At 62.3% G+C, this 113715-nt stretch carries 104 protein-coding genes and 1 other RNA gene (2 of these 105 only partly in view); 36 read left to right on the top strand and 69 right to left on the bottom strand.

Annotated elements, in window-relative coordinates; translation table 11 throughout:
* From ABDZ98_RS13325 to ABDZ98_RS13310, 4 genes are all read left to right on the top strand, one after another.
* Positions 1-20 carry the final stretch of an ABC transporter substrate-binding protein gene (locus tag ABDZ98_RS13325; protein ID WP_343808875.1) on the top strand. Its footprint begins 970 nt before the window's first position, so 20 of the gene's 990 nt are visible here — the last part of the coding sequence; its start codon lies beyond the left edge, outside the window; it ends in the stop codon at positions 18-20.
* Complete coding sequence (locus ABDZ98_RS13320; RefSeq protein WP_343808873.1) at positions 17-1942, top strand: nuclear transport factor 2 family protein; 1926 nt, start codon at positions 17-19, stop codon at positions 1940-1942. The genes ABDZ98_RS13325 and ABDZ98_RS13320 overlap by 4 nt, the downstream gene beginning before the upstream one ends.
* Before the next feature lie 4 nt (positions 1943-1946).
* Positions 1947-2807 (top strand): amidohydrolase family protein, encoded by an 861-nt coding sequence (locus ABDZ98_RS13315; RefSeq protein ID WP_343808871.1) that lies wholly within the window; start codon positions 1947-1949, stop codon positions 2805-2807.
* Between the two features lie 172 nt (positions 2808-2979).
* Positions 2980-6018: a TonB-dependent receptor plug domain-containing protein gene (locus ABDZ98_RS13310; protein ID WP_343808869.1), complete on the top strand. Its 3039-nt coding sequence runs from the start codon at positions 2980-2982 to the stop codon at positions 6016-6018.
* Between the two features lie 123 nt (positions 6019-6141).
* Here ABDZ98_RS13310 and ABDZ98_RS13305 read toward each other — a convergent pair whose 3' ends face one another.
* The 7 genes from ABDZ98_RS13305 to ABDZ98_RS13275 all read right to left on the bottom strand — a co-directional run bounded on the left by ABDZ98_RS13305 (position 6142) and on the right by ABDZ98_RS13275 (position 13626).
* Positions 6142-7092, bottom strand: a complete 951-nt coding sequence (locus ABDZ98_RS13305; protein WP_343808867.1) for a helix-turn-helix domain-containing protein — start codon at positions 7090-7092, stop codon at positions 6142-6144.
* Positions 7093-7237: 145 nt separating this feature from the next.
* Entirely contained in the window at positions 7238-7975 is a 738-nt protein-coding gene (locus ABDZ98_RS13300) for an SDR family NAD(P)-dependent oxidoreductase (protein WP_343808865.1), read from the bottom strand.
* A complete protein-coding gene (locus tag ABDZ98_RS13295) occupies positions 7972-9297 on the bottom strand; it encodes an MFS transporter (RefSeq protein WP_343808863.1) in 1326 nt (441 codons plus the stop codon). Before ABDZ98_RS13295 ends, ABDZ98_RS13300 begins: the two co-directional genes overlap by 4 nt.
* Before the next feature lie 207 nt (positions 9298-9504).
* Positions 9505-10440, bottom strand: coding sequence for a 3,5-dioxohexanoate:acetyl-CoA acetone transferase (gene kce, locus ABDZ98_RS13290; protein WP_343808861.1), 936 nt, complete (start codon positions 10438-10440; stop codon positions 9505-9507).
* A 26-nt stretch (positions 10441-10466) separates the two neighbouring features.
* On the bottom strand, positions 10467-11924 hold the full coding sequence (locus tag ABDZ98_RS13285) for an NAD-dependent succinate-semialdehyde dehydrogenase (protein ID WP_343808859.1): 1458 nt from the start codon (positions 11922-11924) through the stop codon (positions 10467-10469).
* On the bottom strand, positions 11921-12379 hold the full coding sequence (locus tag ABDZ98_RS13280) for a nuclear transport factor 2 family protein (RefSeq protein WP_343808857.1): 459 nt from the start codon (positions 12377-12379) through the stop codon (positions 11921-11923). Before ABDZ98_RS13280 ends, ABDZ98_RS13285 begins: the two co-directional genes overlap by 4 nt.
* Positions 12380-12477: 98 nt before the next feature.
* Positions 12478-13626 carry an iron-containing alcohol dehydrogenase gene (locus ABDZ98_RS13275; RefSeq protein WP_343808855.1) on the bottom strand — a complete coding sequence of 383 codons (1149 nt, stop codon included), beginning with the start codon at positions 13624-13626 and terminating at the stop codon, positions 12478-12480.
* A 78-nt stretch (positions 13627-13704) separates the two neighbouring features.
* Between ABDZ98_RS13275 and ABDZ98_RS13270 the strand changes: the two genes are divergently transcribed.
* The 3 genes from ABDZ98_RS13270 to ABDZ98_RS13260 all read left to right on the top strand — a co-directional run bounded on the left by ABDZ98_RS13270 (position 13705) and on the right by ABDZ98_RS13260 (position 16166).
* Positions 13705-14328 carry a gamma carbonic anhydrase family protein gene (locus tag ABDZ98_RS13270; protein WP_425543046.1) on the top strand — a complete coding sequence of 208 codons (624 nt, stop codon included), beginning with the start codon at positions 13705-13707 and terminating at the stop codon, positions 14326-14328.
* Between the two features lie 13 nt (positions 14329-14341).
* Positions 14342-15100 (top strand): HpcH/HpaI aldolase family protein, encoded by a 759-nt coding sequence (locus ABDZ98_RS13265; RefSeq protein ID WP_343808854.1) that lies wholly within the window; start codon positions 14342-14344, stop codon positions 15098-15100.
* A 157-nt stretch (positions 15101-15257) separates the two neighbouring features.
* Positions 15258-16166 (top strand): cupin domain-containing protein, encoded by a 909-nt coding sequence (locus tag ABDZ98_RS13260; RefSeq protein ID WP_343808852.1) that lies wholly within the window; start codon positions 15258-15260, stop codon positions 16164-16166.
* A gap of 3 nt (positions 16167-16169) precedes the next feature.
* On the opposite strand, the gene ABDZ98_RS13255 is transcribed toward ABDZ98_RS13260, so the two are convergent.
* From ABDZ98_RS13255 to ABDZ98_RS13220, 8 genes are all read right to left on the bottom strand, one after another.
* Positions 16170-16955 (bottom strand): SDR family oxidoreductase, encoded by a 786-nt coding sequence (locus ABDZ98_RS13255; protein ID WP_343808850.1) that lies wholly within the window; start codon positions 16953-16955, stop codon positions 16170-16172.
* A gap of 128 nt (positions 16956-17083) precedes the next feature.
* The gene (locus tag ABDZ98_RS13250; protein ID WP_343808848.1) at positions 17084-18061 is read right to left on the bottom strand and encodes an amidohydrolase family protein; all 978 of its coding nucleotides are present in this window, start codon (positions 18059-18061) and stop codon (positions 17084-17086) included.
* 133 nt (positions 18062-18194) lie between these two features.
* Positions 18195-19067 (bottom strand): dienelactone hydrolase family protein, encoded by an 873-nt coding sequence (locus ABDZ98_RS13245; protein WP_343808846.1) that lies wholly within the window; start codon positions 19065-19067, stop codon positions 18195-18197.
* Positions 19068-19072: 5 nt separating this feature from the next.
* The gene (locus ABDZ98_RS13240) at positions 19073-20254 is read right to left on the bottom strand and encodes a sialidase family protein (protein WP_343808844.1); all 1182 of its coding nucleotides are present in this window, start codon (positions 20252-20254) and stop codon (positions 19073-19075) included.
* A gap of 11 nt (positions 20255-20265) precedes the next feature.
* On the bottom strand, positions 20266-21534 hold the full coding sequence (locus ABDZ98_RS13235) for a sialidase family protein (RefSeq protein ID WP_343808843.1): 1269 nt from the start codon (positions 21532-21534) through the stop codon (positions 20266-20268).
* Positions 21535-21714: 180 nt separating this feature from the next.
* Positions 21715-22698, bottom strand: coding sequence for an amidohydrolase family protein (locus ABDZ98_RS13230; protein ID WP_343808841.1), 984 nt, complete (start codon positions 22696-22698; stop codon positions 21715-21717).
* Between the two features lie 137 nt (positions 22699-22835).
* Positions 22836-25481 (bottom strand): TonB-dependent receptor, encoded by a 2646-nt coding sequence (locus ABDZ98_RS13225; RefSeq protein ID WP_343808839.1) that lies wholly within the window; start codon positions 25479-25481, stop codon positions 22836-22838.
* A 501-nt stretch (positions 25482-25982) separates the two neighbouring features.
* On the bottom strand, positions 25983-26939 hold the full coding sequence (locus ABDZ98_RS13220) for an AraC-like ligand-binding domain-containing protein (RefSeq protein WP_343808837.1): 957 nt from the start codon (positions 26937-26939) through the stop codon (positions 25983-25985).
* A 305-nt stretch (positions 26940-27244) separates the two neighbouring features.
* Between ABDZ98_RS13220 and ABDZ98_RS13215 the strand changes: the two genes are divergently transcribed.
* From ABDZ98_RS13215 to ABDZ98_RS13205, 3 genes are all read left to right on the top strand, one after another.
* Entirely contained in the window at positions 27245-29392 is a 2148-nt protein-coding gene (locus tag ABDZ98_RS13215; RefSeq protein ID WP_343808835.1) for a nuclear transport factor 2 family protein, read from the top strand.
* Between the two features lie 164 nt (positions 29393-29556).
* Positions 29557-30405 carry a class I SAM-dependent methyltransferase gene (locus ABDZ98_RS13210; RefSeq protein ID WP_343808833.1) on the top strand — a complete coding sequence of 283 codons (849 nt, stop codon included), beginning with the start codon at positions 29557-29559 and terminating at the stop codon, positions 30403-30405.
* Positions 30402-31256, top strand: a complete 855-nt coding sequence (locus tag ABDZ98_RS13205; protein WP_343808831.1) for a glycosyltransferase family 8 protein — start codon at positions 30402-30404, stop codon at positions 31254-31256. Before ABDZ98_RS13210 ends, ABDZ98_RS13205 begins: the two co-directional genes overlap by 4 nt.
* On the opposite strand, the gene ABDZ98_RS13200 is transcribed toward ABDZ98_RS13205, so the two are convergent.
* The 6 genes from ABDZ98_RS13200 to ABDZ98_RS13175 all read right to left on the bottom strand — a co-directional run bounded on the left by ABDZ98_RS13200 (position 31253) and on the right by ABDZ98_RS13175 (position 36444).
* Positions 31253-33043 carry an asparagine synthetase B family protein gene (locus tag ABDZ98_RS13200; RefSeq protein ID WP_343808829.1) on the bottom strand — a complete coding sequence of 597 codons (1791 nt, stop codon included), beginning with the start codon at positions 33041-33043 and terminating at the stop codon, positions 31253-31255. The genes ABDZ98_RS13205 and ABDZ98_RS13200 overlap by 4 nt on opposite strands.
* 99 nt (positions 33044-33142) lie before the next feature.
* On the bottom strand, positions 33143-33292 hold the full coding sequence (locus tag ABDZ98_RS13195; RefSeq protein ID WP_343808827.1) for a hypothetical protein: 150 nt from the start codon (positions 33290-33292) through the stop codon (positions 33143-33145).
* Between the two features lie 449 nt (positions 33293-33741).
* Complete coding sequence (locus tag ABDZ98_RS13190) at positions 33742-34026, bottom strand: PqqD family peptide modification chaperone (protein ID WP_343808825.1); 285 nt, start codon at positions 34024-34026, stop codon at positions 33742-33744.
* Positions 34027-34062: 36 nt separating this feature from the next.
* Entirely contained in the window at positions 34063-34950 is an 888-nt protein-coding gene (locus ABDZ98_RS13185) for a sulfotransferase domain-containing protein (protein WP_343808823.1), read from the bottom strand.
* Positions 34947-35852: a phosphoenolpyruvate carboxykinase (ATP) gene (locus ABDZ98_RS13180; RefSeq protein WP_343808821.1), complete on the bottom strand. Its 906-nt coding sequence runs from the start codon at positions 35850-35852 to the stop codon at positions 34947-34949. Before ABDZ98_RS13180 ends, ABDZ98_RS13185 begins: the two co-directional genes overlap by 4 nt.
* Positions 35845-36444: an aspartyl/asparaginyl beta-hydroxylase domain-containing protein gene (locus tag ABDZ98_RS13175; protein WP_343808819.1), complete on the bottom strand. Its 600-nt coding sequence runs from the start codon at positions 36442-36444 to the stop codon at positions 35845-35847. Before ABDZ98_RS13175 ends, ABDZ98_RS13180 begins: the two co-directional genes overlap by 8 nt.
* 215 nt (positions 36445-36659) lie before the next feature.
* On the opposite strand from ABDZ98_RS13175, the gene ABDZ98_RS13170 reads away from it, so the two are divergent.
* Positions 36660-37844: a cupin domain-containing protein gene (locus ABDZ98_RS13170; protein ID WP_343808817.1), complete on the top strand. Its 1185-nt coding sequence runs from the start codon at positions 36660-36662 to the stop codon at positions 37842-37844.
* Positions 37845-37861: 17 nt separating this feature from the next.
* Here ABDZ98_RS13170 and ABDZ98_RS13165 read toward each other — a convergent pair whose 3' ends face one another.
* The 4 genes from ABDZ98_RS13165 to ABDZ98_RS13150 all read right to left on the bottom strand — a co-directional run bounded on the left by ABDZ98_RS13165 (position 37862) and on the right by ABDZ98_RS13150 (position 42318).
* Positions 37862-38683, bottom strand: a complete 822-nt coding sequence (locus ABDZ98_RS13165; RefSeq protein WP_343808815.1) for a sulfotransferase — start codon at positions 38681-38683, stop codon at positions 37862-37864.
* A 4-nt stretch (positions 38684-38687) separates the two neighbouring features.
* Entirely contained in the window at positions 38688-39233 is a 546-nt protein-coding gene (locus ABDZ98_RS13160; RefSeq protein ID WP_343808814.1) for a lasso peptide biosynthesis B2 protein, read from the bottom strand.
* Between the two features lie 92 nt (positions 39234-39325).
* The gene (locus ABDZ98_RS13155; protein WP_343808812.1) at positions 39326-40513 is read right to left on the bottom strand and encodes a nucleotidyltransferase domain-containing protein; all 1188 of its coding nucleotides are present in this window, start codon (positions 40511-40513) and stop codon (positions 39326-39328) included.
* Entirely contained in the window at positions 40510-42318 is a 1809-nt protein-coding gene (locus ABDZ98_RS13150) for an ABC transporter ATP-binding protein (protein ID WP_343808810.1), read from the bottom strand. The genes ABDZ98_RS13155 and ABDZ98_RS13150 overlap by 4 nt, the downstream gene beginning before the upstream one ends.
* A 77-nt stretch (positions 42319-42395) precedes the next feature.
* Here ABDZ98_RS13150 and ABDZ98_RS13145 point away from each other — a divergent pair, with 77 nt between their 5' ends.
* Together ABDZ98_RS13145 and ABDZ98_RS13140 are read left to right on the top strand one after the other, a co-directional pair.
* Positions 42396-42659 carry a hypothetical protein gene (locus tag ABDZ98_RS13145; protein ID WP_343808808.1) on the top strand — a complete coding sequence of 88 codons (264 nt, stop codon included), beginning with the start codon at positions 42396-42398 and terminating at the stop codon, positions 42657-42659.
* Positions 42650-43570 carry a sugar kinase gene (locus ABDZ98_RS13140; RefSeq protein WP_343808806.1) on the top strand — a complete coding sequence of 307 codons (921 nt, stop codon included), beginning with the start codon at positions 42650-42652 and terminating at the stop codon, positions 43568-43570. The genes ABDZ98_RS13145 and ABDZ98_RS13140 overlap by 10 nt, the downstream gene beginning before the upstream one ends.
* Positions 43571-43600: 30 nt before the next feature.
* Here ABDZ98_RS13140 and ABDZ98_RS13135 read toward each other — a convergent pair whose 3' ends face one another.
* Positions 43601-44875 (bottom strand): OmpP1/FadL family transporter, encoded by a 1275-nt coding sequence (locus tag ABDZ98_RS13135; protein WP_343808804.1) that lies wholly within the window; start codon positions 44873-44875, stop codon positions 43601-43603.
* Between ABDZ98_RS13135 and ABDZ98_RS13130 the strand changes: the two genes are divergently transcribed.
* Positions 44841-45692, top strand: a complete 852-nt coding sequence (locus tag ABDZ98_RS13130; protein WP_343808802.1) for a LuxR C-terminal-related transcriptional regulator — start codon at positions 44841-44843, stop codon at positions 45690-45692. The two genes, ABDZ98_RS13135 and ABDZ98_RS13130, sit on opposite strands and share 35 nt — an antisense overlap.
* A 232-nt stretch (positions 45693-45924) precedes the next feature.
* Positions 45925-46302, top strand: a complete 378-nt coding sequence (locus ABDZ98_RS13125) for a thiol-disulfide oxidoreductase DCC family protein (RefSeq protein WP_343808800.1) — start codon at positions 45925-45927, stop codon at positions 46300-46302.
* A gap of 123 nt (positions 46303-46425) precedes the next feature.
* On the opposite strand, the gene ABDZ98_RS13120 is transcribed toward ABDZ98_RS13125, so the two are convergent.
* The 3 genes from ABDZ98_RS13120 to ABDZ98_RS13110 all read right to left on the bottom strand — a co-directional run bounded on the left by ABDZ98_RS13120 (position 46426) and on the right by ABDZ98_RS13110 (position 49692).
* Positions 46426-46851 (bottom strand): DUF6152 family protein, encoded by a 426-nt coding sequence (locus ABDZ98_RS13120; RefSeq protein WP_343808798.1) that lies wholly within the window; start codon positions 46849-46851, stop codon positions 46426-46428.
* Positions 46852-46914: 63 nt separating this feature from the next.
* A complete protein-coding gene (locus ABDZ98_RS13115) occupies positions 46915-47748 on the bottom strand; it encodes a hypothetical protein (protein ID WP_343808796.1) in 834 nt (277 codons plus the stop codon).
* 45 nt (positions 47749-47793) lie between these two features.
* A complete protein-coding gene (locus ABDZ98_RS13110) occupies positions 47794-49692 on the bottom strand; it encodes an outer membrane protein assembly factor BamB family protein (protein ID WP_343808794.1) in 1899 nt (632 codons plus the stop codon).
* 371 nt (positions 49693-50063) lie between these two features.
* Here ABDZ98_RS13110 and ABDZ98_RS13105 point away from each other — a divergent pair, with 371 nt between their 5' ends.
* Together ABDZ98_RS13105 and ABDZ98_RS13100 are read left to right on the top strand one after the other, a co-directional pair.
* Positions 50064-50600: a DUF6644 family protein gene (locus tag ABDZ98_RS13105; RefSeq protein WP_343808792.1), complete on the top strand. Its 537-nt coding sequence runs from the start codon at positions 50064-50066 to the stop codon at positions 50598-50600.
* A 16-nt stretch (positions 50601-50616) separates the two neighbouring features.
* Entirely contained in the window at positions 50617-51129 is a 513-nt protein-coding gene (locus ABDZ98_RS13100) for a DUF6644 family protein (protein ID WP_343808790.1), read from the top strand.
* 96 nt (positions 51130-51225) lie between these two features.
* Here the strand turns inward: ABDZ98_RS13100 and ABDZ98_RS13095 are convergent, their stop codons facing one another.
* The 11 genes from ABDZ98_RS13095 to ABDZ98_RS13045 form a co-directional block, all read right to left on the bottom strand.
* Positions 51226-53289: an outer membrane protein assembly factor BamB family protein gene (locus ABDZ98_RS13095; RefSeq protein ID WP_343808788.1), complete on the bottom strand. Its 2064-nt coding sequence runs from the start codon at positions 53287-53289 to the stop codon at positions 51226-51228.
* 105 nt (positions 53290-53394) lie between these two features.
* On the bottom strand, positions 53395-55053 hold the full coding sequence (locus ABDZ98_RS13090) for a carboxylesterase/lipase family protein (protein ID WP_343808786.1): 1659 nt from the start codon (positions 55051-55053) through the stop codon (positions 53395-53397).
* Between the two features lie 7 nt (positions 55054-55060).
* Positions 55061-56053 (bottom strand): hypothetical protein, encoded by a 993-nt coding sequence (locus ABDZ98_RS13085; RefSeq protein ID WP_343808784.1) that lies wholly within the window; start codon positions 56051-56053, stop codon positions 55061-55063.
* 75 nt (positions 56054-56128) lie between these two features.
* Positions 56129-57259, bottom strand: coding sequence for a hypothetical protein (locus ABDZ98_RS13080; RefSeq protein ID WP_343808782.1), 1131 nt, complete (start codon positions 57257-57259; stop codon positions 56129-56131).
* 67 nt (positions 57260-57326) lie between these two features.
* Positions 57327-58451, bottom strand: coding sequence for a hypothetical protein (locus ABDZ98_RS13075; RefSeq protein ID WP_343808780.1), 1125 nt, complete (start codon positions 58449-58451; stop codon positions 57327-57329).
* A 9-nt stretch (positions 58452-58460) separates the two neighbouring features.
* A complete protein-coding gene (locus ABDZ98_RS13070; protein ID WP_343808778.1) occupies positions 58461-59477 on the bottom strand; it encodes a hypothetical protein in 1017 nt (338 codons plus the stop codon).
* Positions 59474-60502, bottom strand: a complete 1029-nt coding sequence (locus tag ABDZ98_RS13065) for a hypothetical protein (protein WP_343808776.1) — start codon at positions 60500-60502, stop codon at positions 59474-59476. The genes ABDZ98_RS13070 and ABDZ98_RS13065 overlap by 4 nt, the downstream gene beginning before the upstream one ends.
* Positions 60503-60519: 17 nt before the next feature.
* Positions 60520-62508: an outer membrane protein assembly factor BamB family protein gene (locus ABDZ98_RS13060; protein ID WP_343808774.1), complete on the bottom strand. Its 1989-nt coding sequence runs from the start codon at positions 62506-62508 to the stop codon at positions 60520-60522.
* Positions 62509-62646: 138 nt separating this feature from the next.
* The gene (locus ABDZ98_RS13055) at positions 62647-63306 is read right to left on the bottom strand and encodes a hypothetical protein (RefSeq protein ID WP_343808772.1); all 660 of its coding nucleotides are present in this window, start codon (positions 63304-63306) and stop codon (positions 62647-62649) included.
* Positions 63303-64016 (bottom strand): HupE/UreJ family protein, encoded by a 714-nt coding sequence (locus ABDZ98_RS13050; RefSeq protein ID WP_343808770.1) that lies wholly within the window; start codon positions 64014-64016, stop codon positions 63303-63305. The genes ABDZ98_RS13055 and ABDZ98_RS13050 overlap by 4 nt, the downstream gene beginning before the upstream one ends.
* The gene (locus ABDZ98_RS13045; protein WP_343808768.1) at positions 64003-64524 is read right to left on the bottom strand and encodes a hypothetical protein; all 522 of its coding nucleotides are present in this window, start codon (positions 64522-64524) and stop codon (positions 64003-64005) included. Before ABDZ98_RS13045 ends, ABDZ98_RS13050 begins: the two co-directional genes overlap by 14 nt.
* Positions 64525-64783: 259 nt before the next feature.
* On the opposite strand from ABDZ98_RS13045, the gene ABDZ98_RS13040 reads away from it, so the two are divergent.
* Positions 64784-65119, top strand: a complete 336-nt coding sequence (locus tag ABDZ98_RS13040) for a c-type cytochrome (RefSeq protein ID WP_343808766.1) — start codon at positions 64784-64786, stop codon at positions 65117-65119.
* A gap of 91 nt (positions 65120-65210) precedes the next feature.
* On the opposite strand, the gene ABDZ98_RS13035 is transcribed toward ABDZ98_RS13040, so the two are convergent.
* The 14 genes from ABDZ98_RS13035 to ABDZ98_RS12970 form a co-directional block, all read right to left on the bottom strand.
* Positions 65211-66200 carry a VOC family protein gene (locus ABDZ98_RS13035; protein ID WP_343808764.1) on the bottom strand — a complete coding sequence of 330 codons (990 nt, stop codon included), beginning with the start codon at positions 66198-66200 and terminating at the stop codon, positions 65211-65213.
* 28 nt (positions 66201-66228) lie between these two features.
* Positions 66229-68178 carry an outer membrane protein assembly factor BamB family protein gene (locus ABDZ98_RS13030; protein WP_343808762.1) on the bottom strand — a complete coding sequence of 650 codons (1950 nt, stop codon included), beginning with the start codon at positions 68176-68178 and terminating at the stop codon, positions 66229-66231.
* Position 68179: 1 nt separating this feature from the next.
* Complete coding sequence (locus ABDZ98_RS13025; RefSeq protein ID WP_343808760.1) at positions 68180-69277, bottom strand: alpha/beta hydrolase; 1098 nt, start codon at positions 69275-69277, stop codon at positions 68180-68182.
* Positions 69274-70527 (bottom strand): FAD-dependent oxidoreductase, encoded by a 1254-nt coding sequence (locus tag ABDZ98_RS13020; RefSeq protein ID WP_343808758.1) that lies wholly within the window; start codon positions 70525-70527, stop codon positions 69274-69276. The genes ABDZ98_RS13025 and ABDZ98_RS13020 overlap by 4 nt, the downstream gene beginning before the upstream one ends.
* Positions 70527-72638: a PQQ-dependent dehydrogenase, methanol/ethanol family gene (locus ABDZ98_RS13015; RefSeq protein ID WP_343808756.1), complete on the bottom strand. Its 2112-nt coding sequence runs from the start codon at positions 72636-72638 to the stop codon at positions 70527-70529. The genes ABDZ98_RS13020 and ABDZ98_RS13015 overlap by 1 nt, the downstream gene beginning before the upstream one ends.
* Positions 72639-72705: 67 nt before the next feature.
* On the bottom strand, positions 72706-73584 hold the full coding sequence (locus ABDZ98_RS13010) for a kinase (RefSeq protein ID WP_343808754.1): 879 nt from the start codon (positions 73582-73584) through the stop codon (positions 72706-72708).
* Positions 73581-74552, bottom strand: coding sequence for a 2-hydroxyacid dehydrogenase (locus tag ABDZ98_RS13005; protein ID WP_343808971.1), 972 nt, complete (start codon positions 74550-74552; stop codon positions 73581-73583). The genes ABDZ98_RS13010 and ABDZ98_RS13005 overlap by 4 nt, the downstream gene beginning before the upstream one ends.
* Positions 74552-75388, bottom strand: a complete 837-nt coding sequence (locus ABDZ98_RS13000) for a beta-etherase (RefSeq protein WP_343808752.1) — start codon at positions 75386-75388, stop codon at positions 74552-74554. The genes ABDZ98_RS13005 and ABDZ98_RS13000 overlap by 1 nt, the downstream gene beginning before the upstream one ends.
* 97 nt (positions 75389-75485) lie before the next feature.
* Positions 75486-76409 carry a ketopantoate reductase family protein gene (locus ABDZ98_RS12995; RefSeq protein ID WP_343808750.1) on the bottom strand — a complete coding sequence of 308 codons (924 nt, stop codon included), beginning with the start codon at positions 76407-76409 and terminating at the stop codon, positions 75486-75488.
* Positions 76406-76951: an NUDIX hydrolase gene (locus ABDZ98_RS12990; RefSeq protein WP_343808748.1), complete on the bottom strand. Its 546-nt coding sequence runs from the start codon at positions 76949-76951 to the stop codon at positions 76406-76408. Before ABDZ98_RS12990 ends, ABDZ98_RS12995 begins: the two co-directional genes overlap by 4 nt.
* Before the next feature lie 38 nt (positions 76952-76989).
* Positions 76990-77664, bottom strand: a complete 675-nt coding sequence (locus tag ABDZ98_RS12985; protein ID WP_343808746.1) for a TPM domain-containing protein — start codon at positions 77662-77664, stop codon at positions 76990-76992.
* Position 77665: 1 nt separating this feature from the next.
* Positions 77666-78484: a TPM domain-containing protein gene (locus tag ABDZ98_RS12980; RefSeq protein WP_343808744.1), complete on the bottom strand. Its 819-nt coding sequence runs from the start codon at positions 78482-78484 to the stop codon at positions 77666-77668.
* Positions 78481-78987, bottom strand: a complete 507-nt coding sequence (locus ABDZ98_RS12975) for a TPM domain-containing protein (protein ID WP_343808742.1) — start codon at positions 78985-78987, stop codon at positions 78481-78483. The genes ABDZ98_RS12980 and ABDZ98_RS12975 overlap by 4 nt, the downstream gene beginning before the upstream one ends.
* Before the next feature lie 17 nt (positions 78988-79004).
* The gene (locus tag ABDZ98_RS12970) at positions 79005-79613 is read right to left on the bottom strand and encodes a LemA family protein (protein WP_343808740.1); all 609 of its coding nucleotides are present in this window, start codon (positions 79611-79613) and stop codon (positions 79005-79007) included.
* 156 nt (positions 79614-79769) lie between these two features.
* On the opposite strand from ABDZ98_RS12970, the gene mscL reads away from it, so the two are divergent.
* Positions 79770-80192: a large conductance mechanosensitive channel protein MscL gene (gene mscL / locus ABDZ98_RS12965; protein WP_343808738.1), complete on the top strand. Its 423-nt coding sequence runs from the start codon at positions 79770-79772 to the stop codon at positions 80190-80192.
* Between the two features lie 25 nt (positions 80193-80217).
* Positions 80218-80559: a transfer-messenger RNA gene (ssrA, locus tag ABDZ98_RS12960) on the top strand.
* A 93-nt stretch (positions 80560-80652) separates the two neighbouring features.
* Here the strand turns inward: ssrA and ABDZ98_RS12955 are convergent.
* The 4 genes from ABDZ98_RS12955 to ABDZ98_RS12940 form a co-directional block, all read right to left on the bottom strand.
* The gene (locus ABDZ98_RS12955; protein ID WP_343808736.1) at positions 80653-80928 is read right to left on the bottom strand and encodes a hypothetical protein; all 276 of its coding nucleotides are present in this window, start codon (positions 80926-80928) and stop codon (positions 80653-80655) included.
* Positions 80929-81071: 143 nt separating this feature from the next.
* A complete protein-coding gene (locus ABDZ98_RS12950; RefSeq protein ID WP_343808734.1) occupies positions 81072-82328 on the bottom strand; it encodes an N-succinylarginine dihydrolase in 1257 nt (418 codons plus the stop codon).
* On the bottom strand, positions 82325-83344 hold the full coding sequence (locus tag ABDZ98_RS12945) for an arginine N-succinyltransferase (protein WP_343808732.1): 1020 nt from the start codon (positions 83342-83344) through the stop codon (positions 82325-82327). The genes ABDZ98_RS12950 and ABDZ98_RS12945 overlap by 4 nt, the downstream gene beginning before the upstream one ends.
* Complete coding sequence (locus tag ABDZ98_RS12940; protein WP_343808730.1) at positions 83341-84552, bottom strand: hydrolase; 1212 nt, start codon at positions 84550-84552, stop codon at positions 83341-83343. The genes ABDZ98_RS12945 and ABDZ98_RS12940 overlap by 4 nt, the downstream gene beginning before the upstream one ends.
* 154 nt (positions 84553-84706) lie before the next feature.
* Between ABDZ98_RS12940 and ABDZ98_RS12935 the strand changes: the two genes are divergently transcribed.
* On the top strand, positions 84707-85219 hold the full coding sequence (locus ABDZ98_RS12935; protein ID WP_343808728.1) for a PilZ domain-containing protein: 513 nt from the start codon (positions 84707-84709) through the stop codon (positions 85217-85219).
* Here ABDZ98_RS12935 and rsmA read toward each other — a convergent pair.
* From rsmA to ABDZ98_RS12915, 4 genes are all read right to left on the bottom strand, one after another.
* Positions 85216-86037 (bottom strand): 16S rRNA (adenine(1518)-N(6)/adenine(1519)-N(6))-dimethyltransferase RsmA, encoded by an 822-nt coding sequence (rsmA, locus tag ABDZ98_RS12930; protein ID WP_343808726.1) that lies wholly within the window; start codon positions 86035-86037, stop codon positions 85216-85218. The genes ABDZ98_RS12935 and rsmA overlap by 4 nt on opposite strands.
* A complete protein-coding gene (pdxA, locus tag ABDZ98_RS12925; RefSeq protein ID WP_343808724.1) occupies positions 86034-87038 on the bottom strand; it encodes a 4-hydroxythreonine-4-phosphate dehydrogenase PdxA in 1005 nt (334 codons plus the stop codon). Before pdxA ends, rsmA begins: the two co-directional genes overlap by 4 nt.
* Positions 87039-87042: 4 nt before the next feature.
* Entirely contained in the window at positions 87043-88374 is a 1332-nt protein-coding gene (locus ABDZ98_RS12920) for a peptidylprolyl isomerase (protein WP_343808722.1), read from the bottom strand.
* Between the two features lie 204 nt (positions 88375-88578).
* The gene (locus tag ABDZ98_RS12915) at positions 88579-90804 is read right to left on the bottom strand and encodes an LPS-assembly protein LptD (protein WP_343808720.1); all 2226 of its coding nucleotides are present in this window, start codon (positions 90802-90804) and stop codon (positions 88579-88581) included.
* Positions 90805-90964: 160 nt separating this feature from the next.
* Between ABDZ98_RS12915 and ABDZ98_RS12910 the strand changes: the two genes are divergently transcribed.
* The 5 genes from ABDZ98_RS12910 to ABDZ98_RS12890 all read left to right on the top strand — a co-directional run bounded on the left by ABDZ98_RS12910 (position 90965) and on the right by ABDZ98_RS12890 (position 94415).
* The gene (locus ABDZ98_RS12910; protein WP_343808718.1) at positions 90965-92425 is read left to right on the top strand and encodes a leucyl aminopeptidase; all 1461 of its coding nucleotides are present in this window, start codon (positions 90965-90967) and stop codon (positions 92423-92425) included.
* A 22-nt stretch (positions 92426-92447) separates the two neighbouring features.
* Positions 92448-92888 (top strand): DNA polymerase III subunit chi, encoded by a 441-nt coding sequence (locus tag ABDZ98_RS12905; RefSeq protein WP_343808717.1) that lies wholly within the window; start codon positions 92448-92450, stop codon positions 92886-92888.
* A gap of 56 nt (positions 92889-92944) precedes the next feature.
* The gene (locus tag ABDZ98_RS12900; RefSeq protein WP_343808716.1) at positions 92945-93445 is read left to right on the top strand and encodes a hypothetical protein; all 501 of its coding nucleotides are present in this window, start codon (positions 92945-92947) and stop codon (positions 93443-93445) included.
* Between the two features lie 153 nt (positions 93446-93598).
* Positions 93599-94021, top strand: coding sequence for a nucleoside-diphosphate kinase (gene ndk / locus ABDZ98_RS12895; RefSeq protein ID WP_343808713.1), 423 nt, complete (start codon positions 93599-93601; stop codon positions 94019-94021).
* A 142-nt stretch (positions 94022-94163) separates the two neighbouring features.
* Complete coding sequence (locus tag ABDZ98_RS12890; RefSeq protein WP_343808710.1) at positions 94164-94415, top strand: HP1242/YdcH family protein; 252 nt, start codon at positions 94164-94166, stop codon at positions 94413-94415.
* Between the two features lie 3 nt (positions 94416-94418).
* Here ABDZ98_RS12890 and ABDZ98_RS12885 read toward each other — a convergent pair whose 3' ends face one another.
* From ABDZ98_RS12885 to purM, 3 genes are read right to left on the bottom strand one after another with little or no spacing between them, the layout of a single operon-like run.
* Positions 94419-95627 carry a sulfotransferase family protein gene (locus ABDZ98_RS12885; protein ID WP_343808707.1) on the bottom strand — a complete coding sequence of 403 codons (1209 nt, stop codon included), beginning with the start codon at positions 95625-95627 and terminating at the stop codon, positions 94419-94421.
* Positions 95628-95634: 7 nt separating this feature from the next.
* The gene (gene purN, locus ABDZ98_RS12880; protein WP_343808704.1) at positions 95635-96621 is read right to left on the bottom strand and encodes a phosphoribosylglycinamide formyltransferase; all 987 of its coding nucleotides are present in this window, start codon (positions 96619-96621) and stop codon (positions 95635-95637) included.
* On the bottom strand, positions 96614-97711 hold the full coding sequence (gene purM, locus ABDZ98_RS12875) for a phosphoribosylformylglycinamidine cyclo-ligase (RefSeq protein ID WP_343808701.1): 1098 nt from the start codon (positions 97709-97711) through the stop codon (positions 96614-96616). The genes purN and purM overlap by 8 nt, the downstream gene beginning before the upstream one ends.
* A gap of 95 nt (positions 97712-97806) precedes the next feature.
* Here purM and ABDZ98_RS12870 point away from each other — a divergent pair, with 95 nt between their 5' ends.
* From ABDZ98_RS12870 to ABDZ98_RS12855, 4 genes are read left to right on the top strand one after another with little or no spacing between them, the layout of a single operon-like run.
* Positions 97807-99054, top strand: a complete 1248-nt coding sequence (locus ABDZ98_RS12870; RefSeq protein WP_343808698.1) for a heavy-metal-associated domain-containing protein — start codon at positions 97807-97809, stop codon at positions 99052-99054.
* A 24-nt stretch (positions 99055-99078) separates the two neighbouring features.
* On the top strand, positions 99079-99687 hold the full coding sequence (locus tag ABDZ98_RS12865; RefSeq protein ID WP_343808695.1) for a P-loop NTPase family protein: 609 nt from the start codon (positions 99079-99081) through the stop codon (positions 99685-99687).
* Positions 99688-99716: 29 nt separating this feature from the next.
* Entirely contained in the window at positions 99717-100412 is a 696-nt protein-coding gene (gene epsC / locus ABDZ98_RS12860; protein WP_343808692.1) for a serine O-acetyltransferase EpsC, read from the top strand.
* Positions 100412-100771: a DUF2794 domain-containing protein gene (locus ABDZ98_RS12855; protein WP_343808688.1), complete on the top strand. Its 360-nt coding sequence runs from the start codon at positions 100412-100414 to the stop codon at positions 100769-100771. The genes epsC and ABDZ98_RS12855 overlap by 1 nt, the downstream gene beginning before the upstream one ends.
* On the opposite strand, the gene ABDZ98_RS12850 is transcribed toward ABDZ98_RS12855, so the two are convergent.
* On the bottom strand, positions 100768-101439 hold the full coding sequence (locus tag ABDZ98_RS12850) for an HAD hydrolase-like protein (RefSeq protein ID WP_343808685.1): 672 nt from the start codon (positions 101437-101439) through the stop codon (positions 100768-100770). The two genes, ABDZ98_RS12855 and ABDZ98_RS12850, sit on opposite strands and share 4 nt — an antisense overlap.
* 61 nt (positions 101440-101500) lie before the next feature.
* On the opposite strand from ABDZ98_RS12850, the gene glmU reads away from it, so the two are divergent.
* The 3 genes from glmU (at position 101501) to ABDZ98_RS12835 (ending at position 107209) form a co-directional block, all read left to right on the top strand.
* A complete protein-coding gene (gene glmU / locus ABDZ98_RS12845; RefSeq protein ID WP_343808682.1) occupies positions 101501-102868 on the top strand; it encodes a bifunctional UDP-N-acetylglucosamine diphosphorylase/glucosamine-1-phosphate N-acetyltransferase GlmU in 1368 nt (455 codons plus the stop codon).
* Between the two features lie 94 nt (positions 102869-102962).
* Complete coding sequence (glmS, locus tag ABDZ98_RS12840; protein ID WP_343808679.1) at positions 102963-104786, top strand: glutamine--fructose-6-phosphate transaminase (isomerizing); 1824 nt, start codon at positions 102963-102965, stop codon at positions 104784-104786.
* A 113-nt stretch (positions 104787-104899) separates the two neighbouring features.
* Positions 104900-107209 (top strand): putative bifunctional diguanylate cyclase/phosphodiesterase, encoded by a 2310-nt coding sequence (locus ABDZ98_RS12835; protein WP_425543048.1) that lies wholly within the window; start codon positions 104900-104902, stop codon positions 107207-107209.
* A 176-nt stretch (positions 107210-107385) separates the two neighbouring features.
* Here the strand turns inward: ABDZ98_RS12835 and purQ are convergent, their stop codons facing one another.
* Together purQ and purS are read right to left on the bottom strand one after the other, a co-directional pair.
* Positions 107386-108057 (bottom strand): phosphoribosylformylglycinamidine synthase subunit PurQ, encoded by a 672-nt coding sequence (gene purQ / locus ABDZ98_RS12830; RefSeq protein WP_343808673.1) that lies wholly within the window; start codon positions 108055-108057, stop codon positions 107386-107388.
* Positions 108057-108296 (bottom strand): phosphoribosylformylglycinamidine synthase subunit PurS, encoded by a 240-nt coding sequence (gene purS / locus ABDZ98_RS12825; RefSeq protein ID WP_343808669.1) that lies wholly within the window; start codon positions 108294-108296, stop codon positions 108057-108059. The genes purQ and purS overlap by 1 nt, the downstream gene beginning before the upstream one ends.
* 147 nt (positions 108297-108443) lie before the next feature.
* Here purS and ABDZ98_RS12820 point away from each other — a divergent pair, with 147 nt between their 5' ends.
* From ABDZ98_RS12820 to ABDZ98_RS12810, 3 genes are all read left to right on the top strand, one after another.
* The gene (locus ABDZ98_RS12820) at positions 108444-109661 is read left to right on the top strand and encodes a bifunctional alpha/beta hydrolase/OsmC family protein (RefSeq protein WP_343808666.1); all 1218 of its coding nucleotides are present in this window, start codon (positions 108444-108446) and stop codon (positions 109659-109661) included.
* 113 nt (positions 109662-109774) lie between these two features.
* Positions 109775-110962 carry a PepSY-associated TM helix domain-containing protein gene (locus ABDZ98_RS12815; RefSeq protein ID WP_343808663.1) on the top strand — a complete coding sequence of 396 codons (1188 nt, stop codon included), beginning with the start codon at positions 109775-109777 and terminating at the stop codon, positions 110960-110962.
* A gap of 175 nt (positions 110963-111137) precedes the next feature.
* Positions 111138-111893, top strand: coding sequence for a hypothetical protein (locus tag ABDZ98_RS12810; protein WP_343808660.1), 756 nt, complete (start codon positions 111138-111140; stop codon positions 111891-111893).
* 137 nt (positions 111894-112030) lie between these two features.
* On the opposite strand, the gene ABDZ98_RS12805 is transcribed toward ABDZ98_RS12810, so the two are convergent.
* Positions 112031-113715: the 3' portion of a M16 family metallopeptidase gene (locus tag ABDZ98_RS12805; protein ID WP_343808658.1), read on the bottom strand. Its footprint extends 1207 nt past the window's final position; only the last 1685 of its 2892 coding nucleotides appear in the window; its start codon lies beyond the right edge, outside the window — the gene reads right to left on this strand; it ends in the stop codon at positions 112031-112033.

The following is a 113715-nucleotide window of genomic DNA, read 5'->3' as shown; positions in this document are numbered from 1 at the left end:
CGCTGGGAGATGCAGAATGATCCGCCGCCTGATCCTGGCGCTTGCCGTGCTGGCGCTTGTGCCGGGCATGGCCCGCGCGCAAACAGACCAGACAGACATCGCTCACTACGCCGGGGAGGTCGATGACCTGACGGCGATCCGCCAGATCAAGCACATGCAGGCGCGCTGGGGCCATATGGCAATGGCGGGCAACTGGCACGGGATGGCGGCCATGGCCACACCCGATGCAGAAGTCGAAACGCGCGGTGGAATCGTCTCAGGCCGGGGCGGGGTCGAGGCCTGGCTGCGCAGCACACAAGGCGGCGGGCAGGACGGCATGCCTGCGGGCCGGATGAATGTGCGGCTCTATCTCAGCCCGGTCATCACACTGTCAGCCGATGGCCAGAAGGCAACCGGCCGGTGGCACGAAGTGGCGCTGACCGCCGAGATCGGACAGCAGGCGGGCTGGCAGGGTCTGACCCACGTGATCGATTACGTGAACACGCCTGAAGGCTGGCGGATCGCCCACATCCGGCCCTACATGCAGTTCGCCGGTTCCTATGCCGATGGCTGGATGCATGATGCCGCCACGCTGGAGCGCGCACCGTATCATTACACGCCAGACCAGGCTGGAACGGTGCTGACCGGTCGCGCAGCTCCGGCTGCTGAAATTGCCGGCCGCGATCAGAATGCGCTGGACCTGCAGGCCGATGCGCTGCTGGCGCAAAACCTCGCGCAAAATACCGTCAACGCCTTTGGCTATTACCTCGATCGCGGAATGTATGACGACATCGCCGACCTGTTCGCCGATGACGCGAAGATCGAACTGGGCGGCACGGGCAGCTGGAATGGTGCCGCTGGTGTGCGCGCTTTCCTGACACGGTTCGGACCGGCGGGCATGGACGAGGGCGAGCTCAACGATCATGTCCAGCTGATGCCCATGGCGAATGTGGCGGCAGACGGATCGATGGCGCTCATCCGCAATATCGACCTGTCGATGACCGGCCAGCACGGCGGCGAGGGCTTCTGGCAGGTCACCATGCAGACCTTCATGCTGCGCCCGGATGACGAAGGCCACTGGCGCATCGCCCTGATGCATTACAGCCCGATCATGCGGTCAACCTATGAGGATGGCTGGTCCAATCCCCTGTCCGCAGCGCCAGAGCTTACGCAGGGCGGGGCGCCCGATGGGGAGACAAGGCTGGGCAGTCTCGATTTCCGCTCCACCGCCTATGCCGTTCCGCCGCTGGGCGAAAACCTGATCATGCCCGCGCGCGGGGAGGCGGCAACCATGCCGCGCACCATCAATGCGCTCGCCCATGCAGAGGCGTTTGACGGGGCGGAAAACATATCCAATGCCTATGGCTATTACATCGATCAGTTTGCGTGGCGGAAGACTGGTGGTCTGTTTGCCCATGATGGCTGGAAGGAGCTGTCGTACATCGGCACGTTCATTGGTCAGGATCGTGTGATCGGCAGCATGATCCAGCGCTATGGCGAAGGCGGGCCCAACGATGCGTTCCAGGCGATTCACCAGAAGACCCAGCCCTATGTCACCGTTCTGGATGATGCTGGTCAGCGCGCCTTCGTGCGCAGCAGGCTGTTCCAGTTCAACAGCTCCTCCGACGGGTCAGGATCGTGGATCGGTGGGATCTATGAAAACCAGGTGATCAAGGAAGACGGGATCTGGCGCATCCACGGGATGGACCTCGATTACGTGTGGCTGGGCGATTATGCGACCGGCTGGATGGGCATCGATCCGGCGGCCAGCGCGCGCTTTGGCCCTGGCGATGCAGCGATCGCAGCCTTTGCCCCTGACGCGCCATTGCGAGGCGAGGTGTTCGCCCCATATCCCGCGATCAGGCCGATGGGTTTCCATTTCACCAACCCCGTAAGCGGGCGCGCCCCGCCCCTGCAATTGCAATGGTCCGATGGCCATCGGCAGCCAGCAGCGGAGCAATAGGGCAATGACTGGCAGGACTGATCCTGGAACCGTGACGAAAGCCCCGCGCGTGGATTGCCATGCGCATGTGTTCGATGCGTCAATGCCCGCCCGGCCCAATGCCTGGACGGTGCCCGATTATGAATTCAATGCCGCCGACCTGCTGGCCCAGCTGGATGAAAATGGCGTGGAACTTGCCGTGCTGTCCGGCCTGTCCATCTCCGGGGCGTATAATGATTACATGATCCGCGCGCTGCGCCAGCACCGGCGGATGCGGGGGACGGTGATCGTCGATGCCCCGTCCAGCCTGTACGAGCTGGAGCGCATGCAGGAGGACGGCATCGTTGGAATCCGCCTGCAACTGGCGCGGTGCGACGAGCTGCCCGATTTTGAGAGTTTCGATTACCGCGTCTTGCTGCGCCGGGTGCGCGATCTGGACTGGCACGTTCAGCTGGCCATCGAAGGCTCGCGCCTGCCTGGCGTGCTTGAAAACCTGCTCGCATCGGGCGTGAAGGTGGTTGTCGATCACTTCGGTCATCCTGATCCGGCCGATCCGCTGGGTTGCCCCGGTTTTGCGGCCATGTTGCGGGCGGTGGACAGCGGGCTGTGCTGGATCAAGATGTCCGGCGGTTTCCGGCTGGCGGGCACTGCCGCCTGGCGTGACGATCCCGATGGCGATCTGGAAATGCTGGCCAAGACGGTGGCGGCCTCTCTGGTCGAAAAGGTCGGAACCGATCGCCTGTTGTGGGGCAGCGATGCCCCGTTCGTCGGCTATGAAGATCGCCTTTCGTACCAGAGCGTGCTGGCAAGCTATTATGGCTGGCTGCCTGATCCGGTCAAACGGGCGGAAGTCTGTGACACGGCGATCAAACTGTATTTTTCCTGAAATGGCATAACGATCGATGTTTGTGCCGGATAGGGCATGAAGCAATACCACTAGAGGTAAGAAGTCTGATCAGAAAAATGTGAATTGATGCCCCAAGGTATGGATTGACTGCACTCATCATTGATGAGGCATTTCGATCATGTGCTTATATTGCACCTTAGGGGAGGAATTAATGAATAAAAATATTAGGAGCTGGCTCCATTTCGGCTCCAGTTCATTAGCGCTTACTTTCGCTCTTGCGACAGTTTATTCAGCGCCCGCACTGGCTCAGAATGCCGGAAACGCTGCTGAAGCCAGCGAAGCGGCTGACGCTGCCGATGATAATGACATGATCCTGGTGACCGGTTCGCGCATCAAGCGCGACGGTTTCAGTGAGCCTACACCCGCCACTGTGTTTGACGCCCAGACCACGCGCGACCTTGGCCTGGTCAATGTCGGCGATATTGTCGAGCTGATCCCGCAGAACAGCTCCTTCCAGTCCGATGCGACCGCTGGCATTACCGCTGGCGCAGACGTGGGTGCCAATTTTGCCAACCTGCGCGGCCTCAACCCCAGCGCAGGAACGCGCACGCTGACGCTGGTCAACACCCGCCGCTTCGTGCCGACGTCAGATGGCGGTGCGGTCGATCTCAACCTGATCCCCACGGCCATGATTGCCCGCGTGGAAACGGTGACCGGCGGTGGTTCGGCTGCCTATGGCTCGGATGCGATCGCGGGTGTGGTGAACGTCATCCTCGATACCGATCTGGTCGGCTTGCGCGCGCAGGTTGATTACGGTCAGACCTTCCGCGGCGATGGCGAGGATTTCCATGCCTCGCTCGTCTATGGCACGGATCTGGGAAGCCGGGGCCACGTTGTAGTGGGCGGCGAATATCAGAACAAGCAGGGCATCGGTGATTGTTCGGCAGTGCGCCTGTGGTGCGCCGAAGGCTGGGATATCTTCGACAATGACGCGGACGTGCTGCCGGGCGGCGGGGTGACCGGGTATAATATTCCCGGATCGCCCACTTTCGGCCAGCCCAACTTCATCATTGCGCCCGATTCCAAGCAGGCGTTCAACGATTCACACGGCGTGGTGCGCAACCGCGCCCCGGCCAATCCCGCCGCGCGCAACCTGCGCTTCAACGATGATGGCACCGGTGTGCTTGATTTCGATCCGGGCATCTATGTCAACGCCAACACCTTCGGTTCACGCAGCGGCGGCGATGGCGAATCGACCTATGCCGATTCCGATCTGCAGACCCCCAGTGAACGCTATGTCGGCTATCTCTATGGCGAGTATCAGCTGACAGACGCGATCAGCGCCTTCACCGAAGTCACCTATGCCCACACCAGCAATTCCAACAGCGGCGTTACCGCCGGTCCCCGCTCGACGTTCTTCGTCAAGCCGGACAATGCCTTCCTGCCTTCCGATCTGGTAACCCTGCTGAACGGCACATCGTTCAGCCTGGGCAAGGATGTCGATGCGCAGATACCCGCGCTCAACTCCGCTCAGGCCGATGTCTGGCGCGCGATCGTGGGCCTTGAAGGGGAAATCGGCAGCAACTGGAGCTGGGATATCTATTACCAGTACGGCTCCAACGAAAAGCACCGAGACGGGCGCTATTCACGCGTCAATACCGAGTTCCAGTTCGCGCTTGATGCTGTGGACGAAGGCCAGTTCCTGAACGGCACACCCAACGGCAACATTGTCTGCCGCGAGACACTGAAGGCCAATCCCAATCCGCGTGCGGAAGGCTGCGCCCCGCTCAACCTGTTCGGGCTCGACAATCTGACGCAGGCTGCGATTGACTATGCCTATCGCCCGGTTGTGCAGGACTTCAGCTATACGCAGCAAGTCATTGCAGCATCGCTCAGCGGTGATCTGTTCGATGGTATAGGCGCAGGCCCGGTCGGTGCCGCTGTTGGTGCGGAATATCGCGCCGAAGAGGGCGATGTAACGCACGGCAACATCCCGAATTACAACGATTATGCCTTTACCTTCGGCACGGATTACGGCGGCTCGATCGACGTGTTCGAGGCCTTTGGCGAGGTCAACGTGCCGCTGCTGGCGGACTTGCCCTTTGCCGAGATGCTGGAGCTGAACGGGGCAGTTCGCTGGACGCAGAACAGCGCCCGCAACGCCAGCACCGGTGAAGACAAGACGACCGACAAAATCAGTTACAAATTCTCCACCATCTGGGAGATTGCTGACGGCTTCCGCGTCCGTGGCTCACGCTCACGCGATATACGGTCGGCCGGTTTCCGCGAATTGTTCAACCAGCAGGTGCCGACCGAAGAGGGCAGTTCGCAGGGGATCGTCGATAACTTCAACATCCCCGGCTCGCCCGGCCTTGGCGATGACCCGACGCCGATCCTGAACGGCGGCAGCTTTGCGCTCTCGCCTGAAAGTGCAGATACGACGACGCTGGGTGTGGTGTTCAGCCCGAATTTCGCCCGCGGCCTGCGCCTGTCGGCAGACTGGTACCAGATCGCCGTCACCGACACGGTGACCACTCTGCCAGGTCAGCGGATCGTGGACTTCTGCGGCGATTTCAGCCTGTTCTGCGATCGCATCACCTTTGCCTCGCCCACGAACATCACCTTCGTCGATGCGCGGCAGGTGAATCTGGGCAGCCTGAAGGTGCGCGGTTTCGATTTCGAACTGGCGTATAATTTGCCGCTGTATGAACTGAGCGGCGGTTGGGGCGGCAATCTCAACCTGCGCGTGCTGGCCAACAACCAGTATGACTTCAAGGTTCAGGCCGATCCCACGACCCCGGTCATCGATTATGCCGGGCAGACGGGTCCGGTGCTTCTGGGCGGGGACTTCAATCCGTCACCCGACTGGGTATTCATGGGCTTCCTTTCCTATGACAACGGCCCGTTCAACGCGACGCTGAGCGCCCGGCACATCGCCAAGGGCATCTACGATGTCGAGAAGATCGGCCCGCAGGATGCCGGTTACGATCCTGGCCTGCCAGACTCGATCAATGACAACCGCGTGGACAGCGCGACCTATTTCAACATCGCCATGTCGTATGAAATTCCGCTGGGAAGTGGCGGCGACCAGTATGTTGAGCTGTTCGGATCGATCGAGAACCTGTTCGACACGACGCCACCTGTCGCACCTGGCGGCGGCGGACTGGGCGGGTCCAACTATCCGACCAATCCGGTCTACTTCGATACCTTTGGTTCGCGCTTTCGTATGGGTGCACGACTGCGCTTCTGATCCCATGGGCGGGTCCTCCCACTCGCTATCCACTGGCCGGCCCTTTCACAGCGAAAGGGCCGGCCTTTTTCATGGACCAGCCCTATTCCTGAGTGAGTTTGAGTGAGCCGTCTGGCGCGGTGATCAGGCCTGCATGCGGCGGCGATATTCGCGCGGGGGCATGCCGTGCTGTTCGTGGAAAGTCCGGGTGAAATGCGCCGCGCTGTTGAAGCCCCAGGAAAAGGCGATTTCGGTCAGCGTGTGACCGGCCCAGCTGGGATCGCGGATCTGCTTGGCGCATTCCTCCAGCCTGCGGCGGATGATGTAGGTCGATACCTTCTCACCCGAGCGGGCAAAGATCGTGCGCAGATAGCGCGGCGATATGCGCAGGCCGGTGGCGATATTGGCCGGCGCCAGATCGGGATCGCGCAGATTGTCTTCGATATAGCGGACCACTTCGGCGTGACGACCGCCCAGCACGGCGGAAACCTCCGGCGCCATCTCAAAGCCAATGGCGTAAGACATGGACAGCATTTCGAGCAGGTTCTGCGCCAGCCGGCCATCATAAATGGAGGTGAAACCAGTCTCCAGCTGGCTGTTGAGCCGCTCCACCATGGCGTACATGGTGCTGGTCAGCCCAACTTCGTTCTTCAGGTGCAGGCCGCAGAACTTCTCCGGCGTCGGCAGATGCTGCTTGAGCGTGGCGGCATCGACCCGCAGCATGATGACCATGCTGTTGTCCTCCACCGTGAAGCTGTGCGGCGCGGCACTGTCGCACAGGGCGAAATCGCCCTGCGTCATCTGAGCTTCCTGGCCGCAATGCGAAAGAAGGCTGCTGCCCCGCGCCTGCAACAGGAACGAGTAGAGCCGTGGTGCACCGGGCAGGATATGCCGCCTTGTGCGCAGGATATTGGTCCTGTTGGTGGACATGCGGGCGAACTGGACCGGGCCCAACTGGCCCAGGCTGAGGTTTGCCGCAAAGTCCTGGCTGTTCGCGGGAGTGAATTCGACATTGTTGAGCTGGCGTGAGTAGAGCGCGTTCCACGCCGACGTTCGCGATTCTGCAGGCAGCGTTTCAGTACTGTAAGATTGCATCGCCGTTTCTCTCCCGAAGGCCGGGCCAGCTTTTTCTGACCTTCTCGCCTGTTCGATGGATCAGTTGTCCATCAATTGTGCCCTGGCTGCAAGTGTGCGCTGATTGAAGCGGGGGACCGGGCGAGGGCTGATGAAAGCCAAGCCATCATGCGCCGCCCGCCACCGCAAGATTGGCTCCGGTCACATAGGATGCCTCGTCAGAGGCGAGGTAAAGGACGGCCGTCGCCACCTCCTCAGGCTCACCAACGCGCCCCATCGCCACGGCACTGGCGCCGATCTGCTGGCGTTCAGGGGTCAGCATCTCGGTGGCAATGGGGCCGGGCGATACGCAGTTCACCCTGATACCCTGCTGCGCCACTTCGCGCGCCAGACCTGTCGACAGGCTGTTCACACCGCCCTTGGAAGCGGCGTACCAGACATATTCCCCGGCTGATCCACGATCGGATGCGCGTGAGGAAATAAAGGTGATCGAACCGCCCGTGCCGCCGGACTGCGTGGACATGGTGCGGATAGCTTCCCGGGCGCACAGCATCGCCCCGACCAGATTGACCTCAATCACCTGGCGCAGTGTTTGCGCGCTCGCCTGTGCAAGCGGGGAGGCCGGGCCGGTGATCCCGCTGCAATACACCATGGCGCGAACCGGCCCCAGGTTTGCTGCCTGCTCGAACAGGGCGGTGATATCGCTTTCGGTTGATACCTCGCAGTGCGCGGCGATTGCCTCTCCGCCCGCTGCCGCAATTCTCCTCACCAGCGCATCTGCCTGATCGGCACTGCTGGAATATGTCAGCACGACGCGATAGCCGCGCTGGCTGGCCATGATCGCAGTTGCCGCCCCGATGCCGCGACTGCCGCCAATGATGACCATGACCGGCTTGTCGTTCATGTCCCGCTGCTGCCGCTCACCAAATCTTCCCTCGCATCTTTGCCCGCCAGATCGTCCAGTGAGAGCAAAGCTCGTCCGGCGGTTTCAGGCAACAGCAAAGTGGGGATCAGCGCGCAGGCAATGCCCACAATGCCCAATGTCGCCATCGCTGCACTGAGCGGTATCAGCGTGGCCAGCAAGGGAACGGCAAGGATGAACAGCGCGGCACCGGCACGGCCCGAATTATAGGCGAAGGCCTGACCCGAACCGCGCATCTCGGTGGGGAAGAGTTCGGTGAAATAGGGTCCGAAGCTGGCATACATGCCGAACTGGAAGAAGCCGTAGACCATGCCGATGGGCACCAGCAGCCACAGGTTGTCGCCCCACGGGCCGAACAGATAGACCGAAGCCATGATCACAAAGCCCAGGCCGAAGATGCGGAATACCTTGCGGCGCCCGGCGATGTCGCTGATGTAGGAGTTGGTCAGGCAACCCAATATGCCGCCGAGTGAATTGATCAGCACCAGATATCCGGCCACAGACTGGGTCATGCCGCGCTCCACCGTCATGAAGGTGGTGAGGTAGTTGGCGACCGAATAGGCGGCCCCCTGAACGCCAAGCGACAGCAGCGATGCAAGGGCCGTGATCCACAGCACCTTGGGCGAGAATATCGCGCCAAGGCCGGTGGTGCGATTTTCCGCTTTCAGCTTGGCCCGCGCCTGCTTGTAGACATCTGCATCGTCCGATCCGCGGCGGATGAAGAATATCAGCAGGGCAGGGGCCAGCCCGACCCAGAAGGCCACGCGCCAGCCGATATCCGGATCGAAGGATGCGGCCACCGGGCCGGCCAGTATCGCGGCTATGGCCGAACCGACAGGCGCGCCCGCCTGAACTGCGCCCAATGCCTTGCCGCGATGCTTGGGATTGATCATCTCACCCAGCAATACCGCGCCCACTGCCCATTCCGCACCAAACCCGATGCCGTGCAGCACACGCACGAGCAGCATCTGTTCGTAGGTCTGCGCGAAGCCGGAAAGGAACGAGAATACCGAAAACCACAGGATGGTGATCTGCAGGATCCGCGCGCGGCCAAAGCGGTCACACAGCCAGCCGCCCAGCCAGCCACCGATTGCTGCGGCGAAATAACTCGCGCTGGCGATCGAACCGGCCTCTGTCAGCGTAATGCCCAGCGATGTGATGAGGAGCGGGATCAGGTACTGGAACACCTGCGCGTCCGCCGCATCCATGATCCAGCCTGCCCCGCAGGTCCAGAACACGCGCCGGGTCTTGCCGTCCGCTTCGCGGTACCAGCCGAACAGGCTCCTGTCGGTGCTTGCTTTCATCGCGCCATCGACTCCCAAGTTACCCTCACCCCCGCCCGGTGCCATTGTTATTCATGACCGCTGCGGGAGCGGTCCTTTATCCAGCGGCTTGCGATAAGATACCAGCGGCACGGCCTGTGCAGACTTGACCAGCGCGGCTTCATCTAACCGCTGGCGCGGTATTTCCCACGGTTTCGTTGCGTTATCTGCCTGAGGGGAATGATCCGGTCAGAAAGCCACGGCGTCCCCGCCCTTGAGGCCCAGCATCGCACGCGCTTCATCCGCAGTGGCCACTTCGCGCCCCAGTGTCTCGATGATGAGGCGCAGCTTGGTTACCTGCTGGGCATTGCTGTGTGCCAGTTCACCCGGGCCGATGTACAGATTGTCCTCCAGCCCGACCCGCGCATTGCCGCCCAGCAGCACCGACTGGGTGCAGAAGTCGAGCTGGTTCCGACCGGCGGCGAAGGCGGAGAAGATGTAATCATTGCCAAACAGGCTGTCCGCCACGGTCACCATATGCGCCAGATTGCGCGGGTCGGCGCCGATCCCGCCCAGAATGCCGATCACCCCCTGGACCAGGAATGGCGGATCGATCAGCCCGCGATCGGCGAAATGCGCCAGCGTGTAGAGATGGCCGACGTCGTAGCATTCGAATTCAAACCTTGTGCCGAATTCGCGGCCCACTTCCAGCATGATCCGCTCGATGAAGGCGTTGTCATTATACATGATCCGGCCACGGCTGGATTCGACATATTCGCGTTCCCACGCATGCTGCCAGTTGCTGACGCGCTTGCCGGCGGCGGAGAAGTCAAAGATCAGCGGACCCATGTTGAGCGAGCACAGCTCTGGCCGCGCGGCCTTGGCGCCTTCCAGCCGGTCATCCAATGACATGGTCGCACTGCCGCCGGTGGAAATGTTGATCACCGCATCGCAGGACTGCTTCACGCGCGGCAGGAAGCGCATGAAATCATCTGCCCGGGCGCTGGGGCTGCCGTCGCCATCGTGACGCGCGTGCAGGTGCAGGATCGCCGCGCCAGCCTCTGCCGCACCGATGGCCGCAGCGGCGATCTGATCGGCAGTGACCGGCAGATGCGGCGACATCGACGGGGTATGGATCGACCCGGTCGGAGCGCAGGTGATGATGACCTTGTTTGTCTTGCGCATCCGATATTTCCTCTAAAGTCCTGACCTCAAAGCCCTGCGTGGCAAAGATATTTGATGTTGAGATATTCTTCGAGCCCGTGGTGCGATCCCTCACGCCCGAGGCCGGACATCTTGACCCCGCCAAACGGCGCATGGGGTGAGGAGATGAGGCCGGTGTTGATGCCCACCATCCCGCTTTCCAGCCCGCGCGAAACGCGCGCGATCGTGGCCGGGTCCTGCGCGCACATATAGGCAGCAAGGCCGAACGGCGTATCGTTCGCCAGTTGCAGCCCCTGTTCCAGCGTTCCGAAGCTGATGACGCCCGCCAGCGGACCGAAGGTTTCCTCGCAGGCGAGCTGGGCATCGGGGGTGACATCGGCCACCAGCGTGGGGTGGAACAGCAGCCCGCCGGCATCGCCGCCACCTGCCAGCAGCCGACCGCCACCGGCGAGCGCGGCGTCGCGATGTTCGGAAACCTTGTCCACCGCAGCACGGTCGATCAGCGGCCCGATATCGCTGGCCGGGTCAAATCCGTCACCCGCCTTCATGCCCTGCACGCGCGCGGCAAAGGCTGCCAGGAAGCGGTCGTAGATTCCCTGCTGCACGTAGATACGATTGGCGGCGATGCAGCTTTGCCCGCTGTTGCGAAACTTGGCGACGGCGGCAGTCTCGACCGCGGTTGCAAGGTCTGCATCATCGAAGATCAGCAGCGGTGCATTGCCGCCCAGTTCCAGCGAGAGACGCTTCATGGTGCCAGCGCATTCGCGGTAGAGCTGTTCGCCGATCTCGGTCGATCCGGTGAAGGACAGCTTGCGCACGGTGGATGAGGCGGTGATAGCGCCGCCGATACCGGCTGCGGACCCGGTCAGCATGTTGAGCACGCCGCGCGGTACGCCCGCTTCTTCACCCAGCCGGGCAAAGGCGAGTGCGGTCAGCGGGGTGGCTGTGGCCGGCTTGCCCACAACGGTGCAACCGGCGGCCAGCGCGGGGCCGACCTTGCGCGTCATCATCGCCAGCGGGAAGTTCCACGGCGTGATCGCCGCACATACGCCAACCGGCTCACGCTCAGCCAGCAGGCGGCGGCCGGGGACGGGGGCCGGGATGGTTTCCCCCATGACGCGTGTTGCCTCATCGGCGTAGAATTCCATGAATCCGGCACCGTAATCCACCTCGCCGCGCGCTTCGGCCAGGGTCTTGCCGTTCTCCCGCGTGATCAGCCGGGCGAGGTCTTCCTTGTGGGTGACGATGAGATCGTACCACTTGCGCAGAACCCGTCCGCGATCCTGCGCGGTCCGTCCGGCCCAGCCGGGAAAGGCGCGGGCCGCCGCATCGATCGCGCGATTGGCGTGATCCTTGTCCAGCCGCGGCACAGTGCCGATGGTTTCCCCGGTGAAGGGATCGTCGACCGCAATCGGCGCGCCTTCGCCGCCGATCCATTCGCCATCGATCAGACACTGCGAGAGCAGCAGGTCCGGTTCGGACAGGGCGCCGCGCTGCGTGCTCATTTGTCCTCGTCGAGATTGGGATTGGTTACCGGGACATCGCTTTCGAACAGGTGTTCGAAGCGGCGATAGGTGCACAGCCAGAGGCCGCCCTCAAGCACGAAGCGATCGGTGGCGAGCGAGATGGTCACCGGCTCGTGGCTGGGCTGCGGGCGTTCACCATCGCGGGCATAGAGGAACAGGAAATTGGTCGCTTCTGCCGTGCCTTCGCCGGTGAAGCGGGCGCGGAAATTGGTGAAGGCATGGACGGACAGCCGCGCCCCGCGCGCGCGCCGCCAGTCATAGAACTGCTGGATCTTGTCACGCCCGATGTAGGAGGCGAACTGGCCGTGGAATTCGGCATCCGGCGTGTAATACGCGCTCGCATCAGCACCGCCATTGAAGTCGATCTCGTGCCAGTATTCGGCAAGCTGCAATGCCAGTTCGGCGTTCAGCTTGAGGGTGTCATCAGTCGCCATGTTCTCTCCACTTGCGCATCAGGCAGATGCTCGCTCGCAGATTTGCTGCGCGGCGGCTTGCCTGCCGGGGTTGGTTCACTTGCTTGAGGCGGAGACGGTCACAGCGCTGCCTGGTAAATCTGCAGCGCCTGCTGTTCGGACACATCGCGCAAATTATTGCTCAGCAATCGCTGCACCGTCATCGCTGCGGCCGCCATCTTGGGCAGCGCATTGGCGCCAATGCCGACATCGCGCAGCCGCCGGTCGATCCCGGCAGCGGCGGAAATTGCCTCGATCCGGGCGATTCCGGCCTCGGCGTCGGCGCGCACGTCAGCGGTTGGGGCAACGCCCAGCGCATGAGCCACACTTGCATAGCGTTCGGGCACCTGCTCGGCGTTGAAGCGGATCACATGTGGCAACAGCAGCGAATTGGCGACGCCATGCGGAACGTGGAATTCGCCGCCCATCGGATAGGCTAGCGCATGCACCGCCGCCGTATTGACCGGGCCAAGGCACATGCCGCCCAGATGGCTGGCCACCAGCATCGCCTCACGCGCGGGCAGGTTGCCCGGATCGGTGCAGGCGGTTTCCAGATTGTCGGCGATCAGGCGGATGCCTTCCAGCGCCCAGCAATCGACCACCGGGTGGGCGAAACGATTGGCATAGGCCTCTATGCAATGAGTCAGCGCATCGATCCCGGTAGAGGCAGTGACCTTGCGCGGCATGGAAACGGTCAGTTCCGGGTCGAGATAGGCATAGTCGGGCACCAGATGGGGGCTGACGACGCCCATCTTCAGTTCCGCCTCTTCATCCTCGATGATGGCGATGGGCGTCACCTCGCTGCCGGTTCCCGCAGTGGTGGGAATACAGGCGAGGGGAATCGCGCGCCCGGCGACCTGACCAATGCCGACCACGTCGACAAATTCCTGTCTGCCGTCCAGCAGCGCGGCGATCAGCTTGGCCACGTCCAGCGCGCTTCCCCCGCCAAAGCCGATCACGAAATCCGCCCCGAAGCGGCGCGCCGCATCCATCGCCCTGGCCAGATCGGCCCGTGTGGGCTCGCCATCGGGTGCGGCATGGACCTGCACCGCGATCCCGAGCGCGGCAAGTTGCCCGGCCAGTCCGCCGGTCATATGCTCAATCGGCTGCGAGGTGACGATCAGCACCTTGCCGGCACCCCGCGCGGCGACATCGTCTGCACATCGCCGCACCGCGCCCACGCCTATGCGCACGTTGCGTACATGTACCAGGTCCAGGCTGTCGCGCATGGGGAAGATTCTCTCCGTCTCAGTGTCCAGACCGGAGCCTTACACCGGCTTGGGCGCAGGGCATTTGCCTCAGGCGGCATGATATTTCGGCCCAACCGGCGCGGCAGGCACGCGCGCCTTTCGCAGCGGCGGCGCGCGGTGCAGGAACAGGCGATGAAATCCATCGTTTCCTATCGCGGGCGGACGCCGCGGATTGACCCCACTGCCTTCGTTGCGCCCAATGCCACCATCATCGGCGATGTGGAGATCGGCCCGCATGCCAGCGTGTGGTATAATTGCGTGCTGCGCGCCGATCTGGGGCGGATCGTGATCGGGGCGCGCAGCAATGTGCAGGACGGCACGGTCATCCATACCGAAGGGCCGCGTGACGGGCATGAGGGTGACGTGCTGGATACGGTGATCGGTGCCGATGCCCTGATCGGCCATATGGCGGTGCTGCATGGCTGCACGATTGAGGATCACGGGTTTGTGGGCATGGGTGCCATCGTGATGGACCGCGCGCGCGTGTGCTCGGGCGGCATGCTGGGTGCTGGCGCCATGTTGACACCGGGCAAGGTCCTGCCCGGCGGCGAATTGTGGGCGGGCCGTCCGGCCAGACCCATGCGCCAATTGCGCGCGGATGAGCGGGCCGGTCTGGGCGAGGGCGTGGAGCATTATCTGGAGCTGGCAATCCACCACCGCCATGCGCTTGCGGGCAAATGAAGGGAGCGGTTCTATGCAGGATTTCGTGACACAGGCGCTGGGCCGCGAAGGCGGGATGCTGGGCACGTGGGTAAAGATCCCGTCGATCGAAAGCGTGCAGATGCTGGCCCGCGCCGGGTTTGACTTCGTGGTGATCGACATGGAGCACGCCCCACTGTCGCTGCAACGCGCTGGCGAGCTGGTGTTTTGTGCGCAGGCGATGGGAATGGCGGCACTGGTGCGCATGGCGGATTCCACCGCCACCACGATCCAGCCCTTGCTTGATGCCGGGGCCGATGGCCTGCTGGTGCCGCGTGTGACCAGCCTCGATACCGCGCGCGAGGTTACGCGGCGGATGGTTTTCGCACCCGCCGGACAGCGCGGGCTTGGCACCACCTCGCGCGCGGGTGAGTGGGGCACAGGCGATATGCAGGCCTATCTGCATCGCGGTGACAGCCAATGCGCGCGCTTCATCCAGCTGGAGGATTGGCAATCGCTCGAAGCGGCGGCACAGTTCGCGGCGCTCGACCATGTCAACGGCATCTTCATCGGGCACGGTGACCTGTATCTGTCGAGCGGCAAGCCCGCCGCCGATCCCGCTGTGCGCGCGCTGACGGCGCAGGTTCTGGCCGCAACCAAGGAAGCAGGCGTGATGTCCGCTGCTGCTGCGGCAACGCCGGATGACGCGCGCCGCTATCTGGGCATGGGTTTCACGCTGGTGATGGTCAGCAATGACCTGACGCTGTTCTGCAATGCCGCTGCCCAGGCGGTGGAGGCCGTGCGCGGCGGGTGATCGGGCGGGTACAATTGCCTGCTGCGGAAGGATGACTTTGCCGCTGCGGCCCTGGCACCGGTTTGCGATTGCGGTGCCCTATGCGTGTGCATAGGCCGGGCTGCCGGGCCTTGTCTGCCCGAAGCGCGGTTACGCGTTTGATCAGGAGTTGAGACCAATGCCGATGTACGAAGCTGATGATCCGCGTGCGGCACTGTCCAGTGCTGGTGGTGCTGGCGGCAGCGTGGCCAGCGCGGCATTTGGCGCGTCGACCTACGCCACGTTTTACGACAGCGCACCGCAGGAACAGGCTGCGGGTAGCCGCAACTGGTATACGCGCGGGCAGAATTTCGTGGTCTGCTATTCCGAAGTGGAGCCCGGTGCGGTGTTCGAGCGCAAGGGGCAGGTCGACGAATATGTCCTGCTGCTGCACGATCCCGCCATGTCGGCCATTGTCGAAGCCAATGGGGAACGGCAGGAAATCGGCGGCTATTCGATCACCATGATCCCGCCGGGTGACAGCACCATCACCGCCACCGCTGGCGGGTTTCTGGTGCGGCTTATCACAACGCAATCACCCGATATTACGGCCAAGGCATCCAACGGCGACAAATATGCCGGTCCGCACCCGCAGATTCCGGCATTCGAGCCATGGCCCGATCCCGTGGGCGGCTGGAAAATTCGCAGCTACAGCCTCGATGTGCCGGACCAGGAAGGGCGCTTTGGCAAGATCTTCCGCTGCACCACATTCATGGTCAACGTGTTCCCCCCGCAAGGCCCGCGCGACATCACCAAGCTCTCGCCGCATCACCACGATGATTTCGAGCAGTGTTCGCTGGCGCTGGATGGCTTCTACATGCACCATCTGCGCTGGCCGTGGATCGCCAATCAGAACGAATGGCGCGATGATGAGCATGTGAAGGTGCTGTCGCCTTCGGTCTGCGTCATTCCGCCCAAGGTGATCCATACCTCGGCCCCGTCGGACAGTGGGGAAAACGTGCTGGTGGACATTTTCGCACCCCCGCGTGAGGATTTCTCCGCCATGGAAGGCTGGGTTCTGAACGCGGCCGATTATCCGCGCAAATAGCGGTTACAGCGCGGCAATATATCCGCCATCCAGCGGGAGCGTGTGACCGTTGACATACGCCCCCGCGCGCGATGCGAGAAAGACGATGGCGCCGACCACATCATCCGCCTCGCCCGGTCGACCAAGCGGGATATGAGTGGCAACGCTCGCCTTCACGGCGTCGCTGCCGGTATCGGTCAGGCGTGAAGGGAAGGGGCCGGGCGCCACGGCATTGACCGTGATCCTGTCAGGCCCCAGCGATTTGGCCAGCGACCGGGTCAGGTGATGCACCGCCGCCTTGGAGACATTGTAGGGATGCGCTTCCCAGCCCGGAATGTGCAGGCCGCCAATGGACCCTACGTTGACGATCCGCGCCGGGTCGGCATCGCTTGCCGCAGCCTTTAGCAGCGGCAGGACCTGCTGGATCAGGAAGTACGCGGCGCGCAGATTGACGTTCAGGACCAGGTCCCAGTCTTCCTGCGTGGTCCCGGCCAGACTGCCCCGGGCATTGGCACCGGCATTATTGACCAGCAGGTGCAGCCGCTCCTCCCGCCCGGCCAGTTCGGCGGCCAGCTGCTGCGGGCCATCTGGCCGTGCCAGATCTGCTTCCAGCGCAATGCAATCGCCGCCCGTTTCCTGCACGATGGCGCAGGCGACATCCTGCGCCTGCGCCCGGTTGCGGCCGGTGAGATAGGTTCGCACGCCGCGTGCAGTCAGGCCGTGCGCGATCATCCGCCCGATCCCGCTGGTTCCTCCGGTGATGAGCGCGGTCTTGCCGGCCAGCGAGAAAAGCGGATCAACCTGCATCATACTCTCTCCGTCTGCTGTGGGCATTGTGCCCCGGACACGTAAAGAATGGGCGCCTCGCTTGCACGAGGCGCCCAGATTGACGGTAGGCGACGGGGGAGGACCCATCACTTCCGTCGGGAGATTATGCCTCAGGCCGCGCCCCGGCCGCCGGGTACGTGGATCGCTTCGGCGGTATCATGAAACAGACCATGCTTGTCGCCCATGGAAAGCCCGTCAGCGGAGGCCAGGGCGTATTGCACCCAGCCGAACATGCTGCCCGGCGTGTTGCCCACGTCGCTGCCCCAGGTCATCTTGTTGGCGCCGAAAGTCTGCACCATGTGCTCAAGGAACGGCTGCTCGGCGATTTCCGCGGCATGGAGCTGTTCGATCAGCAAGGTGGTGTATTTGTAATAGACATTGTGATGGCTACGCAGCGACAGGTGTTGCGGGGTCAGGCCCCATGTCTCCGGCAGCGCTTCGGGGCGCGGGAAGCCAATGTGGTCAAGCAGGATGTTGACGTTGGGATAGCGCGCTGCCTGCACGGCCACGGATGCCATTGCCGCTGCGGTGTCGCCGCCAATCGGCATCAGAACGATCAGCAGGCCAAGCTGGTTGGCCATCTGCCAGGTTGGAGCGGCGGCATCGCTGAAGAAGGCGAACTCGCCATTCGTGGGCGTGCCGGTGAAGCGCACGCCAGCGATCCTGTTCTCATGCGCCATCCGCTCCAGCGTGGCCGGGGTTTCAGGGTCGACGGGATCGAGGATGACGACCGGGATGATCTTGTCGGGATGCTCGGCAGAGATGTCGAGCAGGTAGCGGTTGTCGAACCGATAGGTGCTGGAATATTGCACCCCGGCACCCTTGCCGATGCCCGATTCCTCCCAGAACGGGAACACTTCACGCGGGGTCTGCGGAAAGCGCATCGCCTTGGCCACCATGATCTCCGGGCCATAGCGCGCCGTGCGGGCATTGAAGGGATAGGTGTCCACGTCATTGGTGTAGAAATGCGCGTGCGTATCATATAGTTCGAAGGACGGTTTGATCACATGCGCGCGCGACATGGTCGGCAAGGCCATGACCCCGGCGGCGGCAATTCCCGTCCCGATAAACCTGCGGCGATCAATCATGGCATCTTCCTCCCTCATCGATATCAAGTCACATCTTGCGCGGCAGCGCGATCAGTGCCGGATTTTCAGCTGCTGACAGATTAGCGCGCATTGTGGCGGCAACTTGCCCAGAGCGGCGCTCTATCATGCGCTGCTATTTCAGAATCGCGTCGAGCAGGCCTGCCGTCTCCTCCAGAAACGCGTGGCTGGCGGCGGCATCGTAACCGGCCTGGTCCGCTACGGCAAAACCGTGGGCGGCAGGCACGACGGAAACGGTTGCGTCCAGACCGGCAGCGGAGAAGGCATTTCGCAGGTCTGTCTTGTCCTCGGGCTCGCGCTCGTCATCGGGGGCTGCAAGCTGCACCAGATAGGCGGCCTGGCTCTGGGCCACGAACAGATGCGGACTGTTGTCGCGTGTTGTGGCAATGGCGCTGGGATGGGCTGCGGCAACCACGCCAATCCTGGCGGGCAGGGCGCGAGCGGCAAGAAACGCATGGGCGGCCCCGATATCGTAACCAACCGCGCCTGCCCTGGCGGCATGGTCCACGCTGGCTTGGCTATCGAGCCAGGCGATGTAGGCGCGGCTATCGGCCATTACCGCATCATCTGTGGCCAATGCCCGCCATTGCTGGCCGCGCTGGAAGGTCTCACTGGCAGGCAGGGCAGGGGCAGCTGTCGCCGCGCTGCCGTCCAGCGCAACGCTGCGGTAGAATTCATTCGGCACCAGCACGACATAGCCGCGCGCCGCCAGTTCCCGGCCAATATCGGCAAAGGCCGGACGCAGGCCCGATGCATCGCCAAACAGCAGCACGGCTGGCCAGGGCCCGGTTCCCGCAGGCGTGAACAGCAGCGCCCCCGCCGTTCCGTCTGCCATGGCAATGGACACGCTTTGCACGGTCGGGGCGGCTTGCCCGGCCTGAGCTGCTGAAGGTGCCTGCACGGTGGTGCAGCCTGCTGTCAGCGCGGTTGCAAGGCCAAGGCTGGCAACGGCGAGGCAACTGGCAAAGCGGGAGTGAGCGGTTCGCATGGCCATCAATCGATCGAGAAGATCGAGCGGGCAACGTGACGCACGCCGCCGTTGGCCTGGATCGGATCGTCCTTGCTGTTGAAGTAATACAAGGTACCGACCTTGTTACCTTCCACGTGCCAGGCATTGGGGTAGCCGAGGTCCCAGCTGCCGCCATCGTCGCGCACGATGATTTCCGGCCCCCAGGTCTTGCCGCCATCCTCGCTCACCGCGGCCCGAATGCCCGATGGCATCAGGCGGTAGCCATAGATCGCCACGATCCGGCCATCGGGCATCACCACCATGCTGGTGGGCGCGCCGAAATCGTTGATGCGCGACAGGAAGCCCCAGGTATCGCCGCCATCGTCACTGTAGAAGACCTCGCTCCACATCACGCCGGTCGGGTCGCGCTGGCAACGGGTTACGCATAATATGCGCCCGCTGGAGAGCATGTAACCGCGCGGATAGAACCAGCGATGGCCGACAAAGGCGACACTGGGATCGTCATAATCGCCATCGGCATTGCCAAACGGATCGTCGCGCGGGACGATATAGCTCATGAAGTGGAACTCGCGGCCTTCGTTGGTGCTGCCATAGACGAGTGGCCGGCGGTGCGAATTGTCGGCATCCACGGAGAACATGAACAGCAGCAGCCGCCCGTCGGGGCGCACCAGTGAGCTTTGAATGCCGGTGGTGGCGGAAAGGCCTTCCAGCGGCACCAGCAGGGTCGAACCCCAGCTGCTGCCGCCATCGCGCGAAATCCGCACCGTGCCTTGCGTACCGGAGGTTGCAAATCCGCCCATCACGCCGTTGGAAACCAGCACGTTGGGATCGGTGTAATCGACCGGCTGTTCGAGCATGACGGGCATCTCATCGCGCGCCATGCCGCGTCCTTCGCCGCCGGGCCCGGCCATCATGTTGATCTGGGGGTTTGCTCCATCCCAGGTCAGCCCGCGATCGTGAGACCGCACGGTGATGGTTCGCGGGTTGCTGCTGTTCTGGCCCAGCACGTCATGCCGGATGGCATCGCCGCTGTTGTAGGAGACGTTGCGGGTGGCGAAATTGGCGATCAGCGTGCCATCGCCGTTTTCCCAGAAGCCGCTGGTGAACGGCCATGAGCAAAACTCGTCATCATGTTTGTAAACGGTCGCGTGATCGATATCGCGTGGCCGGATCGGTGCGGAGTAGGTCCTGATTTCGCCTGTCATGTCAGTGCCCCTCAATCGATCGAAAAGATGCTGCGCTGGATGTGGCGTACGCCGCCGTTCACCTGAACGGGATCATCCTTGCTGTTGAAGTAATAGAGCGCGCCGATCTTGCCGTCGTCGGTTTCCCAGGCATTGGGATAGCCAAGATCCCAGCTGCCGCCATCGTCACGCACAATCAGCTCGCGGCCCCAGGTTTCGCCTCCGTCTTCGCTGACCTTGGCGCGGATTCCCGATGGCATCAGACGGTAGCCATAGACCATCACCAGCCGCCCATCGCGCATCACCACCAGGCTGCCCGGTGCACCGAAATCATTGACCCGGCTCAGAAAACGCCACGTTCGCGAGCCGTCGTCGCTGGCGTAGACCTCTGTCCACATGATCCCGCGCGGATCGCGCTGGCTGCGCAGCACACACAGCATCCGTCCGCTGGGCAACAGGTAGCCGCGGGGATAGAACCAGCGATGCCCGCCAAAGCGGAAGGAGCTGGAATAGTCGCCATCGGCCGCACCATAAGGATCGACCTTGGGGGTGATGAAGGTGGTGAAGTGGAAATTGTGCCCGCCCGGCGGCAGGGCATAGACGCATGGGTGGCGGTCCCAGCCGCTGGTGCCGACTTCCATCAGCCAGATAAGCGCGGTGCCATCGGGCCGGATCAGCACTGAATTCATGCCGGAAAGCGAATGAAGCGCATCGAGCGGTACCGCAATCGCAGGTCCCCAGCTGTACCCGCGATCCTTGGATACCCGAACCGATGTGCGACCTTCCGGAGAGCCGAAGCCGGACGACGAATTGGCAATGATGGTGTCAGGATCGAGGAAGTCGATCGGTTGCAGGTCGGCCATGGTTTCGGCACCGGCCTGACTGCGATCGGCATTGGCCATCATGTTGGTAACCGGTTCGGACCAGGTCCGGCCATAGTCCATCGAACGTAAGGAAAGCATGCGCGATCCCAGCCCTTCGCGGCCCAGATTGTCATGGCTGATATCGTCCGAATTGCCATAGCGCGTGGTGATCGAATTGACCTGTTGCAGCAGCTCGCCATTGCCCAGGTTCCAATAACCCATGACGTGGGGCCAGCCGACCATTTCATCTTCGCGGCGATAGACCACCATGTGCTCGACATCGGTCAACCGGCGGGGCGGAAGGTATGAGCGGATCGTCTTGCCCACCGCTTGCGCCCGGGCGACAGAGGACCACAGCAGGCCCGTGGCGACAGAACCTCCCAGTAAAGCCTTTCTGCGTGAAAGGGGGAACAGCGCTCCCCATCCTTGTTCGCTCATCATCCAACTCCAACGAGGTTATCCGCCAGATCGGCGCCACCTGCGATAAACACCAAGCTATTGACCCATTCGAAGGGCGGTCAAACGAAATCCCCCGGCATTCGCGTATGGTAAAGAATGCAAGCCTGCTGGGCGCGATGTGGAGGATTGCAGGCTGGCGGAATGCGGGGCGTGCATGGCCTACGCTCTTTGCCGACCGGTGCCGGGTGCCATGCCATCGTGCCGGGCAGGGGCATGGACGGTTGCCGGAAAACCGAAAATACGCGCCGCATTGGCGTGCAGCACCTTGCGCTTCTCGTCCTCGTCAAGGAAGTCCGTCGCTTCCCTGGCCATCTCCACCTTCTCGGCATAGGACCAGATCATGCTCTGGCCCACGTCCGAGCCCCAGACCAGCCGGTCAGGTCCGAAGCTGTCGACCATCCTGCGGATGATCCGCGCCGAGCGGACGCCAGCCTTTACCATTCTTTCGAAATTGATCTCGGTGATCTTGAAATGGATATTGGGCACATCCTCAAAGATCGCGATGCTGGTATCGATCCCGAAATGCGGCGGTGGCGGCATGGTCACGGTTTCGCCAGCCTCCTCGCGCAGGGCCACTTCATATTGCGATATACCGTATGGCATGGCGCCGTGGTCGAGGATCACCGGCAGTTCGGGGAACATCTGCGCGATCATCTTGATCAGCGGCAGAACATACGAAAGCTGGTTGTCGAACACGATCACGGTCATCGGCGTGCGCAGATCGGCGCAGGCCTGCCAGACTTCCATCGCAATCGGCGAGCTCAGCCAGGCTGTGTCGAGAATCCACGGCCTGCTGTTGGCCATGCGGAACCCGGCGACGCGGTTTTCGGCAACCAGTTGGCGATAATGGTCAGGGGTGGCGGGGTCCTGCGTATCGAGGATCACAACCGGGTGTAACCGATCAGGATAGCGTGCCGCTGAATCAATTATATAGGCGTTGTCATAGCCGTAGATATGGCCCCGCTGGACAAGACATGCGTGCGTTACGCCATGCTCGTCCATAAGCGCCAACAGCTGTTCTGCCGTCATCGTATAGGAAGGGCGATCCGGGACAGGCAGGTCGGGCGTGAACGGCCGAGCCTGGTATCTGTCCCAGTCATCCGAGATCAAATGCGCGTGGGTGTCGAGCAATTGGAACGACATGCACCCAAGTATCCCTGTACAACTGCGAGATGTGCCTGGGCCAGCCCGCATCCTTCAATCTGCCGCAACTGGTTGCGGCACTTCACTTGACTGGAACCGGCCGCGCTCCTGCTGGAACGCGGCCTGTCCCTGACCTGTCAGAAGCGCTTGCTAAGCGTCAGATACCATTCGCGCGGCGGTGCCGGCTGGCCGATATTGGCCGGTGCGCCGATGACGGTGAAGATCGTCTTCTGGCGAAAGTAATGCGCATCGAACAGGTTGGTTACGCCCAACGCGAGGTTGAAATCGTAGTCGTCGTTCTCGTAGTTGATGCGCGCGTTGAAGATACTGCGTGACGGCTCGTCATACTGCGGGAAATTGGTGCTGTAGGCGATGGTGCTGGTGTAGAACCAGTCGAGCCGCGGCGTGATCGATCCGTGAAGCATCGGGGCATCTGCAGTATACTGGACGCCGCCGCTGGCCGTCCAGTCGGGGAAGCCCACCGGACGTCCCGTGGTGCCGCCGCGGTCGGTATAACCGAGCGAGCCGTTGAACACGAGCTGGTCGATCGGCTCGGCGGTGATTTCCAGTTCAACGCCCCTGATCGGGTCGCCGCCTTTGACCGCATAGTTGAAGGTGCGCGAGATACACTCGATGCCCACCGTGGTGCCGTTCTTCGGTCCGTCAGTTGCCGCACTGTAATCGCGGCATGACGTGAAGTCGGAGGCATACTGGGTATTGGCGGGGCCATCGGGGATCAGGGTCGAATTGCCCGGACGAATGCCGGTGGCATCGGTCGTCAGGCGTGGTTCCTGGCCACCGAAAGAGCCATTGCTGATCGAATAGGCCATCCAGAACGCTGCCGCATTGATCCGCAAGCGCCGATCGAACAGGTCCAGCTTGCCGCCGATTTCATAGCTGATCAGCGAGGTGGGGGATTGCTGTTCCTGCTGGCCAACCTGGAACAGGCGGGTCTGGAAGCCAGGCAGGCGATAGCCGGTGGCTGCAGACGCATACACCAGCGCATCGGGGCTGATTTCGTAATTGAGCCCGATCTTCCAGTCCCACCGCTTGTTTTCGATCGGAAGCGTGAAATAGGTGCTGGTCGCAGAAGCCACGAAGTTGGTCGATCCCGCCGGCGTGGCATCCTGCTGCGCGGCATAATCGACGGCCTTGCGGTCATCCGAATAGCGCAGGCCACCGCTGATGCTGAGGCCTTCCATGAAGCCGAAGGCATCATAGGGACGGAAAGTGGCGTTGGCGAAAGCTGCCTTGGCTTCCGGCGAATAATAGACATTCTGGATCTGCTGCGTGCCCAGGCGGGTGTTCTGGGGCCGGCCCAGTTCGTCGGCGAAGGCATCGTAATAGAACAGGCCCGCGACCCAGTCGACCGCATCGTGCTGTCCGGAAAGGCGGAATTCGCCGTTCCAGTACCACATGTGATCTTCGTGGAAGATGAAGGAGTCGTTGAGCGGGGTGCCGTCCCATGCGGCGCCGAACACCGTATCGATCTCGCGGTAACCGGCGATGGCCGTCGCATCGATCTCGTCCGTCAGGCCAACGACCACCTTGCCCGAAACACCCCAGTTGCGCAGGGGAACCGTGCGGCTGGCGTTGCAGTTGCCACCCCGGAAAAGCGATCCATTGTAATAGCCGTTGCCGGTGATCTTCTTGCCCGCAGGGAAGGGATCGCAGAAGTTGTCATAGGTCGAATAGATGTCGCCCGTCTCAAACCGCTGGTCCCAGCGGAAAGGTGTGCCGGGAATGGAGAACTGGTCGAAGGCGGTGATGAAATTGCGCGATTGCGAGCTGGGTGAGGGATTGGGCGTACCATCCGCCAACAGGCCAAGCGTCAGGGCGTAATCGGTTTCGAAGACCGTTTCCGCCGCGGATTCATTGTTCTCGTCAGTATAGTCGGCGATCAGGGTGATGGCCACATTGGGGGCCGGTTCCCAGTACAGCGAACCACGAACTGCCTGCGCGTCCTCGCCGCCGAAATGACCGATCACGCAATTGTCGGGACTGCGACCGGCGCCAAAGCTGGTGCCATTGGTCTGGAACGGGAAGGTGCCGGCCAGTTCGGGCGTGCCCCGCAGGTTCATTTCGCAGCTGAAATCCAGCAGGTCCATATAGCCGTCACGCTGCTTGGAAATGCCCGACACGCTCACCGCCAGATTGTCGGTCAGCGGCAGGCTCACCCCAGCGCGAATTTCGCGGCGGTTGTTGGAGCCAACGGTGATGTCGAAATAGCCCGAAGTCTCGGTCAGACTTGGCGTCTTGCTGACCAGGTTGACCGCACCTGAAATGGCATTGCGGCCAAATAGTGTGCCCTGCGGACCGCGCAGGACTTCCACATGGTCAATGTCCAGCAGGTCGAAGTTCGAACCGAACAGGAAGGGGTAATAGACGTCATCGATGTAATAGGCGACGGCGGGCTCATTGGAGAACTGGGTGTCGGTTGTGCCCAGGCCGCGCAGCGTCACCGAAACGCCGGCGCCGTAAATCCCTTCCGACTTGCGGAAGGTGGCGTTCGGCACGATCCGGCCAAGGTCGGCGAAAGTGTTGAGCTGGCGTTCCTCAAGCATTTCCGCGGACACGGCCGTGATTGCAATCGGCACATCCTGCACGTTGGTTGCAATGCGGGTTGCGGTGACCACGATATCACCGCCACTGGACCGCCCGGCCGGTGTTGCCACCTCTTGCGTATCGGCCTGATCCTGCGGCGCTGTTTGTTGCGCATAGGCGAGCTGCGGCGTGGCCAGTGCCACGATCGAACTCGACGCGAGTATGATTGGTTTGAACATGATGGAACTCCCCGTCCTTCGTTTTTATTCTGGTGACGGTCTATGGAGTTTTGGAAGTGTTGGAACTTGCCTGCCCGGGCGTCACGATTTGTCCAAAGGGAACTGTCCGGGATTTGCGCAGTCCAGGTCCCGCCGCTGGCAGGACTCAGCCCATCATGATTTGACGATCAGGCGGAATATTTGAAATTTAAGCTATATAATACAATATTATATGCGGTATGCTCAGCGGCATCCGGTGCACGACCGGATCGATCGTCTGTCGGGCGATGCGCAGGATTTATCAAGAATCTGCGCCATCTGATCCAAGTATGCTGCAAGAAATCAGACCGGCCATGGGGCCAAGGATCATGTAACAATGCCCATGGATGCAATATCAAATTCTATCGTACTGTGAAGGTCCGAACATGGCCTTGACCGGTGCCGGGCAGAGTGCCCGGCCCGACAAGCCAGCCTTGAGGATTTCAGGTCCTCAGGATTTCAGGCCCTCATGACCGTGTCCGATCAGTCCCTGCCCAGCGCCAGCTTGCGATATTCGCGCGGGGCCAGGCCGTATTTCTCGTTGAACGTGCGGGTGAAATGGGCCGCGCTGTTGAAACCCCAGGAGAAGGCGATCTCGGTCAGCGTGTGCGCGCTCCATGCCATATTGCCCATTTGGCGGGCGCATTCTTCCAGCCGGCGACGCAGGATATAGGCGCTCATCTTCTCTCCACCCGGGGCGAAAATGGTCCGCAGATAGCGCGGCGACAGCCGCAGTCCGGACGAGATCGTGGCGGGCGAAAGCTCGGGATCGCGCAGATTGTCCTCAATATACTGGATGACGTCCTTGCGCCGCTGCCAGGCAATGGCCGAGGCATTCTGCACGCTTTCCACGCCCATTGTATAGGACATGGAGATCATTTCGAGCAGGTAGCGGGACACACGGTTTTCGAAGATCGGACCCAGTTCGCGGTCACCCTTGGTCAGTTCATGTACCATGGCCGCAACCGTGCCGGTCATGCCGGTGGCACTTCCAAGGTGTTCGCCGCAGAACTGTTCGGGTGTCGGCAGATAGGTACCCAGCAACTTGCCCGGCACCCGCACCATCACGGTAACGGAAGGGCCGTCAGTCTGGAAATGATGCGGCAGACCGGTGTCGCACAGCACGAAGTCGCCTTCCGAAAGCCGGCTTTCCTTGCCGCAATGGTAAAACGTGCTCGCCCCTTCCGCCTGGAGCAGGAAGTTATAGGGCCGATTGGTTTCGTGCACGATATGGCTCTTGGTGCGCTCGACAGTGCAGCTCTCAACAGAGAGGCGTGCAAGCTTGACCGGCCCGAAATCGCTGAATTTCAGCTCGGCATCGAACTGATCCTTGTTCTCCGGGACGAATTCGACATGACTCATTCGCGTGGCGTAGATTTCGCCCCACGCCGCTGCCCGTCCCGTTGCGGGCAAACCCTTGGTACTTAGCAGTTCGATCATCTCACTCTCCCAGAGCCTCCGCCTTCTGAAGGGCGATAGTCTCGTATTTCCCACGGTGTGGGGAACAGGTCGCGGCGATTTTTCTCAGGACGCCTGTAACGCGACGAGAACTCCCTTCCCGATTTTGCAGAATAGCGCACAATTCTTGAAGGAAGCAGTCATTATTTTGCCTCTGGCTTGACTGTACGGGCGTTATCATCGTGGCATTTCGGGCACTGGCCGCACGATGACTTGCCTTGAGCATGCTTGGACTACATCCATGGTCCAGGCCAATCGTGTGGCAGTTACCTCCCGGGAGAGCGAAATTGACATTCCATATCTGCAGGCTGCTGGGCCCGATCTTGCTCGTCTGTCCCGCAATCCCGGTGGCGGCGCAGGATCTGCCAAGGCAGGAAATTGACAATCTTGCGCGCGATCTTTCCCGCGTGGAATCGGTTCGTGCGGTCAAGGATCTGCAGCGCTTCTATGCACAATATGCGCAATTTGGCCTGTGGACCGAGATGGCCGATCTGTTCGCCGATGATGGTGTGGTCCTCTGGGGCAGCCAGCGCGTGCAGGGCCGCGCGGCGATTGCCCGCTGGCTTGAACAGCGGCTGGGCGGGGAGCGCGGCATGGCGCCCGCTGCCCTGCATACCGAATTCATAGAGGACCCGCTGGTCAATCTTTCGGTGGACGGAAATAGCGCCAAGGGGCGCTGGATGTTTCTGGCCATGGCGGGTGACGGCGAGGGTGCAACCTCCATCGAGGGCGGCGTTTTCGAGAATGAATTCGTCTTCGAGGACGGTCGCTGGAAATTCGCCACGCTGCGCTATTTTCCGCAGTACGAAGGGGATTATCCCGGTGGCTGGAGCAATGCCGGTGGCGGCGAATTGCCTCAGATTCCCTATCATTTCACCGTGGATGAGACGGGTATTCCCATCCCCCCGCCGCAGGGACCGGCACCCGCCAGCCAGGCCAGCCTGCCACAGCTGGAGATGCGCATCGATGCGCTGAACGCCGAGGATTCGGCGCGCAATCTGCAAAATGCGTGGGGCTATTACGTCGATCGCCGGATGTGGGACGATGTGGCCGATCTGTTCACGCCCGACGGGGTCGTCGATATTGCCGGGCTGGGCCATTTCGAGGGCCGTGATGGCGTGCTGGCGGCCATGCAGTCCATGGGGCCGCAGGGATTGCAGCAAGGCGATTTCAACGATCACCCGCTGTTCGACACTATCGTGACGGTGCTGCCGGGTAATGCCGAAGCCCACACCCGCTCCATCATGCTGGGCATGACCGGGCAGGGCGCGACGGGTGAAGCGGGCTGGAGCTTTTCGGTTCTGCAGACCCGCCTCGTATTGTCAGAAGGCTTGTGGCAGATCCGCGATCTGCGCATCGTACCGCTGCTGCGCGCCGATTATGCCGATGGCTGGGGTCAGGGCGGAACCGCGCATATCGACGACGTTCTGCCCGCCTTCACCGAACCGCACCCGGTGACGGGCCAGACCGTTACTGTTGCCGGTATGACGCTGGCAGAGCTGGACCAGTCTGACACCGCCGCACCGCAGGGCGCTGCTGCTGGCGCGACGCCAGCGCATGAAACCCTGCTTCAACAGGCGGCACGTCTGATCGATGCCCGTCGCCGGCTGACACGAAGCAGCGCTTATGACGGGGTGGTCAATGTGTCTTCCGTCTACGGCTATTACCTTGATGATTTCCAGTGGATGGAACTGTCATCGATCTTTGCCGAGAACGGCAACAAGCATTCGCCCTTCGCCGGCTTTTACCTTGGCCGTGACCGGATCAGGGCGGCGGCCACAGCCATGTATGGTCCGCCCCCGGAAACGCGCCCTGGCATTTCCTTCCATTGGCGCTTTCAACCGGTGATCCATGTGTCGCACGATGGCCGCTCCGCCAATCTGCGCACGCGCCTGTTCCAGCCACGCACCGCAATGCCCCGCACTTCGGGCGATGGGGCGGCCAGTTTCTATTCCGCGTCACTGTTCAGCGGGATGTATCCCAACGATCAGGCGGTGATCGAGAACGGCATCTGGCGGCTGTGGAGTCTGACGATTGACGAGCCCTATATGACGACAGCCGGGTGGAGCGAGGGCTGGGCCGGTGTGGAACCTACGCCGCCGGGGCAGGGTGCGGGTCAGAGCCCGCTGGTCGAACGCCTGCCGCCCGATATTCTGATGACTGATCTGGGACGCCGTGCGGAGCATTTCCGCGGGGGCACCGGCGTGACGCTGGTCTGGCCCGACATCCTGCCAATGTGGTTCCATTACAAGAACCCGGTCTCTGGCCGGGAGCCGGAATTCTACTGGCCGGACAGCGTACCCGGCCTGCTGTTGCCGCAATCACGGCTGATCGCGAACGGCTATCAGATGCCACCCAACGGGCCGGAGGCCGATGGCATTCACATTGAACTGACGCCGCCCGATGCTGAAGTGATGAGCGACAGTGGAGATTGAGCGGAACTGAGCGGGACCCGCGCAACCGTTCGCAAGGACTGATGCGCAGGGGACCGGCTCACAGCGTCCGGTCAGAACTGGCCTGCGGCAAGGCGGTCAGCGCTGTCTTGGCTGGCGAATGATCGGCTTGCGCCTTTATCTCAAAGCTTTATGCCCGCACCATAATGTCTCAATCCGCCGCATTATCGCATCAGGACATGGTTGCCTTGCATGCACGCTCGCATCGCCTGGTGAAGACATCCGGCTTTGCCAGCATTGAAAAGTTCGTTCTCTACCTCATTCATGTGCACCCTTATTTTCGGGCGACGGCGATCGCCCGGGGCAAGGCGGTGCTCGATCTGGGTTGCAACAACGGATATGGCAGCGAAATGCTCGCCTATGCGGCGAAATCGGTCTCCGGCTGCGATGTATCGGAGCGCGCGATTACCGCAGCCAAAGCTCTCACACCGCCAAAGCCGATAGATTTTCGCGTTATCGATGGCATCACACTGCCTTATGCGGATAACTCCTTCGATCTGGTCATGTGCTGCCAGGTTATCGAACATGTGGTGGACAGCGTGGCCTTCCTGGCAGAACTCAAGCGGGTGATGGCTCCGGGCGGCGTGGCGGTTTTCACCACGCCCAATGCGTGTATCAGGCTCGATCCGGGTATGAAGCCGTGGAACAGGTTCCACGTGACTGAGTACACACCAACCGAACTACAGGAATTCATGGGACAGCATTTTCCTCATGTCCGCCTTGCCGGACTCTTCGCAGCTGACGATATCGCCCGGGTTGAGCTGGAGCGCGTTGACCGCAAGCGCATTGCCAGGCGGCAGGGCGGCAAGGGCGCATCCTCGCCCGCGGAGCAGGTGGATGACCGCGAGGCTTTTATCGCAAGCTACGGCGTGCGCGATCTGTATTTCGGACAGGAACAGCTGGAGGCGTCGATAGATCTTGCCGCAGTTTGTGCGCTGGATGGGGACGCGTTGGATGCTGCCTGTAGCGGGCTGGCCGTGAGGAGCGCGGCATGAAGGCACAGCGGCTTTGCCTGACGACGGTATCGACCGATTCCTATCTGGTCGGAACGCTGGTCACCCTTCATTCCTTCCTCGCCACCAATCCGTGGTTCGATGGCGACATCGTGATCATCACCGATGGATTGACGGACGAGAGCAAGCGCCGCCTGGAACTGGTTTATCCAAGGCTGCAATATTTCATAGCGGGCAGCGAATTGATGGACCGCGTGGAAGATGTGGCGCGCGAGAATCCTGAGTTCACGCAATACAAGGCGCGCTTCTTCTCGCTCGAGGCATTCCGCCTGACCGGATATGGCCGCGTCCTGCTGATCGACAGCGACCTGCTGTTCCGTGGATCGATCGAGGAAATGTTCGCGCACACAGAGCCGCTCGTCGCCTGTGGGGACGGCGCCTGGTACAAGGGCGTGACCCGCCCCTGGCTGCCCGAAGGCACACCGATCAGCTCTTTCAATTCCGGCCTTGTTCTAGCCGATTCCACCTGCGTGACGCAGGAGCATTATCTTGGGCTGGTCAATTTCGTCAGCGCCGAAAACTATCGCCTGCCGCATATGAAACTGGCTGACCAGATCGTGCTGAACATCCATTTTGCCGGGCAGGCGACGATTATCGAGCCAAAGTTCAACTACCTGTTGGCGCATGACGAGATGATTCGCGAGGAACATGGCGCGCGCATGGGCGATGCGCTGGTGCTGCATTACAATGGCCGCCACAAGCCCTGGATGATGGATCAGGTGGTTCGCAACGGCCTGCGCCAGCCGGCTTTCGTGAAGGCTTGCGGCCTGTGGTACGAAGCATGGACCAGATGCCTCACCGATATGCACATGCGCGCGCGCCTTGCGGACTAGAAATCCAGGAACTGCACCGCCAGCCGCATCATGCCAAGATAGACCTCGTCACCGTCCAGCGGCTGGGCCAGATCATGCGCCAGACGGGGAACATCCACATAGCGGGCACGGTCCAGCGACGGCCCGCGTTCGGCGATTTCCGGCTGCACCTGTGCCAGCGCTGCATAGAACACGGTGCGCAGGCGGGATACGCGGATCGGCTCCCTCTTTGCCTCGTTGAACCGGATCGTGTCGGGCAGCAGAGGGGCCATCGCATCGCGCATCAGCGCGCGCGGTAATTTCGCCCCCTGATAGAGATCGGGGGGAATGCCATAGGCAAAATCCAGCACTCTGCGATCCAGCAGCGGATAGGCATAGGTGATGCCGCGCCGCGCGCCGCTGATGGCCCAGTCCTCCAGCCGACCGGTGATGGACGTCAGCTTCAGCAGATCGGTCTGTGCCCGGCGATAGCTGGTCAGGGCGACACGGGGCGAGGGCAGCGGCTGCACCCGGTCCACAAAATCCGCACGCAGATAGGAAGCAGCCAGCTGGTCGGGCGTGGGGTGATCGCCTTCGGTCGTTCTCAGCTCTGTCAGGGCGATGCGGAATTGCCGCGCCAGTTCGCGCGGACGCGGCCGGTGCGCCTGTCGCATCAATTTTATCAGGCGCAGATTGCGCAACAACTGCGCGCGGTAACCCCTTCCGTTGAATGATATTCCTTCATCGCCGCCCCAGCCGGACAGGATCAGGTCCACATTGTGGCTGGCCGCATCGCGCTGCACCGCCGCTTCGTGGAACAGGTTGCGCACGTCGGGCTGGCGGGTGCGGTCAAGGCGCAGCAACGCGGCCAGATCCTCTGAACTGGCCTCCGGCGCTGTCACCTGCAGGTTCAGGTGCGCTCTGATGGCTTCGGTCCAGCCGGGTTCGGTCGACGTGTCATCGGCCCCTTCAAGCGGGTGCCATGAATAGCCGAGCGGATCGCTGCGACCGCCTGCGCGCAGGGCCTTTGTGGTGAGCGCCGCCACGCTGGAGGAATCGAGCCCCCCGCTCAGATGCAGCCCAACCTGGCTGGCGCCGCGCAACCTGTCTGCCACCGACTCGGCCAGAATCTCGCGCAGGGCCTCGCAATAATCTTCCTTATTCCTGAACCTCACATCGGGGCCATCATGTGGACGCCAGTATTCCTCCATCTGCTCCGAATCGCGGGTAACGAGCATCCAGTGTGCAGGGGGGAGTTTGCGCAAGCCCTTGAAGTAAGTGCGTTCGAGCGACTGGAAGCGCGGGTCTGACAAGGCTGTCGCCAGAAAGGATTCGTCGCATTCGTCAAAGCCGGGAAGGGCTGCCTGCAACACCGGAATATGGCTCGCAAAGGCGAATCGATCAGGAGTGACCGCATAGAAGAAGGGGCGCGCACCGACATGGTCGCGCGCGCAGAACAGGGTCTTGTTCTCATCATCGTAGATGGCGAAGGCGAAATCGCCCAGCAAGTGCGCCGCACAGCCGGTGCCCCATCGCTGCCAGGCGGCAAGGATGATGGCGCAATCGGGAAGCGAAGGATCAACGCCGAGTTCGGCAGTCAGCCTGGCACGATCATCCAGGCGAGCATCGGCAATAGCTACGAGGGCACCGGACCGGTACAGGACCGCCGATTGCGTTGTCGCAGGTTCTAAAAAGGAAATATCGAGCGGGCCGATGGTTTGAGAGACTGACTTGCGGGAAAATTCCCGAATCAGCGCAGCGGAAATTTCCGCCGCCGGTCTCTCAGGACCAGGCCCTGCTCGATACCAAGTTCCACATATGGGCAACATTCAGATGACGCCCCGTTCAGGCATACGCCTAAAGGACCGCCAATTGGCGCCCTGCTCTAGACCAAATGCAGCCCAGAAGCAGTCACGCCTGAATGGTGATCAAGAAACGTAAATCGTGTCGTCCTGATCGTTGATTGCCGACGGAACGCCGCCGTGAGTGCGCTCAACGGGAAGAATCGCGGTCACCTTGGGAGTGGACCATGCAGGCAGGTTGTTGGTCGTGGTATCGTGAGACACAATCTTGGTCATCTATCAGGTCCTTCTCATTCTTGATGAACTGTCGCTAGCGCACTTTGTTATGCTTGTAAATCAAGCAGACACATACTTGTAGACTAGCGGATGAAATTCGTGGCCTCTTTGCAACTGGTTCGCTGATTCCCAGATAACCGGCAATCTTGCCTCAGCAAAAAGCCAACATGGCCGCTGTGCTGCAGGAGCTTCGAGCATGCCAGAATGCGCGATCGGGTGACACCCGGGTCGAATACCTAAGGTTTTCCAGTCGTTCCTGCGCCTTCAGCCAAGCTCTTCAGCCAAAGTCTTTAGGCAAAGTCTTCAGCCAAAGACTTCAGGCCGCTTCAGGCCGGGCACTTTGGCTGTGGATCATTCGACGGTGTTGTCGACTGACGAGCTATAAGTCTCCCTATTCTTGATGACGAGTGTCCAATCAAGGATCGATGTTGTGTATCAATAGTTTGACGCTATGCCTTAAGGTCAACAAGGGAAAGTTTACCTAATTCCCGAACGAACTCGCCGGTTTCCTTGCGGCAGGTATCCGGATCGACCGAAAATTCGCTGATCAGCCGATCGCAAAGCTCCGCAAAAGTGCTGGGCTCTGCCAGATGTGCCCAGATGCGGGCGCCCATTTCTTCGAAATTGTAGTAATTGCCCGAATCGATGTCCATCAGCGACAGGCCGTTCCCGGTTTCGCTGAAAAGTACCCATTCGTTGCGGGCGATCTTGGTTTCCGGAGTGATTTCCTGCATCAAACTGACTCTTCCTGACTTTGAATTGGCATGCGGCTAGGAAAATGAATAGCCCAGCCTGCCCATCATGCTTTCGTGTGAATTTCTAATCTCTTGCGTTTGCCGGCTTGTCAAACCTGTCTGGCCAGATCTGCTGCGCCCCTGGCGAAAGAAGGCTCTGCCGGCGCTTGGTTTCTCCGAAAAACCGCCTTCCGCCTCCAGGCGCTGAAGTCGGCCAAATCTGGTGCTTTCCACCGCATGGGCAAGCTGCGCCGGATTGGGGCTGATGCCGCAAAAACCGAGCAGGCGCGAGAACTGGCCGGCCGTGTCATCCAGCAAGTCCTCATAACGCATGTGCAGGACCGGTATCTCGCTTTGCGACAGCCAGCTATGTGCATGGCCGCTCCAGCTGCCAAGGCGCTGCGGCACATTGCTGCTTCCGCCATCTTCGCGGTGATCGAGCAGCGCATCGTCATCGGCCATGATGGCAATTGCTTCATCTAAGGAACATCCCAGATGATGGGCAAAGGACGGGGCAACATCGAAGGGGTGACGGGTGATACAGACCGCCCCCGCGCTCGCCATTGCCGGGAACAGCGCCGATCCGTCCGCGCTGCAAATGTACTCACTGTGGACCTTGATGAAGCTGGGCGCAGGAAGTGTCCGGCCCAGTTCGCGGTGCAGCATGGCCTGGAAGGGAAGCAGTTCTTCTGGCGTGTATTCGGCGGAATTGATGGCGGCGTGATCGTCGAGCACCTGCCGTTCGAAAGCGACTGGCCGGCCCACCAGCCGGTTCAGGTCAAACTTCTGCTCGGGATAGAGATATGCGGTGAGCAGGGCACGCAGCCAGGTGTTGCCCGATTTAGGGTATGACGCCAGCCAGACGATGGATTGGCCGGGCGCGAAATGTGCCCTTGCATCCGGCGTCTGTGGCCCGGCGGTCAAGCTACCGCCTCTGCGCCTTGTATATGTGCCAGGATCATCCGCGCCATATCGTCTGGCGGGCATCGCCCTTCCGGACGCGTGACACGCAGGAACTGGGCCGAACGCGCGAGCTGGGCCGCACAGGCGAAGGCGCCTCGATTGAGCTGCATGCCCTTGAGGAACTGCTTGCGGAAATAATAGCGCGACACGCATTCGATCCGGTTTTCCGCCGGAATGTCGCGAATTTCGACATCCTGCCTGCTGGCATTGGTCAGCTGCACAATCGTGCGCACCGGCATCGGTTCGGACGAGAATGCGCTGACCGGCAGGTAATACTTGCTGATGCTGGAGCGGACCTTGCTCAGACCATCGCTCTGCTGGCCAAACACGTCGAGCGAATCCTTCCACAGCCGGATGGCGGGAAAGGCCGGGACAGCCTGCACCGTGCCGTCTTCCAGCGGATGCAGCCCGATCACGTCGTCGGCCAGCATCGGAATGCCCCGCCGCACCAGCGCCGTCAGCAAGGTTGATTTTCCCGCCCCCGAACGGCCCATCACCAGCACCGCACCCTTGGGCGTGGCAATGGCGCTGGCGTGGAGCGGGATCGTACCGCGCTGCATCAGCAGCGCCGCAAGGCCGGAACCCAGGATCATGGACACCAGATGTCCAGCCTCCAGCAAATTTGCCCCTTCGACTTCAATCAGGCGGCCACGGCTCACGATCATCCGGCTCGATGGTCCAAGCGCGATGAGGAAACGGTCTGGCTGCGCATTCCAGTTGCGATAGGCTATTCCCCCGTCGATCGCTTCGGGAACTTCGCCGTGGCGGATCAGAACATCGGGCGCGCTGCCCCCACCTTTGGGAAGCGGAGGCAATTCAATCTCGGACTGGATGGTCAGCCCGAAGGCTGTGTATTCATGCATCGATTGTCACGGATGCCGCTTCCGGAGCATTGGCATAATCGCCTTCGAACACTTCAAATATCAGGTGGATTCGATCCTCCGGGCCATCATTGCGGCCACCATGGCGGATCAGATTATTGACTTCCCACGCCCGGCCGGGGGTCAGGTGGACCTGATCATTTTCAAACAGGAAGTAGGCTTCCGGATTGGTGATCAGCGGCACATGGATCTTGTGCGTGCGCGGGTTCGATCCCGCTCCGTCGCGGTGCAGGTCAATGCCATAGCCGGCAATCAGTTTTGCCAGCATGGCCTTGGGATATTGCGGATTGCGAAAACCATAGCTGGCGCTGGCCGCCTCCATCACCGGCAGCAGAACCGACTTCCAGGCATCCCATGACGGATTGGCATAGAAGGTTTCCGGATCGCGGTTCTGTTTGATGAAGCGAAACACCAGGTGCTGGGTATGGTGGAAACAATCGAAGTCGTTTTCCTTGAGTATATTCTCATTGTGCCAGGTGCGCTTGGAAATCGCCTGCACAACGGCTGTCAGCCGATCCGCATCGACTGCGCCCAGGTCCCTTACCTTTGCCGGCTTCTTGACTATCGGAGCCATCCAACCCTCTCAAAATACCATCAATTTGCGTTACATTGCTGCGGTTATAGGCACAAGCCAGATGGTAATGCCCGGGGCTTTCGCCCATGAATATTTTGGGTTGCACTGGCTTTGCACGAGGCCGAATAGAGGACTCCATGCCAAACGAAAACCCCGCACAATTACCGTCCCGGACTATTGCTGCAGACAAGCCCGTGTCTGCAGCAATGGATGAAATGGCAGAAGCGCTTTTCGCGCCGCTGGGCGTGGCGGGCTTCCTCGATGGCCACTGGGGCCGCGAAATGCTGCACCTTGCAGGGGACGCAGACAGGTTTGCCGCGCTGGTGAACTGGGATGACATCAACCATGCGCTGGACACGCAGCGACTTGAATCGCCGCGGCTGCTGATGGTGCGGGGCGGCAAGCCGATCCCCGATCACCGGTATATGAAACGCATTGGCGAACAGGCATGGATCGATCCGGGCAAGGTCTCTGCATTGCTGTCTCAGGGCGTGTCGCTGGTACTGAGTTACTGCGATGAGATATTCCCCGCAGTCCGCGATCATACCGATGCGGTGGCCCGGCAATTTCGCGCCCATGTGAACTGCAATCTCTATGCCGGATGGCGCACCGATCCGGGGCTGGCGCTGCATTGGGACAAGCACGATGTGATTGTGCTTCAGGTGGCAGGCCGGAAGAGGTGGACGGTCCATCGGCCGACCAGGCCCTCTCCCCACCGGGATGACCCGGTTGCCGCGCCTCTGCCGGAAGGGGAACCGGTGTTCGATCAGGTTCTGGAGCAGGGGGGGCTGCTGTATCTTCCGCGCGGCTGGTGGCACTGCGCCTATCCGCTGGATGAGCCGAGCCTGCACCTGACATTCTCGGTCCAGAACCCGGCCGCATTCGATTTCCTGTCGTGGTTCCAGCGGCGCCTGCTGGCTGAACCTGTTGTGCGGCAGGACCTGCCCGTAGCCGGCGATGCCGCGCAGCTGGGTGATTTTGTTGCCGAGCTGAAAAGCGCAATCGACAGCCATTTCAATGAGGCAGCAATGGCGGATTTCATCGCCCACTGGGAAGCTGACCGGCGCGCGCGTCCACGCTTCCGCCTGCCCAATGTCGCCAGCCTGCCCGCGGGCGGCATTTGCGCTTCCACCCGTATCAGGCTGGCAGCGCAGCGCGGCCTTGCTCCGCTGGCGGACATCTCCACCGGCGCGCTGTCTGTGCTGGCAGGAGACCGCGACTGGCCGTGCAGCCGCGCGGCAGGCGAGGCGCTGGCACGGCTGGATGCGGTGGAGGAGACATCGTTCGCCACTCTGGCACAAGGGCTGGACGATGCCGTAACGCAGGAACTGGCGCGTATTCTTCAGGGCATGGCGCTGGCCGGCGTGGTGTTCTGCGATGCCGGAGAGCTGGACGGCTGAAGACGGCTGAGGGCGACCTAGATCAGCTCGTAACCGAAATGGGCGAGCAGATCGCGGTGCTGGCTGAACACCGCATTCGCCGCAGCGATATCGGCAGGTGTGAGCCTTTCGATCTGCTCGGCGTTCATGTCGCGCAGCGGCTCGTCATAGATGCCCTTTACCGTCTGCCGCTTCACCAGGTCGAGATCGTCCAGTCCGGGCACCAGGGCACGAATTTGTGCGCCCGCGTTTGCAGGATCGGCGCATAATTCCTCGTAGCTAACGGTCATGGAGATATCGGCGTGCTGCGCAGCATTGTCCTTTTGCCGGGCCATGCAGGTTATCAGATGGCGCGCGCCGATGCTGGCAAGATCGCCGGGGTCGGCAATGTGGCTGCGCCTGCGTCTGCGCAGGATACCTTCCAGCGCCGCATAGGGGTTGCGCACCATGATGATGAAGGAGGTGTTGGCAAAGGCCGCGCGCAGGTCATCCGCCAGCATCAGGAACGGCGGCGCCTTGGTGATGAAGACGCTGGCCGCCGGGTCCTCGGCCGTCGCCTGAAGATACCAGACCCGCTTGTTGCGCTGCCAGTCATAGGCGGCAGAATCGGTGAAGTGGCTCAGGCTTTCCTCGCTCGCGGCCCAGATCAGCGGCCACTTGGTGCGCATGGTCGAAGGGCCGGCAAAGCCGAACGTATGCTGCCCCTCGCGCTCCAGGCTCCACACCTTACTGCATCGCCCGATGGCCTGCGAGAGGAAGGTTGAGCCGCTGTTGTTGGGGCACAGCAGGAACAGGTGATGCCTGATGGCACTGGCGCGCTGATCATAAAGGGTACTGGCGCTCTGGGTCGCGGCTTCCATTACATCAGTCTCCGTGACCGCGGGGATGGCGCACGAAGCAAGACAAGGGGGTGAACTTGCGGCTCTCTCGCCCGCCGGTGAGCCACACGGAACCCGCCGTTACCCATGCGTGCGCCTTCATGCCCTCAGCTTCATCCTCCGCCACGCCGAAATGCAATGCGCTGGCGATCCCGAAAATCCGGCAAGACCATTGTGCGGTCAGCGCCTGTGCGAAGCAATCGGATCGCCAGGGCAGGTATTTGGCCACTGTGCGGATGGACAGGCCAAGCGCACGGGCGCGGCGTTCTGCCTGCGGGCCGATGGAGGTGGAGCACGAAATGGCCCCGGCGTTCTCTCCAAGGGCAGGCGCAATGTCCCGGAACGGCTTGCTGGCGATGCGGGTGGCGGCGAAGGCAAGCATGCAAAAGGACGGGAACAGCCACGCGATTGCCAGCGGAGGAAGGCTGGCAAAGGTGCCGAGCTTGCGAACAAGCGCCGGGCCCGATGGCCGTGGACCTGTTGCCGTCACCGGATCGACCGGGGGCGTGGGGGTTTGCTTGGTCTGCGGCACGGGCCGGGCATTATGCCGGGATGGCCGTTTTTGCCAAATGCTTTGTCGTCTTGAAGGTCGCACAGGCTGGCGGGGGAACGCCCAAACCGGGATCAGCCCTGCTTCTGCCGCCGCCTGAACCAGACGACCAGCCGCAGGGGAATATAGAGAAAGGACAGCGCGCGCGGCAGGCGAAAGCTGGCGACAATATCCGGCTCAAACAGGATGGAGCCAAGCAATGATCGGCGATAATCCCAGTCATTGCGCAAATGGAAAGTGGTGGTGGTAACCCGCGTCTGGCCAAAATTGCGCATCCGGTCATCGGGATCGGCCAGCACCTGCAGCGATCCTGTTTCCAGCTGCGCCAGCCGCGGATCTTCCTCACGCATGCGCAGCACACCGGCGGGCAGTTCCTGCTGCCAGAAGCGGTGGCACAGCAGCAGGGCCAGCGCGGCGCAGCGCTCAACCCGATATTTGCGCGCATGGTCCACCATCTGCTCGATTTCCGCCACGCTGCATCCCACCAGCAGGGCGCGCAGGTCCGCCAGCCATTTCAGCCTGTGCCACAGCGTGGTCGCCTCGTGCACGGCCAGATAGACGAACAGGTCCTTGCGCGTGAAAGTGCGAAACTGCGTTCCGGCCAGCGAGACGGCGTTGGTCGCCCGGGCGATGGTGAAGCCGGGGAGCAATGCCTCGGGCGTCTTGAGCCGGTGGTGCAGTTCCACCCGAAGCCCGCGACCATGCCTGATCAGGGTCACATCCTTGCCGCCAAGCCGCCACAGATCCATCCGCCGCTCACCCCACGGCGGCTCCGTGCCGACAAGTGCGAAGTCCTGTTCCCCCAGCAGTTTTCGCGCTGCCGCGAAGTTTTCCCAGTCGACCATCAGATCAAGATCAATCGACTGGCGCATCCCCGGATCACCATAGAGATACTGGCTGAGGACCGGCCCCTTGAGCATGATCGCCTCGATCCCGTGGGAGGCCAGCAACTCGATCAGTTTGCGCCCTTCGCGGGCAATCGCCAGCGCCTGCATCTTGTCCTGCTGCGCACGTTCCAGCAGCCTGTCAGGCAGATCGACCCCGGCACAGGTCAGGCCATCGAGCGCGATTGGCGCCATGCGGTGGCGATCGACCAGATCCATTAACGAAGGCCCGGATGTGACTGGCCCCATTGCGCCCGGTACTGCGGCAGCTTCACGAATGGCGGCATTGCGGGCATCGCTGCGGGGCCAGTCGGCACAGGCCACCAGCAGCCGGAAAGCCGGGCTGGCAACAAGTTCGCCGTGGGCCAGATTGCTCATTGTGTGCCGCCACGGGTTGCCACGATGCGCCCGCCGTCCATCATGATAATCCGGTCGCAGCTGGCCAGACTTTCGGCGCGGTGGGCGACAATGATGATGGTGGGCCGGTTTTCCAGCGCCTCCAGCCGGTCGAACATCTCGCGTTCGGATGCAATATCGATCGCGCTGGTCGCTTCATCCAGGATCAGGAAACCGGGTTTGCGCAGCAGAGATCGGGCCAGCGCAATGCGCTGCCTCTCGCCGCCTGAAATTACCGCTCCGGATTCGCCCAGCCGCGTGTCCAGCCCATCATGCATTGTGCGAACAAGATCGGCGATGCCAACCAGTTCCAGCGCATCCCAGATTTCGCCCTCGGGCAGCGGCTGCGGGGTCCACGAAAGGTTGGCGCGCAGCGTATCGTTGAACAGATAGACCTGCTGGCCAAGGTAAGAGAGGTTGCGCCGCCACCCGGCATAGCCAGCCTCGTCCAGCGGCTTGCCGCCCACCAGCATGCGGCCAGATTGCGGTTGCAGCAGCCCGGCCATGATATCCACCAGCGTGCTCTTGCCCGCGCCCGATGGCCCTTCGATGCCAAGAAATTCGCCACGCTTCACGGTCAGCGAAAGCGGGCCTGTCCCGCCGCCATCGCGGTGACGGAAGTTGACATCTTCCAGCGTCAGCTCTCCATCGATTACCTTGGCCTCGCTAGCGGGCACGGGGCTGGGCGGCGGCAATTGCTCGCGCATTTCCAGCACTGAGAGGAAACTGGGCAGGCCATACAGCAATTGCTGCATGTTCTGCTGCAATTGCAGCACGGGTCCGGTGAGACGGGAGAGGATCACGACAATGATGATCAGGCTGGCCGGATCGACCTTCATCAGGAAGCCGCCCAGCACCAGCCCGGATGCCACCAGCGCTGTGGTGGTGGAAAACACCCGGCGCGAGGTCGATTGCCTGACCTGGAAGGTCAGCTGGCTGTCCATCACCCGTTCCTGCACGCGCTTGAATTCGCTGATGAACCAGCCCTGCGCCTCCTGCGCCAGCGCGGTCTTGAGGCCAGAGAGCAGGTTCTGCGTGCTGTTCATCATGTCCTTGGCGGACCCGCGCACTTCGCTGCCCAGCTCAAAGGTGTTTTTCTGGGTGATCCACAGGAACAGGCCGCCCAGCGCCAGAAATACCAGCAGCAGCAGGACCAGATCGGGCGCGAGCGATACCGCGATCACCAGGTTTACCGCCACCATCAGCGCCGCAACCACGATCCTGATCAGGCTTTGCGCCGCCGCGACAGAGCGGGATACATCGTTGGTGATGAGCGAATGAACGCGCGCGTGGCTGATCGTCACCAGCGTGCTCCAGCCGGAATGGGCGAGGCGATTGACCACTTCGATCCGCTCTGCCTTGGCAAAGCCGAGCTGGATTTTGCCAATGGTGACATCGCGCATGTGCATCACCTGTGCGCGGGTTACGGCGGCGATCACGAATATGGCCAGCAGCACCAGCAATTGCCCGTCAGAGCTTGTTACGCCCAGCCAGCCCAGCGCATCGCCTGCGATATTGTCCAACGGGCCAGAGACGATCACGCCCAGAATGGGAACGAGCAGGATCAGTCCCACGCCATCAAGCACGGCCGCGCCCAGCATCAGCAGGGCGGCGAACCACGCATAGCGTCCGGCATAGCCCATGATGCCGCTGGCCAGCCGGCGGATCGCCTCTATCCGGGTAAGGGTTGTGGGTGCGGGATTGTCCATCATCTGCCCGGTCACACGGCCATTGCCGCGCCGCACAAGGGGATCATGCGGGCGGCAGCGCAGGCGAGGGGCGTGCACGGGCAGAGCCATGTTGCCGCCGAATACGGTTTGCCATCGGTCAGCACGCGCATTTCCTCATGTATCGCCCAACCCCCATGACCATCACCGCAGCATGGGCGCATGGCCCAATTGCGCGATTAAGCCGCGCGGCGCGATATGTCATGACGCAACTGGCAAAGCAAATTGTCCGGGCAGGCAAGGCGTATGGATGGGGTTTGGCCGCGATGCGCTATCCTCCTGAACGGGCAGGCAATCTTGCCCTGCGCCGGTTGTTGCGTCCATATGGCTGGCAGGTTGCTCTCAAGGCCCGTGGGCGGCCCTCTGACATATCCCAGGGAAGTGCGCGCAAATGGCTGTAACCATCGTTGGCGAGGCAATGCTTGAATATCACAGCAGCAATGCGCGCAGCGGGCTGTGCTATGGTGGGGACACTCTGAACACGGCGATCCACCTGGCTCGGCTGGGGCATGACGTGCGCTATGTCACCGCGCTGGGGACAGATCCGGTCAGCGATGCGCTGGTCGCTGCCTGGCGGGATGAGGGCATCGATACACGCTTCGTGCTGCGCCATCCGGAGAGGCATCCGGGCATCTATGCCATCCACCTCGATGAAACGGGAGAGCGAAGCTTCCTTTACTGGCGAGACAACAGCGCGGCGCGGGACATGTTTGCGCTGCCCGGCATGGATGCTGCGCTGGAGGAAGCGCGGGCCAGCCGCTTGCTCTATTACAGCCTGATCACGCTGGCGATCCTGCCCGAACAGGCGCGCGAGGCCTTGTTCGGCCTTGCACAGAGCGTCCGCCAGCGCGGGGGCGACGTTGCCTATGACAGTAATTACCGCACGAATTTGTGGACCTCTGCGGCTGAAGCGCGTGCGATCTCAGCACGCGCGGCCAGCGGTGCCACAATTGGCCTGCCCACCGATGGCGATGAATGCGCACTGGCGGGGGAGGATTTGTCGGAGGAGGAAATCGCTAGGCGCTGGCTCGATCTGGGGTGCCGTGATGTGGTGGTAAAGGCGGGGGCGGAAGGCTGCCTGTTTGCCCGTCAGGGAGAAGCTGCGGTCCATTTTCCGGCCGAGAAACTGGCGATGGTGGATGCCAGCGGGGCGGGCGATGCCTTCAACGCGGGCTATCTGTCAGGCTGGATGAACGGCGGGCAGACCGCCGCCGCCATCGCCAGCGGTCAGGCACTGGCGGGCTGGGTCATTCGCCGCAGCGGGGCCGTGCCCGTGCGGGACGATGCGGCGCCTTACGGCGCAATTGCCTGACCGGGCGCATGGCCCGGCCAGGATTGCGCATTACAGGGACCAGCCGAAAGCCAGCCCGAAGGACGTTTCCGCCAGATAGACGGCAGCCTCGCCGCCGCCATAAGGGGCGGGGATGGAGCCGGCACCGGCCACATCATTGCGCGGTGCGCGCATGGCATAGGCGGTCAGTTCCTTGCCCGATCCGATATCCAGCGTGGCGCCGAGCGTGAAGTGATCCTGCACAACGCCGGGAGCCAGTATGTTGAGGAAAGTCTCGCTCGACGGGACCGGATTGTCCGACCGTCCATAGCCACCGCGCACGGTCAGCGTGTCGCTCACCTGATATGCCGCGCCCAGCTTGAACACGGTCACATCGTCCCAGCCAAAACCGGGACCGCCAACTGCGCCAAACGGGACATTGGCGAACAGCGGGGCCAGCGGCGTGCCGACGGAGGTGACGTCCGAATATTCAATGCGCTTCACATCGGCAGCCAGGGTCAGCCGCTCTGTCGGCTGGATGGCGATGCCTGCGCCATAGGATGAGGGCACGTCGAATGATCCGTGGTCGGAGAACAGGCCGGCATAATTGTCGAACTTCGAAGCCCAGATCTTCGACTGATAGAACGCGCCGATGCGAATGCCCTTGGTCACCTGACCCAGATAGCCAACGCGGAAGCCTGCGCCAAAGGACCAGTCAGTGCCATTGTTGGTGAAATTGGCGGGGTCTGCGGACGCCGCAGAAAACGGCTGGATGCCGGTGACGCGAAAGCCCTGAACCATGGCGATGGGAGAGACGCCGAGCGATTGCCCCTCGGCGAATTCCACCGCGACGGTGGGAGTGATGAAGACCTGCTTCAGGTCGACACCGGCATTGCCGGTGGCGCCAAAAGGACCGAACGGGTTGGTTTCATACACGGTGTTCATGCCGCCATTGGCATTGATCGCCAGGCCAACCGAAACGCTGTCTGACAGCGGGCGGACATAGGCGAATTCGGGCAGGAGGAACGGATTTGCGCCATTGCCACTGAAATTGCCGTCAAGCCCTGCGCCATTGCCGCGAATGGTGGCACCGCGATCGGGAATGAACACTTCAACGCCAATATCCAGCCGCTGGTCCAGCTCGGTCGCGGCGGCGGGATTGCTGGCGATGGCCAGCGCTTCCTGCGGCAGGGCAATGGCTGCGCCGCCCATGCCTTTGGACTTTGCTCCGATGCCGTTGAGGAAATAGCCATCGGTTGCCAGCGCCGGAGTGGAAGTCAGCACCAGCGCCGCAGCGCTGGCAGCAAGAAGGGTGCGCGCACTGGCGATGTTCGGGAAATTTTTCATGATAGACCCTGTTATGTTCTGCGGGCCACCGGCCCCGTTGGTGCGCGATATGGGATTTTTGCGCTGCAACAAGAAGGAAGAAAGGCTTGCGGGAGGCTTAGCAAGACTTGACCCCGCAATTTCAGCCGTCGGTAAATACCGGCAAATCAACCTGCCGCCACTGGAAAACGCGCTGGCGCGTCGCTACATGGGTTTTGTGGGCGAGAAGATTGAAACTGATCCTGATCCGTGGGTAGCCGGGCTGATTGAATCGAGCCCCATCGCATCGGTTATCAGCAATCCGCGCCTGCCGGATAATCCCATCATCGCCTGCAATCAGGCTTTTCTCGATCTGACCCAATATCCGGCGGAGGATGTGCTCGGGCGCAATTGCCGTTTCCTTGCAGGACCGGGCACCGAACCATGGCTGACCGCAGCTATCCGCGATGGCGTCAAAGAGCATAAGCCGGTGTTGGTGGAAATTCTCAATTACAAGAAAGACGGCACGCCCTTCCGCAATGCGGTGGTGGTCGCCCCCATCTATGATGCACGGGACGAGCTGATCTATTTCCTCGGTTCTCAGGTTGAGCTGGATGAGGATGCGGCCGGACCAAGCCTGACCAGGCGTGTGCGCGCGACGGAGAAGATCCGCGGATTGTCACCACGCCAGCTGGAAGTGCTGCAAATGGTGGCGGGTGGCCTGCGCAACAAGCAGATCGCTTATGAGCTGGGCCTGTCGGAAAAGACGGTGAAAATGCACCGCGGCATCGCCATGGAAAAGCTGGGCGTGCAGACCGCGGCGGACATGATCAGGCTGGCTGTTGAAGCGGGTATCTAGACCGTGCCCCCGCTGGCCGGTGTTACCCGGCCTAAGGTCCATGTTTCAATCTACCCGAATCAGGCGCAAAAACATCATGCATCGTGATCGGGTTACTGCGGAACCTTCCCCCTCTTTGGTCCGCTCCCTCCATCCCACCTTATCCGGTCACGATGCTCTTTTTTGCTGCAGACCCGGCCAAAGGTCCGGTCTTGCGCTCCCCTTGTTTTGATCGCAGGTTCAGAGCCTGACTATGACCAGCAATTTCCCCGGTGAAATATCAGGCGATCGCCTGAAGGTGTGGCATGACGGTGCCTGCCCGCTTTGCCAGCGGGAAATTGCCATCATGCGGCGGCTCGATCGGGGCGGGAATATCGACTTCATCGATGCGGCGCAGGCCGATGACGCAAGCTGCCCGCTGAGCAGGGAAGACCTGCTGGCGCGGTTTCATGCGATGGAGAATGGCCAGTTGCTGTCAGGCGCGGCGGCATTTGCGGCCATGTGGCGGGCTATTCCGGTGCTGCGCCCTTTTGGCCTGCTGGCCCGCTGGCGGCCGATGCTGTCCGTGATGGAGGCAATCTACCTCCGCTTCCTGACAATCAGGCCCCGTTTGCAGCGCATGTTTCGCTGAACTGCGGGGATGGGCGCATTCGCCTCACCAATGCACGCCGATCAAACGAATATAACTCAAACGAAAACAGGGGCCCCGTTAGGGACCCCTGCTTCGGGTACCCGGCGATGTGCCGGAGACTGATTAGTTGCCAGCGCGGCGTGCAGCAGCAGCAACAGCTTCCGTGGTCGGGTTGCCGAGCGAAAGCTCGCGGCCGTTCGGGAAGCGGATTTCCGCAGCCGAAGCGCGGGTGTCACCATCGCGAGCCTGGAAGGCATCCACGATGATATCCGTGCCCGCGGGCAGGGAGTTTCTGTTCCAGCCGCGACGCAGCAGAGCCGACGGAGCACCGCCTTCAACGCGCCAGCGCTCGGTGCGACCGCCACGGGTCACATCGATGTGGATCCAGGAGTGGGGGTTAACCCACTCGAACATCACAACCTTGCCTTCCAGACGGACAGGCTTGTTGCGGTCGAACTCGGTGGCGAACGAGTGGTGCGCAGCTGCGCCTACACCCGTTACCGCCAGCACCGCGCCAATCGCGGCAGCGCTGAGCTTCTTGATATGCATGGCAGGTAACTCCTTAGTTTCACGAATCATGATGTCTTGCGGGACGTCAACGTGAGTGTTCTATCACTCGCCGCCTTGGCCCTCGATTAAGTCGCCGTACAACAGCTGTTCAGAAAACGGGACACACTTGAATTCAAGCAGTTGGGCGTTTTCTTCGACATGACGGTACAGCGGCATGCGGATCGTCCACGGACGGGTGTAGATCGAGGGATCCTCAATCGTCACTTCGTAGTTGATGTGGTTTTCACCCATCTTGGTGAAGCGTTCCACAACCGTCGCATGGTTGGTCAGATAATTGCCTGCACGGTCGAGCCAGGTCACGCCATCGACCATTTCACCGGCCGGCAGCTTCACCAGGCCGGGGCCCTGTGCAAGCGTGGTAACAACAAGCGTGTCACCATCCCACTGACCGTAGGAAGTGCCCATCCAGGTATCGATCGGCGGAATGCCGACTTCCTGCATGTGAACAACGCGATTGGCCGATGCATATTCATAGGCCATCAGGATGTCGTCATTGTTGCCCTGGATGATCTGGAACGGGAAGGGCATGTAGCTGGCGCGGGGAATACCCGGCAGATAGCAGGCAGCTTCCGGATCGTAATTGATCACGTTCGACTGGTTATATTCCAGACGTTCCTTGGCAGCATCGTTGTAAGGAATCTCGCCGCCTTCAATCACGCCGAGACCGGCGGGAATGGCACCGATTGCGCCCAGCAGGCGATCAGCCACCGGGTTGCTCTGCGCATTATGCGGCTCAAGGCTCCAGTTGGCGGTGTTCATCGCCTGCCAGATGCCGTTGAGATTCGGCTTGCCGTCAATCGTAGCCATCGCCTCTTCGTGATGGTCGGCAAAAGCAGGTGCGCCAACAGCCATAAGGGCCACCGTTGCTACTGCCATCGAAAATTTCTTAATCCCCCGCATAACCTCTCCTGTATGCAAAAATCACTGTCCGAGCGAATACACCATAATAACGCCACTGGCGTTGATGGCGACATATTGTTTGCCGTCGCTACCCCGATAAGTCATCGGATTGGCGTTGGCATTTCCATTGAGCGTGGTCTCCCATAGCTGCTCTCCGGTATCTGCGTCAAAGGCGCGGAACCGATGATCGTTTGTCGCGCCCACAAAAACCAGGCCACCTGCCGTAACTGAAGGACCGGCAGAACCGGCATTCCCCAGCAATTGGCGACCTTCGGGCTGGTCTTCATAGATTCCCAGTGGAACCGCCCATTTGATTTCACCAGTATTGGCATCGATCGCGGTCAGGCGAGCCCATGGCGGCTTGTAGCACGGCGCGGATACGCCGACCGCACGGCCATTCTCGTCATATTCCCCGCTAAGCGGTGCCTGGAAGGAGAAAAACGGCCCCTTTCCATCCACGCTCGCCCGGTCATAGGGCGGGGCGGACGTGGCATCGAAACTATAGGGCTGGTCTCCCTGCACGCGCTCCACCCAGCCAACCAGCGAGGTGTCGATAGCGTTGACATAGACCATGCCGTTGGTCGGGTTGGCCGTCGGGCCGCCCCAGTTCACGCCGCCAATCCCGCCCGGAAGCTGGATCGTGGAGCGTACCGGAGAACCTTCAGCGCGGTACATGAAGGGCGTGAAGATGCCCTGATTCTGATATCCGCCCGCAGTATCCCACATGTCGCGGCAGGCCTGGGCATGCGCTTCATTGGTGTCTTCAGCGGTCACGATATCATCGTAATACATGGTGGTGCGGCTGAGCGGCGGGGTAACCTGCGGTATCGGCTGCGTGGGGCTGTAATATTCACCCGGAACATCGCCGCGCGGAACGGGCACCTCGGCCACTTCGTGAACGGGTTCACCAGACTTGGCGTCGATCACGTAGAACAGGCTGGACTTGCCGACATTGGCCAGCGCCATGTGCCGGTTGTTGCCCCGACCGACCGGGATCAGCGGTCCGGCGTGCGACATGTCGATATCCCACAGATCGTGATGCACGGTCTGGAAATGCCATTTGTATTCGCCGGTCTCCATATCCACCGCGACAATCGAGTTGCCAAACAGGTTGGAGCCGGGGCGATCGCCGCCGTAATAGTTGTGCGCCGGACCTGCGATAGGCAGATACGCGGTGTCGGTCGAAGTATCGACCGTGGCCATGAAGCCCCACATATTGGTGCCGCCGCGGTCTTCCCATCCATTGCCCCACGTCTCATGGTAAGGCTGGCCCGGATCGGGTGTGGTGTCGAATTCCCACATCTTCTCGCCAGTGATGACGTTGAAGGCGCGGGGATTGCCGGCGGGACCCTGCGGATTCTCCAGAGAGGACGCACCGATGATCGCGACATTGCCGTTGATTGTGGGTGTACCGCCATAGCCGATGCCGACATCGACCATGCCGCCATTGCCGAAACTTGAAACCAGTTCACCCGTGGCGGCATCCAGAGCGACCATGTTGCTGCCGCTCATTACCAGAATGCGCGGGGCCATATTGCCCTGGCCGGCCCAATAGCCGACGCCGCGACTGGAAAATCCGCCGGCACCGGGAGCCTGACCGGGAGTGCTGGCCGCTTCATGCACCCAGATTTCCTCACCCGTGGCGGCATTGAGCGCAACCACACGGGCCTGGGCGGTGATATACATATTGCCGTTCACCACCACCGGAACGGCGGTGTTGAAGGCGCGCAGGGGATAGGTCCATGCCTGCTGCAGATTGCCGACATTGCCGCGGTTGATTTCAGTCAGCGGGGAATAACGCGTGGCGGCCAGATCGCGGTTGATCGTGCGCCAATCGCCATCCGGAATGCTCTCCTGCGCGATCACGCCGGTGGCACTGGTAGATGCCAGCAGCGCTGCCAGACAGAGGCTCTTCGCCATCCGCATAAATTACTCTCCCGCCTTGCCGGATAAGGACGGTCTGATGACCGCTCCCAAGCAAACTTGTTGATTCTGTCCTAAAGGCCCATCCATCTTTTGACAATGGCCTCCCGCCTGCCGTACCTGCGCAGCGCGGGAGCTTTTTTGCAAGATTATGTTCCTTCGCCTTGAACTTGTCCGCTTTCCGTTGCGAATTGCGGTATGAATGTCGAGTTGGAGTTTGTGACAAATTGTCGCGATTCGTCTCACATGCGGGGAAAGGCTTGGCCAGACGACCTGGTGGCGCTAGCGGGTTTGCGCCAAATCAAGGTTATCTTGCCGGTGTCCACGCAAATGCGTGATGGTGAGCGCTATAAGAGGGGATTTTATACATGTTCGATTTGCTATTTGGCATAACAGAATGGCTGAGGACGACCGTGCTTCTCGATTTTGCCTTCTGGCTGATGGAGACTCCTCTCAGCCTGTTTATGGTTGAGAACTTCTGGATGGTGCCGCTGGCACAGGTCTTTCACATTCTGGCCATTGGTGCTGCCTTTGGTACCACGCTCCTGCTGACGGTTCGTATCAACCGCAGCACAGGTGCCAGCCAGACTGTCAGCGAAGCTGCAGCACGCTATTGCGGCTGGACCTGGTGGGGCCTGCTGGTGATCATCCTCAGCGGCGTTTTGATGGCGACTGCTGAACCGATCCGCAACATGGTCAACGCCGTGTTCTGGATCAAAATGGCCCTGATCATCGTGACTGTCCTGATCACGCTCGGCTTCCAGAAGTCCGTGCGCGCCAAGGCCGCAGCCGCTGGTGCTGCATTCGTGGCCAGTTCGGGAATGCGCACGACCTCGATCCTTATCGTTATTCTCTGGTGCGTAATCATACTGTGCGGTCGCTGGATCGCCTACGTTCCGGTTTGAGGGGGAAGATTTTCAAATGATGTATCCTGAACCGACCAATATCTGGGAATCGATCGAGTATTCCTCCTTCGGTGTTTCCATCGCTGAAAGCCTCTGGGCGTTCCCCACGATCGAGACGGTCCATGTGATTGCTCTTGTCACCGTGATCGGCACGATCCTGGTCATGGATCTGCGCATGCTGGGGCTCGCCTCCACAAATGTGCTGGTTTCCAAAGTGTCCGATGACACGCTGAAGTGGACCTGGATGGCATTCGTCCTGGCTGCCATTACCGGCACGCTGCTGTTTATCAGCAAGGCCAGCACCTACATGGTCAACCCGTACTTCCTGGTGAAGATGGGCGTGATGGCCGTGGCCGGGCTCAACATGGCCCTGTACCACTTCGTCACCTCCAAGGATCAGGCCCAGTGGGATGGCGCAGCCTCCCCGCCGAGCAAGGTCAAGATTGCGGCTATCGTCTCGCTCACATTGTGGCTGGTGGTTGTTTTCTGTGGCCGCGCAATCGGCTTCACGCTCGGCATCTATTACTGAACTGAAACCCGCACGCAAAAGCGCGCACAAAAAGAAGGCCGCCCCGTCAAGGGCGGCCTTTTTTGTGCCTGCGATCCGGGCTGAACTGTGCTTCGGCTATTCGCCCTCAGGCAGGGCGAAGACATAGATCGAGGAGCTGTTGACCGGGGGAACCGGCAGCTCCGGCGTGAAATTGGGCAGGCCGAATGCCAGCGGATTGCCCATGCCGGTGACCACGGCGATATATTGCCGCCCGTCCACCGCATAGGTGATGGGAGACGCGTTGGGCACGCCGGTCAGCCCGGTGCGCCACAGCTGCTCACCCGTCTGCTGGTCATAGGCGATGAATTCGCGGTCCATGGCGCCGGTAAACAGCAGTCCGCCCGCAGTGCCCAATATGCCCATGTCATAGGGTGCGCGGCGGCGCGTTTCCCACTGAACTTCGCCAGACTCCATGTCGATGGCCTGCAGGAAACCGTAATTGCCATCGCTGTCTGCCGGGGCTGAATAGAACACGTCCACGCCGCTGGACAGGAAGCCGTTTTCCGCCGGGACCAGCTCCATGCAGGTATCGCGCGCATTCACGAACAGCTGGTGGGTCTGCTGGTTGAAGCTGGTCGGGCTCCAGTTGCGGCCACCGCCTGCGTGCGGACACATGAACACATTGCCCTTGTCACGACCCGGCAGCAGCGCCGGATCGGGGGTCTTGCGTCCGGTAACCGGATCGATGGCGATGATGAAGTCCTGAAAGCCCATGTCGGCAGTATCGATATAGGCGCCGGTTTCGGCATCCAGCGTATCGAACAAGCCTTCCTTGCCGCCGGTCATCACCACGCGGCGCGGTGTTCCGTTGACGTCGATCGTGCCGATCACCCGTTCGAACACCCAGTCCAGATCATACTGATCGTTGGGCATATGCTGGTAATACCACACCAGTTCACCCGTACGCGGGCGGAAGGCGAGCGTGGAATTGGTGAACAGGCCATCATTGTTCATGCCCGGCTGCATATCGCGCAAGGGGCCGGTGTCATAGGTCTGCGCGACGCCCCACAGCGCCAGGCCCGATTCGGCATCGAACGTGCCGGAGGTCCACACAGAGCCGCCGCGCCGTTCATCATCGGGTATGCCGTTCCACGTGTCGCCGCCGGGTGTGCCGGTCTTGGCGACGGTGTCGAAGGTCCACAGATGCTCGCCCGTTGCGGCATCGAAGGCGGCGATCAGACCGCCGCCCGGTTCGGTTGTGGCAAGGCCGTTCATGACCACGCCATCGGCCACCAGCGGGCCGCCATTGTTGCGAAAGCCGGGACGATCGGTGATCGGCACATCCCACACGGGCCTGCCGGTGCGCGCGTCCAGCGCGATGATATGCAGATCGGAAGTGGAGGCGATCAGCATGTCGTCCCACAGCGCCATGGTCTTCTTGGACAGCGGCGATGTGCCTTCGGGCAACTGCCGCTGATACCGCCACAGGGGCCGTCCACTGGCCGCATCGAAGGCGAAAATCTCGTCCCCGAAGCCGAACACATACAGCACGCCGTCGCGCACCAGCGGCTCATTCATGTTGGCGCCGGCGGGCAGGGCCTGCGCCCAGGCGATGCCCAGCTGGCCAATATTGTCACGGTTGATCTGCGCCAGCGGAGAAAAGCCCTGGCCATTGTGCCCGCGCCGCCAGGTCAGCCAGTCTTCGGGGGCCGGATTGGCGAGTTCTGCGGGGGTGACGGGCGCATAATTGGCAAAGCGATCTATCGGCACCGGCCCTGCCGGAAGCGGATGATTGGCCGAAATACCGCCGATACCCAGCGCATTCTGCTCCTCTGCCGAAGGGGCAGGGGGCATGACAGAGGCAAGACCGCGGCCAACGGGCTGGGCCAGCTCGCCGCCATTTTCGTCCACGATCAGGGCAACCAGCGCGGCATAGGCGTCATCGGACAAGCGTCCGCTGCCACCCGGCGGCATGGAGGTGCGGACATAGGCTTCCAGATCGCCAACGGGCACATCGCCCCAGTTGGCCAGGAACGCCGGACCTTTCAGCGCCGCAGCGAACTGTCCGCCAGAAAGCCCCTCTCCGTGGCAGGCGGCGCAATTGGCGGCGTACAGGGCACGGCCATCAGCGACCTGGCCGGCAAAGCTGATGGACCCGTTCTGGGCCCTTGCGCCCTGGGCCCTTGAGCCCTGGGCCATAGTCCCCTGGGCCGTCGCAACCATGCCAAGCATGGCAACGCCAGTAGCAGAGCCCATCAGGACCCTTCTCAATACCGCCAAATTCCCCTCCCCTTATGCGCCGCGTCAGCCGCCGCTGGAGATTCCCAGCGGGACAGCCACGCGGTCATGGAACAATGCCTGATACAACGCATCCTTCGCTTCGCCCAGCCACGGTCCGCGGCCAGAGCCGTCGGCATCGAGGCGCATCACCTCATTGGGACCAAGCTCATTCATGCTGGGCCAATGGGGCAGGCCATCGCCATTGGGATTGCCGGTGCGGGCAAAATTGACCCAATATTGCGAAACCTGGTCGGCAAAGGCTTCCTCACGCGGGTTACCGCACATCAGTTCCACCGACGATCCGCCGGGGAAGGTGCGCGGGGCGCACAAATTGTTGAAGACATAAGGAATTTCGCCCGTATGCGCCGCGCCCAGATTGCCCCGATCAGGATCGTAGAGCGGATCGTGGGTGAAGTAATAATGATAGGAGTTCTGGCCGATCTCTGCCTGATATTCGGCAAACTGGCGCATGTGCCAGCTCATCGCATCGGAGAACGGCTGCACGGACTGCACGGCCGCTTCGGCATCGGTGCTGGCGGGGTAGGCGGCGCGGCCCAGCTCCACATGCGAGCCATAGCGCATGGCTTCGCCCTGCATCCATGCCTCAAGCGTGGTCGGCGGACCGAATGCCGCGGTGAAGGAGCCTTCGTCCTCGTTGGAGCCGACCAGTACGTCGACCGGGTTTTGGCGTCCTTCGGCAAAGGTGATCGACAAGTCTTCGGGAATGATGTGCCCGTCGACGATCATGCCCGCGCCGCGCAGCTTCTGATGGATTTCCGTCGCTGGAATCGCGCGCAATTCGGCCAGGGACGTGGTGCCGAACTGCTCCTGCGCCTGCGTCAGCGCCTGCTGCTCGGCCCGCTCACGCGGCGTCATCAGGGCAATGTTGAGGCCCATCCATGCGCCGCTTTCCGATATGGCGCGGTGGATCAGGCCGCGTGCGGGCGGAGCGCCTGCAAGCCCGCCATTCATCGCTGCCCCGGCGCTTTCACCAAAGATGGTGACGCGGCTGGGATCGCCGCCGAATGATTCGATATTGTCGTGGATCCACTGGAACACGGCGATTGAATCGCCCAGCGCCTGGTTGCCCGATGCGCCATAGGGCGATTCGGCGGTAAGTTCCGGGTGGGAGAAGAAGCCGAGCGAGCCCACACGGTAGTTGAAGGTGACCATAACCACGCCTTTGGCGGCGAGTTGGTCGCCCTGGCTGAACGGGGCAGAGCCACCGCCTTCATTGTAGGCGCCGCCATACAGCCACACCATCACCGGCAGCTTCTCATCGGCGCTGGTCGCCGGAGTCCAGACGTTGAGATAGAGGCAGTCCTCGGAAATGCCGGGGCTGTCCGGCATGTCGGTGGCGGAGTTGACCGGGAAGCGATCGGGCGCGGGGTTCTGCACGCAGCTGTCCCCCCACTTGCTGCCATCGCGCACGCCCTGCCAGCTGGCGGCAGGCTGCGGCTGCTCCCAGCGCAGATCGCCCACTGGCGGCGCGGCAAAGGGAATGCCCTTGAACACGGTGATGCCGTCCAGCTTGCCGGGAACGCCCTGGATCAGGCCCTGCTGCGTCATCACCGGAGCGGTGGCGATAGAGGCGGACGTGGTGCCCGCTTCAGTGGTGGCGCAAGCTGCGACAGAGGCGAGCAGCGCACAGCCAAGTGCGGTTTTCCCGAAGGCAAGTTTCATGATCATCCTATTCCCTGTTTTGGCCGCGCGCCTGTTCCCTTTGGGCGCGAGACGAATTTATGTATCCGCGGATCTGCACATTGCCTTCATGGCAGGCGTATTCGAAAAGGGTGTAAGCCTCATCGCGCTGCCAATCGAGCCGTGCGGTCCACGGTGCCGTGAAGATGACGGGGTCCGTATAAGTCACCTCATAGATGATCGTATCGGGTCCCGTGATGGTGAAGCGTTCGGTCATGTGCGCCTGCGTGCTCTGCGGCGTATTATTGCCCGGAGGCGACCCCCACGTGCCCACATTCACCGGCGCACCCTGCGCGTTGAAATTGCTGGTTTCCACCACCAGCGTGTTGCCGTCTTCCCAGTGCCCGCGGCTCTGGCCCAGCCAGAAGCTGTTGCCGCTCGGCGCTGAATAGTCCTCACCCAGCGGGATGATGCGAACCTCGTGCACCATCTCCATCTGGATCGCGACCATGCCTGGTGCCTGGAAGATGCGGATGCCGTTGTTGTAATTGAACGGGAACATGCTGGCAGGCAGGCCGCGCGTGATGCAGCGGTCCCACGTGTCGAAATCCAGCGGTGTGTCGTAAGTCTGGTCGGGCAGGTAGGAACTGCGCTTGGTCGCGCTCAGGCGAACGCCTTCGGCGGTCAGCGGCGGCAGGCGCCCATCAGCCGGATCAATCACGAAGGAGGTGCGGCGGTTGGCATCGCCGGGTTCCACCCAGTGACCCATGCCAATTGTCTCATCCTCGATCTCGCCGGCATATGCCTCTCCGCGCGCGGCCAGCATGGCGCTGCGCTGGGCGAATTCCTCATCATTGAGGAAATAGCGCATGCCCTGTTCGGGCGGGCGTTGCAGCGGGGTGAAGTTGAGGTGATCTATCGGCCAGGTGCCGCGCAGGTCAGGATCGCCCCACTCTGTGGTGCCGGGCTGATAATCGCGCGGAACCGCAGGCACGGTAACCAGGTCCGCATCCTGAGCGATGGCCGGCTGGACCGCGCACAAGCCGAGGGCGCAACCCGCAAGGCCCGCCAGCCATGCTGGGGACCCGGCGAATTGCGCCCTAAGACTTGTCGTCATTTACTGAGTGCCGGCAGCTTCAGCGCGCGCTGCTTCGGCGGCCTCGGCAGCCAGACCGGCAGATGCCGAGCTGATGTAGTTGCGCACCTGCACGTTGCCTTCGTGGCAGGCATATTCGAAGAATTCATATTCATCGTTGCGCGTCCAGTCGAGGCGAGCCGTCCACGGTGCCACGAACACTTCGGGGTCCGAATAGGTCACTTCGTACACGATCGAATCCGGACCGGTCATGGTGATACGTTCAACCACCTTCGCCTGCTCGCTGGTGGGGATGGTGTTGAACGGCGGAACACCCATGGTGGCCATGTTCAGCGGCGACGGGCCGCGTTCCGATACCACTGTGGTGGCACTGTCACCGGCGATGATGTTGGTGGTTTCGACCACCAGCGTGTTGCCTTCCCAATAGCCCAGCGACTGGCCCATCCAGGTGCGGACATTGGCCGGCCAGCGACGGGCGGCAATATCTTCCTTCTTCACGATAGGAATGACGCGGCTGTCATGGATCATTTCGAGATTGATCACGAAATAGCCCGGAGCCTGCATCACCTGGATGCCGTTGTTATAGCGGAACGGGAACATCGAAGCGGGGAAGCCGCGCGTGATGCAGCGATCCCACGTGTCGAAATCGTCCACCCACTGGTGGATCGTACCCGGCGTCCAGCTGGACCGGCCGGCCGAATACAGCGCCTGTGCGCTTTCGGTGAAGGCGGGAAGCTGGCCATTGGCGGGAGAGATCAGCAGCGAGGTGCGGCGGCCCGAGCTATCGGATTCCACCCAGTGGCCCATGCCAATGGTGCCGCTCTCGTCTTCTGCGGCGTAAGCGGCGTCAGACCGGCCGGCCTGTGCGGCGCGCTGGGCGTATTCTTCCTCGGTCAGCCAGAAACGGTCACCGAAATTGGCGGGACGCTGCATCGGCAGGCTGGCGATGTTGTCGATCGGGAACATGCCACGCAGGTCGGGATCGCCCCATGCGGTGCGCGCGGGCTGATAGTCGGTCGGGACCGGCGGCATGACCGTCAGATCGTCGGGAACGGCCTGGGCGTTAACCGGGGCCGAAAGCGCGGTACAGGCCAGCGCTGCTGCAGACATGGCTGCAAGCAGGCGGGCTGTCTTGGTGTTGAAGCTTTTCATCTTTCGTCTCTCTCCTGAAATTCGTCTGCAACAGGCGGCATTGGCCGCCATGTGCCGAGTGCTGATATTAATTCCCTACGCCCCTGCTCGCAGGATCAGTTGCCGGAGGCGGTCCGGCGTCTGGATCCACGGGCTCGACCATCCGGCCGCGCTGATATTCCTGTTCACGCTGCGCGCGCGAGGCAGTGATGTAATTGCGAACCTGCACATTCCCCTCGTGGCAGGCATATTCATAGAATTCGTACTCTTCGTCCCTTGTCCAGTCCACCCGCAGAGTGAACGGCGCCTGCCACACCACCGGATCGCTGTAGGTCAGCTCATAGGTGATCGTGTCCGGGCCAACCATGTGGAAGCGCTCCACCGTGGTGGCCTGGCGGCTGGTAGGAATGGTGTTGTTTGGCGGCACGCCCCGCGTGGCCATGTTGAGCGGCGATGCGCCGGGCTGCATGTTGGTGGTTTCCACCACCAGCGTGTTGTGGTCTTCCCAGCGGCCCCGGCTCTGGCCGAACATGCCCATCATGGCAGCGGGCCATTGCTCAAGATCATCGCCCACGGGGATGATTCGCGTGCCGAGCATTTCCAGCGTGATCACCACATATCCTGGTGCCTGGAAGATGCGGATGCCGTTGTTATAGCGGAATGGCAGCATGGATGCGGGGAAACCGCGCGTCCAGCAGCGGTCCCAGCTGTCAAAATCGGTAACCCAGTCGAAGGTCTGGCCCGGCACCCAGGTGGCGCGCATTTCGGCAGCGTCATGGATGCCCTGCTGCGTGAACGCGGGCAGCTTTCCGTCCGCAGGATCGATCAGCATGGAGGTGCGGCGGCTACCGGCTTCGTACTCGATCCAGTGACCCAGGCCGATCGTGCCCTCTTCATCCTCAGAGCTGTAGGCTTCTTCCAGTTGCTCCACGCGGCCCTGCTCGGCAGCGATCTCGGCCTCGGTCTTCCAGAAGCGATTGCCATATTGGGCGGGACGGCTGACCGGCAGTTCGGCAATGTCGTTGATCGGCCAGGTGCCGCGCAGGTCCGGATCGCCCCAGGGCGTTGTGGCGGGCTGATAGGCATCCGAAACGGCGGGCATGGTTGTCAGGTCATCGGGCACCTGCTGCGCGGCGCCAGAGGCGGGCAGCAACAGTGCCGCGCTCATTGCTGCAAGCGAGATTTTCAAGACGGTCTTGGCCTGACGCTTCATGTCAGTCTCCTATTCGGCCGCTGCGCGCGCGGCGCGCGATGCGGTGATGTAGTTGCGAATCTGCACATTGCCTTCGTGGCAGGCATATTCGAAATGCTGATAATCGTCGTCACGCTGCCAGTTGAGCCGCACGGCCCAGGGCTGGGTGAAAATCTCCGGATCATCATAGGTGAAATCATAGGTGATCGTGTCGGCACCGGTCATGTGGAAATATTCCACCAGCTTCGCGCGGGTGCTGATCGGCGTATCGTTGTTGGGCGGGGAGCCGGACGTCACCACATTGGTGGCCGAAGCGCCCGGGCGGAAATTGGTCGTCTCCACCACCAGCGTGTTGGCATCTTCCCAATGGGCGCGGCTGTCACCCATCCATTGCGCGATCTGGCGCGGCACGGCGGCCCGGCCATCGGTGGGAATGATGCGCACTTCGTGGATCATTTCCAGCTGGATCGCCACCAGGCCGGGCGCCTGGAATATGCGGATACCATTGTTGTACATCATCGGCAGCATGGAGGCGGGCAGGCCGCGCGTTATGCAGCGGTCCCAGCTGTCAAAATCGGTCCAGTGGTTGAAGGTCTGCCCCTGCCGCCAGCTCGATCGCATCAGGGCAGAGAGGCGCTCGCCTTCGGCTGTCTTGGCGGGAAGCCGGCCATTGGCAGGCGCGACGATGAACGATGTGCGCCGGTTGGCGCCGCCCATTTCGGCCCAGTGACCCATGCCCATCGCGTCCGACGAATCCTCATTCTCGTAACGCGCTTCGAGCGCGGCGACCTGTTCCTGCTGCTCGGCATATTCCTCATCGGTGAAGAAGATGCGGTTGCCGTGATCGGGGCTGCGTTCCAGCGGGGTGCGGCTGTTGAGATGGTCTATCGGCCAGCCGCCGCGAAAATCCGGCTCCCCCCAAGGGGTTTGGGCAGGCTGGTAGCCATTCTCAACCGGTGGCAGGACTGTCAGGTCCATATCCTGCGCCAGCACAGGTGCGGACAGCGCCAGCGCGCCCGCAAGAGTGACTGACGCCAGCAGTTTCACTGACTGCCCCCGGCTGCACCAGCAGCGGCCTGCTCCCGCTCAGCGCGCGATGCGGTGATGAAGTTGCGGACCTGCACATTGCCTTCGTGGCAGGCGTATTCGTAGATCTCATAGCTATCGTCACGCTGCCATTCGAGGCGCGCGGACCAGGGCTGCGTGTACACCACCGGATCGGTCCAGGTGAATTCATAGATGATCTGGCCCGGGCCGGTCATATGGAAGCGCTCAACCAGTCTTGCCTGACCGCTCACCGGTGATTTGTTCTCACGCGGGCTGCCCGTGGTGCCGATATTGGTGGCAGAGGGGCCGGGTTTGAAATTGGTCGTTTCCACCACCAGCGTGTTGTGATCTTCCCAGTGGCCGCGGCTTTCACCCAGCCACTGATCGATCTGCGCGGGAATGCTGGCGCGGCCATCGGTGGGGATGATGCGCGTTTCGTGGACCATTTCCATCTGGATCGCCACGATGCCGGGCGACTGGAAAATGCGCATGCCATTATTGTACATGAAGGGGAACATCGAAGCGGGCAGGCCGCGGCTGATGCAGCGATCCCAGCTATCGAAATCCAGCCATGTGTTGAATTCCTGACCCTGCACCCAGGTGGAGCGCATGGCGTCGGACAGGCGCTGGCCCTCAGCCGTGAAGGCCGGAAGCTGGCCATCCTGCGGTGAGGTGATCCATGACGTGCGGCGATTGGCGGCGGCCACTTCGGCCCAGTGGCCAATGCCCATCGTGCCGCTGGAATCCTCGTTCTGGTAACGCTGCTCCAGCGCCTCCACAACTTCAGCGCGTGCGGCGTATTCGTCCTGCGTCAACAGCTGGCGATTGCCATGTTCGGCAGCGCGTTGCAGCGGTGTGCGGCCATTGAGGTGATCAATCGGCCAGCCACCGCGAAAATCGGGCTCCCCCCAGGCGGTCAGCTCGGGCTGGAAATCATTGGCGGGCGCAGGAAGAACCGTCAGGTCCTCCTCCTGCGCCACGGCTCCGCCGCTGGTGGCCGCAATGGCCGCCAGGGCAAGAGTCATGATCACACCCCGGCGCATCAGTTACTGCCTTGGGGCAGGGCGAAGGTCACATATTTGCTTTCACCAGCTTCCGGCAGGCCCAGACCGCCGGCAAAGTGGCCTTCGCCGCCCACCGGCACGGTGATGTACTGACGGCCGTTGACCATATAGGTCGCCGGCACACCCTCGGTGGCAGCATCAAAGCGATATTCCCACAGGATGCGGCCGGTGTCGGCATCGCGGGCGCGGAACGCCCGGTCCGTGGCAGTGCCCACGAACAGCAGGCCGCCCGCCGTGGCCACAGGCCCGCCGCGCGGGGTCTGCGATCCCACACCGGTAATGCCCTGTGCTTCCAGCGTCATGATCTCCCCATTGGGGATGGAGTAGAGTTGCTCACCCGTGTTCATGTCATAGGCGGTCAGGTTGGAGAACGGCGGCTTGATCGCCACCATCCCGTTTGACTGCAGCATGAAGTTGACCGGCCAGCGATAGGGGAGGTTGTCCTCCTGCGCATTGGGCATGGCTTCCAGAGCCTCCGGACGGTTGTCCGGATTGATCTTGAGCAGGATCGGCAGTTCGCGGCTGACCACATAGAGGCGGCCGCGCATCGGATCGGCTGCCACATTGCCCCAGTTCGCGCCGCCATTATGGCCGGGCATGGAGATAGAACCGCGCAGCGACGGCGGGGTGAAGATGCCCTCGTTGCGCCATTCGTTGCGCAGGCCGTTGCGCAGCGCTTCCTGGTCTGCCTCTGGCAGGTAGGGGTTGATGTCATCCTCGGTAAAGGACTGGCGCATGAACGGCACCGGCCATGTCGGCACCGGCTGCGTGGGCGATGCATGTTCGCCCGGCACGTCCGATGCAGGAACAGCCATTTCCTCGATCGGCCAGATCGGCTCACCCGTCAGGCGGTTGAAGGTGAAGATATAACCCTGCTTGGTAGCCTGCACCACGATCGGAATCCGCTCACCATCTCTGGTGATGGTCATCAGCTTGGGCGAAACCGGAAGGTCGAAATCCCACAGATCGTGATGCACGGTCTGGAAGTGCCACAGGCGCTCACCCGTTTGCGCATCCAGCGCCAGCAGCGAATTGCCGAACAGATTGTCGCCTTCGCGGTTGCCGCCGTAGAAATCGTAACGCGGCGTACCGGTGGGAATGAAGACGATGCCGTTCTCGACATCGACGGTGCTTTCCGACCAGTTGTGGACGCCGCCATACTTGCTGAAATCTTCGGTATCGGGCCAGGTGTCGTGGCCGAATTCACCTTCACGCGGGACGGTGTTGAAAGTCCACTTCAGCTCGCCCGTGATCACATCATAGGCCTGGATATTGGCCGGGGCCGACGCATAGTCATAGGCGCCGGCGGGCAGCGACATGATGATGGTGTTCTTGTAGATGCGACCGGGGTTATCGGTCTGCAGCGGGCCAGGCCGCACCACGTCGCCCGGCAGGGCGTCACGCAGATCCACGCCGCCGCCAGCAAAGCTGGAGATGAACTGGCCGGTGCTGGCATCCATCGCGCGCAGCACGCCATTGTTGAGCACCATCAGGCGGCCTTCGCTGCCGTCTTCGCTTTCCCAGTAATTGATGCCGCGTGCGCCGATCCGGCCTTCGAAGTTCGAAGTCCAGATTTCCTCACCCGTTGCCGGGTTGAGCGCGACCAGCTGGCCTGCGCCATTGATCACATACATGCGGCCACCGCCGATCACGGGGTTGAAGCGCGGGGGCTGGCCTTCGCCTGTCGGGTAGGTCCAGGCGACCTGCAACTGGCTGACATTGGCGCGGTTGATCTGGTCGAGCGAGGAATATTGCGAGCTTTCAGCACCGCCCAGATTGGCATCCCAACCGACATAATCGACTGCCGAGCTGGCGGCGGCGGACGAAGCGCTGTTCACGCGCCCGGTTCCGGCCTGCGTGGTTGAACAGGCGGCGGCGACCAGTGCCAGTGTCGAAATGGCGGTAATGCGCAATGCGCGGCGTGCGATACCGGTTGATCCGGCATTCAGCGGTGACGGTGTAATCACTCCCAACTCCCATATAATCCTGCGCAGGCAGACCCATGCCCGAAACGTGACGCAACCTAGCCGCATCGAGCGCGCAACAACAAGGCCCAATAGGCTATCGAATTTGACTTAATCCGAAATTTTTTGTCGCGAGTTGTATCACTCGGTATTCTGCATTTCATGCCCGGCAGCGGTTCCCTCGACGCTCGCCTCTACCCCTTCGATGGGGCGTTCAAGCGGGGCACCTGCACCGTAGATGGTGGAGTGGGTGAATGCGCCCGAGGTTTCCAGCTTCAACGTGACATTGTCCAGAGTGCGGTTCTGCCAGTACCAGCCGTGGATTCCGTCAAACGGAGCAATATACACCCCCTGCATGACCTTGGCCGCATCGACGCTGAAGCTCTCGGTCATTTCCACGCCGCCTTCGAAGGGATGCGAGTGCATGTCGTAGTTGAGCACGTCAGACCCTTCCCAGCGAAAGGCCATGCGACCGCCTTCGGGCATGGTATATTTGAATTCTACGGCATCGAAGGGAGCCAGCTCGACTTCCCACACATCGGTGGCGCCCGGCTCCGGTGCTGGCGGCGTATCGCTCAGCAGAAGCACTTCCTGCGTTTCCATCCGCTTGAGGCCGCGCTCCAGCTCCGCATTGTCGGGATCGGCGATCTTGACCAGGCCGGTTGCCTTGCCAACACCGGTCGGATCATAGCCCGTCTCGGCGGGCAGGATGAACATCACGGTAATCGCCGCCATGGCGACCACCACGCCCGCAGCAATCAGCGCGGGCTTGTTCGAGCGGGTTTTTTGCGTGTCGGTCATGATGACAGATATCCTTGAACTTGAACTGCGGTGAGAGCCACGCCCACCAGAATGAGTGCCACGTTGGCGGCAAAGGCATATTTTTCGAAACTGGGCCGTTTGCGCCAGCTGCTGAAGACGAAGACCACCAGTGTCAGCACCAGCACCTGACCCATCTCCACACCCACGTTGAAGGCGATGAGGTTGGCGAGCAGGCCGTTGGGGGAAATGCCAAGGTCCATGATCTTGGTGGCCAGGCCCATCCCGTGGAACAGGCCGAACACCAGCACCGCCAGACGGGTATCGATATTCAGGCCGATCCGGCTGAAACCGCCGATATTCTCCACGCCCTTGTACACCACCGACAGGCCGATGATGGCATCAATGATAAAGGCATTGGCGCCTACGCCCAGCAGCACGCCGCCCAGCAATGTGGTGGAATGGCCGATGGTGAACATCGAAACATAGAGCACCACGTCCTTCAGTCGGCGCAGGAAGAATACCACGCCCACCAGGAAGGCGATGTGATCATATCCGGTCACCATGTGCTTGGCGCCCAGATACAGGAACGGGAAAATGGCTGGCCCGTCTATCGACTGGACGAAAGCCTTGTCGCCCTCAGCCACATCATGGGCGAGGGCGACAATGGGAATAAGAACAAATACCAGCGCCAGCGCCAGCCCGAACCAAAACAGGGCCGGGTTGGCAGTGGCGGTCTTATTCGGCTGCATTTTCATCCGCCGGCAGATCGTCCACCGTCATGCCTTCGGGCAGTTCTTCCGGGGGATACATCTGGTGGCAAGCGCGGCAGACATTGTAGATCGTTCCGCCAACTTCGAATTCGGCATCGGGATCCTGATCGATTGCCGCCTGTTCGGCCTGCTTGGACACATCGATCAGGCCTTGCGCATAATCGAGCCAGTCCTGGCCGCGTCCGTCGGAATAGGCGGGGGTGAGCAGAACGCCGCCCAGTTCGCCAAGCCGTGCGGCCGATGCGCGGACTTCTTCCCACTGCTCATCGGTTTCGGGCTTGATGTCCCGTTCCACCACTTCGCCATCGACCAGCAGGCTTTCGAACTTGACCGCGCCCCAATAGACATCGGCGGCGGGTTGCACTTCGTTTGCCATCATTTGCTGCACTGTACCCAGCGGCATGTCCGCCGGTTCATTGCTGGTGCCACATGCGCAAAGGGCAAGCGATGCCCCCGCAACCGCCAGCTGCCTGAATGAAATTGCCATGATTCGTTGCCTTTCCAATCCCGTCACCCTTATTCCATGCTCTACATCACCTGGGAAGCCATTGCTAATTGACAATGTCCAGTTTTTTTGGACATGAGCCATCCGCGTAAATCGTGGGTAAAGCTTGACTCGGCTAAACCGCTTGTTGACTAGGGCCGCGAAATCGCGAGCTCGAAGACAGAATCTGGAAAGGTGAACGGAAGTGATGGCTGGAAAATCGGCATTTGCAGGTAAGTTTTTCAAGACGGGCCTCGCAGCTTTGAGTGCGGCAGTCGTGGCTGTTCCGCTCGCCAGCGCGCTGGCAACTCCTAGCGCACCGGTAGAGGACGAAGCTGCCAGCAGCCTGACAGCTGAGCAGGTTGAAGAAGGCCGTTCGCTGTTCAATTCCTGGTCCTGCAGCGCCTGCCATGTGCTGACCGACGCCAACGGCCACGGCCACATCGGCCCGTCGCTTGATGGCAACACGGCAATGGACAAGGATTTCATCATCAGCCGCGTCACCAATGGCCAGGGCGCGATGCCCGGCTTTGGCGGACAGATGAGCGATGAGGAAATCGACCTGCTTGCCAGCTATGTGATGCAGGCCAAGAAGTAAGGCCTTCCGCTTCAATCAGACAAGAAAAGGGGGCTTTGCGGCCCCCTTTTTTGTGTCTGTCTCTGACCGGGATAGCGCTTGATTCTGGTGCTCAATTCTGACCCTGGGCGGTGCGGCTGTTGGGGCCGACCTGGGCGAAATAATTGGTCACGCCGTCAGGATCGCTCAGCCATACGGTGATCAGGTCGAAACCGCGCAGCTTGTTGAGCGGGGTCTGGACCCCAAGCTCCCGGAAATCGCCGCGCGCTGCGGCCAGTGGCGCATCGCTGACGACATACTGGATGCCCGCGCTGCCATTGTCGGCCGTTGTGCCTTCGCCCACGTCATACAGCATCAATGTCGTCTCGCCGTGGCGATAGGGGTAGAACCGCGTGCCCATCATCGGGGCTTCCACAACGGGCAGCTCCTCCAGGCCCACGAACTCGCGGTAGAAGGTGCGGCTTTCGTCAAGATCGGACACGCCGATCCCCACGCCCACGCCATCGTCAGCATGGTCCTTGGCACCCGGTGCAATCAGGATCACGATCTCGAAGCCGCCGGGGTCCTGAACCAGTGCCTGCTTTGCGCCGTCACCGCGGCTGATGAATTCGGGGGCGTCGAAGCCCGCCTCGACAAAGCGCTGCGTAACCACATCGGCATCGGGATAGCGCAGGAGGAAGAACCTGATACCCGTGCCAGCGGCATAACCGCCTTCAAGGTTGTAGATCCGGTCGCCCACCTGGCCTGCCGACAGCTTGATCTGCATGCTGCCCACGCCGGTCAGGATCATCTGCTGGGTCGATGTCAGCTGGATCGGGTTGAGCGATCGCAGCGCCAGAGCGTTGACGTAGAAGTTCACCATGTCGTCGGTGATTTCGCGCGGGAAGCGGCGGAACACATTCATGCCATTGCCGGTGATGATATCGGCGTTGGAATTTTCGAGCTGCGCCTGCGTCAGCTCTCCCGGCGCGTAGGAAATATCGTCAGCGCTATCCATCAATGCCCCTTCGGGCGTGGTTAGCGTGGAATCCTGCGCATGGGCCGCACACGCGGCAAGCGCCATGGCGGCGACGCTGCCAAACAGCAATCTTGCGTGCTTCATAGTGTCTCTCCAGATTACTCGGGCCCAATTATTCGGGCAGGGCCCAGGTGATGACTGATTCGTTATTGGCAGGTTGTCCGTCGGGACCGCGCAAGGTGCCATAGGCGGTGCCGCCGGTAGCAACCACGGCGATGTATTGCCGCCCGTCCGCGCCGCGATAGCTCATCGGGATGGAATTGACGGTGTAGTCCAGCTGTTCCTCCCACACGATCTCGCCAGTGGCGGAATCGAAGGCGCGCAGCCTTGCATCGCTGGTTGCGCCAATGAACACCAGCCCGCCTGCCGTTGCCATCGCGCCGCCGGCGGAATTGTTGGCGCCGGTCTCGCGCTTGCCCTCGGCCAGCTGCGGGGTGGTGCCAAGCTGGACCTTCCACGCGATCTCACCCGTATTGCCGTTCACTGCGACCATATGGCCCCACGGCGGGCGGATGCAGGGCAGGCTGACATTGCGCCCCTCATCATCCTTGAAGCTGGCGTTAAAGCCGGAATAGGCGCCGGGGCCGATCAGGCTGCCACGGTCATAGGGCTGCCACGATCCTTGCGTGCCATTGCCGTAATTGCCTTCCGGGTCGCGCGGCTCGATCCAGCCGATCGATCCGCCTTCGGTGATGTTGACGAAGATATAACCGGTGGTGGGATCGGCTGCGCTGCCGCCCCAGACCGATCCGCCATTATGCGGCATGTTGATGGAGGCGCGCGGCGGATCGCCTTCCTCATGCAGGAAGAACGGCGTGAACGGGCCGGAATTGAAGAAGGTCCCGCCATAACTGTCCAGCAATGCGCGGCAGGCGGCGGCATGTTCTGCATTGGTATCTTCAGCGGTCACCACGTCTGACGGGTCCCACCACATGCGCTGCAACGGTTCTGGCCGGACCGGGATCGGCTGGGTCGGGCTGTACCATTCACCCGGCACGTTGGCGGCGGCCACGAAGTGCTCGTTCACACCGTGGATCGGCTCCCCCGTTTCGCGGTTGAGAATATACATCAGGCCGTTCTTGCCGGTCAGCGCCAGTCCCGGAACGCGCTCTCCCTCTACCGTCAGGTCCACCAGCACGGGCGGGGCGGGCAGGTCCCAGTCCCACAATTCGTGATGAATGGCCTGGAAGTGCCAGCGATATTCGCCGGTTTCGATATCGACCGCGACCAGCGAGTTGCCGAACAGATTGTCACCCGGCCTGTCACCGCCGTAATAGTTGGGGCCGGGGCTGCCCAGCGTGAAGTAGAACAGGCCCGTCTCGACATCGGCGGTGGTGTACCAGATCCACATGTTGGCGCCGGGGCGATTCCGCCAGCCGTCATCCAGCCATGTGTCGTTACCGAACTCGCCTTCGTGCGGAATAGTGTTGAAAGCCCAGCGGAATTCACCGGTGCGGGCGTCAAAGGCGCGGGTGTCGCCATCGTCCCCTTCAGGAATTTCGGGTGTCTGCGCGCCGATCACCAGCACGTTGTGGAACACGCTGGGCGGATAATTGTAGCGCGTGCCTTCCCAGGTGATCTCGCCATTATTGCCGAAGCTGGTGTCGACCTCGCCCGTTTGCGGATTGAGCGCGACGATGGAATTGCCGGGGTTGTAGAACAGCCGGGGGCCGATAGCGCCATCGCCCGGCCAATAGGTCACGGCGCGGCGGGCGAGGCCGTCGGTGATCTCGTGCCGCCAGATATGCCGCCCGGTGGCCCCGTCCAGCGCCACGATGGCGCCGGTGATGGGCAGGTACATGATGCCATCGATCACCACCGGCACCGTGCCGGCCATCGCGCCGCCGCCGCCATTGGCGCTGATCGGCATGCTCCAGGCGCGTTCAATCTGGTTCACATTGTCGCGGTTGATATCGGCCAGCGGAGAGTATCGCTGGCCCGAATGATCGCGCGCATAAAGCGGCCAGTCCGCGTCTGGCGTGGTGTCCTGCGCCAGCGCGGAGCTGATGAACGTGCCTGCCAGCAGGGCGGCACCGATGGTGGTTGCAATCCTCAAACGCATGTCAGTCAAAATCCCCCTCGGACAGCCAGTCGGCGATCACCGCGGCCACCTCGTCGCTATTGCTTTCCAGCATCATCGCATGTCCGTTGCCATGCACACCGCGATCTTCCAGCCGAAGGTGGTCTACCTTAACCCCTGCCTGCAAGAGAAAATCGACCGTGCCGTGATTGTCGGCAGCCATCCAGCTGGCCTCTGCGGTCACCACCACCACCGGAATATGGGCGAGATTGGGCAGTTTGCGCGCCGGTTCGGCCTGCACCAGACAATCCTTCAGATCGCCGTGCGGGGCAGGGCGCAGCTGCGTGGCAAGGCTTTCCCCCTCGGCCAGCGGAGGATCGAAGGTCAGCGGCGCTGCGGACAGACCATATGTCATCGCGCCGCCCTGATTGGCCGCGAAGGGCGGTCCGGCAGGCTCGACCGAGATGATCGCCCTGACCAGCTGTGGCCGTACATCGGCGACCAGCCAGCCGGTTGGCCCGCCTGCCGAATGAGTCATCAGTATCGCCGGGCCGATCTTGTCCAGCAGGTCTGCGCCTGCCGCCTGCGCATCGCGGTGCCCCTGCTCCATGCTGGCCAGAGAAGGTCCGGTCCCGGCCAGGAAGCGCAACATTGCAGGATCGTCCATGCGCCCGGTGCCGGGCCATTTGTCATGCAGCTTGGCCTGCGGATAGCGCTCGGGAAAATCCTGCGGGCGGCAGAACATTTCCTCCAGAAATGCCGTGGGCAGCAGTCCCGCCATCTCCCCCTGCACCAGCGGGTGGAACGGGCTGCGGCCATGCTGCGGGCGGTCCACCACATAGACGGCCCATCCGGCGCGGACGAAATAATGCACCCAGCCTTCGCGGCTATCCGCCGTGCCCAGATAATCGGTGCCCTGTCCGCCGCCGCCGTGGACCATCACGATGGGGGTTCCATGACGCAGGTCCTGCGGAATCCAGTATTCGACATATTGCTGGCCGCGCATCATCGGGCCTGCATCGGTGTCGATCAGTTCACCGCCGCTCCAGAAAAAGCCCTGTGCGGCCAGTTCCAGCGGGCGGGACGTACCGTCCGCATGCAGATCGTGCGGGCGATAGCTGCGGGCCGCAGGGATGCTCAATGGATCTGCCCCTTGCGCCCGGCAAGGTCGAGCGCGACGCGCGGCGTGGGATCGGCATCGGCCCAGCGTGAACCCTCTCGCAGCACATCGCCGATGACCTTGAAGGCGAACAGCATCAGCATCGCTCCGCTGTCGGGATCGTCGTTAAGCGCCTTGATGGCGGCCATGTCCTTCAGCCGCTGATCCATGTCCTGTTCCTGCAACATGCGCTTGTTCTCGGTCGCGGCAGGGGTGACGATATCCCAGAAGATACGGCGGCGTTCGTCCGAATAGCGATCGAGGATTGTGGCATCCTCTTCGCCGCGGATCACCGCGCCCAGCACATCGGCCAGGATGATCCCGGTCCACACTCCCGATGTGAGGCCCAGCCCGCCGCACGGATTGGTGGCATGGGCGGCATCGCCTGCCAGCAGGATGCGGCCCTTGTGCAGCGTCTCGCCTGCGCGCTGGTGCAGCGTGTAGGGATTGGCGGAGACGATCTGGTAATCCTTCGATCCGGCCATGAAATATTCGTAGCGCTGGTGAATACGCTCGACATAGGAGTCCTCCGGCAGTGATGAGTCTTCCATATAGGTGCAGCGCCACAGGCCATCGCGGTCCAGCTGCGCGATCACCGCCATGTTGACTGGATCGCACACGAAATTGGCCTGGCAATAGCCTAGTTTTGAGAAATCGAACTTCACGTTGGTGGCCACGAACCGTTCGGGCCAGGTGTGGCCTTCAAACTCGATCCCGGCCAGCTTGCGCACCGTGCTGCGCGCACCATCGGCGCCGATCAGCCAGTCGGCCTGATACAGCTGCTCGCTGCCGCCGGTCCTGGTCATCACCGCGATGTGATCGTCATATTCCTCAAAGCCGTGCACCTCGTGACCGAACAGCACTTCCACGCCCAGCGCGCGGGCGTGCTTCATCGCCACGCGGGCAACATCGTCCTGTCCGGCGTGGAGCTGGTAGTCGTAGTCGACCCCGTCAATCGGTTCGGAAACGACCACTGAATGATAACCGAATTCCGGGATGTGCGTGCCGAAGGTGCGGTTGGTGAAGCCGATCTCCAGCAGTTCCTCCAGCAGCCCCAGCTCCTCCAGGATCACCAGCGTGGAGGGGAAATAGACCGCAGCGCGCGGGCTGTTGATGATGTCGTCCTCTTTTTCCAGCACGCGCACGCTGGCGCCCGTTTGTGCCAGCGCCAGTGCGGTGAGCATGCCCACCGGACCTGCGCCAACGATCAGTACATCGGTCTTGTTGCTCATTACTGCTCCTGTTCGCGCCGGTTGGCGGCTTCGGAAATGACATAGGCGCGGATCGCCTCCGCCTGCGTGGCATCTATCCACGGGGCAAAGCTGACCATGCCGTTCTGTGCCAGAATACCCTCCATCACCACCGCTTGCCATGCAGCCGGATCGGCCGCGACAGCCGAGCGCATCAGATTGGGGTTTACCGGTCCATTGTGGCAGATTGTGCAATATCCCAGATATTGCGCCTGTCCTTCGGCAATCTGCTGGGCGGTGAAGCTTTCTGTGCTGGTGACATAGGGCGCGGGTTCCTGCGGGGGCAGGGGTTCAAGCTTCGCCGTGCCGCCAATGCGGAACACCAGCAGCATGCCATTGGGTGGAGGGCGGCGCATCCAGTCTGTCTGGCTGGCCATGCCCATCGATCCGCCATAACCGGCCAGCACGGCAACATATTGCACACCGTCCACGCGGTAGGTGATCGGCCCGGCCATGATCCCGCGCTCCTGCCCAAAGCTCCACAGCTCCTTGCCATCGCGCGCATCATAGGCATGGAACACCCCGTCGGGCGTGCCCTGGAACACCAGATTTCCGCCGGTTGCCAGCGTGCCGCCGTTCCACGGCCAGTCGCGGTCTATGCCCCATACCTCGCGCTGGGCGACCGGGTCCCACGCCACCAGCCGGCCCTTGGTCATGGCAGTGATGAAGGCGCGGCGCGCCTCCGGCGTATCGCCCGGCACCAGCCCTTCTGGCGGGGCAAGGAAGGTGACGCCAGTGTTCCAGCGGCCGATGTTGCGCTTGTAATTCACATCATCGGCATAGGCGCTGGGCACCTGCATGCTGGGAATATAGACCAGCCCGGTCTGCGGCGAATAGCTCATCGGATGCCACGCATGCGCGCCAAGCCCCGATGGCGTGACCAGATAGGGCGCATCGGCATAGCGCGCGGCGGGGATTTCCACCGGGCGGCCCGTTTCAAGATCGATCCGCTCCGCCCAGTTCTGCTGCGTGTAAGGCTCCGCGCTGATCAGCTTCCCGTCGGCCCGGTCTATCACATAGAAAAACCCGTTCTTGGGGGCTTGCAGGATCACCTTGCGCGGCTGACCATCGATGGTGAGATCGGCCAGCGTCATCTGCTGGGTGGCGGTGTAGTCCCAGGTTTCGCCCGGGTTCTGCTGGTAGTGCCACTTGTACGCGCCGGTATCGGGATCGAGCGCGAGGATAGAGGTGAGGAACAGATTGTCCCCTTCGCCATCAGAGCGCGCGCGATAATTCCACGGCGATCCATTGCCCACGCCGATCAGCAGCTGGTCGAACTCGGCATCATAGACGATCGAGTCCCACACGGTGCCGCCGCCGCCCATTTCCCAATATTCGCCGGACCATGTGTCGCCTGCGAATTGTTCGAAAACGGCATCGGAAGCCGCGCCATCGGGGCCATCGGCAGGGTTGCCGGGCACGGTGTAGAAGCGCCACACCAGATCGCCGCTGTCGGCATCATAGGCGGAGACATATCCGCGCACGCCCAGTTCCGCGCCGGAATTGCCGATGATGACCTTGCCGCGCACCACGCGCGGGGCGCCGGTGATGGTATAGGGCTGCTGCTGGTTGACGGTGACGACATCCCAGATTTCATCGCCAGTCGCAGCGTCCAGCGCCACCAGCCGACCGTCCACCGTGCCGACGAACACCTTGCCATCCCACACCGCCACGCCGCGATTGACCACATCGCAGCAGGCATGCGCGCCTTTCGATCCATCCACCTGCGGATCATAGCGCCACAGCACTTCGCCAGTGGCGGCATTGATCGCCATCACCTTGGACCATGCGGTGGACAGGTACATTGTGCCATCCACCACGATGGGCGTGGCTTCCTGCCCGCGATTGGTATCGAACTCCACGGCATAGGCCAGGCTGAGGTCGCCGACATTGTCTGCATTGATATCGGCCAGCGGGCTGAATCGCTGCTCACCATAGGTGCGGCCCTGTGACAGCCAGTTGTCCGGATCATCGTCTGCTGCCAGCATGCGCGCTTCGTCAATTGCGCCAAAGCCGCTTTCGGTATCCGAACAGGCTGACAGCGCCAGCGTGGCCGTTGCAGCGATCATGATGGCAAGACGGGTGATACCCATGCTGCGATTCTCCCCCAGGTTTTTACCGCGCCCTTTGCAGGCGTCATTGTAACGGTTGGTACAATGGTCAGCCCGGCATTGCGAGTCCAGCGGGAAGCGATTTGGGGACTTGTTTGCTGTCGATTTCAAAGACGAAATCGGCCCGGCGCGGCAGGTCTTCCAGCATGTGGCGGGTCAACCGCTCATAATGCTGGCAGAAGCGCTCCAGCGCCTGCTCGTCCATCAAATGCGGGCCATCGGGGTTCTTGGCCGCCAGCTTCTTTTCCTGCAATCGCCGGTTCGTCAGCACCGCCTCGAAATTCTCAACCTTGAGCATCACCAGCATGTCCAGCTGGCTGAAGAAATCGGCATATTCGCCGCGCAGCCACAGGTTGGAAACGGCCCGCCAGATGCCTTCCGGGTCCTCATCGGCTTCCAGATCATTGACCGGGTCGAGCAATTCCTCATCCGCCTGCGGCCGCGCGCCCACGCACCAGCCTTCGATCAGCAGCACATCGAGCGGCCCTTCGACATGCTTCACCGCGGCAGAGCGGTCATCGATGGACTTGTCGAATACCGGCATGTCGATGGATTGTCCGGCGCGGACCTTGTCGATGATCGCCATGCCCAGGCCGGGTGCATGGGTGCCGGGCACGCCGCGTGTGCGGAACAGCGGGTGGAGTTCGCGCCCCAGTGCCTCGCGCTCGCTGCGGGTGAGGTAGAGATCGTCGATGGAAAGCGTTGCCGCCCGCACGTCGCGCCGGGTCAGCAGCACTTCGAGAAAGCCGCACAGCGTCGATTTGCCCGATCCCTGCGCGCCATTGACGCCCACGATCAGCGGACCGTCTGCTGTCGCTCGGCTCGCAATCTCGTCCGCCAGCGGCTGCCAGTATTGATCGACCACTGTCAGATAGCTGCGAGGCAGCCCTTCGGAGAGGATCAGCTTCTCGATCTCGGAACCGCTCATGCGATGCGATCGGGAAGATCCGCCCCATTGGCGAAAGCTTGCACATTGGCCAGCGCGCGCATGCCCATGGCGATGCGGGTTTCGGCATTGGCGCTGCCCAGATGCGGCAGCAGGACCACGTTTTCGAGGTCCAGCAGATATGGCGGCACCTGCGGTTCGGCGGGATAGACATCGAGGCCTGCACCTGCGAGCTGGCCCGATCTGAGCGCCTGCGCCAGCGCATCATGATCCACCACGCCGCCGCGAGCGGTGTTGATGAGGTAGGAGCCGGGCTTCATCGCCGCCAGCGCCCGTGCATCGATCAGATTGGCCGTATCCGCGCCGCCGGGCACATGCAGGGAGAGGAAATCCGCCTTGCCCAGCAAGTCATCCAGATCGGGGCAGAACTCCGCCTGCAATTCCCCGGCAATGTCCGCTTCGGCGGGGCGGCGGGCGTAATAGGCGATGTTCATGCCAAAGCCGTGATGCGCGCGCCGCGCGGTGGCGATGCCGATGCGGCCAAAGCCGACACAGCCCAGCACCTTGCCCTTAAGCGCGCTGCCGATCAGGTGGGTGGGGCGCCAGCCGGTCCAGTTTCCGGCGCGCAGTTCACGCTCACCTTCGCCCGCCCGCCGCGCGGCCATCAGCAGCAGCGTCATGGCGATGTCGGCGGTCGCATCGGTCAGCACGCCGGGTGTGTTGGTAACCGCAATGCCCTTTGCCCGCGCCGCATCCACGGCGATGTGATCGAACCCCACGCCGTAATTGGCGATCAGCTTCACCCGCTCGCCGCCCGCGATCACATCGGCATCGATACGGTCCGATACGGTCGGGCACAGCACGTCATATTCGCCCATCGCCGCAGCCAGCGCGGCCTGGCTCATCGGCTCGTCACCGTCATTCAGCGTGACGTCGAATTGTTCGCCCAGAGAGCGTTCGACCTGATCGGGCCAGCGGCGGGTGACGAGGAGGCGCAGTCTTGCCAAGATCAATCCTTGTTCTGGTTGATGCGCTGGGTTTCGGCCTGGGTGGAGGCAGGGCCGGTGTTGCGCTTGAAGATGCCACCGGTGCCAGCCTGCCGGATGAACAGGTCCGGGTCGCCCTCACGCTGTTCCAGCCCGAATATGTTGAACAGGCCGGGATGATTGCCCAGCCCGCCAAACAGAGCGCGCACGTTTTCAATCCAGCCGCGCAGCGGATCATCCGCTGCCAGCGCCGGGGTCTGCGCCACGGAGGCGAGCCACAGGATCGAGCCCATGATCCGGTAATCGGCATAATTGGGTTCACTGCCGCCCAGGAACTTGTGTTCGCGCAGCGCCATGCGCAGCGGTTCGAGCGCGGCCGAGATGGCGGGCAGGCGATCCTCGCGCCCTTCCTGCATTTTCTCCAGCGTCTTGCCCAGCATCACTTCGCGCGTGCGGGTGACATATTCCTTGTCATGTTCGAACGACACATCGCGGTAATCGGCGCAGAAGCAGCGCATCCACGGCCCCGTGGCGGTGGCCCAGAACCATGCGTCCAGCGCCTTCGTCAGCGCTGCCGTGCTTTCATGCGGGATCAGCATGGGCCGGTCCGGATAGGTCTCATCCAGATATTCCACGATGCCCCAGCTATCGAGCACCCACTTGCCATCATCGACGATGGCGGGAAGGCGTTCTGTCTTGCCGCCGGTGCGTTCCAGAATGCCGGTGAAGCCGCCGTCCACGATGTCCAGCTCAAAACCCTTGTGCGCCACGGCGAACTTGGTCGCCCACACGAACGGGCTGATCGTCGCTCCGGTAGAGACCTGCAGATCGTAAAGCGTGATTTTGTTGTCGGCGGCCATGATCGCATACTCCCTTTGCGTAATTTCGGCTTGCTATGGGCAGATGGCGGAAAAGGAAAGCGCAAGACATTGCGCCAGATCAGAAATTGATCGGCGATCAGCTTTTTGCCAGCTTGGCCTCTTCCAGCTTGACCAGATGCCACAGCGTTTGCGTGACAGGTGCGGCGATACCGGCGGCCTTTGCAGCCTCCACGATGGCGCCGTTGATGGCGTCCACTTCGGTCAGCCGCCCGGCCTTGATATCCTGCAACATGCTGGCTTCGTGATCGGCGTGGTCGGTCATGGAAACCTGCGTCAGATCGTGGATCGGCCGGGCATCGACGGCAAAGCCATTGGCATGGGCTGCGGCCACGCCTTCCTCCACCACGGCGCGAATGGTTTCGCGCGCCTGCTCGCTTGCGCCCAGAAAACCGGGGGTGCGCAAGGTCAGCGCGCACATCGGGTTCATCGCCGCGTTGAAGATGGCCTTGGACCAGATCGCTTCGTGGATCTTGGGGTCGAGCACGGCAGGCAGACCGCCCTTGGTCAGCGCATCGGCCACCTGCTGCGCAAATGCCGGATCGCCGTCAAATGCGGGGTAGAGCTTGGAATAGCCTTCACCGTGGCTGCGCACCTTGCCGGGGCCGACCAGATCGGATGGCAGCATGCTGGCGCCCACCATCACCCGATCATCCGAGACCACGCCTGCAAGCCGCCGGTCATTACCCAGACCGTTCTGCAGGCTGAGCAGATGCGTGCCGGGGCCAATAGCATGGGCAATGCCCTGCAATGCGCGATCGGTGTGGAAGGTCTTGGTGAACACCACCATCAGATCGAACGGTCCGGTGGCATCTTGCGGCAGGCAGGCGGGGATGGGCAGGTGCTCCACCCCGGCGCGCGTATCCAGTTCCAGCCCATTGGCGTTGATGGCATCGATATGCGGCCGGGAGACGTCGATCAGCGTGACATCGCAGCCCGCGCGGTGAAAGGCGGCCCCGAACAGGCAGCCCATCGCGCCCGATCCCAATATGCCCACCTTCATTGCGTAACTCCCATGATCCACGGCCCCAGTACTGCCAGCAGCCGAACATCAATGGCCACGCCTTTTGCGCGAAAATCGGCCACGGCCTGCGGCAAGCTGGCCAGAGCAATCCGGTGAACCACGATATTCTCGCTGTCGGTCCCGCCGCCTTCGCTGACTTTGGTCAGGCCCGTGGCTTTCAGCAGGGTGAAGCTTTCGCCGGTCATGCCGGGGGAGGAGAGATAGACGCCCAGATCCTGCCAGCTGGCGGCCTGATAACCGGCTTCCTCCTCCAGTTCGCGCCTGGCGGTGGCGAGAGGGTCTTCGTCTTCATGGCTGTCATCATCGCCGATCAGTCCGGCGGGCAGTTCAAGGCAGGTTCCGCCCAGGGGAACGCGATATTGTTCCACCAGCACCACGTGATCGCCATCAATGGGCAGGATTACCGCCGCCTTGATGCCCCGCGCACGGCTGACATATTCCCACTTCCCGCGCCGCTTGGCGGTGATCCACTTGCCGGACCACATGATCTCTTCGGGCGCGTCTGCATCTTCAACTGACATGGATGCTGCGCCTATCGGAGGCCCCCGGTTTGATCAACTCACAGTTCGATCAGCCTGTCGGGCAATTCGTTCTGATCGTCTTCGCCGCGCGGGAAATGCTCGGCCAGCACCTTGCCGACATCGCGCACGCCAGCGGCGATGCCTTCGGCGGTGCAGCCCTTGCTGACTTCGGCCAGCATGTCGGCCATCGCCTCGCCCCACACTTCGGCGGGGACTTTCTCTGCAATCGGCTCGTCCGCGACGATTTCCGCGCGGTGCTCCTTCATCGACAGATAGATCAGCACGCCGGTGCGGCCATGGGTGCGGCGTTCCGCTCCCACCTTGAAGTGGCGCACCGCATGATTGCGCACACGTTGCGATTTCACCGGGCCGGGGATCATCAGGAACTGGATCGCGGGCCACAGCTGCAAGGCCCAGGTGGCAAGGAAAGAGATCAGCCCCAGCGCTATGGTCATGCTGGCCAGCTGGCCGGTGGTCCATTGATGCATCCAGCCGCCCACCAGCATGTCGTAAAATTGCAGGAAGGGCTGGGGGAACATGGCGAACAGGCTCATCACGCTGAAGGCAACGGCTGCTGCCCATACCAGTGCAACATCGGTGTAACCGTCGGATTTCTCTGCCAGCACGGTGACGATTTCGCCCGCGGTGGTCATTTCGGCAGCAGCCACCGCGCTGGATACGGTATCGTGCTGGGCATCGTTCAATATGGCCATGTCACCATCCTCCCGAGGCGCCGCCGCCCCCGAAGGAGCCGCCACCGCCGCTGAAACCGCCGCCGCCGCCACCACCGAAACCTCCGCCGCCGCCAAAGCCGCCACCGCCGCTCCAGCCGCTGCCGCCCGATGCTCCGCGGGCAATCGCCTTGCCTGCTTCCCACAGGATGATGTCACCCACCACGCTGCCACCGTAACGGCGCCGGCGTCCGCGTCCGCTGAACATCGGCAGGATGATGAAGAAGAACAGGAAGCCGATCCAGATCAGCGCGCCGAACGGAAAACCGCCGCGGGTTTCCCTGCTCTGGCCAACCTGCTGGGCAATGGCCGCAGCCTCTTCAGGCGGCAATTCCAGCTGGGTGATGATCCTCTGCGCGCCCAGCGCAATACCGCCGGAATAGTCTCCGTTGCGGAAATACGGGGTCATGTCCTCGATGTAATCAAAGGCCAGACCATCGGGGATGATCGCTTCGAGGCCGTAACCGACCTCGATCCGCACTTTCCTCTCATTGGGAGCAACCAGCAAGATGATGCCGTCGTCATTTTCGGTGTCGCCCAGACCCCAGTAACGGCCCAGCTGATAGCCATAATCGGAAATGTCATAGCCTTGCAGGCTGTCCACCGTGGCAATCACGAACTGGCGCTGGTTGGTCTGTTCGAACGCATCGAGCTGCGCCGTCAGCTGCGCCTCGGTCGCGTCATCGATGATATTCGCCTGGTCGATCACCGGCGCTGTCCCGCGCTCCGGGAAAACGGGCTGGGCGTGGGCGGTCGTTGCAAGTGACAGGACCGCGAAAAGGGCAAGTATCAGGCGGGTCATGCGGCCTCTCTAAATTCATTGGTGTTCGGCAAATTGTCATTGGCCGGAATCGTCGGGTATTGCTGCATGCGCTCGACCAGAAGATCGATCCCTGCGGTCAGCCCCGCATCAAACTCACCCGACCGAAAACTGGGCAGGAATGCGCTTTCGATGACTTCCGCGCAAAAGAGGTCGGTAAAGCTGTCTTCAATTCCTCTCCCGACTTCGATCCGGACTCTTCGCTCGTTCGGAGCGACCAGGACCATCAATCCATCGTTCCTGTCAGGATCGCCCAGGCCCCAGGCTCTGGCATATTTGATAGAGAAGTCCTCGATCGTAAGTCCTTCAAGCGAATCCACCGTCACCACCGCCAGCTGCGGCCCGAAAGCCGCCTCGGCGCGGTCGAGCTTCATCGTCAGCTGAACCTCTGTTTCGGGAGACAATATGCCAGCCCCATCACGTACGCGGCCGCCTTGCTCATCCGTTGCGGCCGCCGAGCACGCCGCCAGCATGGCGGCGCACACGATGGCGACAATAGTCCTCACTCGCCGCTGCGCATGTCGAGTTCGGGTGCGACCTCGGCTCCCTCGGTCACGGCTTCATAAGGCGTCATCGGCTGTGCGCCGTGGATGATCTTGGCGCCGATGATATCGGGGAAGGTGCGGATGGTGGTGTTATACTGGCGCACCGCCTCGTTATAATCGCGCAAGGCCACGCGGATGCGGTTCTCGCTGCCTTCGAGCTGGGTCATGAAACGGCCGAAGTTTTCCTGGCTGCGCAGTTCGGGATATTGCTCCACCGTCACCATCAGGCGGGCAAGGGCGCTGCCCAGTTCACTTTGCGCCTGCTGGAACGCCTGCATCTTGGCCGGATCGTTCAGATCGTCGGCACTCAGCTGGATTTCCGGGCGCGTGGCAGAGGCGCGGGCCTGGATCACGCCTTCCAGCGTCTCACGCTCCTGCTCCGCCGAGGACATGACGATTTCCTGCAGATTGGGAATCAGATTGGCACGTTCCTGGAAGGCGGCCTGCACATCGGCCCATTTGGCATCGGCGGCTTCTTCCGCAGTAGGGACAGAATTGATGCCGCAGGATGCCAGGGCAAGGCTGCCCAGTGCGATGACGGCCAGACGGGCCAGGCGAGTAAACATGCGATAATCCTCCAATTCCCCCACCTTCGATCAGGTGTATTGCCCATATAGCACGGTATTGGCAGAAGACAAGGATTGCCGCTGGCTTGAGCTTTGGCCGATCCGCTGCCAAACAAGAGGTCTTGGGGCATGAGAACTATAATGGGGATTGGGACAATGCTGAACGAATTCAAGGAATTTATCGCCAAGGGTAATGTCATGGAACTGGCCGTGGCGGTGATCATCGCCGGTGCCTTTGCCACAATAGTGGGATCGATGACGGCCGACCTGATCATGCCGATCGTGGGCGCGGTCTTTGGTGATGTCGACTTTTCGGACAAGTACATCGTGCTCAGCGGTGAAGTGGAAGCGGGCATGTCGCTCGATGCCGCGCGCGAGGCGGGTGCCAATGTGCTGGCGTGGGGCAGTTTCGTCTCCACCGTGATCAACTTCCTGATCCTGGCCTTCATCATCTTCATGCTGGTGCGCTATGCCAACAAGGTGACCGCCCGGTTCGAGAAGAAGGAAGCCGAAGCAGCGCCTGCCGGCCCCAGCGAGATCGATCTGCTGATCGAAATCAGGGATGCGCTGAAAAAGTAAGCTGAACAAAAAAGCGATGCGCCGATCACTTCACATTCATCGGCGCATCGCTATATGAGGCTTGTCGGTTTCGACCGGCTATGGCGATAAATTGCGGTGTGCACTAGGCACAGCGGACCCGGGGGCAGTACCCGGCGGCTCCACCATAATTCGCGGCAACGCGGGTTTTGACGGGGCCGAACCAGGATCGACGTGTGTTGAAAGGCACTGTTTTCGCCCGGGCTGAGATCCCCCGTTAAACGCTCACAACACACAAGTGCCAACGATAACGAAGCACTCGCAATCGCTGCGTAATTTGACGTCCTAACGGACTGAATTTACAAGGCTAAAGCGCGGTTGGACCGACCGGGCAACAGAACGGATTCCGGGGCTCCGGGGGTAGCTAGCAACAGAAACCCCCACCTTTCATCTCCACCATCACAGCGATATTGAAACGGCCCTCAAAGGGGTTGAACGGCCTTCAGCCAGCCTGAGCGGCGTCTTGCCCAGCGTCTTGCCCAGCGTCTTGCACAGCCTCTTGCGCGGCGCGTTCATATTTCAGGCAATCGAGCATCTTGGCACCCGCCAGAAACACCGCGCCGGTGCATGCCAGGAACAAGGCCCAGCCGCCCCAGCCGGGATATTGGTCAAGATAGGCGGCGCCGCGCGTGGTTGCGCCCAGCGCAAGCGCGTAGATGATAAGAAATGCCTCACCCCTGGTCTTGATCTTGAACAGCCTGGATATCTTGCGCAGCATTTCTCACCCGTCTCTTTAACCAATTGCGTTGCAACCATCGTGCCAAGCGCACAATTGCGTGACTCACGAAGGTTAACGGATCGCGTACTGTAAGACAATCCGACAGTGCGGGCAGTCCTGGCAGAGCGCGCCGGAAATGCGGGTCAGGCGAGCGCTTCCAATTCCAGCGTTTCGAGCAGTTTCCCGCGCGCGAGGCGGATGGACGCGGCGAGGCTTTCCTCGCCGATATCGGCGGGATCGATCTGTTCGGGCCAGTACTGGCCGACAACACCCTCGATCAGGCTGGCCTTCGCATCATCCAGCATGAAGCGCGGATCGATGGTGGCGGGATCGGCGACCACGCGCAGACGCAGGCAGGCCGGGCCACCGCCATTGGCCATCGACTGGCGCACATCGACAGGCTTCACGTGGCGAATGGGGCCGTTGCTGGCCAGCATCCCCTCCAGCCAGCTGCGCACGGGCGGAGTTTCCCAGCTCTCGGTCGGGATCACCAGCGTCATTTCGCCCGAAGGCGGGGTGATCAGCTGGGCGTTGAACAGGTAGGATTTCACCGCATCGGCCAGGCTCACCGCGCTGGCGGGCACTTCCACCACCTGCACGCCGGGACATGCCTGCCGGATCGCGTCATAGGTGGCGGCGGGGTCGGCAAAGGCCAGTTCATGGGTGAACAGCACGGCTTCATTGGCCACTGCCACCACATCATTGTGAAATGCGCCCGCCGCGATCGCTTCGGGGTTCTGCTCCACGAACAAGGCGCGCTCCAGACCGTGACTGCGCGCCACGATGCGGCTGGCCTGTTCGTGCTGGCGGGCGGGGAAAGGTCCGCCGCTGCGGCCGTAAACGAACACTTCAAGGCCCGGCTCCGCGTGAGAGGGGGCAAAGCGCATGTGATTGGCCGCGCCTTCATCGCCAAAGCAGGGCGGCACGGGGCCGTGCACCACAAAGTGATCTTTGTTGCCGAAAGCGACCTGAAGCTGCGCCAGCGTATCGGGCCATTCATGGCTGCGATGCGGCATGGTGACGAGGTTGGCGACCGTAAGGTGGCACTTGCCGTCCGCCGTATCGCCTGCAGGAGAAACAGTGGCCGCATTGGCCGTCCACATCGAGGAGGCAGACCATGCGCCCGCCACCAGCGCCGCATCGGTGCTGGCATCGGCGGCAAGCGCTTCCAGCCAGCCGGTATTGGGGCGGGGCAGCGGCAGGAAGAAGCCCTGCGCCAGCCCTGTTTCCATATTGCCGCGCATCTTGGCAATGCCCTGCAATGCGGCGGCGCGGGGGAAGGATGTCTCACCGGCATTCTTGGTGGCGGCCAGATTTCCCAGGCTGAGGCCGGCATAATTGTGGCTGGGGCCGACCAGCCCGTCAAAATTGATCTCCACCACGCCGCCCTGACGGCTCATCGCGGGATGCTCCACACCATGTCGCCAAGGCCCACGCGCAGCACATCGGCTGCCTGCGAATCCAGCGCAATTCCGTCCTCGCGAATTTCATGCGCGCCATAGCAGCAGCGGAAATTGGCGAGGCGGCCCGTGGCGATCAGCGCCTTTTCACCCTTTTCCAGAGTGGTATCCACCACCGGCACGTTCTGCGCATTCTTGATGCTGGTGATATTGTCGGTGCGCGCCAGCATGGTGGGTCCGCCATCGAAGATATCGATATAGCCTTCATAGCTATACCCCTCGTTCTCCAGCATGCGCATGGCGGCGCGGCCGCTGGGATGCGGCAGGCCGATCACCTTGCGCGCATCGTCAGACAGCATGGCGATATAGACCGGGTGCTTGGGCATCAGGTCAGCGATGAACTGATTGCCGTGAATGCCGTTGAATTCGTCCGCTTCCTGAAAGCTCATGCCAAAGAACTTGCCGCCAATGGCATCCCAGAAGGGGGAGCCGCCGCGTTCATCGATGATACCGCGCAGTTCCGCCAGCATCCGGTCGCCAAAGCGCTGGCGGTGGCTGGCGATGAACAGGTAACGGCTGCGTGCCAGCAGCAGGCCCAGCCCGCCCGCGCGTTCCCCCGGATGAAGGAACAGCCCGCCCACTTCGCTGCAACCGCCCAGATCGTTGACCAGGTTGAGCATCTCTGCCCGGACCGTGCGGTCCAGTTCCTGCGATTGCTGGGTCAGCATGGTGATGCGATAGGAATAGAACGGCCAGCTCTGGCCCACTTGCGTGAACAGCTGGCTGGTGCCGCGCACTTCGCCCGTTTCGGTGTTTTCCAGCACCAGCACGAACAGCTCTTCGATCAGGTCCAGATCCTTGCCGTCACGCTCAAACGCGGCGGATGCCCGCTCCAGCTTGCCGGTCAGCGAATTGCGATCCGGCGGCAGGTTGGTGAAGCCGCCACCGGTCAGCTTGGCCATTTCATACAGCGGCTGAAGATCGCCTGTGTTGGCGGCGCGAATGACGAAGCTCATAGTGCATGTCCTGAAGCAAGGCGGTGAAGTACCACAGTGCTGAGCGCGGCGCGTTCGGTCAATGATGGTGCGATCATGAATTCGTCCGGTGAATGGATGGCGCCCCCGCGCACGCCCATCGTATCCACCACGGGCACGCCGGTGGCAGCGATATTATTGCCATCGCACACGCCGCCGCTGGGCTGCCAGCCAATCGTCTGCCCCAATGCTGCACCGGTATCGCGCACAAGATCGAACAGTTTCTGCGCCCGCTCATCCACCGGCTTGGGCGGACGGGTGATGCCCCCGTGGCAATGGTTCTGCACTTCATGCAGTTTTTCCAGAAGCTGCAGCAAATCGTTGAGATCGGATGCAAAAGCTTCTGCCGCCGCCACTGTCTTGGGGCGGATGTTGAAGCGCAGCACGGCATGGTCCGGCACCACATTATTGGCCGCGCCGCCATCGATCTTGGCCGGATTGATGGGCAGGTCGTCATGCTGCATGTGCTTGAGCCGCACCGCGCAATCGGCCGCCGCGACAATGGCGTTGCGCCCTTCGAGCGGATTGCGCCCGGCATGGGCGGAGCGGCCGGTGAATGTGATCGCATAATTGCCGCTGCCACCGCGCGCATGGGCCAGCGTGCCATCGGGCAGGGCGGATGGTTCATAGGTCAGCGCGGCAAACTTGCCCTGCGCCAGCTGCGCAATAAGCGCGGAGGAGGAAAGCGATCCCGTCTCCTCATCCGAATTGATCAGCACGTCATAGCCGGTGCTGGCCGCCGCGGGGGATGCCTCAAACGCCTTGAGCGTTTCAAGGATCACCGAAAGCCCGCCCTTCATGTCCGCCGTGCCGGGACCGTTGAGCGTTTCTGCGTCGATCCATTTCAGGTCCTGGAAGGCATGGTTCGCCGGGAACACCGTGTCCATGTGCCCGGTCAGCAGAAACCGCCGCTCCGCGCCCGGACGCACGCGCAGCACCATGTGGCGGCCATGCGGCTTTTCGAATTCGCGGCCATCCTCGTCCACGGCGGTGACCCGTGCGGGCTCCTCCAGCGTGACTTCGCCGGGCAGTGCGGAGAATGCATCGGCCAGCAGGGCGGCGACTTTTTGCAGCCCTTCAAGGTTCGATGTGCCTGAATTGATCGCCGCCCAGCTCAGTGTGCGATCCAGCATGGCGGACTGGTCAATGCCAGCGATCAGGGCGGTTTCGGGTGCGGTCAGTTGTTTCATATGTAACCGGCTCTAGCCCAGATGCGGTTCCTGTCAAAGATGTCTCTGGCAAATATGTCTCTGGCAAGATCGCGCACGGCCAGCGCCCCCTTCATTACGGTCTTAACGCCCACCTAATGGTTTTTCTCTATCGTCCATCCTCGGAATTGGGGAAATGTGTATGTCATTGCCGGGGCAAGACAAGCCGAGAGTGGAGCCGCGCGTGCGTGCGATGGTCCGCGCGCGGCTGCGCGATGCCCACAGTGAGCGTGATGTGTGCATCATCGATGTCTCCACTCGCGGATTGCTGGCAACGGCGGCGCTGCCGCCCGAACGCGGCGAATTTGTCGAAGTGCAACTGGGCCGGCACCGGCTGGCCGGTCAGGTCAAATGGTCAGGCGATCACCGCTTTGGCGTTGGTCTTCGCGACAGGGTGAGCGTGGCCGCTGTGATCGAAGGCGGACAAGGTACGATCGCGCTGGATCGAACGGCCGGTTTTGCGACCCGGAAGCAGGGTCTGTGGCAACAGCTCCAGACAAGCCCGCAGATGATGGGGCGTGCCTTCCAGCTGGGGATGTTCGCGCTGGCCGCGCTGGTCGCGGCCTTGCTGATATCGCAACTGGCGGGCCGCGGCTTTGCCCCCATGCAACAGGCTGCGCTGGCCATGCATGACGGCAGGGCGGACTAGAGCGGTCCCAGCGCCCGCGCGATGGCGATGAATTCCTCCACCGCCAGCGTCTCTGCGCGGCGGGTGGAATCGATACCCAGCTCGTCCAGCACATCCACCGCGCCCGGCAGGCCCTTCAGGCTCTGGCGCAGCATCTTGCGGCGCTGGCCAAAGGCGGCTTCGGTCACCTGTTCCAGCCTGCGCGACGATACGCCTGCAGGAGCCTGCGCCGGTTCAATATGGACAATCGCGCTCATAACCTTGGGCGGCGGCGTGAACGCGCTGCGGTGAACCTTCATCGCCAGTTTCGCCTTCGATCGCCACTGCGCCAGCACCGCCAGCCGACCATAGGCAGACCCGCCCGGCTGTGACACGATGCGCTGGGCAACCTCCTGCTGGAACATCAGCGTCAGCGATGTCCACACCGGCGGCCATTGCTCACCGCCCAGCCAGCGCACGAACAGCGCCGTGCCGACATTATAGGGCAGGTTGGCCACCACCGCGAACGGCTCACCCATCAGCTGGGCATGATCGATCTTCAGTGCGTCGCCCTCGATCACGGTCAGCTGGCCGGGGAAGGCCTGCGCCAGTTCTTCCAGCGCGGGCAGGCAGCGCTGGTCCATCTCGATCGCGGTCACGCGGGCACCGGCGCGCAGCAGGGCGCGGGTCAGCCCGCCCGGTCCCGGCCCGATTTCCAGTACGGCGCGGTCCTGCAGATCGCCCGGAATGGCGGCGATGCGGTCCAGCAATTGTTCGTCGAACAGGAAATTCTGCCCCAGCTTTTTCGATGCGCTCAGGCCGTGGGCGGCGATCACTTCGCGCAAGGGGGGCAGGTTCACGCCCACTTTGCCCTTTGCGCGGCGGCTTGCGCGGCCATGCGGATCGCGGCGATCAGCGATGCCGGGCGGGCGATGCCCTTGCCGGCAATGTCGAAAGCGGTGCCGTGATCGGGCGATGTGCGGATGATCGGCAGGCCCAGCGTCATGTTCACGCCCTCATCGAAATCCAGCGTCTTGAGCGGCACCAGCGCCTGATCGTGATACATGGCGATGGCCACGTCATAGGTCCCGCGCGCATGCGGGGCGAACAGCGTATCGGCGGGGTGGGGGCCGGTGGCGGCGATCCCTTCGGCCTGCAGGCGGGCGATGGCCGGGGCAATGATCTCGATCTCCTCACGGCCCATGCGGCCATTCTCCCCTGCATGGGGGTTGAGGCCGGCTATGGCGAGGCGCGGTTTCTCAATGCCGAAATCACGCTGGAGGGCAGCGGCTACCACGCGGCAACGGCGCAGGATCAGATCGGCGGTGATGCGTCCGGGCACTTGCGCCAGCGCGCAATGCACGGTCAGCGGCACGGTCTTCAGGCTTGGCCCTGCCAGCATCATCACCGCATCCTGAGCTGCAACACCGCAGGCATCGGCCACGAATTCGGTCTGTCCGGGAAAGCCAAAGCCCACCTTGGCCAGCTCCGCCTTGGCAATCGGCCCGGTGACCAGCGCCGATGCGGCACCAGACAGGACAAGCGCGGTTGCCTGTTCGAGCGATTGCAGCGCCAGCCGCGCGCCCGCCTCATCAGGCTGGCCCGGGTGATAGGTTGCGTCCAGATCACCCAGAACGGGGAGCGCGGTGGCAAAGACTGCGGCGGCTTCCTGCACATCCGCCACGCGGCGCACCGGCAGGTCTATTCCGCGTGTGCGCGCAGCCTGCGCCAGCACTTGCGCACCGCCGGTCACCACGAAAGGGGGCAGCGCCGCACTGCTGCGCTGTGCCCATGCTTCGCCGATCAGTTCAGGGCCGATCCCCGCAGGATCGCCGAGCGAAAGGGCGAGCAGTTCTTCCACACGATCAGTTGTAATCGATCACCGCATCGCGGCGCAGATCGCGCAGATAGCTCTGGGCGCGGCGGTTGATCCGCTCATTTTCCATCTGCGTCATCAGCTGGTCGAAAGTGGGGCCAGACGTCTCATCCGGATCGTCGCGGCCGCACAGCATCAGCACGCGCACGCCTTCGTTCAGCGCGCCAAATGCCGGTGTTGCCTGGCCGATATTCATCTGCAGCATAATCGGCTGCAGCGCTTCGGGCAGGGTGCGGACAATGATCTCGTCATTGTCGATCCAGGTGGCGCCAATCTCTTCCGCCTTGGCATTGGCATCGCCGCAGCCATTGATCTGGGCAATCGCGGCCTCAAACTGCTGGGCGCGCAACTGCGCTTCGGATTCGGGAATGCCTTCCGGGAAATCGAGCGAGATCTGCTTCAGGCTGAGCACCGCATCGCGCGGATCGGCCATGCCCACCTGGCGGCGATCGATCATCAGCAGGATGGAGAAACCGCCAGCGATTTCAATCGGGCCTTCCAGCTGGCCAGCCTCAAGGTTGCGGGCAACCGCTTCCAGCGTGGGGTTCTGCAACTGCTCCAGCTGAATCCAGCCAAGGTCACCACCCACAGCGGCGGAGGACGCTTCAGAGAACTGCCGCGCATAGGCGATGAAGGAGCCGCCATTGCGCAGCTGGTCGATAATCTGCTGGGCATTGGCAATCACCGCATCGCGGTTGGTGCTGTTGGCCGACAGGTAGATTTCGCCAATCCGGTATTCGGTGCTGCCGCGCGATGCCTGCAGGCGGTCGAACAATTCGTTCACCTCGGCAGAGGATACGTTGACGAAGGGTGCGATGTTACGGCGCAGCAGGCGATCCCAGGCCAGTTCGCCCTGGATCTGCCGTTTCAGGCTGCGGCCGGACGAGCCGATGGAGCGGAGATATTCGTCCATCTCTTCCGGCGAGCGGTTCATCCGCTCTATGGCGTAGCGCGTGTAGGATTCGTTGACCTCTTCCCCGGTCACTTCCATTTCCAGCGCGGCGGCTTCCTGCACCTGCAGCGTCTCGTCAATCAGGTTGCGCAGAACCTGAAGGCGCAGGCGTTGCATTTCCTCGGGCGGAATCTGCGTATCGTTGGAGGCAATGATCAGCGCCATGCGATGATCCACATCGGTGCCGGTGATGATATTGCCGTTCACCCGCGCGGTGGCGCGGCGCAAATTGGGGTTCTGCTCGGTCAGAAAATTGATGTCATCCGGGAAATTGAATGCATCGCTGGGTTGCTGTGCGCCTGCCGGGCCGAAAGTGGCCAGGGAAGCCGATGCAGCAAGAATAGCTATTGTCTTCGCAATCCGGGTCACGTGTTTCTCATTCCTGTCGATGGCGCCAAATTGCGCCCAATTTCTGGTCAAGCATTGCAAAACCAAGGCTTAACCAAAGCTGAGCCAAATGCCCCTAGCCGCTTTGTCCGCCGGTGCCAATGCACCAGCAATTATCCTGTGCGCCAGCCCGGTTCCACACGCCCGTTTCCACACGCCCGTTCAGCCCGCCCGCCCGCGGCGGACTCAGCGGAAGCCGAGATTGCGCAGGGCAAAGTGAATGCGGAAGCTATCGCCGCGCTTGGCATCGGCCAGTTCGATGTAATCGCGCCGCCAGGTGAAGCCCAGCTCCAGGCAATCATCGGCATAGGCAATGCCCAGCCTTGTGCGCAAAGGCTCAAACCCGTCGGCGTTGAGCGTGGGGTCCTCTGCCCGGTCGGTCAGGTTGATGACCGCCGAACCGAACACTGACCAGTATTTGGCGAATGCCAGCCGCCCGGCAGCGCGCACTTCCTCGCGGTCGCGCAGATCCTCGAACGCCAGATCGATATCGCGGTTGAGCCGCAGATAGCCGAGCTCGATATAGGTCTCGTCATTGCCGAAGGTGGCATCGACCTCGTTCCGGCGCACCGCCAGATTATCCTTGTCGAGGCGGAAGCGGTGGGTGAATTTCAGCAGGTCGCGGTAACGCACCTGCGTGCGGCCGACAAAATCGGACCATTGTTCATTCAGCCCGGTGCCATCGGGGAACAGCGTGGGCTGGTCTGTCAGGCGATAGGACTGGCCGATCGTGGTCTCCAGCCGCCAGCCGGGAATGGTGGCCTGCCAGTCCACACCATAGGTGATGCGCGCGCCTTCTTCCACGCGGTCATAACCGGGGAAGCGGTTGAGGGCGAAGAGGTTGGAATCCTCCAGATCGATCGCGCGGGCATCCTCATTGGGAATGTCCAGATTGCGAATGCCGGGGGTGGCGACCAGCTGCACGCGCGGGGTCAGGATCTGCGATCCGCCAAGGAATTCGCCGATCAGCGGCCATTTCACATCCACCGCACCCAGCGCCACGCCGCGCGCCTGCCAGCCGCTCTGGCCGCGATAGCTGACCGTCTGCGTCAACAGATTATTGTCCGAATGATAGGCATCGCCGCGCAGCAGCCCGGTTACGGTGACTTCCTGCCCCCAGGGGGTGATCCGCCGCAGGTCCCACTGCCCGCGGGCAAAGGCGCGCTGCGTATCCTGCCCCTCTGCGCGGGTGATCGCCAGCGTGTTGAATTGCAGCTCGACCGCGCCGCCGGCCACCGGATCGGCCAGGCGCTTGCGGTAATCGAGCAGCGGCAGGGCCAGCGGAACCTGATTCTGGTCCTGCTGCACCAGCAGGGCCTGCGTGGCCCATCCGGCCAGTGAGAAATAGCTGTCATCATCGACCCGCTCGATCGTGACGTTGGAACGCAGGCGGTCCTCGCGACTGATGTCATAGCGGCGCAGGAAGGTGCGGTCGCTGGCCAGCCGCAGCGATCCTTCCACGCTCCAGTTGGGATCAAGCTGGTAGCGGCCATTGGCAAACACATATCCGCGCAGGTCCCGCTCCGACGTGCGGACATTGGCATTGAGCGGAAGGCGCGAGCTGAATGTGCCATAGGCGGTGGCCTGGAATGCGCCGTGTTCGCCCAGCTGGCGATATTGGGCGGAAACCATCGGCGATGCCTCGGTATAGACATAGCCGGTCATCAGCAGGTCGCGGTTGTCGGCAATGCGCCAGTAATAGCTGTCCGTGACTTCAAAGCCGTTGGACGCGGTCAGGCCGATATCGGGAATGAAAATACCCGAATTGGGGCGGCCGTCGGCGCGAATCACTAGGCCGGGCAAGGGCAGGATGCGCTTGCCGAACAGCTCCAGATAAGCGCCGCTGAAGCGGATTCTCTTGGTTTCCTCGTCGTAAAACACGCGCTCTGCCGTGAGCCGCCAGCTGGGCGAGCGGGGGCACCCTTCTTCATCCTCCACCGCGCAGGAGGAATAGGCTGCGCGATCGAGGATAATATTGCCCGTGTCATCGCGCTCGGCCATTTCGGCGGCGAGACGCCCGCCCTGGCGGAAGGCCAGCAGCAGGTTGCTCATCGTGCCCGCGCGCAGCTCGTCCGTCAGCGTCAGGTGATCGGTGAACAGCTGGTTTCCGTCGCGGTCGACCAGGCGAACATTGCCCTCGGCCACGATTTCACCCGTCATCCTGTTCCAGATGATGCTTTGCGCACGCACCGATTCATCGCCGGACCGGGCCAGCACATCGCCCGATGCGGTGACGATATCGCTCTCTGCATCGTAACGCAGTTCGGTGGCTTCAAAGGCGATTTCGCGCGGTGCCTCGGCATCCTGCACAGAATCCTGCACGGTATCCTGTGCAGGCTGCGCCTCATCGTCCTGTGCCAGCGCATGTTGCGGCACAACCAGCAGGGCTGCGGCGGCCATAAGGCCACTCATACAGATAATCGGCAAGCGGCGTGTTGTGGCTTGCTGCAATGACTGCGGAGCAGGGGGCATGGCTTGCCTATCGCACCGCAGGACCCTAACTGCAATGGCAGCATTGGCGCGGGCGATTTCTTTCTGCCCGCGACCGGAAATTCTCTTCATCGGAGTCATCATGAAAATCACCTTCGCCACGTCAGCAGACACCATGCCGCAGCTCAAGGCCCGCATTGTTGAACAGGACAAGCTTCCCGCCGATCTGTCGCCTGCATTCCTCCAGGGTGCCGAGGCATCGCGGTTTACCGGCAAGGTCGGCCAGCTGTTCGAAGGCTTCGTGGAAGACGGCGGCGTGGTGGTGCGGCTGGCTCTGGTGGGCACCGGCAAGCATGGCGGCGATGAACGGCTGGCCAATCTGGAGCGCGCGGGCGCGGCGCTGGCGGCGAAATATCTCACCTCCGGGGAAAAGGTCCTCGGCCTCGATCTGGAAGGCAGCGGCCTGTCCGCGCGCGAAACGGCATCGCTGCTGACCGGTCTTCGGCTGCGCAGCTGGCGCTGGGACACCTATCGCACCAAGCTGAAGGAAGAGCAGAAGCGCAGCCTCGAACAAGTGGTCGTATTCGGCGCGCACAAGGGCGCAGAAGCGGCCTGGAAGGTCGAGGAAGCGGTGGCCAAAGGCGTGGAACTGACGCGTGAGCTGGTGGCTGAGCCGGCCAACATCATCTACCCGCAAAGCTTCGTGGAGCGCTGCCGCGAGCGGATGGAAGGTACCGGAGTGGAAATCTCCGTGCTGGACGAGGACGAGATGGCGGAACTGGGCATGGGCGCCCTGCTGGGTGTCAGCCAGGGTTCGATCCGCGATGCCAAGCTGCTGGTGATCAAGTGGATGGGCGGCAATCCGGCGGACAAGCCGACCGTGTTCGTGGGCAAGGGCGTGACCTTCGATACCGGCGGCATCTCGATCAAGCCGGCCGCAGGCATGGAAGACATGAAGTGGGACATGGGCGGCGCAGGCGCGGTGGCCGGTGCCATGCTCGCCATCGCCGGACGCAAGGCCAAGGCCAATGTCATCGGTGTGTGCGGGCTGGTGGAGAACATGCCCGACGGGAACGCCCAGCGTCCCGGTGACGTGGTCACCACCATGTCCGGCCAGACGGTGGAAGTGATCAACACCGATGCCGAAGGTCGCCTGGTGCTGTGCGATGCGATCACTTATGCGCAGCGCGAATTCAAGCCCAGGACGGTGATCGATCTTGCCACGCTGACCGGCGCGATGATGATTGCGCTGGGCATGGAGCACGGCGGGCTGTTTTCCAACAATGACGATCTGGCCGACAAGCTGCTCGCCGCCGGCAGGAAGAGCGGTGACAAATTGTGGCGCTTCCCCCTCTCGCCCGCTTACGACAAGCTGATCGACAGCCCGATTGCCGACATGAAGAATGTCGGCCCGCGCTGGGGCGGTTCGATCACCGCTGCGCAGTTCATCCAGCGCTATGTCGAAGAGGGCGTCAACTGGGCGCATCTCGACATTGCCGGCATGGTCTGGGCAGACAAGCCCGGCGCCACCTGGGACAAGGGCGCAACCGGCTTTGGCGCAAGGCTGATCGACACCTTCGTGCGCGACAATTGCGAGGGCTGATCGCAGGCGAAGGCCGATAGACATGCGCGTCGATTTCTACCGCCTTTCACGTGACAGCGCTCTGGACGCGGTGGCCTTGCTGGCGCGCAAGAGCGTGGAGGCGGGGCGCCGCGTGCTGGTTGTCAGCGCGGGGGAGGAGGCGCAGCAGGCGCTCTCCCGCTCACTGTGGGAAAGCGCGCCCGAGGCCTTCCTTGCCAATGGCATTGCCGGAAGCGCGCATGATGCGCGCCAGCCGGTGCTGATTTCCGGCGATGTCGATGCCGCCAATGGCGCGCAATTCCTGATCCTGGCCGATGGCCAGTGGCGCGATCCGGGCAGTGGCTTTGAGCGGGTGATGCTGGTGTTCGATGACGCCAGCATCGAAGGCGCGCGCGCCTGCTGGCGGCAATTGGGCGAAGACGAAGCGATCCGGCGGCATTTCTGGAAACAGGATGAAAGCGGGCGCTGGGTCGAAGGTCCTTGATTTATCGCCCGCCGGGTGGATGATCGCACCCGGACATTCTTGGGGAAGGGCACATCATGCGCAGGATTCTTGGGGTAAGCGCGGCAGCCATGCTGCTGGCATCGTGCGGCGGGGACCGCGAAGGAACGATCGAAACCGAGGATGGCGACCTTGAATATTCGATCGACGAATCATCGGGCAATGCGCAATTCCGGCTGGAAGACGATGAGGGGCAGCAGATCTCCGTCAACACCGGTGCCAATGTCGCGATTGACCTGCCCGATGGCTATACCGTCTATCCCGGCGCAACCGTGGTCTCCAATTCGGTGATCAATGCCAATGACGGCGCGGGATCGATTGTCATGCTGACCACGCCCGACAGCCCGGACAAGGTGGCCGCCTTCTACCGCGCGCAGGCAGAGGCCGCGGGCATCACCATCCAGATGGAAACCACCGCGCAGGGCAGCAAGATGATCGCGGGCGAAAGCGGGGACGGAAAGACCTTCTCGCTCAGTGCAAATCCGGGTGACGAAGGCACGATGGCGCAATTGATTGTGGGATCGCAGCTGGGCGAATAGGCGCGCGGCGTTCTGGCGCAGGCCGGGATGTACCCGCTAGCGCCATGCTGCAAGCGCTCTTGCCCCTTGCGGGCAGGGGCGCTAGGGGCGCGCCCGACAAGTCCGCGAACGGACTGCATGTAAAGAACCACAATCTTCGCGAAGGAACACCCGATGGCGGTCACCCGCACTTTTTCGATCATCAAGCCCGATGCCACCCGCCGCAACCTGACCGGCGCGGTCACCAAGATGCTGGAGGATGCCGGCCTGCGCGTCATCGCATCCAAGCGCATCCACATGACCAGGGAACAGGCCGAAGGCTTCTATGCGGTCCACAAGGAACGCCCCTTCTTTGGCGAACTGGTCGATTTCATGATCAGCGGCCCGGTTGTCGTGCAGGCGCTTGAGGGCGAGGACGCCGTTCTTCGCAACCGCACCATCATGGGCGCAACCAACCCTGCGGATGCCGATGAAGGCACGATCCGCAAGACTTTTGCCGAGAGCATCGAGGCCAACACGGTCCACGGTTCCGACAGTGACGAGAATGCCGCGATCGAGATCGCCTATTTCTTCAACGAAGACGAAATCGTCGGCTGAATCCGGCTGCCACCGGCAGGTTGCAGCAAGCAAATTCAAAAGCCCCGTCGGAGCGATCCGGCGGGGCTTTTTGATTGGAAACAAAGCAGCAATGGCGAAATGGCGGCTAGGAGGAATGGACCAACCACAAGAAGGATCAACCATGTCGCATACACCCCACGAACTGGCCGATGAATTTCCCGCCGACGCCGACATTCTCCACCGCCTGAAGATGGAAGACGCGCACTTCCAGAACCTGGCCGAGAAATATCACACGGTGAACCGCGAGATTCACCGGATCGAGAGCGAAGTCGAGGCGGCTTCCGACGACCGCGCAGAGCAGCTCAAGAAAACCCGGCTGGCTCTGATCGACGATATTGGCGGCATTATCGCCAAGGCGAAAAGCGCGGCCTGACGATCAGGTTTTCGTAACGGCCCTGGCCGGGGCGCGGTGCATGTGTGCATGGTCATGGTGCGGGGATTTCTCCGCCCGTGCCTGTTCCGCCTGCATCGCGGCCAGCGCGCCTGACGTGAAGGGCAAGCCCAGCAGGCGATAGGCGCGGGCCATCTCGGCCTGCCAGTCGCGGTCCAGCGCGGTGAAATCCACCACCGCCAGCGAACCATCGAAATCTGTCATCGCCGCTTTCATCCGCTGCTCTCTCAGTGCGATCTTGCGCTGACATTCGGCGGCGATCCAGTCCATGTCCGCACTGTCGGACTGGATGGCCATCTGGTTGGCCACCAGTGACGCGGCGCTGCTGGCAATATCAACGCTGTCGCGGCTGGTCAGCACCACGCGGGCATCGGGAAACTGTGCCAGCAAAATGGGCAGGTCCTCTGCAAATTGCGGAACCTTGAGCACGCGTGGCCTGTCGGCATTGGCGTGGAAGGCCGCATCGGTGCGCAGTATGCGGGCAAATTCACGGTACACCGGGGCGGGTTCGCGGCTTTCAGAAAAGGCGGTGAAGGCCGGGATGCGCCACTGCGCTTCATAGGCACAATGATCGAGCGCGCAGGCCAGCCAGCCCAGTTCCTCGTCCGCGCGGGTCACGCCAAAGGGATGGATCGAATCGAGCCAGGGGTCCAGCTGGCGGGCGACAAGCAGCGACAGGCCGGACCATAGCGGCCGCGTATCGGGGCTGCGCGGCTGGGGGTGCCAGCTATCGCAGAAGCGAGTGGCGCTATGGGCCGGATCGGCAGCCAGCAGGCGGTGAAGGCGAGTGGTGCCCGATCGCATCTGACCCACAACGATGATCGGCGCGGCGATCGGCGTCTCTGCCAGTTCCGGCTTGTCGCTCCACAAGGCGCCCAGATGCAGCCGCTGGCGGATCGCGCGCACCAGCAGCCCATGCGCGATGGTGCGGCCCAGCGGGTTGAGAGCAGCCTGCGCCACCAGCGATTCGGTCAAGATCTCCAGCCGCAGGCGGAAATCCTCGGCATCGGCCTCCCCGCGGCAGGACACCTCACCCGCCGCAGGCGCAGACTTGAGCGCCTTGGCCCACAGCGCATCGGGATCAAGCGAGGGGCGCTGGCTCAAGCCCTTGTTCCATGCCCCTTCCAGCCAGCCATTCAGCCTGTCGACCAGCGGCGAGCGGGACAAAGGATGGGGGCGGGGCGGGATTGCCATCAGCGCTTCAGAACTCGTCGGCAATATTGTGCAGCTTTGCCAGCCGCTTTGGCGCCACCGTGCTCCAGCTGCGTTCAAGCCAGTGGGACACATGCTCCCAGTCCACGCCTGCCCGGTTGAGGATGATCCCGACCCAGCCGCTGGCGCCATAATAGGCGGGGCGGAAGTAAATGTCCGGATCGCGCTCGACCAGTGCGTTCAGCTCATCCTGGCCGGAGGTTTTGACCAATACGGCGATATGCGGCTCGCCGTGATGGCGCTCGCTGAAATAGGCGAAATACTTGCCGCTCTTGCCGCCGGTGTGCCATCCGGGGGAGCCGTGACTGTCGCGGTCCGCCACCTCGGGCAGGGCCAGGGCGCGCATGCGGACCTGTTCCAGCAGCCAGTCCGCGCGATACTGGCGGCCGACATAATCGGCGAACATGCGCGGATAGAGCTGGTATTCGGCCAGCAGGACGCGGCGCGCCAGGCTGTCCGCCGTGTCTGTCGGCAGGATAGCCACGGGCATCTGGCCCAGCAGCGGCCCGCCATCCAGCTCCGCCGTCACGACATGTACCGAACAGCCGCCGAACCTGTCTCCGGCATCGATGGCGCGCTGGTGCGTATCCAGCCCCTTGTACTTGGGCAGCAGGCTGGGGTGGGTGTTGACCATCCGGCCTGCCCATTCCGAAACGAAATCGCCCGTCAGGATGCGCATATATCCGCACAGCGCCAGATAGTCCGCACCCGCAGCGCGCAGGGCCGCATCCATGATCGCCTCATGCTCGGGCCGAGACATGCCGCGGTGGTCTTTGGCGAAGGTGGCAATGCCCTCCGCAGCGGCGATCTTCAGGCCGGGCGCATCGGGCACATTGCTGGCCACCAGCACGATTTCATAGGGGCAGTCAGGCAGTTTGGAGGCAAACAGCAGGGCCGACATCGTGGTGCCATTGCCCGAAAGCAGACAGGCGACCCGTGCCTTTGCCCGAGCCTTTGCCAGGGCCTTTTCAGCCATTATGCGTGGCTTCCCAGGCACCGGCGCCAGACCAGCTTCCCTTCGCGCTCCTGACAGTGCAGCCCTTGGTCCCGGCCACGATCTCGCCAATGCGCGACACGGTCTCTCCCGCCTCGCTCAGTTTGGCGGTGACCGCGTCGACATTGTCCGGCGTTACCGCCAGCAGCATGCCGATGCCGCAATTGAAGGTGCGGGCCATTTCTCCGGGCGCGATATTGCCCTGTTGCTGCAGGAACGCCATCAGGCCGGGCTGGTCCCAGCTATCGGCATCGATCATCGCATGTGCGCCTTGCGGCAGCACGCGCGGCACGTTTTCCAGCAGGCCGCCGCCGGTAATATGCGCCAGCGCGTCAATCCTGCCCGCGCGGATGGTGGGCAGCAGGCTCTTCACATAGATGCGCGTGGGCTCGATCAGATAATCGATCAGCGGGCGTGTGGGATCGAAGGGGGCGGGCTCCTCCATCTGCCACAGCTTGTCTTCCGCCAGTCGGCGCACCAGCGAATAGCCGTTGGAATGGACGCCCGAACTGGCAAGGCCCAGCAGCACGTGGCCGGGCGCGACCTTGTCGCCTGTCAGCTGTTCGCCGCGCTCAACCGCGCCAACGCAGAAGCCGGCCAGGTCATAATCACCCGCGGCATACATGCCTGGCATTTCCGCCGTTTCGCCGCCGATCAGCGCGCAGCCGGCCTGGATACAGCCCTCGGCAATCCCTGCGATAACCCGCTCCGCCACGCCGCCCACCAGCTTGCCGGTGGCGAAATAATCGAGGAAGAACAGCGGCTCTGCACCCTGCACAATCAGGTCGTTCACGCACATGGCAACCAGATCGATGCCGATCGCATCGTGCCGGTCATGGTCGATGGCGATCTTGACCTTGGTGCCCACGCCATCATTGCCGGCCACCAGCAGCGGATCTTTATAGCCCGCCGCGCGCGGATCGAAAAAGCCGCCGAAGCCGCCGATTTCGCCATCCGTACCGGGGCGGCGCGTGGCCTTCACCAGTGGTCCGATTGCCTTGACCAGCGCGTTGCCGGCATCAATCGAAACGCCGGCCTGCTCGTAGGTATAAGAGGGTGTGTTGGAGCTCATTCTTCCGCCATAGCCATTCAGGCTTGGATTTCCACTCGCCTTTGGGCAAAAGAGCCGCGATTTCCCCGATGGATAGCCTGGTCGCCCCTTCCCCCATGCAATCGCAACGCTTTCCGATACAGCTCGTGCTGGCGGCTGTGGCGGCGCTTGCGCTGGTGGTGGGCGCGGCGCTTTACGCACAGGTTGCGGGCGAACGCGGCATCGCGCCGGTGGCCAGTTCCACCGATATCGACGTGCGCGGAATAGAGGTGAACGTCACCGGAGACAGCGCCGAAGACGCGCGCGAAAAAGGCTGGAGAGAGGCGCAGCGCATCGCGTGGGCGCGGCTGGACGGGCCGGAAATTCCCGATTCGCGGCTGGATAGTCTGGTTTCCGCCATCGTGGTGGAGGAAGAAAGTTTCGGCCCGCATCGCTATATCGCCCGGCTGGGAGTGATCTTCGATCGCCAGCGTGCAGGTGGATTGCTCGGTTCCGGCGGGGCGCGGGCGCGGTCTGCCCCGATGCTGACCTTGCCGGTGATGATCGAGGGCGGCACCGCCACCATGTTCGAATATCGCAATGCCTGGCAGCGGGCGTGGGCGGAATATCAGTTCGGCTCCTCCTCCATCGATTATGTCCGCCCATCGGGTGCAGGCGGCGAATCGCTGTTGCTGACCTATGGCCAGACCGGCCGCCGCAGCCGCGCATGGTGGAACGTGGTGCTGGACCAGTTCAGCGCGGCCGATGTGCTGGTGCCGATTGCCCGGCTGGAACCGCAATGGCCCGGTGGCCCCGTTGAAGGGCTGTTCACCGCCCGTCACGGCCCGGACAACCGCTATCTGGGTGAATTCCGCATGCGCGCCGACAGCCCGGAACAAGTGCCCGCCATGCTGGAGCGCGCGGTCGCCCGCTTCGATGAGCTGTTCGGCCGCGCGCTGGCCAGCGGAACATTGCGGCCCGATCCCACGCTGACGCTGGACATGGTGGAAATCTCGCCCGAAATCCGCGCCCTGATAGAGGAAAGCCAGCGCGCTGAAATTGCCGAGCAGGCAGCCCAGAGTGGCGAGGATGTGATCATCACGCCCGATGGCGCCACGCCCGATGCTCCCGTGGACCAGCCAGCCACCGTCAATGCCTTCAGCGTGCAGGCGGCAACCCCCGATGCGCGATCATTCGACGGGGCGCTCAGCGGTGTGCGCGGCATAGCGGGCGTGCGCGGCGTGGCGGTCACCAGCACGGCGATTGGCGGAACATCGGTGATGCGGGTGAACTTTGCCGGCAGCCTGTCCGAACTTGCAGGCGCCCTGCGTGCAGCGGGATGGCAGGTGACCGAGGGCAATAACGCGCTTGCCATCACCCGCTGACCGGGCGCAGGACTTGCCGCGCCCATGTCGCAGATAGCTCTACCTCTTTCCGCCAGTTCCAGCGGCCCGGCCCGGATCGTGATCGGCAATGCCAATGCCCATGTGGCAGAGGCGCTGGCTCACCCGCAGAACTGGCCCTTTGGCACCGCCGTGCTGACCGGTCCGCCGCGTTCGGGCAAATCGCTGTTTGGCCGCTGGTTCGCGCAGAGCGGATCGGGGCAGGTGCTGGACGATGCCCACTTGCTGGCCGAAGATGCCGTTTTCCACCGCTGGAACCGCGCGCAGGAAGATGGCGTGCCGCTGCTGATAATCGGTGGGCAGCCACCGTGGACCATCGCCTTGCCCGATCTCAAATCTCGGCTTGGCGCGGCATTGCAGCTGGAAATCGGCGTGCCCGATGATGCCATGGCGGGCGAACTGCTGCTTTCGCTGGCGCAGGAACACGGCCTGGTGCTGGGGCCGGAAGCCGCGGAATACCTCGTCCCGCGCGCCTCCCGATCGATCGAAGGGCTGGAAAATCTGGTAAAGATGATTGACCGCTTGAGCCTTGAAAGAAAATCCCCACCTAACCGGTCTATCTGGCGTGCGGCGCTGGAGGCCGTGCACGGTCCCGAAGAGCCGCGCTTGCTTTGAACAGGTTTTGGTGGGAAACTGATATTGTTATGTTTGAGCGGCTGATCAGCTATCTGGACTCCGTCCGCGCTCGTGACCCGGCGCCGCGTTCGCGTTGGGAAATCCTGCTCTATCCGGGTGTGTGGGCACTGGCCTTTCACCGCCTGGCGCATTGGCTGTTTGAGGGGGAGCTGTATTTCCTCGCCCGCTTCGTCAATCATCTCGCCCGCTGGCTGACCGCGATTGATATCCATCCCGGCGCCAAGATCGGCCGCAATTTCTTCATCGACCATGGCTTTACCGTGATCGGCGAGACGTCCGAGATCGGCGATAACGTCACCATCTATCAATGCGTTACTCTGGGCGGGACCAACCCCACCAGCGGCGTGGGCGGCAAGCGCCACCCGACGCTGGAAGACAATGTGATCATTGGCGCAGGTGCCCAGATCATCGGCCCGATCACCATTGGAGAGCGTGCCCGCGTGGGCGCCAATGCAGTGGTGACCGACGACGTGCCCGAAGGCGCGACGATGATCGGCCTCAAGGCCCGCTCCACGCTGGTGCCGGCGGAAACCTGGCTGCGCGAATTCATCCCCTATGGCACGCCGTGCGATGAACCGTGCGAACCGGCAACGGACCGTGTTGGCGCGCTGGAGCGTGAACTGGCGGAAATGAAGGCCCAGCTTGCCGAATTGCGGGGTGAGCGGGACGCTGCTTCTGCACGCAAGAGCGGTACTGACAGCTGATGCGCGCTGCTGCGGCCGGACCCAATATCGTCCAGTTTCCCGGCCAGCGCCCACCGCAGCAGATCGGCTTTGAACGCGGCGAACTGACCCGCATCCTCGATCTGTACGGGCGCATGGTCGCCGCCGGTGAATGGCGCGACTACGCGATGGATTTCACCCGCGACTGCGCCATCTTCGCCGCCTTCCGCCGCAGTGCGGATGTGCCGCAGATGCAGCTGGAAAAGCGCCCGGCCCTGCGCAGCCGCCAGGGCATGTGGACGCTGTTTGGCGAACACGGCCAGGTGCTCAAGCGCGGGCACGAACTGGTCAACGTGCTCGCCCCGATCGAACGGCGACTGGTGAAAGCGGTGGACGTTTAGAACCGCCGCAGCGCGGGCACCAGTTCATCGAAATGGTGGATCAGCACGTCCGCCCCCAGATGTTCCGGGGGCACGTCATGATAGCCGAAGCTGAAGGCCACGGCCTTTACGCCTGCATTATGCGCGGCTCTCACGTCGAAGGTGGAATCGCCCACCATGGCGAAACTGCCGCCGCCGCAGCGGGAAATCGTCTCCAGGATCAGGTCTGGCGCAGGCTTGGCGCGTTCGCGGCCCAGCGTATCGCCGCCGACGATGGAGGCGAAACGCTGCGTCATGCCCAGTTCGGCGATCAATTTGCGCGCCAGATCCTCCGCCTTGTTGGTCACCACCGCCAGTCTGCATCCGTGCCCGGCCAGCATGTCCAGCGCATCCAGGCACCCGGCGTAGGGCAGGGTATTGGCAGCGATATTGGCGGTGTAATGGTCCAGCAGGATATCGTGCAATTGCTCGAAATGGTCCTGTTCAACCTGGCCGCCGGTTACATCCAGAGCGCGCTCCAGCATGCGCCTTGCGCCGCCGCCGATCAGGGACCGGGTCACGTCCAGGCTCACGCCGCCGCGGCCTGCCGCTTCCAGTGCGTGGTTCACCGCCGGACCCAGGTCGAGCGCGGAATCCACCAGCGTTCCGTCCAGGTCGAATCCGATAATTTCGAAAGGAAAATCACTCATGGGGCCGCGATGTGGCGCAGGGCTGTGGAATCCGCAATGATTTGGTGGCATGTCGCCACATATGAAGGATGCCAACAGAGCCATAGCCGCCATCATTCTTGCCGCGGGCAAGGGTACGCGCATGAAGAGCCAGCGCCACAAGGTGCTGCATGAAATTGGCGGCAAGCCGATGATCGGGCATTTGCTGGATGAGGTTGACCAGCTTGGGGCCGAACGCACCGTGGTGGTGGTGGGTGAGGGCCGAGAGCAGGTGGAGGCGCAGCTGGGCAACCGCGTGGCCTATGCCTTGCAGGATCGCCAGCTGGGCACGGGCCATGCGGTGATGCAGGCGCGAGAGGCGATGGACGGGTTCAGCGGCGATGTGCTGCTGATGTTCGGCGATGTACCGTTTGTGCGCGCCGATACCATGAAGTCCATGCTCGATCGCCTTTATGAGGAAGATGCGCCCGCCGTGGTGGTGCTGGGCTTCAAGCCGTGGGATGCCAAGCAATATGGCCGAGTGATCGCCGAAGATGGCCGGATCACCAAGATGGTCGAATTCAAGGACGCCAGCGACGAGGAGCGCGCCTGCCCCCTGTGCAATTCCGGCCTGATGGCGGTGCGCGGGGAAGTGCTTTTCCCGCTGCTGGGCGAAGTGGGCAACACCAATGCGCAGGGCGAATATTACCTGCCCGATATCGTCAATATCGCCATCCGCTCCGACATACCCACCGCCGTGGTGATGACCGGCGATCCCGATGAGGTGGCGGGCATCAACTCGCGCGCCGAACTGGCCGAGGCAGAAGCGCGCTGGCAGCAAGGCATGCGCGCCAAGGCGATGGCGGGCGGGGCCACGCTGACCGCGCCCGAAACGGTGTTTTTCAGCCATGATACCAGGCTGGGGCAGGATGTGCTGGTGGAGCCCAATGTGATCTTCGGCCCTGGCGTGAGCGTGGCCGATAACGTGAAAATCCGCGCCTTCTCCCACCTGGAAGGCGCCACATTGGCCGAAGGCGTGGAAGTCGGCCCCTATGCCCGCCTGCGCCCCGGCGCGGTGCTGGAGAAGAATTCCAAGGTCGGCAATTTCGTCGAGATCAAGAAGGCCACGCTGGGCGAAGGGGCCAAGGCCAATCACCTGACCTATCTGGGCGATGCCACGGTGGGCGCGGGCGCCAATATCGGCGCGGGCACCATCACCTGCAATTACGATGGCTATTTCAAGCACCAGACGGTGATCGGGCCGGGCGCCTTCATCGGATCGAACAGCGCGCTGATCGCTCCTGTCAGGATCGGCGCCGATGCCATTGTCGCGGCAGGCAGCGCGGTCAGCCGCGACGTCAGCGATGGCGAATTGCGCATGGTGCGGGCCGAACAGCTGGTCAAACCCGGCTGGGCAGACCGCTTCCACGATGCGATGAAAAAGAAGAAGGAAGCGGCGAAAGACAAGTGAGTCCTTTGCCGCTGCGATTCAGCTTCCTTACAGGGTTTTGTGATAGGCCAGACCGGTATTCTAGGGGTTGCCGGTATTCAGGGATTAATTGTCTATGTGCGGAATAATCGGGATTGTCGGCAACGGGCCGGTTGCTGACAGGCTGGTCGAAGGTCTGCGGCGGATGGAATATCGCGGATATGATTCCTCCGGCATCTGCACGGTCTCGGGCGGGGAACTGATCCGCCGCCGGGCAGAGGGCAAATTGTCCAATCTGGCAAAGGTTCTGGAAGGGGCGGAAACGCCCGGCGATATCGGCATTGCCCACACACGCTGGGCCACCCACGGCGCGCCCACTGCGGCCAATGCCCACCCGCACGCGACAGCCGAAGTGGCCATCGTGCACAATGGCATCATCGAGAACTTCCGCTCGCTGCGGGCAGAGCTGATCGGCAAGGGCCGCCATTTCGAAAGCGAGACCGACAGCGAGGTGATCGCCCATCTGATTTCCGAACAGGTGGAGAATGGCGCCAGTCCCGCCGAAGCGGTGCAGCAGGTGTTGCCCCGGCTGCGCGGGGCATTCGCGCTGGCCGTGGCTTTCCGCGCGCATCCCGAGCTGCTGATCGGCGCGCGGCTGGGCTCCCCGCTGGTGGTGGGTTATGGCGAGGGGGAGACCTATCTGGGCTCCGATGCGCTGGCGCTGGCCCCGCTGACGCAGAAAATCTCCTATCTGGAAGAGGGTGACTGGGTGGTCATCACCCGTCAGGGCGCGCAGGTCCATGACCGGGATAACCAGCCCGTGACGCGCAAGATCACCACGTCGGGGGCGACTGCCGCCGTGACCGAGAAGGGCAATTATCGCCACTTCATGCAGAAGGAAATCTTCGAGCAGCCCACGGTGGTGGCGCAAACACTGGGCAGCTATATCCGCCAGGCGGATAACACGGTGGCCCTGCCGCAGTTCGATTTCGACCTGTCCGCCATCCGGCGCATCACCATCGTCGCCTGCGGAACATCCTATTATGCGGCCATGGTGGCCAAATACTGGTTCGAGCAATTCGCCCGCGTGCCGGTCGACCTCGATGTGGCGAGCGAGTTTCGTTACCGCGATCCGGTGCTGGAAGATGGCGGCCTGGCGCTGTTCATCTCGCAAAGCGGGGAGACGGCCGATACTCTGGCGGCCCTGCGCCATTGCAAGCAGCAGGGGCAGGTCATCGCCGCCGTGGTGAATGTGCCCACCAGTTCCATGGCGCGCGAGGCGGACCTGCTGCTTCCCACCCATGCCGGTCCGGAAATCGGCGTCGCTTCAACCAAGGCGTTTTCCTGCCAATTGGCGGTGCTGGCCGCGCTGGCCGCCTATATGGCGGTCAAGAAGGGCCGCATGGATCGCACCGAGGAAGCCCAGGTGGTTGCCCATTTGCTGGAGGCTCCGGCCTGCCTCAACGCCGCGCTGGCCCATGACGAGGAGATCGCCGCCATGGCGCATCTGATCGCCCCGGCGCGCGATGTGCTGTATCTGGGCCGCGGGCCGGATTATCCGCTGGCGCTGGAAGGCGCGCTGAAACTCAAGGAAATCAGCTACATCCATGCCGAGGGCTATGCCAGCGGCGAGATGAAGCATGGCCCCATCGCGCTGATTGACGAGGATGTGCCGGTGATCGTTCTGGCGCCCTCCGGCCCGCTGTTCGAAAAGACCGTGTCCAACATGCAGGAAGTGCGTGCGCGCGGCGGCAAGATCGTGCTGATTTCCGATGCCGAGGGGCTGGCCGAAGCGGGCGAGGGGTGCATGGCGACGATAGAGATGCCCAAGGTCCATCCGCTGATCGCGCCGCTGGTCTATGCCGTGCCGGTGCAGTTGCTGGCCTATCACGTGGCCTGCGTGAAGGGCACCGATGTGGACCAGCCGCGCAATCTGGCGAAATCGGTAACGGTCGAATAAGCTTCAACTATCTGGCCGACTTCCCGGTCCGCTTTACCCGAAAATAACTCTTTTGCCGTTACAGCCGCCGGGTGAGCAAGAGTCCAACCGGTTTACCAGCTCTGCCGCTGCGCATGAACACGTGGCAGATCATTGGTCTGAGCGACCCTGCAGAGGGCGACTGGGCACGTGTGCGCGCGCTGCAATATCGCGATCTGCACCGCTCCACGCTCATCCGCGTTGTTGGCCATTGCATTGCTGCGCTGGTCTGCTGGAAAATGTACGAGGGCGACGTAAACAGCCTGCTGCTGGGCGCATGGCTTGTCGCGCTGGGCCTGTCGCTCGCCAACGTCATACGGATCGATAATTCCCTGGCTGACATTGATAGCCGGCGCATGACACGATCAGAATTTGTGCGGCAGGCGATCGGCATGAGCGCGCTTGCAACCGTATGGTCGATCCCTTTGCTGGGATTTTCCGGGGTGATCAGTCCGGCGGATCACTTTGCCACCTGGGCAATTATCGGCATGATCGTTGCCGGATCATCCAGCATGCTGAACCAGGCCCCGATGATCACGCTGATTTACGGCTCAATTTGTGGAACGGCGGCGGCCTATTCCTTCGCGGTAAAGGGGGAATATGGCTTTGCGGTAACCTCCTCCGTATTCTGTTTCCTGGTCGTTGCCGGAGCGGTGAACGCAGGGCGGATGTTTCTCACCGCGCGCATCGCAGAAGCGGGCGTGGCGGAAAAGGACGAGGTGGTTTCACTGCTGCTGCGCGAATTCGAGGAAAACGAGGCGGACTGGCTGTGGCATGTCGATACGCAGCGCCGCATCAAATCCGCCAGCCCGCGCTTTGCCTATGCCATGGGCCGCGACATGAAGTCGCTTGAAGGCACAAGCCTTGTCGAACTGATTGCCGGTGAGAACTGGAAATCAGGCGAGCTGCCTGCCAGCCTGCATGAGCTGGCCGACAAGCTGAAACGGCGCGAGAGCTTCTCCAATCTCACCGTGCAGGTATCGGTTGCCGATGGCCGCCGCTGGTGGGAGCTTTCGGGAACTCCGATTACCGATGATACAGGGGCGTTCTGCGGTTTTCGCGGGGTCGGCTCCGATGTTACCGAGCAGCGCGAATCGTCCGAGAAGATCGCCTATCTTGCACGCTATGATACGCTGACAGGCCTTCCCAACCGCCTGATGCTGACCGAAGGACTGGCAGAAGCGCTGCGTTATGCCGATCAGTGGAAAACGCGCTGCGCCTTCCTGATGATCGATCTCGATCGCTTCAAGGCGGTGAATGATTCGCTGGGTCACCAGATCGGTGACAAGCTGCTGGCACAGGTTTCCCAGCGACTGCAGGCGGTGATGGCGGAAAATGAACAGGTCGGGCGCCTGGGCGGCGACGAATTTGCCATCGTCATTCGCGATGCCTCGCGCTCCGGCTATGTGGACGATGTTGCGGCAACGCTGATCCGCACGCTTTCTGAACCGTACACGGTCAACAATATCACCCTGTACATCGGTGCCAGTGTCGGTTCGGCCATCGGGCCGCGCGATGGCAACAGCGTGGAAACCTTGATGCGCAATGCCGATCTGGCGCTCTACCGCGCAAAGGACGAGGGCGGCGGTGTTCATTGCAAGTTCCTGCCCGCCCTTCACGCCAATGCCGAAGAGCGCCGCACGCTGGAATCATCGCTGCGCAATGCAATCGACAATCAGGAACTGCAACTGCACTACCAGCCGGTGGTCAATTCCAAGTCTGAAAGCGTGGTGAGCTTTGAGGCCCTGCTGCGCTGGAACAGTCAGGAACACGGTTTTGTCAGTCCGGCCAAGTTCATTCCGCTGGCGGAAGACACGCGGCTGATCGTACCGATTGGCGAATGGGTCCTGCGGGAGGCCTGCCGCGAAGCCAGCAGCTGGCCCGAAGATATCAAGATCGCCGTCAATGTCTCGGGCGAGCAGCTGCTCGAACCCCATTTCACCGCTTCTGTTGTGCGGGCGCTGGCAGACACGGGCCTTCCCGCGCATCGGCTGGAGGTGGAAGTTACCGAAAGCGTGTTCCTGCGCGATGGCCGAAGCGCGCGCCAGGCGCTGGAGGAGATCATGGCGCTGGGCTGCTCTGTCGCGCTCGATGATTTTGGCACCGGCTATTCCTCGCTTGGCTACCTGCGCACACTGCGCTTTTCCACCATCAAGGTGGATCGCAGCTTCGTGCAGGGCGCATCGCAGGACAGCCCGGAAAGTCTGGCCATCATCCGCGCCGTTGTGGCGATGGCGCAGAGCCTCGAGATGTCCACCACTGCTGAAGGCGTCGAAGATGCGCAGCAGGCGGCCCTTGTCCGGGAATTGGGATGCACCAAGATCCAGGGCTATTATTTCGGCCGCCCCATGCCTGCGCTCGAAGCGCGATCGCTGGTAGTAAAACGTCGCAACGTGGCGGCCTGATTTCTTGAGCAGGCGCATCCGCGCCCGCATCCTCGGTGCAATTCCCTCCGCTCCGCTTCGGGGCACCTGCGGACGGCCGTTCGGCCTTGCGGTCCCCATGGGACCGTTGGGCTTTGGGCCGATTATCGCACTCTGCCCACTCTCCAAGCCATGCCTGCGGGAGCAGCCCCGAAAACTCAGGCGACCGCGAGGCTTTCGAACACGCTTTCAAACAGGGCGCGGCCGTCGGTGCCGCCAAGTTCGTCCTCAATTGCGCGTTCGGGGTGGGGCATCATGCCCAGCACATTGCCCGCAGCATTGAGGATTCCGGCGATATCCCGGCGTGAGCCATTGCACGGCTCGGCATAGCGGAAGGCCACGCGGCCATCGCCTTCCAGCCTGTCCAGCGTGGCATCGTCGGCGAAATAATTGCCATCGTGATGGGCCACGGGAATGTGGATGATCTGTCCGGCTTCATAGCGGCTGGTGAACAAAGACTGGTTGTTCTCCACCTTCAACGGCACGGTGCGGCAGATGAAGGTCTGGCCGGCGTTGCGCATCAGCGCACCGGGCAGCAGGCCGCTTTCGGTCAGCACCTGGAAGCCATTGCACACGCCCAGCACCGGCACGCCCTTGTTGGCGGCATCGATGACGGAACGCATGATCGGACTGTTGGCCGCCATCGCGCCACTGCGCAGATAGTCGCCATAGGAAAATCCGCCGGGCAGGGCGATGAAGTCCAGACCATCGGGCAGCTCGGCATCGCCGTGCCACACGCGCAGAGGCGCCTTGCCCGATATCTTGTGGATCGCCACCGCCATGTCGCGGTCGCAGTTGGAACCGGGAAAGGTGATGACGGCGGCCTTCATCACGCGGTCTCCAGCTTCTCGATCCGGTAATTCTCGATCACCATGTTGGCCAGCAGCTTGCGGCACATGTCGTCCAGCGCCTCGTCAGTGGTGTCATCGGCCACGTCCAGTTCGATCAACCGGCCCACGCGCACATCCTTGACGCCTGTAAAACCAAGCCCTTCCAGCGCATGGTGGACGGCGCGGCCCTGCGGATCGAGCACGCCGGGCTTGAGGCTGACATGGATGCGGACCTTCATGGAGGGCTGCCTTTCGATTATGCGGGTCATAGTGTGGGCGGATTATCGGCCCAGCCTATGGCGATTGCATGCGTCATGGGCAAGAGGGCACCAGCCAATGCCCCCAGCTGAACGGGGCAAATTTGCAGTGAAAGCGGGACAAACCAGATGATCGGGACAGAGAAATTCACCTTCACCGGCGCCAAGGGGCAGCAGCTGGACGGCAGGCTGGAAAAGCCGCTGTACCACCGCCCGCGCGGTGCGGCGCTGTTCGCCCACTGCTTCACCTGCACCAAGCAGAGCCACGCCGCCACGCGCATTTCCGCGGCGCTGGCGGCCAGCGGGCTGGCGGTGCTGCGGTTCGATTTCACCGGTCTTGGCGGCAGCGACGGCGATTTTGCCAATGCCGGCTTTGTCTCCAACGTGGAGGATCTGGCCGCCGCCGCCAGCGCTCTGGATGCGGCCGGGCTGACGCCAACGCTGCTGATCGGCCATTCGCTGGGCGGCGCGGCGGCGATAGCGGCAGCGCATCACATCCCGCAGGTGCTCGGCGTTGCCACCATCAATGCCCCGTTCGATACCGCCCACGTGTTCGAGCATTTCGGCGACTGCATCGAAAAGATCGAGGATGAGGGCGAGGGCAATATCACGCTGGCGGGGCGCACGTTCCGCATTACCCGCGATTTTCTGGAACAGGGGCGCAACCAGCCCCAGTCGCAGCGGCTGCGCAAGCTGGATCGGCCGTTGCTGGTGCTGCATGCCCCGCTGGACGAGATTGTCGGCGTGGACAATGCCCGCGACATCTTTGAAGCGGCGCGCCATCCCAAGAGCTTTGTGGCGCTGGACGGGGCAGACCACCTGCTGACAAGGCCGGGCAGCGCAGAATATGCCGCCGCCATGATCGCCGCCTGGGCCACGCCGATTCTCAAGGACGTGGTGGATCAGGCGGGCGGCACGCCAGAGGGCATGGTGGAGGTGTCCACCGCAGGCGGCAAATTCGCCCAATGGGTGCGCACATCCAGCCACGCCTTCATCGCCGATGAACCCAGAAGCTTTGGCGGGCGCGATGATGGGCCCACGCCCTATGACCTGCTGCTCGCCTCGCTTGGCACCTGCACCGCCATGACCTTGCAGATGTATGCCGAGCGCAAGAAGATCGCGCTGGAAAATGTCCGCGTTGAACTGGCGCACAGCCGTGAACACGCCAAGGATTGCGAGAGTTGCGAGGAGGGCGGGGAGCCGCTGCAGGTGATCACCCGCGCCATAGAACTGACCGGCGATCTGACCGATGCCCAACGCGCGCGCATGCTGGAAATTGCCGACATGTGCCCGGTCCACCGCACGCTGAGCGGCCGGCTGGAGATACGCACCAGCAAGACCGGGTGACAATTATTACAAATCTTTGCTTGTTGATGCGAATGGCTCGCATTAACGCGTGAGTTTGAACCGGGCGAAAGCCACGCGCGGTGATGTTTGGCAGGGACGGGATGGAGAATATCGTGAGCAATGACAAAGCAGGCGCCGACGGCAGTGTGACGGCGCCGGGCAAGCCGTATATCTCCCCCCGCGCCAAGGCCCGCATGTTGTGGGTCACCATTCACCGCTGGATGGGTATTGTCCTGCTGATCCCGATGGCGGTGCTGGGTGTGACCGGCTCTGCCCAGGTCTGGCCGGAAGAGACCGAGGCGCTGCTCAACCCGGCGCGCGAAGTTTCCGCCACCGCCGATCCCGCTGACATTTCGCAGGCGCATGTCGCCGCCGCCAGGGAAGCGCTGGCGCCCTATGGCACGATCAGCCGCATCGAGATGGGCGAGGTGGGTGAACCGATCATCGTCACCTCCACCCCCTATGCCGATCCGCCCTTCGGCATTGGCGCGCCGGGCGGGATGACCCGCCAGGTGTGGCTCGATCCTGCCAGCGCGCAGGTGATCGACAATGCCGACAGTGCAGGCGGCTTCATGTGGTACATGCACTTCATCCACGGCCTGTTCCTGATACCCGGCTGGGGCCGGCAGCTGGTCGGCTGGATGGGCATATTCCTGACCGTTTCCGCGATTACCGGCATCTATATTTTCTGGCCCGGCAAGGCCCGCTTCATGGCGGCGCTGAAGTGGCAGAAGCGCGATGGCAAGGCGATGAACATCCACCGCCAGTCAGGCGTGATCCTGTCCATCGTGATCATTGTGGAGGCCATAACCGGCGCGTGGATATCCTTCCCCGGCGTGATGGCGTCGATCGTCGAACCCGGTGTCGAACAGCCAGAGCGCAGGCGCGGCGGCTTTGGTCCGCAGGGTGATCCGCTGGTGATGGAAGATGCCCAGTGGATGCAGGCACTTGCCTCTGCCCGGCTGGCCCATGACGGACGGCCCACGGCTATTTCCGCGCCGGTCGAAGGTGGCAGCTGGGCGGTCACTCTGGCGGGCGAGGGCGTGAACGCCAATGTCGCCGTGCCGGTGATCGAAGGGGAAGTGACGGTGGAGGAAAGCCCGGCCTTTGACGGCCCGCCGCCAGCGCCCACCCGCGCCATTGCCGTGGCCGGTACGATGCGCGGCCTGCACTATGCCACCATCGGCGGCATTGTGTGGCAGCTGCTGGTGTTCCTCAGCGGACTGGTGCTGACTTTCCTGGCGGTCTCTGGCGTTTATGTCTGGGGCAAGCGTGAGCTGAAGCGCCTACGCAAGGCGTAGCCGACCGGGACAAATTCCGGCGTGAATTGATGTCCGCTTTGATGAGACGAAATTGGGTGGCCGAATGGCTGGAATGAGGGTGGGAAGCGGACATTAGCTATCGAGCCTCGTCATTCTGTGCACACGAGCGTTTATCATTTAAAGGGTAAACATGCCGCAGCCAGGAAAGATCAATATGATTCTTCGCCGCGTAGGTCTTAAAATTCGCAACCAGGATTGGTTCGCAGTCGTGGTTGAAGTTGTCGCGGTTGTTTTCGGCGTTTTCCTGGGCCTCCAGGTCTCAAACTGGAATGACGAGCGGCAGGAACGGCGTGATGAACGCCAGATACTTGAACGCCTTCACGAAGAGACCGGCAGCCTCTTGCAGGATGTGCAGGAGGAAAAGGCATCGCTGCAATCTCGGGAAACTGCGATTGTGTCTGCGCAGCCCGTCATCTTTGCACTGGAACCTGCCAGGCCACTCACTCAAAGTGAGTGTGATGCAATCTGGAGTTCGCATATCTTCCGGATGGCATCAGACGAGTTGCCCGTCATAGAGGAGCTTCTTGCTACTGGGCGCTTTGATCGCTTGCGCGACGGCGCGCTCAAGCGGCAGCTTCGCGACTATATTCGATTTCGGGATCGCCAGCGCGATGATCACGCGGAACGCACGAACGAGTTGTTCCGACTGCACAGCCGCCATCCCGAAGCTGTCTACGTTGCCTTGCTGCCGGAAAGTGAAGAATATGAGCCGCAATGGGATATTCTGAACGACGGTGATAACGAATGGGTTCTGCGCTGTGACGTTCAAGAAATGCGCGAAAGCCAGTTTTTCCAAAACGAGCTTTTCGATAATATCGGGAGATACAGCACCGTGCTGAATGTCTATGACGCGCGGGAGCAGATGCTTGTTGACCTGAATGAGCGGCTAGAATCGCTACTGAATGACTGAGCAAAACTCCGGCGGTTTCCGCAGCTGCAGCAGATGTCCGCAACCGGGTCGTTTCCCGCCAGGCCGCTATTTTGTGAGAAATGCGCAAAAGCGGACCTCTTGCGAAGCTGCCGAGAGCGTCCACTCCTGCCAGGGCCTTATTCCGCACTGCCTTCTTCCGGCAGGGCGACGATTTCCAGTCGCTCTGCCGGATCGAGGTATCGCCGGGCCATCTGCTGAACATCCTCTGGCGTCAGCATCTGCAACAGTTCGCGCCCCTGCACATAGCGTTCGATCCGGTCCGGCTGGCTTTGCGCCCGGTCGACCAGACCCATCCAGCCATTGTTGGTCTTGAGCAGATTGTCATAGGATTCCAGCTGCGGAGCGCGGGCGCGCAGCAGCTCATCCTCTTGCGCCGGTGCATTGCGCAACGCCTCGATCGCGGCGATCATGGCGTCTCGCGCAGGGTCCACCAGCGCTGCATCGACCTCTGCGGTTATGGAGAAGGTGCCATAGCCGGGATAGGTGCGGGACTGGTCGGCGCTGGCATTGGGCGAATAGGTCTGGCCCAGTTCCTCGCGCAGAGAGTCTATCAGCCGCAACTGGGTGATCCGCTGGAGCAGTTCCAGTTGCAGCGTCTCGCGCAGGTCTTCGCCATCGCGGGTTGGCCAGATCATCCGGATCACCGCCTGGTTGGCCTCGCCTTCATGGCGGACGATGCGGGGGGAGCGATCGGCGGTGAATGTGCGCACGCGGTTATCCGCATAGTCGCGGAATTCGGCTTCACGCGGGGGCAGGGCGCCGAATGTGCGCGCCACCATGTCAATCGCCGCGTCCTCGTCAAAATCGCCGACCAGCGCCAGTTCGATCGCGCCATTGGCGAAACGGTCCGAAATGGCATCGCGCAGGCGGGCGAAGGTCAGGCTCAGATAATCCTCCTCGCTCTGCAGGGAGAAGCGCGGGTCATTATCCGCAATGATCCCGGCCTGCGCATTGCCGAGCGCGGAACCGGGCGTGGCCCTGTAGCTGGCGAACCAGTTCTGGATGCTGCGGCGATATTGCTCCTCACCCTGCGGGCGATAGCCGGGATCGACGATGGCGGCGGCAAACAGATGCAGCTGCATATCCAGATCGCGCGGGGTGGTGGTGGCGGAGAAATTGAACGTCTCATCGTCGGAACTGATGTTCAGCCCGACCTGGCGGCCAGCCAGTATGGACTGCAATTCATCCAGCGAATGCGCGCCAAGGCCGCCGATCAGCAGCGAATTGGTCATGGCCGTGGCCAGCGGATTATCCTTCGTGTCCAGCAATTGCCCGCCATCGACGTTCAGCTGCACGGCCACGCGGTCTTCCTGCAGATCGGTCTTCTTCAGGTTGAGCTTCACGCCATTGGCAAAGGTGATGGTGCGGATGCCCAGCAGCGGCTCCACATGATCGGCGGCAATCGTTCCTGCCGGACCAAAATCGTCATAGGCGAAGCTGTCCAGCGCGGTATCCTCGCGCGCCACCAGCGGCACTTCCATGCCCGCATTCCATGCTGCGCGAACGGCTTCGGCCCCGCCTTCGGGCGCGGTTCGTCCGGTGAAGCGGAGCAGCGGATTATCCAGCGGGACGATGTCGGCGCGCAGGGCCGCGATCACCGCATCGGGGGTGATGGATGGTGCGTGCGCCTCAAACCTCTCAAGCGCGCTTTGCGGGGTGGTGGGAATCTGCTCATCGGCCAGCAAGGTCAGCGCGCCGGTGATGAAATCATTATTATGGCGGGTCTGCGCCCCGGCGGCATTGGATTCGATCGAGGCGCGCAGGTTGGCGACCTGTTCCATCACTTCCGCATCGGTGAAGC

Source organism: Alteraurantiacibacter aestuarii (genome assembly GCF_039523595.1).
GTDB classification, from domain to species: domain Bacteria; phylum Pseudomonadota; class Alphaproteobacteria; order Sphingomonadales; family Sphingomonadaceae; genus Alteraurantiacibacter; species Alteraurantiacibacter aestuarii.
Note: the sequence above shows the minus strand (reverse complement) of the source record. Positions and strands in the feature narration are given on the sequence as shown.

Excerpts from the sequence above, each read along its gene's own strand:
- ABDZ98_RS13050 (WP_343808770.1), bottom strand. The coding sequence starts at position 64,016 with ATGCAGCCGAATAAGACCGCCACTGCCAACCCGGCCCTGTTTTGGTTC.
- ABDZ98_RS12980 (WP_343808744.1), bottom strand. The coding sequence starts at position 78,484 with ATGACCCGCCTGATACTTGCCCTTTTCGCGGTCCTGTCACTTGCAACG.
- ABDZ98_RS12915 (WP_343808720.1), bottom strand. The coding sequence starts at position 90,804 with ATGAGTGGCCTTATGGCCGCCGCAGCCCTGCTGGTTGTGCCGCAACAT.
- ABDZ98_RS13245 (WP_343808846.1), bottom strand. The coding sequence starts at position 19,067 with ATGCGAACCGCTCACTCCCGCTTTGCCAGTTGCCTCGCCGTTGCCAGC.
- ABDZ98_RS12850 (WP_343808685.1), bottom strand. The coding sequence starts at position 101,439 with ATGAGTGATTTTCCTTTCGAAATTATCGGATTCGACCTGGACGGAACG.
- ABDZ98_RS12905 (WP_343808717.1), top strand. The coding sequence starts at position 92,448 with ATGCGCGTCGATTTCTACCGCCTTTCACGTGACAGCGCTCTGGACGCG.
- ABDZ98_RS13315 (WP_343808871.1), top strand. The coding sequence starts at position 1,947 with ATGACTGGCAGGACTGATCCTGGAACCGTGACGAAAGCCCCGCGCGTG.
- ABDZ98_RS13100 (WP_343808790.1), top strand. The coding sequence starts at position 50,617 with ATGATGTATCCTGAACCGACCAATATCTGGGAATCGATCGAGTATTCC.
- ABDZ98_RS13240 (WP_343808844.1), bottom strand. The coding sequence starts at position 20,254 with ATGACAGGCGAAATCAGGACCTACTCCGCACCGATCCGGCCACGCGAT.
- ABDZ98_RS13080 (WP_343808782.1), bottom strand. The coding sequence starts at position 57,259 with ATGAAAAGCTTCAACACCAAGACAGCCCGCCTGCTTGCAGCCATGTCT.
- ABDZ98_RS13015 (WP_343808756.1), bottom strand. The coding sequence starts at position 72,638 with ATGGGTATCACCCGTCTTGCCATCATGATCGCTGCAACGGCCACGCTG.
- ABDZ98_RS13255 (WP_343808850.1), bottom strand. The coding sequence starts at position 16,955 with ATGATGCAGGTTGATCCGCTTTTCTCGCTGGCCGGCAAGACCGCGCTC.
- ABDZ98_RS13000 (WP_343808752.1), bottom strand. The coding sequence starts at position 75,388 with ATGGCCGCCGACAACAAAATCACGCTTTACGATCTGCAGGTCTCTACC.
- ABDZ98_RS13310 (WP_343808869.1), top strand. The coding sequence starts at position 2,980 with ATGAATAAAAATATTAGGAGCTGGCTCCATTTCGGCTCCAGTTCATTA.
- ABDZ98_RS13090 (WP_343808786.1), bottom strand. The coding sequence starts at position 55,053 with ATGAAACTTGCCTTCGGGAAAACCGCACTTGGCTGTGCGCTGCTCGCC.
- ABDZ98_RS13270 (WP_425543046.1), top strand. The coding sequence starts at position 13,705 with ATGATATTTCGGCCCAACCGGCGCGGCAGGCACGCGCGCCTTTCGCAG.
- ABDZ98_RS13250 (WP_343808848.1), bottom strand. The coding sequence starts at position 18,061 with ATGATTGATCGCCGCAGGTTTATCGGGACGGGAATTGCCGCCGCCGGG.
- ABDZ98_RS12820 (WP_343808666.1), top strand. The coding sequence starts at position 108,444 with ATGATCGGGACAGAGAAATTCACCTTCACCGGCGCCAAGGGGCAGCAG.
- purN (WP_343808704.1), bottom strand. The coding sequence starts at position 96,621 with ATGGCTGAAAAGGCCCTGGCAAAGGCTCGGGCAAAGGCACGGGTCGCC.
- ABDZ98_RS13075 (WP_343808780.1), bottom strand. The coding sequence starts at position 58,451 with ATGAAGCGTCAGGCCAAGACCGTCTTGAAAATCTCGCTTGCAGCAATG.
- ABDZ98_RS13155 (WP_343808812.1), bottom strand. The coding sequence starts at position 40,513 with ATGAGCAATCTGGCCCACGGCGAACTTGTTGCCAGCCCGGCTTTCCGG.
- ABDZ98_RS13210 (WP_343808833.1), top strand. The coding sequence starts at position 29,557 with ATGTCTCAATCCGCCGCATTATCGCATCAGGACATGGTTGCCTTGCAT.
- ABDZ98_RS12870 (WP_343808698.1), top strand. The coding sequence starts at position 97,807 with ATGCAATCGCAACGCTTTCCGATACAGCTCGTGCTGGCGGCTGTGGCG.
- ABDZ98_RS12970 (WP_343808740.1), bottom strand. The coding sequence starts at position 79,613 with ATGTTTACTCGCCTGGCCCGTCTGGCCGTCATCGCACTGGGCAGCCTT.
- ABDZ98_RS13170 (WP_343808817.1), top strand. The coding sequence starts at position 36,660 with ATGGCAGAAGCGCTTTTCGCGCCGCTGGGCGTGGCGGGCTTCCTCGAT.
- ABDZ98_RS12935 (WP_343808728.1), top strand. The coding sequence starts at position 84,707 with ATGTGTATGTCATTGCCGGGGCAAGACAAGCCGAGAGTGGAGCCGCGC.
- ABDZ98_RS12910 (WP_343808718.1), top strand. The coding sequence starts at position 90,965 with ATGAAAATCACCTTCGCCACGTCAGCAGACACCATGCCGCAGCTCAAG.
- epsC (WP_343808692.1), top strand. The coding sequence starts at position 99,717 with ATGTTTGAGCGGCTGATCAGCTATCTGGACTCCGTCCGCGCTCGTGAC.
- ABDZ98_RS12890 (WP_343808710.1), top strand. The coding sequence starts at position 94,164 with ATGTCGCATACACCCCACGAACTGGCCGATGAATTTCCCGCCGACGCC.
- ABDZ98_RS13320 (WP_343808873.1), top strand. The coding sequence starts at position 17 with ATGATCCGCCGCCTGATCCTGGCGCTTGCCGTGCTGGCGCTTGTGCCG.
- ABDZ98_RS13105 (WP_343808792.1), top strand. The coding sequence starts at position 50,064 with ATGTTCGATTTGCTATTTGGCATAACAGAATGGCTGAGGACGACCGTG.
- ABDZ98_RS13180 (WP_343808821.1), bottom strand. The coding sequence starts at position 35,852 with ATGCATGAATACACAGCCTTCGGGCTGACCATCCAGTCCGAGATTGAA.
- ABDZ98_RS13225 (WP_343808839.1), bottom strand. The coding sequence starts at position 25,481 with ATGTTCAAACCAATCATACTCGCGTCGAGTTCGATCGTGGCACTGGCC.
- ABDZ98_RS13205 (WP_343808831.1), top strand. The coding sequence starts at position 30,402 with ATGAAGGCACAGCGGCTTTGCCTGACGACGGTATCGACCGATTCCTAT.
- ABDZ98_RS13305 (WP_343808867.1), bottom strand. The coding sequence starts at position 7,092 with ATGCAATCTTACAGTACTGAAACGCTGCCTGCAGAATCGCGAACGTCG.
- ABDZ98_RS13300 (WP_343808865.1), bottom strand. The coding sequence starts at position 7,975 with ATGAACGACAAGCCGGTCATGGTCATCATTGGCGGCAGTCGCGGCATC.
- ABDZ98_RS13140 (WP_343808806.1), top strand. The coding sequence starts at position 42,650 with ATGGCTGTAACCATCGTTGGCGAGGCAATGCTTGAATATCACAGCAGC.
- ABDZ98_RS12855 (WP_343808688.1), top strand. The coding sequence starts at position 100,412 with ATGCGCGCTGCTGCGGCCGGACCCAATATCGTCCAGTTTCCCGGCCAG.
- ABDZ98_RS13175 (WP_343808819.1), bottom strand. The coding sequence starts at position 36,444 with ATGGCTCCGATAGTCAAGAAGCCGGCAAAGGTAAGGGACCTGGGCGCA.
- ABDZ98_RS12885 (WP_343808707.1), bottom strand. The coding sequence starts at position 95,627 with ATGGCAATCCCGCCCCGCCCCCATCCTTTGTCCCGCTCGCCGCTGGTC.
- ABDZ98_RS13265 (WP_343808854.1), top strand. The coding sequence starts at position 14,342 with ATGCAGGATTTCGTGACACAGGCGCTGGGCCGCGAAGGCGGGATGCTG.
- ABDZ98_RS12810 (WP_343808660.1), top strand. The coding sequence starts at position 111,138 with ATGATTCTTCGCCGCGTAGGTCTTAAAATTCGCAACCAGGATTGGTTC.
- ABDZ98_RS13165 (WP_343808815.1), bottom strand. The coding sequence starts at position 38,683 with ATGGAAGCCGCGACCCAGAGCGCCAGTACCCTTTATGATCAGCGCGCC.
- ABDZ98_RS13110 (WP_343808794.1), bottom strand. The coding sequence starts at position 49,692 with ATGGCGAAGAGCCTCTGTCTGGCAGCGCTGCTGGCATCTACCAGTGCC.
- ABDZ98_RS13135 (WP_343808804.1), bottom strand. The coding sequence starts at position 44,875 with ATGAAAAATTTCCCGAACATCGCCAGTGCGCGCACCCTTCTTGCTGCC.
- ABDZ98_RS12940 (WP_343808730.1), bottom strand. The coding sequence starts at position 84,552 with ATGAAACAACTGACCGCACCCGAAACCGCCCTGATCGCTGGCATTGAC.
- ABDZ98_RS13010 (WP_343808754.1), bottom strand. The coding sequence starts at position 73,584 with ATGAGCGGTTCCGAGATCGAGAAGCTGATCCTCTCCGAAGGGCTGCCT.
- glmS (WP_343808679.1), top strand. The coding sequence starts at position 102,963 with ATGTGCGGAATAATCGGGATTGTCGGCAACGGGCCGGTTGCTGACAGG.
- ABDZ98_RS12835 (WP_425543048.1), top strand. The coding sequence starts at position 104,900 with ATGAACACGTGGCAGATCATTGGTCTGAGCGACCCTGCAGAGGGCGAC.
- ABDZ98_RS13280 (WP_343808857.1), bottom strand. The coding sequence starts at position 12,379 with ATGGCGACTGATGACACCCTCAAGCTGAACGCCGAACTGGCATTGCAG.
- ABDZ98_RS12985 (WP_343808746.1), bottom strand. The coding sequence starts at position 77,664 with ATGGCCATATTGAACGATGCCCAGCACGATACCGTATCCAGCGCGGTG.
- ABDZ98_RS13295 (WP_343808863.1), bottom strand. The coding sequence starts at position 9,297 with ATGAAAGCAAGCACCGACAGGAGCCTGTTCGGCTGGTACCGCGAAGCG.
- ABDZ98_RS13045 (WP_343808768.1), bottom strand. The coding sequence starts at position 64,524 with ATGGCAATTTCATTCAGGCAGCTGGCGGTTGCGGGGGCATCGCTTGCC.
- ABDZ98_RS13275 (WP_343808855.1), bottom strand. The coding sequence starts at position 13,626 with ATGCGCGACAGCCTGGACCTGGTACATGTACGCAACGTGCGCATAGGC.
- mscL (WP_343808738.1), top strand. The coding sequence starts at position 79,770 with ATGCTGAACGAATTCAAGGAATTTATCGCCAAGGGTAATGTCATGGAA.
- purS (WP_343808669.1), bottom strand. The coding sequence starts at position 108,296 with ATGAAGGTCCGCATCCATGTCAGCCTCAAGCCCGGCGTGCTCGATCCG.
- ABDZ98_RS12990 (WP_343808748.1), bottom strand. The coding sequence starts at position 76,951 with ATGTCAGTTGAAGATGCAGACGCGCCCGAAGAGATCATGTGGTCCGGC.
- ABDZ98_RS13030 (WP_343808762.1), bottom strand. The coding sequence starts at position 68,178 with ATGCGTTTGAGGATTGCAACCACCATCGGTGCCGCCCTGCTGGCAGGC.
- ABDZ98_RS12955 (WP_343808736.1), bottom strand. The coding sequence starts at position 80,928 with ATGCTGCGCAAGATATCCAGGCTGTTCAAGATCAAGACCAGGGGTGAG.
- ABDZ98_RS13095 (WP_343808788.1), bottom strand. The coding sequence starts at position 53,289 with ATGGCCCAGGGCTCAAGGGCCCAGGGCGCAAGGGCCCAGAACGGGTCC.
- ABDZ98_RS13145 (WP_343808808.1), top strand. The coding sequence starts at position 42,396 with ATGACCATCACCGCAGCATGGGCGCATGGCCCAATTGCGCGATTAAGC.
- purQ (WP_343808673.1), bottom strand. The coding sequence starts at position 108,057 with ATGAAGGCCGCCGTCATCACCTTTCCCGGTTCCAACTGCGACCGCGAC.
- ABDZ98_RS12900 (WP_343808716.1), top strand. The coding sequence starts at position 92,945 with ATGCGCAGGATTCTTGGGGTAAGCGCGGCAGCCATGCTGCTGGCATCG.
- ABDZ98_RS13230 (WP_343808841.1), bottom strand. The coding sequence starts at position 22,698 with ATGTCGTTCCAATTGCTCGACACCCACGCGCATTTGATCTCGGATGAC.
- ABDZ98_RS13200 (WP_343808829.1), bottom strand. The coding sequence starts at position 33,043 with ATGTTGCCCATATGTGGAACTTGGTATCGAGCAGGGCCTGGTCCTGAG.
- ABDZ98_RS13120 (WP_343808798.1), bottom strand. The coding sequence starts at position 46,851 with ATGCATATCAAGAAGCTCAGCGCTGCCGCGATTGGCGCGGTGCTGGCG.
- purM (WP_343808701.1), bottom strand. The coding sequence starts at position 97,711 with ATGAGCTCCAACACACCCTCTTATACCTACGAGCAGGCCGGCGTTTCG.
- ABDZ98_RS13115 (WP_343808796.1), bottom strand. The coding sequence starts at position 47,748 with ATGGCAGTAGCAACGGTGGCCCTTATGGCTGTTGGCGCACCTGCTTTT.
- ndk (WP_343808713.1), top strand. The coding sequence starts at position 93,599 with ATGGCGGTCACCCGCACTTTTTCGATCATCAAGCCCGATGCCACCCGC.
- ABDZ98_RS13235 (WP_343808843.1), bottom strand. The coding sequence starts at position 21,534 with ATGAGCGAACAAGGATGGGGAGCGCTGTTCCCCCTTTCACGCAGAAAG.
- ABDZ98_RS13035 (WP_343808764.1), bottom strand. The coding sequence starts at position 66,200 with ATGAAGCACGCAAGATTGCTGTTTGGCAGCGTCGCCGCCATGGCGCTT.
- ABDZ98_RS13260 (WP_343808852.1), top strand. The coding sequence starts at position 15,258 with ATGCCGATGTACGAAGCTGATGATCCGCGTGCGGCACTGTCCAGTGCT.
- ABDZ98_RS13125 (WP_343808800.1), top strand. The coding sequence starts at position 45,925 with ATGACCAGCAATTTCCCCGGTGAAATATCAGGCGATCGCCTGAAGGTG.
- glmU (WP_343808682.1), top strand. The coding sequence starts at position 101,501 with ATGAAGGATGCCAACAGAGCCATAGCCGCCATCATTCTTGCCGCGGGC.
- ABDZ98_RS13195 (WP_343808827.1), bottom strand. The coding sequence starts at position 33,292 with ATGACCAAGATTGTGTCTCACGATACCACGACCAACAACCTGCCTGCA.
- ABDZ98_RS13065 (WP_343808776.1), bottom strand. The coding sequence starts at position 60,502 with ATGACTCTTGCCCTGGCGGCCATTGCGGCCACCAGCGGCGGAGCCGTG.
- ABDZ98_RS13020 (WP_343808758.1), bottom strand. The coding sequence starts at position 70,527 with ATGAGCAACAAGACCGATGTACTGATCGTTGGCGCAGGTCCGGTGGGC.
- ABDZ98_RS13285 (WP_343808859.1), bottom strand. The coding sequence starts at position 11,924 with ATGAGCACGCAGCGCGGCGCCCTGTCCGAACCGGACCTGCTGCTCTCG.
- ABDZ98_RS12995 (WP_343808750.1), bottom strand. The coding sequence starts at position 76,409 with ATGAAGGTGGGCATATTGGGATCGGGCGCGATGGGCTGCCTGTTCGGG.
- ABDZ98_RS13220 (WP_343808837.1), bottom strand. The coding sequence starts at position 26,939 with ATGATCGAACTGCTAAGTACCAAGGGTTTGCCCGCAACGGGACGGGCA.
- ABDZ98_RS13190 (WP_343808825.1), bottom strand. The coding sequence starts at position 34,026 with ATGCAGGAAATCACTCCGGAAACCAAGATCGCCCGCAACGAATGGGTA.
- kce (WP_343808861.1), bottom strand. The coding sequence starts at position 10,440 with ATGCGCAAGACAAACAAGGTCATCATCACCTGCGCTCCGACCGGGTCG.
- ABDZ98_RS12945 (WP_343808732.1), bottom strand. The coding sequence starts at position 83,344 with ATGAGCTTCGTCATTCGCGCCGCCAACACAGGCGATCTTCAGCCGCTG.
- ABDZ98_RS12950 (WP_343808734.1), bottom strand. The coding sequence starts at position 82,328 with ATGAGCCGTCAGGGCGGCGTGGTGGAGATCAATTTTGACGGGCTGGTC.
- ABDZ98_RS12865 (WP_343808695.1), top strand. The coding sequence starts at position 99,079 with ATGTCGCAGATAGCTCTACCTCTTTCCGCCAGTTCCAGCGGCCCGGCC.
- ABDZ98_RS13055 (WP_343808772.1), bottom strand. The coding sequence starts at position 63,306 with ATGACCGACACGCAAAAAACCCGCTCGAACAAGCCCGCGCTGATTGCT.